Origin of the sequence: Bradyrhizobium canariense, from assembly GCF_900105125.1 — a bacterium.
In the GTDB taxonomy this organism is placed as follows: domain Bacteria; phylum Pseudomonadota; class Alphaproteobacteria; order Rhizobiales; family Xanthobacteraceae; genus Bradyrhizobium; species Bradyrhizobium canariense_A.
In genome coordinates this window covers 4534423-4649765 of record NZ_LT629750.1, presented here as the reverse complement: position 1 = coordinate 4649765, position 115343 = coordinate 4534423, and the positions used below count along the sequence as shown (strand labels likewise).

105 protein-coding genes, 2 tRNA genes and 3 pseudogenes (2 of these 110 only partly in view) are annotated in these 115343 nt (G+C 61.3%); 72 read left to right on the top strand and 38 right to left on the bottom strand.

The annotated features are described in order from the left end of the window. The 7 genes from BLV09_RS22120 to BLV09_RS22090 form a co-directional block, all read right to left on the bottom strand. On the bottom strand, nt 1-2971 hold the 5' portion of the coding sequence (locus tag BLV09_RS22120) for a PAS domain-containing hybrid sensor histidine kinase/response regulator (RefSeq protein ID WP_146688901.1). The gene continues 533 nt to the left of window position 1, outside the view; 2971 of the gene's 3504 nt are visible here — the first part of the coding sequence; it begins with the start codon at nt 2969-2971; the stop codon falls past the left edge of the window. Between the two features lie 194 nt (nt 2972-3165). Beyond that, entirely contained in the window at nt 3166-3639 is a 474-nt protein-coding gene (locus BLV09_RS22115; RefSeq protein WP_244548784.1) for a GlpM family protein, read from the bottom strand. Nucleotides 3640-3648: 9 nt separating this feature from the next. Next, nucleotides 3649-4878, bottom strand: a complete 1230-nt coding sequence (hemA, locus tag BLV09_RS22110) for a 5-aminolevulinate synthase (RefSeq protein WP_100384461.1) — start codon at nt 4876-4878, stop codon at nt 3649-3651. 287 nt (nt 4879-5165) lie between these two features. Next, nucleotides 5166-6227, bottom strand: a complete 1062-nt coding sequence (locus BLV09_RS22105) for an MBL fold metallo-hydrolase (protein WP_146688899.1) — start codon at nt 6225-6227, stop codon at nt 5166-5168. 154 nt (nt 6228-6381) lie between these two features. Further along, a complete protein-coding gene (locus BLV09_RS22100; RefSeq protein WP_146688898.1) occupies nt 6382-8526 on the bottom strand; it encodes a methyl-accepting chemotaxis protein in 2145 nt (714 codons plus the stop codon). Between the two features lie 275 nt (nt 8527-8801). Beyond that, on the bottom strand, nt 8802-9533 hold the full coding sequence (locus BLV09_RS22095; RefSeq protein WP_100384458.1) for an outer membrane protein: 732 nt from the start codon (nt 9531-9533) through the stop codon (nt 8802-8804). Nucleotides 9534-9868: 335 nt separating this feature from the next. Continuing rightward, nucleotides 9869-10501 carry a TetR/AcrR family transcriptional regulator gene (locus tag BLV09_RS22090; protein WP_100384457.1) on the bottom strand — a complete coding sequence of 211 codons (633 nt, stop codon included), beginning with the start codon at nt 10499-10501 and terminating at the stop codon, nt 9869-9871. A gap of 127 nt (nt 10502-10628) precedes the next feature. Here BLV09_RS22090 and BLV09_RS22085 point away from each other — a divergent pair, with 127 nt between their 5' ends. The 6 genes from BLV09_RS22085 to BLV09_RS22060 all read left to right on the top strand — a co-directional run bounded on the left by BLV09_RS22085 (nt 10629) and on the right by BLV09_RS22060 (nt 17769). Continuing rightward, nucleotides 10629-11870: an HlyD family secretion protein gene (locus BLV09_RS22085; RefSeq protein WP_146688897.1), complete on the top strand. Its 1242-nt coding sequence runs from the start codon at nt 10629-10631 to the stop codon at nt 11868-11870. Then, the gene (locus BLV09_RS22080; protein ID WP_100384455.1) at nt 11867-13456 is read left to right on the top strand and encodes a DHA2 family efflux MFS transporter permease subunit; all 1590 of its coding nucleotides are present in this window, start codon (nt 11867-11869) and stop codon (nt 13454-13456) included. The genes BLV09_RS22085 and BLV09_RS22080 overlap by 4 nt, the downstream gene beginning before the upstream one ends. Beyond that, the gene (locus tag BLV09_RS22075) at nt 13456-14988 is read left to right on the top strand and encodes an efflux transporter outer membrane subunit (RefSeq protein WP_146688896.1); all 1533 of its coding nucleotides are present in this window, start codon (nt 13456-13458) and stop codon (nt 14986-14988) included. The genes BLV09_RS22080 and BLV09_RS22075 overlap by 1 nt, the downstream gene beginning before the upstream one ends. A 204-nt stretch (nt 14989-15192) precedes the next feature. Next, on the top strand, nt 15193-15600 hold the full coding sequence (locus tag BLV09_RS22070; protein WP_146688895.1) for a hypothetical protein: 408 nt from the start codon (nt 15193-15195) through the stop codon (nt 15598-15600). Between the two features lie 301 nt (nt 15601-15901). Further along, nucleotides 15902-16543: a DUF1007 family protein gene (locus BLV09_RS22065; RefSeq protein WP_146691233.1), complete on the top strand. Its 642-nt coding sequence runs from the start codon at nt 15902-15904 to the stop codon at nt 16541-16543. Between the two features lie 47 nt (nt 16544-16590). Beyond that, nucleotides 16591-17769, top strand: a complete 1179-nt coding sequence (locus BLV09_RS22060; protein WP_283806783.1) for a nickel/cobalt transporter — start codon at nt 16591-16593, stop codon at nt 17767-17769. Between the two features lie 177 nt (nt 17770-17946). Here BLV09_RS22060 and BLV09_RS22055 read toward each other — a convergent pair. Together BLV09_RS22055 and BLV09_RS22050 are read right to left on the bottom strand one after the other, a co-directional pair. Beyond that, nucleotides 17947-18021: transfer RNA gene (locus tag BLV09_RS22055), tRNA-Thr, on the bottom strand. A 115-nt stretch (nt 18022-18136) separates the two neighbouring features. Beyond that, a complete protein-coding gene (locus BLV09_RS22050) occupies nt 18137-18577 on the bottom strand; it encodes a nuclear transport factor 2 family protein (RefSeq protein ID WP_146688893.1) in 441 nt (146 codons plus the stop codon). Nucleotides 18578-18630: 53 nt separating this feature from the next. Here BLV09_RS22050 and BLV09_RS22045 point away from each other — a divergent pair, with 53 nt between their 5' ends. From BLV09_RS22045 to BLV09_RS22025, 5 genes are all read left to right on the top strand, one after another. Beyond that, the gene (locus BLV09_RS22045; protein WP_146688892.1) at nt 18631-18858 is read left to right on the top strand and encodes a hypothetical protein; all 228 of its coding nucleotides are present in this window, start codon (nt 18631-18633) and stop codon (nt 18856-18858) included. A 61-nt stretch (nt 18859-18919) separates the two neighbouring features. Then, the gene (locus BLV09_RS22040; protein ID WP_244548783.1) at nt 18920-20623 is read left to right on the top strand and encodes an FAD-dependent oxidoreductase; all 1704 of its coding nucleotides are present in this window, start codon (nt 18920-18922) and stop codon (nt 20621-20623) included. Between the two features lie 16 nt (nt 20624-20639). After that, a complete protein-coding gene (locus BLV09_RS22035) occupies nt 20640-20948 on the top strand; it encodes a UBP-type zinc finger domain-containing protein (protein WP_146688890.1) in 309 nt (102 codons plus the stop codon). A gap of 158 nt (nt 20949-21106) precedes the next feature. After that, nucleotides 21107-21610: a hypothetical protein gene (locus BLV09_RS22030; protein ID WP_146688889.1), complete on the top strand. Its 504-nt coding sequence runs from the start codon at nt 21107-21109 to the stop codon at nt 21608-21610. A 75-nt stretch (nt 21611-21685) separates the two neighbouring features. Continuing rightward, nucleotides 21686-22510, top strand: coding sequence for an alpha/beta fold hydrolase (locus tag BLV09_RS22025; RefSeq protein WP_146688888.1), 825 nt, complete (start codon nt 21686-21688; stop codon nt 22508-22510). 91 nt (nt 22511-22601) lie between these two features. On the opposite strand, the gene BLV09_RS22020 is transcribed toward BLV09_RS22025, so the two are convergent. After that, nucleotides 22602-23168, bottom strand: coding sequence for a TetR/AcrR family transcriptional regulator (locus tag BLV09_RS22020; RefSeq protein ID WP_244549190.1), 567 nt, complete (start codon nt 23166-23168; stop codon nt 22602-22604). A gap of 200 nt (nt 23169-23368) precedes the next feature. Here BLV09_RS22020 and BLV09_RS22015 point away from each other — a divergent pair, with 200 nt between their 5' ends. The 10 genes from BLV09_RS22015 (at nt 23369) to BLV09_RS21970 (ending at nt 30736) form a co-directional block, all read left to right on the top strand. Continuing rightward, nucleotides 23369-24307 carry an SDR family oxidoreductase gene (locus tag BLV09_RS22015; RefSeq protein ID WP_146688887.1) on the top strand — a complete coding sequence of 313 codons (939 nt, stop codon included), beginning with the start codon at nt 23369-23371 and terminating at the stop codon, nt 24305-24307. A gap of 32 nt (nt 24308-24339) precedes the next feature. Beyond that, nucleotides 24340-24999: an NAD-dependent epimerase/dehydratase family protein gene (locus BLV09_RS22010; protein WP_146688886.1), complete on the top strand. Its 660-nt coding sequence runs from the start codon at nt 24340-24342 to the stop codon at nt 24997-24999. A gap of 168 nt (nt 25000-25167) precedes the next feature. Next, nucleotides 25168-26457, top strand: coding sequence for a UDP-N-acetylglucosamine 1-carboxyvinyltransferase (gene murA, locus BLV09_RS22005; protein WP_146688885.1), 1290 nt, complete (start codon nt 25168-25170; stop codon nt 26455-26457). Between the two features lie 69 nt (nt 26458-26526). Further along, nucleotides 26527-26982, top strand: a complete 456-nt coding sequence (locus tag BLV09_RS22000) for a DUF2948 family protein (RefSeq protein ID WP_146688884.1) — start codon at nt 26527-26529, stop codon at nt 26980-26982. Between the two features lie 180 nt (nt 26983-27162). Beyond that, on the top strand, nt 27163-28458 hold the full coding sequence (gene hisD, locus BLV09_RS21995; RefSeq protein WP_146688883.1) for a histidinol dehydrogenase: 1296 nt from the start codon (nt 27163-27165) through the stop codon (nt 28456-28458). Continuing rightward, nucleotides 28455-28958, top strand: coding sequence for a UPF0262 family protein (locus BLV09_RS21990; RefSeq protein WP_100384440.1), 504 nt, complete (start codon nt 28455-28457; stop codon nt 28956-28958). Before hisD ends, BLV09_RS21990 begins: the two co-directional genes overlap by 4 nt. A gap of 30 nt (nt 28959-28988) precedes the next feature. Beyond that, nucleotides 28989-29456, top strand: coding sequence for a low molecular weight phosphatase family protein (locus tag BLV09_RS21985; protein WP_100384439.1), 468 nt, complete (start codon nt 28989-28991; stop codon nt 29454-29456). 269 nt (nt 29457-29725) lie between these two features. Further along, nucleotides 29726-30349: a Maf-like protein gene (locus BLV09_RS21980; protein ID WP_100384438.1), complete on the top strand. Its 624-nt coding sequence runs from the start codon at nt 29726-29728 to the stop codon at nt 30347-30349. Further along, nucleotides 30339-30557 (top strand): DNA gyrase inhibitor YacG, encoded by a 219-nt coding sequence (gene yacG, locus BLV09_RS21975; RefSeq protein WP_146688882.1) that lies wholly within the window; start codon nt 30339-30341, stop codon nt 30555-30557. The genes BLV09_RS21980 and yacG overlap by 11 nt, the downstream gene beginning before the upstream one ends. Nucleotides 30558-30660: 103 nt before the next feature. Then, nucleotides 30661-30736: transfer RNA gene (locus tag BLV09_RS21970), tRNA-Phe, on the top strand. Nucleotides 30737-30983: 247 nt separating this feature from the next. Here the strand turns inward: BLV09_RS21970 and BLV09_RS21965 are convergent. Then, nucleotides 30984-31253, bottom strand: a complete 270-nt coding sequence (locus BLV09_RS21965) for a hypothetical protein (protein ID WP_167558850.1) — start codon at nt 31251-31253, stop codon at nt 30984-30986. 73 nt (nt 31254-31326) lie between these two features. Continuing rightward, nucleotides 31327-35424 carry a putative Ig domain-containing protein gene (locus tag BLV09_RS21960; protein ID WP_167558849.1) on the bottom strand — a complete coding sequence of 1366 codons (4098 nt, stop codon included), beginning with the start codon at nt 35422-35424 and terminating at the stop codon, nt 31327-31329. A 316-nt stretch (nt 35425-35740) separates the two neighbouring features. Here BLV09_RS21960 and BLV09_RS21955 point away from each other — a divergent pair, with 316 nt between their 5' ends. From BLV09_RS21955 to BLV09_RS21940, 4 genes are all read left to right on the top strand, one after another. Continuing rightward, complete coding sequence (locus tag BLV09_RS21955; RefSeq protein ID WP_167558848.1) at nt 35741-36814, top strand: helix-turn-helix domain-containing protein; 1074 nt, start codon at nt 35741-35743, stop codon at nt 36812-36814. Nucleotides 36815-37234: 420 nt separating this feature from the next. After that, a complete protein-coding gene (locus tag BLV09_RS21950; RefSeq protein ID WP_146688878.1) occupies nt 37235-38365 on the top strand; it encodes an 8-amino-7-oxononanoate synthase in 1131 nt (376 codons plus the stop codon). Next, nucleotides 38362-39000, top strand: a complete 639-nt coding sequence (bioD, locus tag BLV09_RS21945) for a dethiobiotin synthase (protein WP_146688877.1) — start codon at nt 38362-38364, stop codon at nt 38998-39000. Before BLV09_RS21950 ends, bioD begins: the two co-directional genes overlap by 4 nt. Next, nucleotides 38997-40259 carry an adenosylmethionine--8-amino-7-oxononanoate transaminase gene (locus BLV09_RS21940; RefSeq protein WP_146688876.1) on the top strand — a complete coding sequence of 421 codons (1263 nt, stop codon included), beginning with the start codon at nt 38997-38999 and terminating at the stop codon, nt 40257-40259. The genes bioD and BLV09_RS21940 overlap by 4 nt, the downstream gene beginning before the upstream one ends. A 15-nt stretch (nt 40260-40274) precedes the next feature. Here BLV09_RS21940 and BLV09_RS21935 read toward each other — a convergent pair whose 3' ends face one another. Beyond that, nucleotides 40275-40895, bottom strand: a complete 621-nt coding sequence (locus BLV09_RS21935; RefSeq protein ID WP_146688875.1) for a TetR/AcrR family transcriptional regulator — start codon at nt 40893-40895, stop codon at nt 40275-40277. 122 nt (nt 40896-41017) lie between these two features. On the opposite strand from BLV09_RS21935, the gene BLV09_RS21930 reads away from it, so the two are divergent. Both BLV09_RS21930 and BLV09_RS21925 read left to right on the top strand, forming a co-directional pair. After that, nucleotides 41018-44167, top strand: a complete 3150-nt coding sequence (locus BLV09_RS21930; protein WP_100384429.1) for an efflux RND transporter permease subunit — start codon at nt 41018-41020, stop codon at nt 44165-44167. Between the two features lie 15 nt (nt 44168-44182). Beyond that, the gene (locus tag BLV09_RS21925) at nt 44183-45328 is read left to right on the top strand and encodes an efflux RND transporter periplasmic adaptor subunit (RefSeq protein ID WP_100384428.1); all 1146 of its coding nucleotides are present in this window, start codon (nt 44183-44185) and stop codon (nt 45326-45328) included. Nucleotides 45329-45522: 194 nt separating this feature from the next. On the opposite strand, the gene BLV09_RS21920 is transcribed toward BLV09_RS21925, so the two are convergent. Further along, nucleotides 45523-45717: a hypothetical protein gene (locus BLV09_RS21920; RefSeq protein ID WP_100384427.1), complete on the bottom strand. Its 195-nt coding sequence runs from the start codon at nt 45715-45717 to the stop codon at nt 45523-45525. A 264-nt stretch (nt 45718-45981) separates the two neighbouring features. Further along, nucleotides 45982-47409, bottom strand: coding sequence for an NAD-dependent succinate-semialdehyde dehydrogenase (locus BLV09_RS21915; RefSeq protein ID WP_146688874.1), 1428 nt, complete (start codon nt 47407-47409; stop codon nt 45982-45984). Between the two features lie 283 nt (nt 47410-47692). Between BLV09_RS21915 and BLV09_RS21910 the strand changes: the two genes are divergently transcribed. After that, on the top strand, nt 47693-49447 hold the full coding sequence (locus tag BLV09_RS21910) for a cytochrome c biogenesis protein DipZ (RefSeq protein WP_146688873.1): 1755 nt from the start codon (nt 47693-47695) through the stop codon (nt 49445-49447). 114 nt (nt 49448-49561) lie between these two features. On the opposite strand, the gene BLV09_RS21905 is transcribed toward BLV09_RS21910, so the two are convergent. From BLV09_RS21905 to BLV09_RS21895, 3 genes are all read right to left on the bottom strand, one after another. Continuing rightward, the gene (locus BLV09_RS21905) at nt 49562-50566 is read right to left on the bottom strand and encodes a hypothetical protein (protein WP_146688872.1); all 1005 of its coding nucleotides are present in this window, start codon (nt 50564-50566) and stop codon (nt 49562-49564) included. Nucleotides 50567-50690: 124 nt separating this feature from the next. Next, the gene (locus BLV09_RS21900; protein WP_146688871.1) at nt 50691-51704 is read right to left on the bottom strand and encodes an aldo/keto reductase; all 1014 of its coding nucleotides are present in this window, start codon (nt 51702-51704) and stop codon (nt 50691-50693) included. Nucleotides 51705-51734: 30 nt separating this feature from the next. Continuing rightward, entirely contained in the window at nt 51735-52160 is a 426-nt protein-coding gene (locus tag BLV09_RS21895) for a PaaI family thioesterase (protein WP_146688870.1), read from the bottom strand. Nucleotides 52161-52240: 80 nt separating this feature from the next. Here BLV09_RS21895 and BLV09_RS21890 point away from each other — a divergent pair, with 80 nt between their 5' ends. From BLV09_RS21890 to BLV09_RS21880, 3 genes are all read left to right on the top strand, one after another. Continuing rightward, entirely contained in the window at nt 52241-52873 is a 633-nt protein-coding gene (locus BLV09_RS21890) for an NUDIX hydrolase (protein WP_146688869.1), read from the top strand. A 110-nt stretch (nt 52874-52983) separates the two neighbouring features. Next, nucleotides 52984-53964 carry a Bug family tripartite tricarboxylate transporter substrate binding protein gene (locus BLV09_RS21885; RefSeq protein WP_146688868.1) on the top strand — a complete coding sequence of 327 codons (981 nt, stop codon included), beginning with the start codon at nt 52984-52986 and terminating at the stop codon, nt 53962-53964. A gap of 68 nt (nt 53965-54032) precedes the next feature. Continuing rightward, nucleotides 54033-55229, top strand: coding sequence for a hypothetical protein (locus BLV09_RS21880; protein WP_146688867.1), 1197 nt, complete (start codon nt 54033-54035; stop codon nt 55227-55229). Nucleotides 55230-55276: 47 nt separating this feature from the next. Here the strand turns inward: BLV09_RS21880 and BLV09_RS21875 are convergent, their stop codons facing one another. Then, nucleotides 55277-55582, bottom strand: coding sequence for a hypothetical protein (locus tag BLV09_RS21875; RefSeq protein WP_146688866.1), 306 nt, complete (start codon nt 55580-55582; stop codon nt 55277-55279). 211 nt (nt 55583-55793) lie between these two features. On the opposite strand from BLV09_RS21875, the gene BLV09_RS21870 reads away from it, so the two are divergent. Continuing rightward, on the top strand, nt 55794-56273 hold the full coding sequence (locus BLV09_RS21870; protein WP_146688865.1) for a hypothetical protein: 480 nt from the start codon (nt 55794-55796) through the stop codon (nt 56271-56273). A 77-nt stretch (nt 56274-56350) separates the two neighbouring features. On the opposite strand, the gene BLV09_RS21865 is transcribed toward BLV09_RS21870, so the two are convergent. Beyond that, nucleotides 56351-57523 (bottom strand): beta-propeller fold lactonase family protein, encoded by a 1173-nt coding sequence (locus tag BLV09_RS21865; protein ID WP_174556559.1) that lies wholly within the window; start codon nt 57521-57523, stop codon nt 56351-56353. 309 nt (nt 57524-57832) lie between these two features. On the opposite strand from BLV09_RS21865, the gene BLV09_RS21860 reads away from it, so the two are divergent. The 4 genes from BLV09_RS21860 (at nt 57833) to BLV09_RS21845 (ending at nt 62240) form a co-directional block, all read left to right on the top strand. Further along, nucleotides 57833-58780: a TAXI family TRAP transporter solute-binding subunit gene (locus BLV09_RS21860; protein WP_146688864.1), complete on the top strand. Its 948-nt coding sequence runs from the start codon at nt 57833-57835 to the stop codon at nt 58778-58780. A gap of 152 nt (nt 58781-58932) precedes the next feature. Further along, nucleotides 58933-61041, top strand: a complete 2109-nt coding sequence (locus BLV09_RS21855; protein WP_146688863.1) for a TRAP transporter permease — start codon at nt 58933-58935, stop codon at nt 61039-61041. Next, nucleotides 61038-61412, top strand: a complete 375-nt coding sequence (locus BLV09_RS21850) for a DUF1850 domain-containing protein (protein WP_433994436.1) — start codon at nt 61038-61040, stop codon at nt 61410-61412. The genes BLV09_RS21855 and BLV09_RS21850 overlap by 4 nt, the downstream gene beginning before the upstream one ends. A 24-nt stretch (nt 61413-61436) precedes the next feature. Beyond that, nucleotides 61437-62240, top strand: coding sequence for an SDR family NAD(P)-dependent oxidoreductase (locus BLV09_RS21845; protein ID WP_146688862.1), 804 nt, complete (start codon nt 61437-61439; stop codon nt 62238-62240). A 2-nt stretch (nt 62241-62242) separates the two neighbouring features. Here BLV09_RS21845 and BLV09_RS21840 read toward each other — a convergent pair whose 3' ends face one another. Further along, nucleotides 62243-63787 (bottom strand): cation:proton antiporter, encoded by a 1545-nt coding sequence (locus BLV09_RS21840; RefSeq protein WP_167558847.1) that lies wholly within the window; start codon nt 63785-63787, stop codon nt 62243-62245. A gap of 150 nt (nt 63788-63937) precedes the next feature. Here BLV09_RS21840 and BLV09_RS21835 point away from each other — a divergent pair, with 150 nt between their 5' ends. From BLV09_RS21835 to BLV09_RS21815, 5 genes are all read left to right on the top strand, one after another. Continuing rightward, a complete protein-coding gene (locus BLV09_RS21835; protein ID WP_146691230.1) occupies nt 63938-64708 on the top strand; it encodes a tetratricopeptide repeat protein in 771 nt (256 codons plus the stop codon). Between the two features lie 90 nt (nt 64709-64798). Then, nucleotides 64799-66709, top strand: coding sequence for a propionyl-CoA synthetase (locus BLV09_RS21830; RefSeq protein WP_146688860.1), 1911 nt, complete (start codon nt 64799-64801; stop codon nt 66707-66709). A 143-nt stretch (nt 66710-66852) separates the two neighbouring features. Further along, nucleotides 66853-67122, top strand: coding sequence for a hypothetical protein (locus tag BLV09_RS21825; protein ID WP_100384409.1), 270 nt, complete (start codon nt 66853-66855; stop codon nt 67120-67122). 204 nt (nt 67123-67326) lie between these two features. Continuing rightward, entirely contained in the window at nt 67327-68481 is a 1155-nt protein-coding gene (locus BLV09_RS21820) for a hypothetical protein (protein ID WP_146688859.1), read from the top strand. Then, the gene (locus BLV09_RS21815; RefSeq protein WP_146688858.1) at nt 68474-69277 is read left to right on the top strand and encodes a hypothetical protein; all 804 of its coding nucleotides are present in this window, start codon (nt 68474-68476) and stop codon (nt 69275-69277) included. The genes BLV09_RS21820 and BLV09_RS21815 overlap by 8 nt, the downstream gene beginning before the upstream one ends. Nucleotides 69278-69324: 47 nt before the next feature. Here BLV09_RS21815 and BLV09_RS21810 read toward each other — a convergent pair whose 3' ends face one another. Further along, the gene (locus BLV09_RS21810; protein WP_146688857.1) at nt 69325-70017 is read right to left on the bottom strand and encodes a DUF1013 domain-containing protein; all 693 of its coding nucleotides are present in this window, start codon (nt 70015-70017) and stop codon (nt 69325-69327) included. A 215-nt stretch (nt 70018-70232) separates the two neighbouring features. Here BLV09_RS21810 and ispH point away from each other — a divergent pair, with 215 nt between their 5' ends. The 3 genes from ispH to rnhA are packed head-to-tail and all read left to right on the top strand — an operon-like array spanning nt 70233 to nt 72648. Beyond that, nucleotides 70233-71198 carry a 4-hydroxy-3-methylbut-2-enyl diphosphate reductase gene (gene ispH / locus BLV09_RS21805; RefSeq protein ID WP_100384405.1) on the top strand — a complete coding sequence of 322 codons (966 nt, stop codon included), beginning with the start codon at nt 70233-70235 and terminating at the stop codon, nt 71196-71198. A 5-nt stretch (nt 71199-71203) separates the two neighbouring features. Further along, nucleotides 71204-72187: a homoserine kinase gene (locus BLV09_RS21800; RefSeq protein ID WP_100384404.1), complete on the top strand. Its 984-nt coding sequence runs from the start codon at nt 71204-71206 to the stop codon at nt 72185-72187. Beyond that, nucleotides 72184-72648, top strand: a complete 465-nt coding sequence (gene rnhA, locus BLV09_RS21795) for a ribonuclease HI (protein ID WP_100384403.1) — start codon at nt 72184-72186, stop codon at nt 72646-72648. The genes BLV09_RS21800 and rnhA overlap by 4 nt, the downstream gene beginning before the upstream one ends. Before the next feature lie 147 nt (nt 72649-72795). On the opposite strand, the gene BLV09_RS21790 is transcribed toward rnhA, so the two are convergent. From BLV09_RS21790 to BLV09_RS21765, 6 genes are all read right to left on the bottom strand, one after another. After that, nucleotides 72796-73281 carry a peroxiredoxin gene (locus BLV09_RS21790; RefSeq protein WP_100384402.1) on the bottom strand — a complete coding sequence of 162 codons (486 nt, stop codon included), beginning with the start codon at nt 73279-73281 and terminating at the stop codon, nt 72796-72798. 109 nt (nt 73282-73390) lie between these two features. Continuing rightward, entirely contained in the window at nt 73391-73948 is a 558-nt protein-coding gene (locus BLV09_RS21785; RefSeq protein ID WP_146688856.1) for a DUF924 family protein, read from the bottom strand. Between the two features lie 26 nt (nt 73949-73974). Next, nucleotides 73975-75657 (bottom strand): long-chain fatty acid--CoA ligase, encoded by a 1683-nt coding sequence (locus BLV09_RS21780; RefSeq protein ID WP_146688855.1) that lies wholly within the window; start codon nt 75655-75657, stop codon nt 73975-73977. 191 nt (nt 75658-75848) lie between these two features. Next, nucleotides 75849-77267: a D-alanyl-D-alanine carboxypeptidase family protein gene (locus tag BLV09_RS21775; RefSeq protein ID WP_146688854.1), complete on the bottom strand. Its 1419-nt coding sequence runs from the start codon at nt 77265-77267 to the stop codon at nt 75849-75851. Nucleotides 77268-77440: 173 nt separating this feature from the next. Continuing rightward, entirely contained in the window at nt 77441-79243 is a 1803-nt protein-coding gene (locus BLV09_RS21770; protein WP_146688853.1) for a glucan ABC transporter ATP-binding protein/ permease, read from the bottom strand. 93 nt (nt 79244-79336) lie between these two features. Beyond that, nucleotides 79337-80395 (bottom strand): ABC transporter substrate-binding protein, encoded by a 1059-nt coding sequence (locus BLV09_RS21765; RefSeq protein ID WP_146688852.1) that lies wholly within the window; start codon nt 80393-80395, stop codon nt 79337-79339. Between the two features lie 237 nt (nt 80396-80632). Here BLV09_RS21765 and BLV09_RS21760 point away from each other — a divergent pair, with 237 nt between their 5' ends. The 11 genes and pseudogenes from BLV09_RS21760 to BLV09_RS21710 all read left to right on the top strand — a co-directional run bounded on the left by BLV09_RS21760 (nt 80633) and on the right by BLV09_RS21710 (nt 90547). Beyond that, nucleotides 80633-81043, top strand: coding sequence for a hypothetical protein (locus BLV09_RS21760; protein ID WP_146688851.1), 411 nt, complete (start codon nt 80633-80635; stop codon nt 81041-81043). Between the two features lie 123 nt (nt 81044-81166). Beyond that, entirely contained in the window at nt 81167-81568 is a 402-nt protein-coding gene (hisE, locus tag BLV09_RS21755; RefSeq protein ID WP_146688850.1) for a phosphoribosyl-ATP diphosphatase, read from the top strand. Nucleotides 81569-81706: 138 nt separating this feature from the next. Then, nucleotides 81707-82306 (top strand): YqaA family protein, encoded by a 600-nt coding sequence (locus tag BLV09_RS21750; RefSeq protein WP_167558846.1) that lies wholly within the window; start codon nt 81707-81709, stop codon nt 82304-82306. Between the two features lie 423 nt (nt 82307-82729). Beyond that, nucleotides 82730-83484, top strand: a protein-coding gene (locus tag BLV09_RS38875) for an IS5 family transposase (protein ID WP_433994351.1) whose coding sequence is annotated in 2 segments (ribosomal slippage) — nt 82730-83048 and nt 83048-83484 — 756 coding nt in all. Because the reading frame shifts where the segments join, the coding sequence is not laid out codon by codon here. Between the two features lie 75 nt (nt 83485-83559). Continuing rightward, nucleotides 83560-83808: pseudogene (locus BLV09_RS21740) on the top strand (hypothetical protein); the annotation flags it as partial. Between the two features lie 112 nt (nt 83809-83920). Then, a complete protein-coding gene (locus BLV09_RS21735) occupies nt 83921-84889 on the top strand; it encodes an NAD(P)H-dependent flavin oxidoreductase (protein WP_146688849.1) in 969 nt (322 codons plus the stop codon). 66 nt (nt 84890-84955) lie between these two features. Then, nucleotides 84956-85729: a thioesterase family protein gene (locus tag BLV09_RS21730; protein WP_146688848.1), complete on the top strand. Its 774-nt coding sequence runs from the start codon at nt 84956-84958 to the stop codon at nt 85727-85729. Between the two features lie 60 nt (nt 85730-85789). Then, nucleotides 85790-86278 carry a GFA family protein gene (locus tag BLV09_RS21725; RefSeq protein WP_167558845.1) on the top strand — a complete coding sequence of 163 codons (489 nt, stop codon included), beginning with the start codon at nt 85790-85792 and terminating at the stop codon, nt 86276-86278. Between the two features lie 60 nt (nt 86279-86338). Then, complete coding sequence (locus tag BLV09_RS21720; protein ID WP_197684973.1) at nt 86339-87838, top strand: ATPase domain-containing protein; 1500 nt, start codon at nt 86339-86341, stop codon at nt 87836-87838. Nucleotides 87839-87864: 26 nt separating this feature from the next. Then, nucleotides 87865-89889 (top strand): hybrid sensor histidine kinase/response regulator, encoded by a 2025-nt coding sequence (locus BLV09_RS21715; protein WP_244548780.1) that lies wholly within the window; start codon nt 87865-87867, stop codon nt 89887-89889. A gap of 145 nt (nt 89890-90034) precedes the next feature. Beyond that, a complete protein-coding gene (locus BLV09_RS21710) occupies nt 90035-90547 on the top strand; it encodes a cupin domain-containing protein (protein WP_167558844.1) in 513 nt (170 codons plus the stop codon). A 38-nt stretch (nt 90548-90585) separates the two neighbouring features. Here the strand turns inward: BLV09_RS21710 and BLV09_RS21705 are convergent, their stop codons facing one another. Beyond that, complete coding sequence (locus BLV09_RS21705; protein ID WP_146688844.1) at nt 90586-92148, bottom strand: AMP-binding protein; 1563 nt, start codon at nt 92146-92148, stop codon at nt 90586-90588. Between the two features lie 103 nt (nt 92149-92251). Between BLV09_RS21705 and BLV09_RS21700 the strand changes: the two genes are divergently transcribed. The 3 genes from BLV09_RS21700 to BLV09_RS21690 all read left to right on the top strand — a co-directional run bounded on the left by BLV09_RS21700 (nt 92252) and on the right by BLV09_RS21690 (nt 94380). Beyond that, nucleotides 92252-93232, top strand: coding sequence for an NAD(P)H-dependent flavin oxidoreductase (locus tag BLV09_RS21700; RefSeq protein ID WP_146688843.1), 981 nt, complete (start codon nt 92252-92254; stop codon nt 93230-93232). 111 nt (nt 93233-93343) lie between these two features. Continuing rightward, nucleotides 93344-93586, top strand: a complete 243-nt coding sequence (locus tag BLV09_RS21695) for a hypothetical protein (RefSeq protein ID WP_146688842.1) — start codon at nt 93344-93346, stop codon at nt 93584-93586. Between the two features lie 131 nt (nt 93587-93717). Beyond that, a complete protein-coding gene (locus BLV09_RS21690) occupies nt 93718-94380 on the top strand; it encodes a hypothetical protein (protein WP_146688841.1) in 663 nt (220 codons plus the stop codon). Nucleotides 94381-94399: 19 nt separating this feature from the next. Here the strand turns inward: BLV09_RS21690 and BLV09_RS21685 are convergent. Beyond that, a pseudogene (locus BLV09_RS21685) lies at nt 94400-94921 on the bottom strand (M20/M25/M40 family metallo-hydrolase); the annotation flags it as partial. 23 nt (nt 94922-94944) lie between these two features. Between BLV09_RS21685 and BLV09_RS21680 the strand changes: the two are divergent. The 3 genes and pseudogenes from BLV09_RS21680 to BLV09_RS21670 form a co-directional block, all read left to right on the top strand. Beyond that, nucleotides 94945-95142: pseudogene (locus BLV09_RS21680) on the top strand (aldo/keto reductase); the annotation flags it as partial. A gap of 33 nt (nt 95143-95175) precedes the next feature. After that, a complete protein-coding gene (locus tag BLV09_RS21675) occupies nt 95176-96279 on the top strand; it encodes an IS5 family transposase (RefSeq protein ID WP_100385826.1) in 1104 nt (367 codons plus the stop codon). After that, nucleotides 96276-96590 carry a hypothetical protein gene (locus tag BLV09_RS21670; RefSeq protein WP_100381136.1) on the top strand — a complete coding sequence of 105 codons (315 nt, stop codon included), beginning with the start codon at nt 96276-96278 and terminating at the stop codon, nt 96588-96590. Before BLV09_RS21675 ends, BLV09_RS21670 begins: the two co-directional genes overlap by 4 nt. Before the next feature lie 23 nt (nt 96591-96613). Here the strand turns inward: BLV09_RS21670 and BLV09_RS21665 are convergent, their stop codons facing one another. Next, nucleotides 96614-97408 carry an SDR family oxidoreductase gene (locus BLV09_RS21665; RefSeq protein WP_197684972.1) on the bottom strand — a complete coding sequence of 265 codons (795 nt, stop codon included), beginning with the start codon at nt 97406-97408 and terminating at the stop codon, nt 96614-96616. Nucleotides 97409-97445: 37 nt separating this feature from the next. Further along, a complete protein-coding gene (locus tag BLV09_RS21660; RefSeq protein WP_146688839.1) occupies nt 97446-98036 on the bottom strand; it encodes a DUF308 domain-containing protein in 591 nt (196 codons plus the stop codon). Nucleotides 98037-98263: 227 nt separating this feature from the next. On the opposite strand from BLV09_RS21660, the gene BLV09_RS21655 reads away from it, so the two are divergent. Continuing rightward, nucleotides 98264-99163, top strand: a complete 900-nt coding sequence (locus tag BLV09_RS21655) for an AraC family transcriptional regulator (protein WP_146688838.1) — start codon at nt 98264-98266, stop codon at nt 99161-99163. Between the two features lie 825 nt (nt 99164-99988). Here BLV09_RS21655 and BLV09_RS21650 read toward each other — a convergent pair. Continuing rightward, nucleotides 99989-100381, bottom strand: coding sequence for a hypothetical protein (locus tag BLV09_RS21650; protein WP_146688837.1), 393 nt, complete (start codon nt 100379-100381; stop codon nt 99989-99991). A gap of 229 nt (nt 100382-100610) precedes the next feature. On the opposite strand from BLV09_RS21650, the gene BLV09_RS21645 reads away from it, so the two are divergent. After that, nucleotides 100611-100826 carry a hypothetical protein gene (locus tag BLV09_RS21645; RefSeq protein WP_146688836.1) on the top strand — a complete coding sequence of 72 codons (216 nt, stop codon included), beginning with the start codon at nt 100611-100613 and terminating at the stop codon, nt 100824-100826. 332 nt (nt 100827-101158) lie between these two features. Here BLV09_RS21645 and BLV09_RS21640 read toward each other — a convergent pair whose 3' ends face one another. The 4 genes from BLV09_RS21640 to BLV09_RS21615 form a co-directional block, all read right to left on the bottom strand. After that, nucleotides 101159-101905, bottom strand: coding sequence for an SDR family oxidoreductase (locus tag BLV09_RS21640; RefSeq protein ID WP_100384379.1), 747 nt, complete (start codon nt 101903-101905; stop codon nt 101159-101161). A gap of 1696 nt (nt 101906-103601) precedes the next feature. Then, nucleotides 103602-103853: a hypothetical protein gene (locus tag BLV09_RS21625; protein WP_146688834.1), complete on the bottom strand. Its 252-nt coding sequence runs from the start codon at nt 103851-103853 to the stop codon at nt 103602-103604. Nucleotides 103854-104114: 261 nt separating this feature from the next. Continuing rightward, nucleotides 104115-104309 carry a hypothetical protein gene (locus tag BLV09_RS21620; RefSeq protein WP_146688833.1) on the bottom strand — a complete coding sequence of 65 codons (195 nt, stop codon included), beginning with the start codon at nt 104307-104309 and terminating at the stop codon, nt 104115-104117. Nucleotides 104310-104362: 53 nt separating this feature from the next. Beyond that, a complete protein-coding gene (locus BLV09_RS21615) occupies nt 104363-105229 on the bottom strand; it encodes a MurR/RpiR family transcriptional regulator (protein WP_100384376.1) in 867 nt (288 codons plus the stop codon). 389 nt (nt 105230-105618) lie between these two features. On the opposite strand from BLV09_RS21615, the gene BLV09_RS21610 reads away from it, so the two are divergent. The 4 genes from BLV09_RS21610 to BLV09_RS21595 all read left to right on the top strand — a co-directional run bounded on the left by BLV09_RS21610 (nt 105619) and on the right by BLV09_RS21595 (nt 110525). After that, on the top strand, nt 105619-106629 hold the full coding sequence (locus BLV09_RS21610; protein WP_146688832.1) for an LLM class flavin-dependent oxidoreductase: 1011 nt from the start codon (nt 105619-105621) through the stop codon (nt 106627-106629). A 271-nt stretch (nt 106630-106900) separates the two neighbouring features. After that, nucleotides 106901-107758: an FAD binding domain-containing protein gene (locus BLV09_RS21605; RefSeq protein WP_146688831.1), complete on the top strand. Its 858-nt coding sequence runs from the start codon at nt 106901-106903 to the stop codon at nt 107756-107758. A 17-nt stretch (nt 107759-107775) separates the two neighbouring features. After that, on the top strand, nt 107776-108249 hold the full coding sequence (locus BLV09_RS21600; protein ID WP_100384373.1) for a (2Fe-2S)-binding protein: 474 nt from the start codon (nt 107776-107778) through the stop codon (nt 108247-108249). Then, nucleotides 108249-110525 (top strand): xanthine dehydrogenase family protein molybdopterin-binding subunit, encoded by a 2277-nt coding sequence (locus BLV09_RS21595; RefSeq protein WP_146688830.1) that lies wholly within the window; start codon nt 108249-108251, stop codon nt 110523-110525. Before BLV09_RS21600 ends, BLV09_RS21595 begins: the two co-directional genes overlap by 1 nt. Before the next feature lie 304 nt (nt 110526-110829). Here BLV09_RS21595 and BLV09_RS37420 read toward each other — a convergent pair whose 3' ends face one another. Continuing rightward, a complete protein-coding gene (locus BLV09_RS37420; RefSeq protein ID WP_167558843.1) occupies nt 110830-111039 on the bottom strand; it encodes a hypothetical protein in 210 nt (69 codons plus the stop codon). Between the two features lie 9 nt (nt 111040-111048). Here BLV09_RS37420 and BLV09_RS21590 point away from each other — a divergent pair, with 9 nt between their 5' ends. The 5 genes from BLV09_RS21590 to BLV09_RS21570 form a co-directional block, all read left to right on the top strand. Continuing rightward, nucleotides 111049-112005, top strand: a complete 957-nt coding sequence (locus BLV09_RS21590) for a M20/M25/M40 family metallo-hydrolase (RefSeq protein ID WP_283806782.1) — start codon at nt 111049-111051, stop codon at nt 112003-112005. Then, on the top strand, nt 112002-113156 hold the full coding sequence (gene iadA, locus BLV09_RS21585) for a beta-aspartyl-peptidase (protein ID WP_146688828.1): 1155 nt from the start codon (nt 112002-112004) through the stop codon (nt 113154-113156). Before BLV09_RS21590 ends, iadA begins: the two co-directional genes overlap by 4 nt. 228 nt (nt 113157-113384) lie before the next feature. Continuing rightward, nucleotides 113385-114347 (top strand): Bug family tripartite tricarboxylate transporter substrate binding protein, encoded by a 963-nt coding sequence (locus BLV09_RS21580; protein WP_100384369.1) that lies wholly within the window; start codon nt 113385-113387, stop codon nt 114345-114347. A 109-nt stretch (nt 114348-114456) separates the two neighbouring features. Continuing rightward, the gene (locus BLV09_RS21575; protein WP_100384368.1) at nt 114457-114921 is read left to right on the top strand and encodes a tripartite tricarboxylate transporter TctB family protein; all 465 of its coding nucleotides are present in this window, start codon (nt 114457-114459) and stop codon (nt 114919-114921) included. 46 nt (nt 114922-114967) lie between these two features. Then, nucleotides 114968-115343, top strand: the beginning of a protein-coding gene (locus BLV09_RS21570) for a tripartite tricarboxylate transporter permease (RefSeq protein WP_244548779.1). 1115 nt of this gene lie beyond the right edge of the window; 376 of the gene's 1491 nt are visible here — the first part of the coding sequence; it begins with the start codon at nt 114968-114970; its stop codon lies off the right edge, out of view.

The window sequence follows — 115343 nt, the reverse complement described above, 5'->3', positions numbered from 1 at the left end:
GGCGTTCGACAATCGATAGTCCGAGCCCCAGGCCGCGGGCAATCCGCGCGCCCTGCTCCAGCCGATGAAACTCCTTGAAAATCTCGCCGCGCTTGAGAATGGGAATGCCGACCCCGGTATCGTAAATGCAGATCTGCAGCGATTGACCGTGACGCCGGCAGCCCACTAATACGCGTCCGCGAGGCGTGTATTTGATGGCGTTGGAGATCAGATTCTGCAACAGCCGCCGCAGCAGCAGCCGATCGGATTCCACCGGCAGCGAACTCGGCACAAAGGTCAGCTTCAGCCCCTTGGCCCGGGCGATCGGGGCAAATTCAATTTCGAGCGAACGCATCAGGTCGCCGATCTTGAAGCTTGTGATCGACGTCGTCATGGCGCCGGCGTCGAGCCGGGAGATATCCAGCAGCGCGCCGAGGATTTCCTCGATCGCCTCAAGCGAATCGTCGATGTTTTCGACCAGCCGGGAATCCTCGCCGCCGCTTTGGCGCTCGACGAGGCTCGTCACATAGAGCCGGGCCGCATTCAACGGCTGCAAGATGTCGTGGCTTGCGGCCGCCAGAAAGCGCGTTTTCGAGATGCTGGCGTCCTCGGCGGCGCTTTTGGCCAAAGCGAGCTCGGAATTCAGGCGCGTCAGTTCTTCGGTGCGATCGCGCACGCGCTTTTCCAGCGTGGCGTTGGCGCGTTCCAGCGCTTCGGCCGCCTCAAACGAGGGGGTGACGTCGGTAAAGGTGATGACTAGGCCGCCGCCCGGCATCCGGTTGGCGCGCACCTCGATTACCAGATGACGATCCGGAAGTCGCTCCAGATATGGCTCGCCCAGGGACGTGTAGGCGGCGAGGCGCCTCTCGACCACGGCGCTGTCGTCGCCGAACCCGGAAGGGTTGATGGCCCCCATGAATTCGAGGATTTCGCGCAAGGGGATCCCGAGTTGCACGAGATGGGGCGGCAGGGCGAGAATTTCGCCGAACTGCCGGTTCGAGCAGATCAGCTGCAAGTCGGCGTCGAACACGGCGATTCCTTGCCGCACGTGATTCAAGGCGGTCTGAAGGATCTCACGATTGAAATGCAGCGCGGCGTGAGCGTCGTCGAGCAGCTTGAGCGCTGCCTTGGCGGAAACGGTGCGCTTGCGCAACAAAAGCGACATCACCAGGCGCGAGGAGGCGGCTCCGATCGAGGAAGCGATCAGATACTCGGCGTGCTGCAGCAGTTCAAAGTCGGCCGGCGCGGTTGGTTCGAGGGTGGTGGCCGCAAAGGCCTCGAAGGCATCTTGGGCCCGGTCGGGGCCCAAATACTGCGCCACCGTCCCCTGAATGTCCTGCACGGTAACCGTGGAGCGCCAGCGCCGGAATGTTGGTGTGATCGGCGCCAACGCTTTTGGTATGAACAGGTCTGCCTGCACAAGCTCGATCGAGGATGGTTGACGCGCGAGCGACAGCACGATGTAGGTCAGGATGTTGAGCGACAGGCTCCACAGCGCGCCGTGTAGAAGCGGCGGCAAATCGGCGCCGAACAGCGCTTGCGGGCGAAGCGCCTCGATGCCGAACGGACCGTGCTGGAGCAGCAGCAGGCCGGCGGTATTGCCTTCCAGAAAGCTCGGAAGAAACAGCGTGTAGATCCACACGGCGATACCGACCAGCATGCCTCCCATGGCGCCAGCCGCGGTCGAGCGCCGCCAGAACAGGCCGCCGAAGAAGGCCGGAGCGAGTTGCGCGATGGCGGCAAAGGACAGCAGACCGATCGCCGCCAGTTGGGCATTGCCGAGCGCGCGATAATAGAAATAGGCCATCGCCATGATGGCGAAGATCGCGAAGCGGCGGATCCTGAGCAGGAAGTCGCCAAAGTCCTTCTGCGTGCCGCGCGCCTCGCCGCTGCGCTGAAGCACCCAGGGCAGGACAATATCGTTCGAGACCATGATCGACAGCGCGACGCATTCGACCATCACCATGGCGGTTGCGGCTGACAGGCCTCCGATAAAGACACCGACGCTCAACAGCGGCGCGTTGCCCTCCATCGGCAGCGCCAGCACATACATGTCGCTGTCGACGGCGCCGAACGGGAAGATCACCAGACCGGCGAGCGCGATCGGGATCACGAACAGGTTGATGGCAACCAGATACAGCGGAAACAGCCAGCGCGCCCGCCCGACCTCGGCGTCGCCCGAGTTCTCGACCACGCTGACGTGGAACTGCCGCGGCAACATCAGGATCGCGCAAAACGACAGCAGCACCATGGTGAGGAAGTTGCCGATCGACGGCACGTAGTCGATGGCGCGCACCGCTTCCGGCGTCTTCATCGCGCGCTCGATCAATTCGACCGGATTGAACATCCAGAAGGTGACGAACGCGCCGGCGGCGAGAAAGGCCACCAGTTTCACGATGGATTCGGTCGCGACTGCAAGCATCAGGCCATGCTGATGCTCCGTCGCGTCGGTCTGGCGGGTGCCGAACAGCACTGCGAATGTCGCCATCGCGAACGTCACCATCAACGCGATATCGCCGATGATCGGAATTTTGGAGAAGGCCTCGTCTTCGCTGAGGATCGTCTCCAGCGATGACGCCACGGCCTTGAGCTGGAGCGCGATATAGGGAACCGATCCGATGATCGCGATCAACGCGACGGTGGCGGCGACCGCCTGGCTTTTGCCGTAACGGGCGCCGATAAAATCGGCGATCGAGGTGATGTTCTGCGATTTGGCGAGCTGAATTACCCGGCGAAGCAGCGGCGTGCAGCAGGCGATCATCAGGATCGGGCCGACATAGATCGCGAGGAAGTCAACGCTGGTGCGGGTGGCGAATCCGACCGAGCCGAAAAACGTCCAGGAGGTGCAATAGATCGCCAGCGACAGCGGATAGATCAGCGCGCCGGCGCGCCCGCGCTGCGCCACCGACAGGCGATCGCCGCGGCTGGCCACGAAAAACAGGAACCCGATGTAGCCGAATGCGGCCGCGATCACGCCCCAGTCGTGCAGCATTGCTGCTTGCTCCTCAGATCATGATCCGATCGGATCGCGATCTCATCTGTCTGTTTGAGCATGATCTTGTCGGAAAACCGGTTCCCGCTTTTCCGGATCATGCTCTTGCGTCTCACTCCGTCACAAAATCTAACGCTTTGCGCGCGCGCAAGCGACAGCGAATTTCCTATTAAATTCAAGAATTAAGATCGTCGTTAAGCCGAGCGGAGGGCGAGGAAAATGGCTAACGCAACGATCAGCCAGGTGGCGAGCCCGCCAAGCAGGGCAACCCGGTAGTCGAGCCGGCCGATCGTGAAATAGCAGACGCCCAGAAAGGCCAGGTAGGCTGGAATGGTCTTGGCGCCGGCGACGCAGGCTTCCCGGAATCCGGCATTGTCATTTTTCGCCCCGACAACCAGCAGCGCAATCAGCGCAAAGGTCGGAAACAAGGGCAGGATGCCAGGCAATGTATTGCCTCGCTTCGAGAGCCAGACGATCGCCGCCGTCATCAAGCCGCCGACGATGCCTTTCCAGATTATTTCCATCAGCGCGTGTTCCGCAAAATTGGGCACCGGCTTTGCGACGAGAATACGCGCGAAATGAACAGGCGGGGTATTCCGCAAAAACTCGCCCTCGGACTCGATCCGAAGGGGGAAGGCCGGTTTTGCGGCCAGAATACGCGCTAACAAATGAAGCGGCTATTCAGCCGCGAGCGATTTCTCGTTGAGCGGCAGGCCGAGGCGCTCCCAGACCTGCAACAGCGCTTCGGCCAGCTGATCGATCAGCCCGTCGTCATGATACGGCGAAGGCGTGATCCGCAGCCGTTCGGCGCCCTTGGCAACGGTCGGATAGTTGATCGGCTGGATATAGATGCCGTGCTCCTCCAGCAGGATGTCGCTGGCTCGCTTGCAATTTTCGGGATCTCCGACGAACAGCGGCACGATGTGGGTGTCGCTCGACATCACGGGAAGTCCGGCCGCGGAAAGGATCGCCTTGACGCGGGCGGCCCGGTCCTGATGGCGCTCGCGCTCCCAAGTCGAGGTCTTGAGATGCCGGATCGCCGCGGTCGCAGCCGAGCAGATCGCCGGCGGCAGCGCGGTGGTGAAGATAAAGCCGGGCGCATAGGAGCGAACGGCATCGATGACATCGGCGTTGCCGGCGATGTAGCCGCCGAGGCAACCAAAGGCCTTGGCCAGCGTGCCTTCCAGAATATCGATGCGGTGCATGACGCCGTCGCGCTCGGCGATACCGCCGCCGCGTGGGCCGTACATGCCGACCGCATGTACTTCGTCGACATAGGTCATCGCGCCATAGCGTTCGGCCAAGTCGCAGATTTTCGCCAGCGGCGCGATGTCGCCGTCCATCGAATAGAGGCTTTCGCAGGCAATCAGTTTCGGCCGGTCGGGCCCTGCCGCGCGCAGCAGTTCTTCAAGGTGCGCCACGTCGCTGTGGCGGAACACCTGCCGCTCGCAACCGCCCTGACGAATGCCTTCGATCATCGAATTGTGGTTGAGCGCGTCCGACAAAATCAGGCAGTTCGGAATCAGTTTCGCGATGGTCGCGATGCCGGTCTGGTTCGAGACATAGCCCGACGTGAACAATAGCGAGGCTTCCTTGCCGTGCAGGTCGGCCAGTTCCTGTTCGAGCTGCACCAGCGGATGATGGGTGCCGGCGATGTTGCGGGTGCCACCGGCGCCGGTGCCGACGCGCGTGGCGGTCTCGACCATCGCGCCGACCACTTTGGGATGCTGGCCCATTCCGAGATAGTCGTTGGAGCACCAGATCACGACATTGCGCGGCCCCGTCGGGCAGTGCCACACCGCATGCGGGAACCGGCCCGCGATGCGCTCGAGATCGGCAAAAACCCGGTAACGCCGCTCATCATGCAGGCGGCTGAGGGCGGTTTGGAAGAATTTGCTGTAATCCATCGCAAAACCTGGAACGGTAGCTGGGGCCGGAACGCGTGCATCTTTTTAGAGCTTTTCCAGCTTTAATGTCGAGCCGAAATCAGGCATTCAGTCGCGCCGTCAACGGGATGCCGGGTTGCCCGGAGCGCGGGTCAAAAATTGATGGCAATCAATGCATTAAAGCTGTCGCGATCGGTTGGCTGGCGCCGCGAACCGGAGATTGCCGGGCCGATTGCCGCAATAACGTACAAGGCACCGCAAATAAAAAGGGGCAACGAGCCCGCTTCGATGTTTTGGGGGGCTGACGATCAGGTGGTCCGGAAGTGGAGCACGCCGTCGACTTCCTCGGCCTTCAGGCGCCCTTCGACCAGCATGTAATTGACATGGGCGATCAGCTCGCCGGCGGCGAAGCCCATCTGATGCACGTCGAGCACGTGCTTGTGGAACACGACGGGCACCAGTTCCTTGGACGTTTTTGGGGTTTCCCGGCAGGCGTCGGCGATCAGCCCGCAACGCTCTTCGTGATGATCGGCCAATTGCTTGATGCGTGTCTTCAATCCGAAAAACGGTACGCCATGGCCCGGCAGCACGATGACGTCATAAGGCAGCGTGGTGGTGAGGCTCGCCAGTGACGCAAGGTATTCGCCGAGCGAATTCTGATCGGGTTCGACCGCCCAGACGCTGACATTGGGCGAGATCTTGCTCAGCACCTGATCGGCCGACAGGAACAATTTGTCGGCGGCGCAATACAGCATCACCTGATCGAGCGCATGACCGCCACCGGTGATGACCTTGAAGCGCCGCGCACCGATGGAGATTTCGTCGCCATGCGAGATGCGGTGATAGGACGGCGGCAGGATTGAAACCCGCTTCAGATAGTCCTGGCCGCGGCCGAGCAGCTTGTCGGTCAGGTCCTCGTCCATGCCGTGGCGGCGGAAGAACAGGCGCTGCGCCATCTTGCGTTCTTCGGTGCCGCGGTTCTGATGATAAACCGACTGCAGATATTCCACTTGCGACATATAAAGTGCGCAGTTGAATCGTTCGACGATCCAGCCCGCCAGGCCGACGTGATCGGGATGCGAATGGGTCACGATCAGACGGCTGATTTTCACATGTTTAAGCGGACCCTCGAACAGCGTAGTCCAGGCCGCGATCGACTCCTCGTTGCCGAATCCGGAATCCACCATCGTCCAGCCGTCGCCGTCGGCCAGCAGATAGATGTTCACGTGGTTGAGGCGGAACGGCAGCTTGAGCCGGACCCACAGCACACCCGGCATCACCTCGACCACCTCATCGGGGCCGGGATGATTTTCCCAGGGGTAGCGCAGTGCCTCGACCGAGGACTGGACCGTGTCGGTTTTTGAATGCATCGCCCTATCGGCTTAGCCGCACAATCGGCGCCGCGCCAGCCGAAAAACAATTCAAGTTCGGGCAAAATACCGCGAAGCGGACTTCAGAACCGGCAAAGGTAATGAAACCATGCGTTGCGGGCGCAGGCTTGAGCCTGCGCTGCATGGCGCAAGCCTAGGCCGCCCGTATATTGGAGAGGAACGCGTCGATTTCCGTGCGCAGCACCTCGGCCTCGCGGCGGAGCGCGCCGGATGCGGTCAGCACCTCATTAGCGGCCGATCCGGCTTCGGCGGAGGCGGTGCTGACGCCGACGATATTGCTCGAGACCTCGCTGGTGCCGCCAGCGGCATGTTGAATGTTGCGGGCGATCTCGCGTGTCGCCGCGCCCTGTTCTTCAACGGCAGAAGCGATCGCGGTGGTCACGTCGTTGATCTCGCCGATGGTGTTGCCGATGCTCCTGATGGCGCCGACGGCCGATTCTGTCACCGCCTGCATGCTGGCGATTTGCGAACGGATTTCGTCGGTGGCTTTCGCGGTCTGGCTGGCGAGATTCTTCACTTCGGACGCGACCACGGCAAAGCCCCGGCCGGCTTCACCGGCGCGGGCGGCTTCGATGGTGGCGTTGAGGGCAAGCAGGTTGGTCTGCGAGGCGATGGTTTGAATCAGATCGACCACGACGCTGATGCGGGCGGCGTTATCGGCAAGGCCCTGCATGGTGGCATCGGTTGCGCCCGCTTCATCGACGGCCTTGCGGGCAATTTCCGCCGAGCTGACGACCTGGCGGCCGATTTCGGCGATCGATGACGACAGCTCTTCGGTGCCTGAGGACACCGTCTGCACGTTGACGGAGGTTTCCTCGGCGGCCGACGCCACGGCGCTCACCAGCGCACTGGATTGATCGGCGGTCGTCGACATCGATTCCGCCGTGGTCTGCATCGAGCTGGCGGAGTTCTGCAGGCCGTCCAGCGCGGCGCGAACGGTGGCTTCGAATTCGACGATCCGGGCCTCCATGCGGGAAGCGCGCTCGGCCTTGGCCGCGCGATCCTTGTCCTGGTCGGCGCTCAGCGACCGGGCCTCGATCATGCTCTCGCGAAAGATCTGCAGCGAGTTCGCCATCGATGCGATCTCGTCGCGCTGACGGCTTTGATGGATTTCCGATTCGAGATCGCCGTCGGACAGAAGCTGCATCGAGCGTTGCAGGCCGTGGATCCGGCGCAGGATGTTGCGGCCGACATAGAGCCAGACGAACAGCACCGATCCGACGAGGGTGAGGACACCGAGCGCAAGCATGATCACGGTGGCGAAAGAAATTTCCTGACGCGCCTGCCAGGTCGATGCGTCGGTTTCCTTCCGCACGCCGTCGACGAGTTGCTGCACGCTGATGCCGAGACCGACATTGAGCTTGCCGGTTTCTTCGAGGATCACGTCGCCGTAATCGTTGGCGTCGAGTTCCTTCTGGCGAATCTTGAAGACGCCGGTTTTGCCCTCGCCCAATGCCAGCAATTGCTGCGCGGCGTTTCCAAGCGCCGCATTGCCGGAATTTTTCGGCAGCATATCGAGGTTCGATTTGACGCGCTCTCTGGTGTCCTTGAATTCCTTCTCGATTGTATCGAGCGTGTCGCTGCTAGTGGCGGAAAGAGCGGCAATCATCTCCGACGCCGCAAGATTGCCGCTGGCGACGACATTGCCGAGCTGGTCCACGGTCCGCGCCGCTTCCGTGGCGTCATCCTGGGAAAGATTCGCCGAGCCGAGGATGGCGTTGATCTGGCTTTGGGCGTCCATCATCGCCGGACTTGCGGCGGCAACAAAGCTCGTCTGCGCGCTGCGCAAGGCTGCGTATTGCTTGTCATGCAAGGCGGCGACCTCCAGCCGTTCGCGGGCTGCCGAGCCGAGGCTTTGGATCGTGTCGTCGATGTTTTTCACGGTTTCGCCCAGCGCTGCGACGACCGTCTTGTCTGCGCCGAGCTCGGTGATCTCGCCGAGCTTTGCCAGCGCGATCTGCTGGGTTTCCTTCATTTTCCTGGTGCGCGCGTCGAGCGCTTCGGCGCTGCGCGAGGCCAATAGCGCCGGGCCCTGGCTGGCAAGGCTTGCGCTCTCGGCCGCGAGCTGAAGGCTGGCTGCAAGGCGCGGAATATCCCGTCCGCTCAGATCGAGCATGGCCCCGCCGAGCTGTCTCAGCGCCATGCCGGCGCCGGCGCTGATGACAATGGCCATGCCAGCGATCACGGCAAAGGCCGCAAACAGGTTGCCCCTGATGCCCCAATGCGGGCGCAAAAAGCCGAAGTTCAGGGATTTGCGAAGGGTGGATCGTAAAGCCATGCGTTCTGCCTCGCCCTTACCTTTCATCCCCGGGGGATGAAACTTCGGGTAGCAGTATCGTGGTACCGGGTTAATAAAGTCAGGAAATCTGACGTGTTTTGCGCAATTTTCGCGCCTGGCGGCGTTGTCGAGCGAAACGGATAGCGTTCGCGAAGGGAAGACGCGTCAATGGATGGGAGCCTCGGTTATCGAAACCTCGGCTACGAATCAAAAGGCTCAAAAAACAAAAAGGCCGGCACGAGGCCGGCCTTTCCGTTGACTTCGATCAGACGCGATCAGTACTTCGCGACGACCGGACCACCCCAGCTACCCCAGTTGAAGCGATAGTTCAGGCCAGCCTTCACAGTATGCTCGTCGTCGGTGAAGCGGGTTCCGACCAGGCCGGCGGGGCCGGTCAGGAAGGTGCCGCTGCCGAAGTTGTAATACTGGTATTCGATCTTGGCGGACCAGTTCGGTGCGAACATGTATTCGAGGCCAGCACCGACGGTGTAACCGTCATGATGGTTGCCGTCGGTGGTGAAGGCCACCGGCACGCCGCCAATGCTCGCGCTGATATGGTCGCCGTCCTTGAAGGCATAACCGCCCTTGGCGTACAGCAGCGCCGGTCCGAACGAATAGCCGAGCCGGCCAGTGACCGATCCGAGCTCGTTGCTGTTGGAGCTCACGAGGGTGCCAACGCCGGTGCCCGGGAAGAGCACGCCGTTGTTGTTGCTGGTCATCCAGCTGTACTGGGCTTCGACGCCGAGCACCCAGTTGGTGGCGAACTGATAGTCGGCACCGCCCTGGATACCACCCAGGAAGCGGCCATCGCTGCCGGTCAGGCTGTTATTGCCGGCGAACGCGCCGCCGATGTGACCGCCGATGTAGAAGCCGGTCCAGTTATAGATCGGTGACGGGGCGTAGGCCGGAGCCTTGGTGTAGGTGCGCGGCGCCAGATCGGCGGCGAGTGCTGGCACGGTCGCGCCGAGAGCGACGAGGGCCACAGTAGCGAGCAGGATCTTCTTCATTGGTCTTAAGTCTCCAACAGATCGTTTTTCGAGATTGGCCGTGTGTCGGCTCCATCCATGGCGCGGAGATAGACAGCTTTTGCATAAAATGCTGTCACCGATAGGTCACAGTGGGTGAGAACCAAACCTGTTGGAGGAACGACGAATTGCTGTGCTTAATGGGGCCTTAATCAAAGCTAAATGATGCCTTAATCCGCCCTGAAATCAGCTCTCGCAACGCGTTCAGCACGAAGTTGCGCGGTCGCGATGACGCTTTCGTGAAGAGCATGTGCGACGAGTTCCGCGGATCGTTACAGGTTCCATTGAATGGATGTGCGGCAGAACGGCCACGCGAATCATTTTGCAAAATGCGACAGAAACATTTCAACCGCCGCCTGGACATGCTTGCGCATCTCGACGGGACTTATGGTGACTGGCGGCTGGCCGATCAGGCAGTGCAAATGATGGTGCGAGATGACGGCGCCGAGAAAAAGTTTCGCAGCGCGCCGCGGATCATCGCACCGGAGCTGTCCGCGCCGCGTTGCTGAATCCAGATAGGCGGTGAGGCGCTTGAGGGTCGCCCCCGGCCCTTGATCGTAGAAGATGCGGGCCAAATCCGGAGCCCGCTGCGCATCGGCGATAATGATGTTGAATAAAGAAGCCCCTTCGCCTTTCGCCATCAGATGCATCAGGCTCATTCCAAGTTCGAACAGTGCGGTCGCCGGAGGCTCGTCACGTCCGAGCGCGCTTTGAGGGCCAGCCACCGTCGCGGCTCTTGCGCTGATCAGTTCTGCGAACAGCGCCTCCTTGCTTGAAAAGTGCCGGTAGAGCGTTTCCTTCGAGGCTTCTGCCTCCGAAGCGATCATCTGCATCGTTGTTTCGGCAAATCCATGCTTCAGAAACAGGCGCTCGGCCACCTCGGCGAGTTCCGTCCGCCGTTTTTCTCCACGGGGAACCCTGCGAACGGTTTTAGCCTTCGGCCGCGTCATTTGATCTCTTGAATTAGCCCGTGCTGGTTGACTCAGGTTACCCTCATTTTATATTGCGTACCGATGAGTTCGGTTAAGTTTCCGGCATTCGCCGGCTCCGGCACATACACCCAAAGAGTGGGATGCGATGACCGATACTGATACCGATCACGCCGCTGCAAGTCACGATGACGCGAAGCGGTTTGCGGGGAAAAATCCGCAATCCCCCACGGGCGAGGACAGCGGCAAACGCGCCGATATCGGCGAGGAGCGCAAAACTCCGGAAGATTCAGGCGGCAACGCCAGGCAACAGGACGAAAAAAACCAGGACAAGACCGATCGAGAGACGCGCAAGAAGCGCCGTCCCTTGGTTGTCACGATCGGCGTCATCGTGGTCGCCTTGCTGGCGATCGGCGGCATCCTCTATTGGCTGGAAACCCGCAACCTCGAAAGCACCGATGACGCCTACACCGACGGGCGCGCCATCAACATCGCGGCGCAGGTTTCGGGCACGGTGGTTTCCCTCGACGTCAACGACAATCAGTTCGTGAAGAAAGACCAGGTGCTGATCCACATCGATCCGCGGCAATACATCAATGACCGCGATCAGGCTGAGGGTGCGTTGGCGACGGCGAAAAGCCAGTATGAGGGACAACAACTGGGCGCCGAGATCGCGCGCAAGAATTTTCCGGCGCAGCTGGCGCAGGCGCAGGCGCAGCTCGCGACCGCCAAGGCCAATCTCGCCAAGGCGCAAGCCGACTACGATCGGCAGCAGAGCCTGTCCAAGCCTGCAACCTCGCAGCAGGAGGTTGATGCCGCCACTGCATCGCTGAAGCAGGCGCAGGCACAGGTCGCGCTGGCAGAAGCGCAGGTGTCGCAGAATTCGCCGGTCCCGCAGCGGATTGGAGAAACCGATTCCCAGGTTGGTCAACTGAAGGGCCAGGTAGAGCAGGCCCAGGCGAGGCTTGATCAGGCCAACCTCAATCTGTCGTGGACGGAGGTCAAGGCGCTGCAGGACGGCTGGATCACCAAGCGCAATGTGGAGGTCGGCAACTACATCACCGCCGGGCAGCAGATCTTTTCAATCGTCGCGCCCGAGGTCTGGGTCACCGCGAATTTCAAGGAAAGCCAGCTCGCCTATATGCGGCCGGGTCAATCGGTCAAGATCAAGGTCGATGCCTACCCGTCACTCGACCTTCGCGGTCATGTCGACAGCATTCAGCTCGGGTCCGGCTCCAAGTTCACCGCTTTTCCACCGGAGAATGCGACCGGGAATTTCGTCAAGGTCGTGCAGCGCGTGCCGGTCAAGATCGTGATCGACTCTGGCCTCGATCCGAATATTCCGCTGCCGCTCGGCATCTCCGTCGAACCAACGGTCACCGTCCAGTGAGCGAGGCCGGCGCAGCGGCGGCCCACGCGGAGGCGGCCTGGAAGCCGGCGTATAATCCCTGGCTGATCGCAGTGTCGGTGACGCTCGCGGCGTTCATGGAAATTCTCGACACCACGATCGTCAACGTGGCGCTGCCGCACATCGCCGGCAGCCTTTCCGCAAGCAGCGACGAGGCAACCTGGGCGCTGACGTCCTATTTGGTCGCCAACGGCATCGTACTGACGATTTCGGGCTGGCTCGGCGATCTGCTTGGCCGCAAGCGCTACTTCATCATCTGCATCGCGATGTTTACCGTGTGCTCGTTCCTTTGCGGCATCGCGAGCAGCCTTACACAGCTCATTGTCTTCAGATTGGCGCAGGGCTTCTTCGGCGGCGGCCTGCAGCCCAACCAGCAATCCATCATCCTCGATACGTTTCCGCCGGCCAAACGCGGCGCGGCTTTCGGTGTCACCGCGATCGCAACCGTGGTCGCGCCGGTGCTCGGTCCGACGCTTGGCGGCTATATCACCGACCAGGCGAGCTGGCGCTGGATCTTCTTTCTCAACATCCCCGTGGGAGCGCTCGCGGTATTTCTGGTCTCGGTGCTGGTCGAGGATCCGCCCTGGGAGAAGAACAAGAGGAGCCGTGGCATTGATTACATCGGCCTGTCGCTGATTACGCTGGGGCTCGGCGCGCTGCAGATCATGATGGATCGCGGCGAGGACGCCGGCTGGTTCGAATCCGGCTTCATCTGGCTGATGGCGCTGATCGCCTTTTTGGGCATCCTCGGCGCGATCGGATGGCTGCTCACCGCCGACAAGCCGATCATCGATCTTGCCGTGTTCAAGGATCGCAACTTTGCCGCGGGCTGCATGTTCATTGGCGCGATGGGTGCGATCCTTTATGCGAGCGCAGTCATCATTCCGCAATTTGCCCAGCAGACCCTGCAATATACCGCGACCTGGGCCGGACTCGTGCTGTCGCCCGGAGGAATAGCGGTTATCCTGCTCATACCGATCGTCGGCAAGTTGATGACGGTGGTGCAAACCCGCTACGTCATCGGCGTGGGCTTCATGATCATGGGCGGAGCGCTGTTGTTTTCCAGCACGATCACGCCGAACGTCGATTTTCGCACGCTGGTGATGATGCGTACGGCGCAGACCGCCGGCCTCGCCTTCCTCTTTGTTCCCATCAGCACCGTGGCCTACATGACGCTGCCGCGGCGTCTCAATGGCGACGGGGCCGCCTTGTTCTCGATGTTCCGCAATGTGTTCGGTTCGATCGGGATTTCGTTGTCAACCGCGCAGATCACGCAACGCTCGCAGGTCCATCAAACCTATCTGTCGCAATGGGCAAGCCCGTTCCATCAGCCGTATCAGGCGCTGATCGCGACCTATGAGCAGGCCCTGCATACAATGGGCCGCGTCGGCGTCGCCGCGCATGACGTCGCCATCGGGCGCGTCTACCAGGCCTTCCGGATCCAGGTGACGGTGCTGGCCTATTCCGACGTGTTCTATTATTGCGCCATCGTCGCGTTTATCGTGGCGCCGTTCTGCTTGTTCCTGTCGCCGAAAATCGGTGGCGGCGCTCCCGGTGGGGCCCATTGATGAAGTTCCGAGCGCTCAGGAATCTGCTGGCGGCAATGGGTTTGTCCGCTTTGGTGGCCGGTTGCATGGTGGGTCCCGACTTCGTTCAACCCGATTCGCATCTTCCCGAGGTGTCATTCCAAGGCGACAAGGGCCAGGTTGTGCCGGACGCGCGGTTGCCGGCGCCGACCGATCCGATGTGGTGGCGGGTGTTTCGCGATCCGGTGTTGATGAAGCTTGAAGGGCAGGTGGCGGCCGCCAATCTCGATGTCCAAACCGCGACACTGCGACTTGCCGAAAGCCGCTTCCAGCGCGGTGTCGCTGCCGCAGCACTATTCCCCTCGCTCAATGGCGACGCAAAATATAATCGCGAACTCTATAGCCAGAACGGCATCGTCAGCCTGATCGCACCCTTGGCCGGTCCCGGCTTCGCCATCACCCCGATCAATGAATACAACACCGGCTTCGATGCCTCCTGGGAGATCGATCTCTGGGGCAAGGTCCGCCGGCAGGTCGAAGCTGCCGATGCCAGCGTCGACCAGGCAGCCGACCAGCGCCGCGATGCGCTGGTCTCGAGCCTGGCCGAGCTTGCCAGGGATTATATCCAGCTGCGCGGCGTGCAGACCCAGATCAAGATCGCCAATGACAATCTGAAGGTCGATCGCGACGTCCTCTCACTGACCCAGGAGCGGCAGCAACGCGGACTGCAAAATGCTCTAGATGTCGAGAATGCCGCGGCTCAGGTCGAAGGGGTGCGTGCGCAGATTCCGCAACTGCAGCAGCAGGAGTCCGAATACATCAATGCGCTCAGCTTCCTTCTGGACGAGCCGCCCGGCGCACTACGCAGCACGGTCGGGGAAGCCTCGGTCCATACCGGGCCGCCGCGGATTCCGCTCGGCATTCCCTCCGAACTGGCGCGGCGGCGCCCGGACATTCGCGCGGCCGAAGATCAACTGCACGCGGTGACGGCGAATATCGGCGTCGCCATCGGCGACTTTTATCCAAGCATCCAGTTCAACGGCAATGTCGGCTTCGATTCGCTCGAGATCAGCAATCTCTATAAGCCAAGCTCGCTGCAGTATACTTTCGGGCCCAGCGTGACATTGCCGATCTTCGCCGGCGGCCGGTTGCGCAGTACGCTCAATTTGCGCGACGCGCAGCAGCAGGAAGCGGCGATCACTTACCGCAAGACCGTGCTGCAGGCCTGGCACGAGGTGGTCAATGCGCTGGTGGCGCACCGGCTGGAAATGAGCCGCCGGGCGCGATTGCGGGCGCAGTCCGAGCACGCGGGCGCGGCGCTTGACCTCGCGCGCACACGCTACAATGACGGGGTCACGGAGTTTCTGACCGTGCTCGACGCGGAACGCACTTTGCTGCAGGCCGAGCAGCAATATGCCACGAGCACGACCAACGTCTCGCTCGATCTGGTGCAATTGTTCAAGGCGCTGGGCGGCGGCTGGGAAACCGAATTTCCTGACGTGCCATCGGAGACTGCGGCGGTCCCCGTGCCCGTTGCCACCGTGGATGCCATAACCATACCGGCCGCGCGGTAGTGCTGCGCCTCAATCCGGGCGCAGGTGGAATCCATTGTCCTGACTCATCCGGCGCCCAGTAGGCGGTACCGGGCTTCAACTTTGTTTGCCAGGCGGCATTGTCGCCGACATTAGCCGACCGCGCGGGAGATCTATTGCCTAGTGTAACGTTATAACGTTATATAGCTCAGCCGCTGGGACCTGAAGGGAAGGGCGAGCACTTTGGTGCAGGCCAACGACATGTTGTTGCGGACCTTCGTTCGGCGATGCGGCGTCTACCTCGCGCTGGCGGCTTTGACGCTGCAGCTCGCATTGTCGTTCGGGCACATCCATGCCCACGATATCGCCTATCCGCAGATTACCTATTCAAAAACAGACGCCGTCAGCAATTGGCGCGGGCCGGCGAAGCTGGAGGCATCGACGCAACTTCCGTCGAAACTGGCTGACGATGACGAACATTGCCCGATCTGCTTTTCCAGCTTCCTACTGTCGACGTCCTTCGTCCCTGATCCGCCGCGGCCGCCGCTGTCGTTCGGATTCAGGGCTATCGACCGCGTCTTTGAACTCGCCGTTGATATCGTCGTTGGATCTTACCGCGCGCCGTTTCAGTCGCGCGCGCCGCCGCTCGGCTGACAGGCGTTTAGCCTCCGGGCTTGCGTATCGCGCCCGCTTCTGGCGGCGCTGACAACTGAAGCGGCTGCCTCTCCACCCGTCACGGATTGAGAACCGATAGCCGCGTCGTCCAGCGCCGGTATCTGTTCAACAAACAGGATCATATCCGCGACGGAAGCGGTATCGGCGGTCACGCAGCGTGATGCGGCCTGCGCCAAGCCGCGCGATGAACGCGAACTGGACCGCATCCCCACAAACCGATCTGCCGCGCGCTTCTGCGGCGGTCGTTCACATCCGAACTCTCGCCGGTGGACGTGCCATGATGAAACGAACACGTGTCTATGCTTGCGCCGCGCTTTTGTTGTCCCTGTCGATCGGGCGCGCCGATGCGCATCCGCACGTCTGGGTGACCTTGCACAGCGAGGTCCTTTATTCCGCCGACGGTGCCATGAGCGGCGTCCGTCATGCCTGGACGTTCGATGACATGTTCTCCAGCTATGCCCTTCAGGGCATCCCGCACGCCAAAAAGGGCCAATACACGCGCGAGGAGCTGGCTTCGCTTGCCCAGTTAAACGTCGATTCGCTGAAAGAGTATGACTACTTCACCTATGCGCGCGCCGACGGCAAGAAAGTGAAGTTTTCAGATCCAGTCGACTACTGGCTCGAATACAAGAACCCGGCGTTGGTTCTGCATTTCACCTTGCCGCTGAAAGCGCCCGCGACTGCAAAGGCCATGCAGGTCGAAGTCTACGATCCCTCGATCTTTGTCGATTTCGAATTCGCCAAGGACAAGCCAGTGTCCTTGAGCGGAGCGCCGCCGCAATGCCTGCTGACCGTCGACTTGCCGCATCAGCCGACTCCGGCCGAGCAGTTGCGGCTCAGTCAGCTCGATAGCGTTCCGCTCGATGCCTCGAGCACCTACGGGGAAATCTTCGCCAACAAGATCCTGGTGAAATGCCCATGAATCCCTCGCTCGATAGACGGCTTGAAAACCAAAAAAGTTGGTCAACGATGAACGCTTACAACTCCTGGCGCGGTGCCGTGCTGATGACGGTCTTGGCGGTAGCCCTCGTTATTTGCGCGATCGATGCCGCGTCGGCACAGGGCGTGGCATTCGGGGCACCCCATCCGTCGACCGGCATGATGTTCCAATCGGGTTTGACAGGATGGATTTTTGCCAAACAGGCGGCGTTCTATCGTTCGCTGTCGGGTTTCATCCGGGCGAGCAGGGATGACGGCGCCGCCATGTGGAGCCTGTTCGGAATCTCGTTTCTCTACGGCGTTTTCCATGCCGTTGGCCCCGGGCATGGCAAGGCGGTGATCTCTTCCTATCTCGTCGCCAACGAAGAAACCTGGCGGCGCGGCGTTGTTCTGTCGTTCGCGTCGGCCGGGCTTCAATCCATCGTTGCCATCGTGGTCGTGGCCATCGCCGCGGTCCTTCTTGGCGCGACGGCGAAGGCGATCGGGCTTACCGTGCATGTCGTCGAGATCGTCAGTTACGTTCTCGTCATCTTGATCGGCCTGCGACTTTTGTTCGTCAAAGGCCGCAGCTTCCTGATCGCCTGTCGCGAACTGAACTGGCCGCAGGATTCCAGCGAAGCCACGCCTTCCTCGAGTCATGACAGCAACAGCCTTGGCAGCAAGAGTCTTGTCAGTAAGAGTCATGGCAGCACGATGCTTCATCATCACGGTCACGACGCCAACGCCATCCGTTGCGAACAATGCCATCCCGATGACGCCGCTCACGTCCATGGCGACCACTGTCATGACGATCATTGTCACGATCATCACGGTTCGGCCTGGGGGCACGCGCACGGACCGGAGCCCGCGGAATTGGCCGGCGCCGGCGGCTGGCGCCGCGGCCTGTCCGCGATCGTAGCTGTTGGATTACGCCCATGTTCCGGCGCGATCATCGTCCTCATCTTCGCACTCGCCCAGGATCTATTTTGGACCGGTGTCGGCGCGACGCTGATCATGGGGTTGGGTACAGCCATCACGGTTGCCACCATCGCAACAATTGCGGTCAGTGCGCGGCAGATCGCAAGCCGCATCGCGAAGGCGCGGGCCGGATTTGGCATGCTCGCAATGAGGGCGATCGAGGTCGGCGCCGCGGCGCTCATTATCGCCTTCGGTGGGCTGTTGCTGGCCGGATATATGGCGAGCGAACAACTCTGGATGTTCACCGGTTAGCCCGGACGAAGGGATGCACGGCGGAAGCTGCGGGGCACGCCAGGGCCCGATCAATTTAAAAGTTCGCCAAACCTCTATCGGGAGCTGTCCGATGGGACAGCTTCCCTCAAGGCGCGATCGGAGGGCGTGGCCTGCCCGTCTTGGCGCCGAGTTCGAGCGTTGATTTTAAAAAGGAAATGGTGCTGCCAGACAGGATTGAACTGTCGACCTCTCCATTACCAATGGAGTGCTCTACCACTGAGCTACGGCAGCATGCCCGGATTGCGAGAATCGGCCCGGAGGGCTCACAAGGCGGGGCGATCCTTGCCACAAGGCCCCCTTTCGCGCAAGCGTGAGGCTGGCTCCAGAAACACCAAAAGCAGCCCGATCAGCGCGCCGCGGCCTCTTTCAGGCGGCTCAATTGCGGTCCGATCCGGTTCCCCATCTCCTCTCCGAGTGCCTGCAGCGCCTTGATGGGGCGGATCATGACCTCGAATTCGACCATTTCACCGGCATCATTGAATTTGATGAGGTCGACCCCCTTGAGCTGCCATTTGCCGATATTGGCGCCAAATTCCAGGGCGGCATCATGAGAACCCGCGATGAACGTCCGATGGTAGCGAAAATTCTCGAAAATCTTCACCACCGTGGTCAGCACCAGCAAAGTCGCCACGCGTCCGGGAATTGGCGATCGCACGAACGGTGAACGAAACACAATATGTTCCGACAGCAAGGGTTGCAGCAGGCTCTCGTCGCCGGAGACGACAAAGCGATGCCAGCCCTCCAGGGTTTGCTGAGGCAGAGCCGCCAGTGCATGGTTTTCGCCCATCGGTCTATTCTCCCGGTGATATCGTTTTGAGGAGTGAGGCGGATAGTTTCGCGATGAAGGATGACCGCGACAAGGGCAAGGGGCAAGCTGGTGCGCTCACGAAAAATTCGGGGCGGGGTTCGACGCGGGACGCGCGGCAGGACCGTTTGAAGCTGGCATTGCGCGAAAATCTCAAGCGGCGAAAATCGCAGGCGAGGGGACGAAGCGATCCGACGTCGGCACCTTCCAATGTCGATGACGTCTCGCCATATGACGGCAGCGGCAAGAAGCCGGACGATTGACCAGGCTCGACCGGCGGCACGCCGCGTTCGATCGTCCGGGCGATATAGAACGGAGACGAGTGTGAGTACCACGACAGGTAACAAGACGAGCGCACCGGTAGCCGCCTCGTTCCCGCGTCATGAACAGACATTCCCCGCACTGACTTCGCAAGAGATCGCGCGCATGCGCCGGTTCGGCGCGATCGCCAATTACAAAGACGGCGAAAAACTGTTCGAGACCGGCAAGCCCGGTCCCGGCATGTTCGTCATATTGTCCGGCCATGTCGCGATCACCCAGCGTGACGGCCTCGGTCACGTCACGCCGGTCATCGAGCAGGGGCCGGGTCAATTTCTTGCCGAAATCGGTCAGCTCTCGGGCCGCGTCGCGCTGGTCGACGGTGAGGCCGAAGGCGAGGTTGAAACGCTGCTGATCCCGCCGGAGCGGTTGCGCGCGCTATTGGTTGCCGAGGCCGATCTCGGCGAGCGCATCATGCGGGCGCTGATCCTGCGCCGGGTCAATCTGATCCAGGCTGGCGCCGGCGGTCCGGTCCTGATCGGACCTTCGAATTCGGGCGGCGTTATTCGCTTGCGAGGCTTTCTCACCCGCAACGGCAGTCCGCATCATCTGCTCGATCCGGCCACGGATCACGATGCCGCTGAACTGATTGTGCGTTATTCGCCGTCGCAGACGGACTGGCCGCTGGTGGTGATCCCCGATGGCACCGTGCTTCGCAACCCCAGCGAATCCGAACTGGCACGCGCGATGGGCATGATCCGCGCGCTCGCCAAGGACAGGGTTTACGATGTCGCCGTCGTCGGCAGCGGTCCTGCCGGGTTGTCGACGGCGGTCTATGCCGCGTCCGAGGGGCTCAGCGTTGCGGTATGCGACGCGCGGTCGTTTGGCGGGCAGGCGGGTGCGAGCGCGCGCATCGAAAATTATCTCGGCTTTCCGACCGGAATTTCCGGGCTGGCGCTGACGGCCCGCGCCTACAACCAGGCGCAAAAATTCGGCGCCGACATGATGATTCCGGTCGCGGTGAAGTCGCTCGATTGTTCGCGCGAGGATGGCGCATTCGGCCTGACCCTCGACGATGGCGAGGTGCTGCGCGCGCGCTCGATCGTGGTCGCAAGCGGCGCGCGTTATCGGCGCCCCGAGATCGGAAATCTGGCCGATTTCGAGGGCCGCGGCGTCTGGTACTGGGCCTCTCCGATCGAGGCGCGGCTGTGCTCGGAACAGGATGCGGTGCTGGTCGGCGGCGGCAATTCCGCCGGACAAGCCGCGGTGTTCCTGTCCGGCTATGCCCGCCGGGTTCACATGGTGATCCGTGGTGGCGGCCTCGGCGCCAGCATGTCGCGCTATCTGATCGAACGCATCGAGGCCACGCCGAATATCGAATTGGTGTTCAACACCGAAGTGGTCGAACTTGATGGCACGAAAGAGCAGTCGCTCGAGCGATTGCGTTGGCGCAGCCGGTTATCCGGAGAGGAAAGCAGCTATGACACCCGCAACCTGTTCCTGTTCGTCGGCGCCGATCCCGCCACCGGCTGGCTCGATGGCTGCGGCGTCATGGTCGACCGCGGAGGTTTCGTGGTGACGGGTGCGCAGTGCAAAAAGGCGCGCGGAGATCTGGCATCGGCGCTGGAGACTTCAGTACCCGGCGTATTCGCCGTCGGCGACGTGCGCTCGGGATCGGTCAAACGGGTCGGCGGCGCGATCGGCGAGGGCGCCCAGGTGGTGGCGGCACTGCATCATTTTCTTGGCGACGCGCAAAAGCCGGCGCTCTGATAACGGAGGCGAGACAATGGCAAAGCGCTGCACCCACGTCGCTGACATCCGCGACGTCACGCCGAGTGCGCTCGGCTGCGAGGAGTGCCTGAAGATCGGCAGCGAGTGGCTGCATCTACGGCTCTGCCGTACCTGCGGCCATGTCGGCTGTTGCGACGATTCTCCGAACAAACACGCGACCAAGCATTTCCATGCTACCGGCCATCCGATCATTGAGGGTTATGATCCGCCGGAAGGATGGGGCTGGTGCTATGTCGATGAAGTCGTGTTCGATCTGTCGAAGCGGAAGACGCCGCACAACGGCCCGATCCCGCGTTATTATTGAAGGCCGACATTCAACGCCTGCGCGATCGATGCTGACGTGGTTATGACAAGTTTGCAAAAAAATCAGGCATCACGTTCGCGCGTTTGATCGATCTCTGTGTGTAGTAATTTCTCATCGGTAGTCGTAGCATTCACCGGTCTTAACCGGGGGAGTGCATCATGGTTCTGGGAATGAGCTTGGCTACCTTTACGATGGTCCACGTGATCATCAGTCTGATCGGTATCGTTTCTGGCATCCTCGTTATGTTCGGACTGCTCGGCTCCGACCGGAAGCCGGGCATGACGGCCATATTCCTTCTGTTCACGATTCTAACCAGCGCGACCGGCTTTCTGTTTCCGTTCACCAAGCTGTTGCCGTCGCACATGATCGGCATTCTCTCGCTGGTTTTGCTGGCGATTGCGTGCCTTGCGCTTTACGGCATGAAGCTTTCCGGCTCATGGCGCTGGATCTACGTGGTGACGGCGATGATCTCGCTCTACTTCAATGTATTCGTGCTCGTCATCCAGGGCTTCCTCAAGATACCCTTCCTGCATGCGCTCGCACCGAGCGTGCCGCCGTCCGAACCGCCATTCGCGGCCGTGCAGGGCATCGTGCTGCTGTTCTTCATCATCGTGATCATCGGTGCGGTGCGACGATTCCGCCCCGTGCCGACATTCGCCTGATCGCGGGTCTTAGATTTTGCCGCACGCGCCCAACAGGCGCGGCGGCGTCAGTTCACCCCAGCAGGAGACTTCGTTATGCCAATGATCAAGACCAAAGACGGCATTGAAATCTATTACAAGGATTGGGGCAGCGGACAGCCCATCGTGTTCAGCCATGGTTGGCCGCTGTCGGCCGATGACTGGGACGCGCAGATGCTGTTCTTCCTCGCTCAAGGCTATCGCGTCATCGCCCATGACCGCCGTGGCCACGGCCGATCCACCCAGACCGGCGATGGCCATGACATGGATCACTATGCTGACGACCTTGCGGCTTTGACGGCGCATCTCGATCTGAAGAACGCCATTCACGTCGGCCATTCCACCGGCGGCGGCGAGGTGGCGCATTATCTGGGACGGCATGGCGAGAGCCGTGTGGCGAAGGCGGCCCTGATCAGCGCGGTGCCGCCGCTGATGCTGAAGACCGCGGCCAATCCAGCCGGCCTTCCCAAGGAAGTATTTGACGGACTCCAGGCCCAGCTCGCGGCTAATCGCTCGCAATTCTATCGCGCGCTTCCGGAGGGGCCTTTCTATGGTTACAACCGGCCGGGCGCAAAAGCCTCGGAGGCGGTGATCGCGAATTGGTGGCGCCAGGGTATGATGGGCGGCGCCAAGGCGCACTACGATGGCATCGTCGCCTTCTCACAGACCGATTTCACCGAGGACCTCAAGAAGATCACCGTGCCGGTGCTGGTGATGCATAGCGAAGACGATCAGATCGTTCCTTACGTAGCGGCTGGACCATTGTCGGCAAAGTTGCTGAAGAACGGGACGCTGAAGACCTACAAGAACTTCCCGCACGGCATGCCCACCACGGAAGCAGCCACGATCAACGCCGACCTGCTCGCGTTCCTCAAGGGATAGAGCATGATCCGGAAAACTGGTTACCGGTTTTCCGAAAAGATCATGGTCGAATAAAAAGCCCGAGGGCACCGTTTGCGCTCGATACGGGCGATCATCTCGGGATCGCCCGTATCGCCGCAAATATTCGCTTTGCCAAAGCTTCCGGCTTTTCGCGCGCGCCTTCGGCGGCCCAGAGCTCGCCGCCGATCCGCATCGCGCCGGTCGCGATCATGGCGACCAGCCGGGCCTGCAGCCGTTCCGATTTATGACCTGCGCGCTTGCTCAGCGCTTCCGCCAAAGCGCGTTCAAGCTTTTCGTATTTGACCTGATCGCGTGCCTGCAAGGCTGGATTGTCGCGCTTGAGCCGCGCGATGGCGATCGCTTCGCCGGGCTCGATCTGGCGGACCATCGCAGAGATCGCATTCTCCGCGGCGGTCAGCATGGATTCGCCGGCGGGTTGTGCGGCCACTGCGGCAATCAGTGCTGCGGTGGTCTCCTCATGCCAGGCGAAAACCACGTCTTCCTTCGATTCGAAATAATGGAAGAAGCTGCGGCGTGAAATATCCGCGGCCGCCGCGATGTCGTCGAGCGTGGTCGCCTCAAAACCGCGATCGAGGAACAGGGCCATCGCGACCCGGGTCAACCGTTCGCGGGTCTGCTGCCGCTTGCGCTCCCGCAGACCGGGCGGGCCGGCGGTTGCCTCCGATTTTGTCTTTTCGGATTTCGTCTTTGATGACTTGGACTTAGCGCGCTTTCGCGCGATGCCGGCCGGCTGCAATTTTCACCTCTTGCAAATTTGCACTAAGTGCACATTTAACATCGCGCGGCTGATGTCCGCGAACGAATCGAGCCTTAAAGATAATCCCTGGAGATATAAGCATGACCGGCTGGAGCACTGCAGATATTCCGCCCCTGAACGGCAAGACCGCCGTCATTACCGGCGCCACCGGCGGCCTCGGCTATGAAACGGCGCTGGCGCTCGCAGGCGCCGGTGCAACAGTGGTGCTGACCGGTCGCAATGAAACCAAGGGCCGCCGCGCGCTGGAGGAAATTCGCAACAAATTTCCGGGCGCAAGAATTGCTTACGAAGACCTCGATCTGGCAAAGCTGGCCTCGGTGGCCGATTTCGCGGCGCGCTTTGCAGCCACGCACGATTCGCTCGATCTGCTGATCAACAACGCCGGCGTGATGGCACTGCCGAAGCGGCAGGAGACCGCCGACGGTTTCGAAATGCAGCTCGGCACCAACTATCTCGGCCATTATGCGCTGACCGCGCATTTGCTCCCACTGCTCCGCCGTGGCAACCAGCCTCGCGTGGTCAATCTCTCGAGCCTTGCGCATCGCTCTGGAACGATCGATTTTGACGATCTGCAAGGCGCAAAATCCTATAACCCTTTCAAGGCCTACTGCCAGTCGAAGCTGGCGATGCTGATGTTCGCGCTCGAACTCCAGCGGCGCAGCAATGCCGCCGGTTGGGGATTGCTGAGCAATGCCGCGCATCCCGGCTACGCGCTAACCGACCTGATCGCGAACGGTCCGGGCAGCCGGGGCTTGCTGGGGCGGCTCGGCAAAATCCTTCAGCCCTTTGCCAGTCAATCGGCCGCCGAGGGCGCGCTGCCGACGCTGTTCGCCGCGACATCGCCGCAAGCGGAGCCGGGGGGTTACTATGGTCCGAACTGGTTCTACGAATTGAAGGGACCGCCGGTGCCGGCGAAGATCATGCGGCAGGCAAGGGACGCCGCGGTGGCGGCGCGGCTCTGGGATGTCTCGGCGGCTCTAACTGGCGTATCATTTGATCGTGTCGCGGTAGCCGCCTGAATGCGCAAGGCAACGATGCGAAGGGGAATCGGATGAAAGTCATCCTGTTCGGCGCGACCGGAATGGTCGGGCAAGGCGTGCTGCGCGAGTGCCTGCTCGATCCCGGCATCGAAAGCGTGCTTGTGGTCGGGCGCAGCCCGACCGGCCAGCGTAACGCCAAGCTGCGCGAAATCCTGCACGACAATTTTCTGGATTATGCCGCGATCGAAGCGCGGCTTGCTGGATACGACGCCTGCTTCTTCTGTCTTGGTGTCAGTTCGGTCGGCATGAGCGAGGAGCGCTACCGGCATTTAACCTACGACATCACGCTCGCCGCAGCGACGGCACTGTCGAAGCTCAACCCCGGCATGGTATTCGTCTATGTCACAGGGCGAGGCACCGACAGCAGTGAGCAAGGCCGGTTGATGTGGGCGCGGGTCAAGGGCAAGACCGAGAACGATCTGCTCAAGCTGCCGTTCAAGGCGGCCTATATGTTTCGCCCCGCGGGCATTCAGCCGCTGCACGGCATCAAGTCGAAAACCGGCTGGGTGCAGGGAATCTATGTGGCCGCGGCGCCGCTACTGACGTTGCTAAATCGTACCGCGCCGAAATACATGACCACCACCGAACAGGTCGGCCGCGCCATGATCAAGGTCGCGCGCGATGGCTATCCGAGGCCGGTGCTGGAAAGCGAAGACATCAACCGGATTTAGTCGTGTGGTCATTCTTGAGCCGCGCGACAGCGCTGAATCCTGGATGTCGAGATTTCGGGGATGACAGCGCGGCACGATCCCAACCCCATGAAATAGCCGCAAATTTCAAGGCTTCTGCCATGACCCCGTTCGCCCTATAGTTCGGGCTTGGCAAAAGCAGGATTTGGCATGGATCGCATTCGCATCGTCGGCGGCCGTAAATTGAACGGCAGCATTCAGATTTCGGGTGCGAAGAATGCGGCTTTGCCGCTGATGATTGCGGGGCTGCTGACCGAAGAAACGCTGATCCTCGATAACGTGCCGCGGCTCGCCGACGTCGCGCAGTTGCAGCGCATTCTCGGCAATCACGGCGTCGATATCATGTCGGCCGGAAAACGTCCCGGCGACCGCGAGTATCAGGGCCAGACCCTGCACATTTCGGCGGCGAACATCATCGACACCAAAGCGCCTTACGAATTGGTGTCGCGGATGCGCGCGAGCTTCTGGGTAGTTGCGCCGCTGCTGGCGCGGATGCATGAGGCCAAGGTATCGCTGCCCGGCGGCTGCGCCATCGGGACAAGGCCGGTCGATTTGCTGATCATGGCGCTGGAGAAGCTCGGCGCCGATATCGCCATCGACGGCGGCTATGTGATCGCGAAGGCGCCCGGCGGCCTCAAGGGCGCGGCCATCGATTTCCCCAAAGTCACGGTCAGCGGCACCCATGTCGCGTTGATGGCGGCGACCCTGGCCAAGGGTACCACCGTCATCACCAACGCCGCCTGCGAGCCGGAAATTCTCGACGTCGCCGATTGCCTGAACAAGATGGGCGCGCGCGTGTCCGGCGCAGGAACGTCTCGCATCGTCGTCGAGGGCGTCAGCAAGCTTCATGGTGCGCGGCACACCGTGCTGCCCGATCGAATTGAAACCGGCACCTACGCCATGGCGGTGGCGATGACCGGCGGCGACGTGCAACTCGCCGGCGCGCGGCCGGAACTATTGCAATCGGCGCTCGACGTGCTGACGCAGGCTGGCGCCGAGATCACCGTCAACAATGAAGGCATTCGTGTCGCCCGTAACGGCGCCGGAATCGCTCCGGTGACAGTTTCGACCGCGCCGTTTCCGGGCTTTCCCACCGATCTGCAGGCGCAGCTGATGGCGCTGATGGCCTGCGCCAGAGGCTCGTCGCAGATCACCGAGACGATCTTCGAAAATCGCTTCATGCATGTGCAGGAGCTGGCGCGGTTCGGCGCACGGATCAGTCTTGACGGCGAGACCGCAACCATCGACGGCATCGCCCAACTGCGCGGCGCGCCGGTCATGGCGACGGATCTGCGGGCGTCGGTGTCGCTGGTGATCGCGGGTCTTGCCGCCGAAGGCGAGACCATGGTCAACCGCGTCTATCATCTCGACCGCGGATTTGAGCGGCTGGAAGAAAAATTGTCGGCGTGCGGTGCTTCGATCCAGCGCATCAGCGATTGAACCGCGGCGCGTATTCCGCAAAACTGGGGACCGGTTTTTGCGAACGTACAAATTTTCAGGGGTTGATCAGTGGCGGCCCAGCTCAAATTGATTGCCCTCGATGCCGACGATCTTGCCGTCATTTCCGCGCATGTTCAGGATGCCCGGGTGCAGGCTTCCGACATCATCTGGCGGCAAGGCGAGAAGCGGCTGGTGGTCGGCATGAGCCGGCTGGACTGGGGGCAGACGCTGGCCGGAGAAACCGCCCCGCGCCGCCTGATATCGGCGCTGCGGTTTGACCGCGTGTTGTCGTGCAAGTCACGCCAGATCGATCTGGCGGCGCCGGAAACGGCGCTGGAGCTGCTCGGAATCGAGTTTCATCCGGGCGAGGCGCCAGGCGGAAGCGTCTTGCTGATGTTTACCCATGGCGGGGCGCTGCGGCTGGACGTCGAATGCCTCGAATGCGAGCTCGCCGATCTCGGCACCGACGACCTCGGCACTTCCAGCCTTGGCGAGGACGCCGAACCATCTAGGCTGGACGTCTGAGCCACGGCCATGGGGTGGGCAAAGGCGCACTTGCGCTGTGCCCGCCGACCTCGCTTTCCCATGGATTTTGGCGGGCCTGCTGCACTTGGTCCACTCTGCGGCTTCATCCGGGATAGAAGGGTTGACGGCGATGGGTCGCCGCGCCATTGAGCAGGTAGCGAGACCTGCCGGAAAGCCACCATGCCTGTTCGTTTAGACCGCAGCAGTTCCGATTTTGCCGACCGATTCGCGGCGTTTCTCGCAACCAAGCGCGAGGTCTCCGCTGACATCGAGAACGCCACCCGAGCCATCGTCAATGACGTGGCCGCGCGAGGCGACCTGGCGCTGATCGAGGCGACGCGCAAATTCGACCGCCTCGATCTCGACGCAAGCCGCCTGCGCATCACACCGGCCGAAATCGATGCGGCAGTGAAAGCCTGCGATGCCGTAACGCTGGAGGCGCTGACCTTTGCGCGCGACCGGATCGAAAGCTTCCATCGCCAGCAATTGCCAAAGGACATGCGCTTCACTGATGCGCAGGGGGTTGAGCTCGGCTGGCGCTGGAGCGCCATCGATGCCGTCGGTCTGTATGTCCCCGGCGGCACCGCAGCCTATCCATCCTCGGTGCTGATGAATGCCGTGCCGGCCCGCGTCGCGGGCGTTGAGCGCGTGGTGATGGTGGTGCCTTCGCCCGACGGCAAGCTCAATCCGCTGGTGCTGGCGGCAGCCCATCTCGGCGGCGTGTCCGAGATCTACCGCGTCGGCGGTGCACAGGCCGTGGCCGCGCTCGCCTATGGAACCGCGACCATTGCGCCGGTGGCAAAGATCGTCGGCCCCGGCAACGCCTATGTCGCCGCCGCCAAGCGGCTGGTATTCGGCAAAGTCGGCATCGACATGATCGCAGGTCCCTCGGAAGTGCTTGTGATCGCAGACCGCACCGGCAATGCCGGCTGGATCGCCGCCGATCTGCTGGCGCAGGCCGAGCACGATGCCAGCGCGCAGTCGATCCTGATCACCGACGATGCCGCGCTGGCCGATGACGTCGAACGCGCCGTGGAAACCCAGTTGAAGACGCTGCCTCGCGCGCAGATCGCTCGGGCCTCATGGGATGATTTTGGCGCGATTATCCTGGTGAACAAGCTCGACGACGCCGTGGCGCTGGCGAATGCGATCGCCGCCGAGCATCTGGAAATCATGACGTCGGATCCCGAAGCGTTTTCGCTGAAGGTCCGCAATGCCGGCGCGATCTTCCTTGGGCCGCATACCCCCGAGGCGATCGGCGACTATGTCGGCGGTTCCAACCATGTGCTGCCGACCGCGCGCTCGGCGCGGTTCTCGTCCGGGCTTGGCGTGCTCGACTTCATGAAGCGGACTTCGATCCTTAAATGCGGACCGGATCAGTTGCGCGCGCTCGGGCCTGCGGCGATGACGCTTGGCAAGGCCGAAGGGCTCGACGCCCATGCCCGTTCGGTCGGACTGCGCCTCAATTTGCCATGACCAAACCGCCCCCCGCCGACGATTCGAACAATCGCATCGTTGCGGTGACGCTCGATGAGGAGTCGATCGGGCGCTCGGGCCCTGACATCGAGCATGAGCGCGCGATCGCGATCTACGATCTCGTCGAAAAAAATCTCTTCGCACCCGATGGTGCCGACAACGGACCCTTCACCCTGCATCTCGCCATCACCGGCAACCGGCTGATGTTCGACATCCGTCGCGAAGACGGCACGCCTGTGGTGGCGCATCTGTTGTCGCTGACGCCGTTCCGTCGGATCGTGAAAGACTATTTCATGATCTGCGACAGCTACTACCAGGCGATCCGCACCGCGACGCCGGACAAGATCGAAGCCATCGACATGGGCCGCCGCGGCATTCACGATGATGGCTCGCGCACGCTGCAGGAACGATTGAAGGGCAAGGTGCGGGTCGATTTCGAAACCGCCCGCCGGCTGTTCACGCTGATCTGCGTCCTGCACTGGAAGGGCCAGGACGCATGATTGTCCTCCAAGCACGGGAAGTGTGACCGGATGGCGGCGCCGTCGCGTGCGCGCAGTCCGCAGGCCGTGCTGTTCGCGTGCGCCCTGAACAGTGTACGTTCGCCGATGGCGGAAAGCCTGCTGCAGCGGATGTTTCCCCAGGCGCTCTATGTCAGATCCGCCGGCGTCAAGAAGGGCGAGATCGATCCGTTCGCGGTCGCCGTGATGGCGGAACTGGGCCAGGATATTTCCAGCCACAGGCCGATGACGTTCGAGGAACTGGACAACTGGGAAGGCCTGAACTTCGACCTGATCATCACGCTGTCGCCTGAGGCCCATCACAAGGCGCTGGAACTGACGCGCACATTAGCGGCCGACGTCGAATATTGGCCGACCCACGATCCCACCGGCGCCGAGGGCAATCGCGAGCAGAAACTGGAAGCCTATCGCGAGGTCTGCGACGGACTGTTGCTGCGCATCCGCAAGCGTTTTTCGAAGGTCGGCGCGGCCAGCGGCTAGAATCCGGTCATAAAAGGGTATCGCGAATCTGCCAATTCAGCGATCGCTCCCTCCGGGAGAGGTCGGCGCACCCGGATCCGCGCTTTTGCGCCATCCGGGCCCAGGCGCCGCGTTGGATGAGGGGGCATCGTGCCCGGCCGCTGGCCATAACCACTCACCCCACACCTCGCCGAGAGGGAGAGGGCGCGCTTGCGCGGTTGTCTCAAGCAAGGCCTTCCGATAGTTTCCGCGCGCGTTCCGTCCCGAATCTCCTCCCAGCAAAAATCCGCATGCTTGGCCGCCCCAAATTCGTTCTTGCTTCCGGTTCGCCGCGACGGCTCAGCCTGCTCAATCAGGCCGGCATCGAGCCTGATGCGCTGCGCCCTGCCGACGTCGACGAGACCCCGCGGCGGGGTGAATTGCCGCGCGCCTGTGCCAACCGGCTGGCCCGCGCCAAGGCCGATGCCGCACTCAAATCGGTGCAGCTCGACGATGAATTGCGCGGCGCCTTCATCCTGGCCGCCGATACCGTGGTCGCGGTCGGCCGCCGCATCCTGCCGAAGGCGAACCTGGTCGACGAAGCCTCGCAATGCCTGCGGTTGCTGTCGGGGCGCAATCACCGCGTCTACACCGCGATCTGCCTGGTGACGCCAAAGGAGACCTTTCGCCAGCGCCTGATCGAGTCTCGCGTGCGCTTCAAGCGCCTCAGCGAGGACGATATCCAAGCCTATATCGGCTCCGGTGAATGGCGCGGCAAGGCCGGCGGTTATGCCGTGCAGGGCATCGCCGGATCGTTCGTGGTCAAGATGGTCGGCTCCTACACCAATATTGTCGGCCTGCCGCTCTATGAGTCGATCTCGCTGCTCGGCGGCGAAGGCTTCCCCGTTCGTTTCGGCTGGCTGAATGCTAGCTAGACCGACAGGAAAGGCCGGCTCCGGCAAGGGGAAAGCCGGGCGATCCGCAAAGCGGTCGACGAAACCATGCCCGATCTGCGGCAAGCCGGCCACCGAGGCCTCACAACCCTTCTGTTCCGACGGCTGCCGGAAAGTCGACCTGAACCGCTGGCTGTCCGGCTCCTACGCCATTCCAGGGACCCCGAACGACGACGAGGACGCGGAATAAACGTTATTTTCGCGTAATTTGGCAGTGCTGCTGGATGGGTGGACAGGGCCGCTCGACCTTACTATAAACCGCCCGCTCCGGGGCCTTTACGTGTTCCCGAAGTGCCCAGGTAGCTCAGTTGGTAGAGCATGCGACTGAAAATCGCAGTGTCGGTGGTTCGATCCCGCCCCTGGGCACCATAATCTACGATTTTCTACGCCAAATTTCGATTTTGCGCGATTTCCTCCACGAGATGATGGCGCTCGTATCGCTACCGTTCGATTAAGACGGGTGCCTCAATATCGATTCGGTCGGTGCTATTAGCGTTTGATGCCAAGCGCCAGCGACCATTTGCCTGCCGCCGCTATCGACATTCGTACGCGCATTAGTCGTCGGATATTGCGTTTGCGCTCGCACTCGTAATCGAAGCGGGCTGGGCGTCCGCTTTCAGCGGGATCGTGCGGCCGCGTGTACACGGCCACCACATCTTCCATCGCCACTACGAACGCGCTGTTCGCCTTCGGCGGAATGACCCAGCATCGCCGCCGATGCGGCTTGCGAGATTTTTTTAAGCGTCCACCCGATCGTTGAGTCGCTGGCGCGGTCGACGATGCCGAGTTCCACGACCTTGTTCCAGCGCGTGCGTCCCTTGGGAGGTTTGGAGTAAGCCAAGGCGATCAGTTTGGCCTCCTTCTCGCCATCAAATATCGGCGGCACGGCCGGCGTCGGTGCCACTTCGCAGTCGGGCCAACAGGCGACAACTCTGAAATCGGGTTCATTGGCGAGCGTGTCAGAACGGCACGCCGGCTTTCGCGGTAATGGTCCAGATCCCGAAGTTGCTGCCGATGCCGCCGTATTCGGCGCCCACGCCAACCGACCCGCCTGATGCGAACTTGACGCCGACGCCTCCGGCCACGCGGGCCGACCAGCCTTCCAGAAGCGGCGTCGAGGCGAGCGGGACACCGCCTGCCGCGACGATCGCATCGGCGTTGTCCTGGTCGAAGTAATAGTCGCCGTAGACCCCGAAGTAGGGCGCGAACGAGACGGTGTCGCTCCACGCCAAGGGATAGGCCACCTTCGCGCCGGCGGAGGCGCGTCCGGTGGAGAAATCATGGCTTGCCTGCTGGGTGCCGAGCGAATCGACATAGGCGCCTTCGTTCTCCCACAGCGCATAGACCTTCGCCGATGGCTCGAAGACAAGACCTGCCGCCTTATAGGTGCCGGTCAGGCCCGTCGAGATCAGCCAGCGCTGGCCGTTGAAATTGCCCTGCGCGGTGCCCGCGATGCCGTCATAACCAATGCCTGAATAGGTCACCGCCGCGTCGTAGCGCAGCGTTGGCGTAATCTTCCAGCCGAGATAGGGGCCTACGGTCCAGCCGTTACCGGTCAGTTTGCCGTTGATGTCCTGCTCGGTGTAATTGAACGTCTCGTAGCCGCCGAGCACGCCGACTAGGAGGTTTGGCGCCGCCTTGTAGGTCAGCCCCATCAGAGCATTGACCTGAAAGCCGTAGAGTGGGGCGGCGGCCGTGGTAACCCCGACCGCCGTCGTCGTTGACGTCAACCGGTCGAGCCCTGTGCCTCGGATATCGATCCAGAACAGCCAGTTCTTTTCCTCGCGGAATCTCTTCGGCGGCGCCTTCTCCGGCATCTGCTGATCGAGGGCTGCGAAGGCATTGTCGATGCGGCCGTTGCGCTGGCGGCCCATCGGGTCGTTGCCCGCAGCGCTGGTCGAGCCATAGGCGTGGGCCGTGCCGCCGAAGAGGCCGCCGCTCGTGCCGGAGCCCGCCGCGCTCGCATCGCCCGCACCACGCTCCTCATAGGGATCGGCGGCGAAATTGAAATGGAAGCCGGTCGCGCTCGGCGTGAGGAAGGTGCCGTCGTCAGCAAATCCGTCGGCGACCGCGCTATCGATCGCGCCGGAAATCGCCTGTCCCGAACCCTGCGCCACCACCTTGGTGACATTGACCTGCAAGGCGTGGAGTTTGACGCTGTCGGCGGGAACGTTGACGGTCTGCGTCAGCGCTGGCGAGGTGCTCGGGCTGAACGTGCCGTTGCCGCCATAGACCGCGGTGATGGCGTGTGTTCCCGTTTTCAGCGTCGAGGTGGTGAAGGCCGCAACGCCGGCGGACAACGTGGCGGTGCCGATGGCGGTGCCGGCATCGTTGAAGGTCACGGTCCCGCTGGGCGTCCCGCCGCCGCCGTTGACGGTGGCGGTGAAAGTAACCGCCTGGCCAAAGCTGCTGGGATTTTGCGAAGAGGCGAGCGCCGCCGTCGTCGTGCTGGCGCCGACGGTGAGGCTGAAGGTTGCGGTTGCCGTCGCATTGTCGGCGTCCGTCACCGTCACGGTGTAGGCCGCGGCGGCGCTTATGACGGTCGGCGTGCCTGTGATCGCGCCGTTCGCGGTGTTGAAGCTCAATCCGGTCGGAAGCGCCGGCGACACACTGTAAGTCAATGGGTTCGTTCCGCCTGCGCCCGTCACCGGCGTGAAACTCGTGGCGGGACGATTGACGATCAGCGTGGTCGAGGCGATGGCCGTCGTCGCGCTGACGGCACCATTGACGGTGAGGTTGAAATTGGCTGTTGCCGTCGCATTATTGATGTCGGTCACCGTTACGGTGAATGCCGTCGCGGCGATCGTTGCGGTCGGCGTGCCGGTGATCGCTCCGCTGGCGGGGTTGAAGCTCAGACCGGCCGGCAGTGTCGGCGACACGCTGTAAGTCAACGCGCCTACGCCGCCCGACCCGGTCACCGGCGTGAAACTCGTGGCGGGATGATTGACGGTCAGCGAGGTCGAGGCAACGGCCGTCGTCGCGGTCACGGTGCCGTCGACAGTGAGGTTGAAACTCGCCGTTCCGGTCGCGCCGTTGGCGTCGGTTACCGTGACGGTAAAGCTCGATGCGGCGTGTGCCGCGGTTGGCATGCCCGTGATCGTGCCGGTCGTCGGGGCCATGGTCAGGCCCGCGGGCAGCGTCGGCGCAACGCTGTAGGACAAGGGGCTGGCGCCGCCAGAGCCGGTGACCGGGGTGAACGGAGTTGCTGTATGGTTTTGCGTCAACGCCGTCGATGCAATCGCCTGCGTCGCATCGACCGCGCCGTTGACGGCGAGACTGAAAGTGGCGGTCGCGGTCTGGGAATTTTGGTCTGTGACGGTGACCGTATAGGCCGTGGCGCCGGAGGTCGCTGTCGGCTGGCCTGAGATGATGCCGGTCCCTGAGTCCATGGCCACACCGGGGGGAAGGGTAGGCGAGACAGCATAGGTCAATGAGCCCGTGCCGCCAGAGCCGCTCACGGGTTTGAATGGCGCGGCCGCAAGATTGACCGTCAGCGTCTTCGAAGCGATCGCCTGGGTCGCCGTCACCGTCCCGTTGACGGTGAGGCTGAAAGTGTTGGTCGCAGTGGCATTGTTTTGATCGGTCACCGTCACCGTGAATGTCGTGGCCCCGAGCGTCGCGGTCGGCGCGCCCGTGATCGTGCCGGTCGTCGGGGCCATGGTCAGGCCCGCGGGCAGCGTCGGCGCAACGCCGTAGGACAAGGGGCTGGCGCCGCCGGAGCCGGTGACCGGGGTGAAGCTGCTGACCGTAACACCTTGCGTCAGCGCCTTCGAGGCGATCGACTGGGTCGCCGCCACTGCGGAGTTGACCGTGAGCATAAACGAGATCGAGGCGGTCGAGCCGAGGGCGTCAGTCACGGTTACCGTGAAGCTGGAGGTGGGTTGGGTCACGCTCGGCGTGCCGGTGATCGCGCCCGTGCTCGAATTGAAGTTGAGGCCCGTGGGCAGCGTCGGCGCAACGCTGTAGGACAAGGTGCTGGTGCCGCCAGAGCCGGTGACCGGGGTGAAGCTGCTGACCGTAACACCTTGCGTCAGCGCCTTCGAGGCGATCGCTTGGGTCGCCGTGACTGCGGAATTCACCGTCAGCATGAAGCTGTCGCTCGCGGTTTGGCCGTTGGTGTCGTTCACCGTTACCGTGAAGCTGGAGGTGGGTTGGGTCACGCTCGGCGTGCCGGTGATCGCGCCCGTGCTCGAATTGAAGTTGAGGCCCGTGGGCAGCGTCGGCGCAACGTTATAGGACAAGGCGCTGGTGCCGCCAGAGCCGGTGACCGGGGTGAAGCTGCTGACCGTAACACCTTGCGTCAGCGCCTTCGAGGCGATCGCTTGGGTCGCCGTGACTGCGGAGTTTACCGTCAGTATGAAGCTGTTGCTCGCGGTTTGGCCGTTGGTGTCGTTCACCGTGACCGTGTAGCTGGTGGTGGATTGGGTCACGGTCGGCGTGCCGCTGATCGTGCCTGTGCTGGCGTCGATAGAAAGGCCGGTCGGCAGGCTTGGAGAGATGCTGTAGGTCAGGCTGCCGGTGCCGCCGCCGCCAGTGACGGGTGTGAAGCTGCTGACCGTCATATTTTGCGTGAGCGCCTTCGAAGCGATCGACAGGGTCGCCGTCACCGCTGAATTGACGGCCTGGGTCAGTGCGGACGAGGAGCTCGACGCGAAGTTCGTGTCTCCAGTGTAGAAAGCCTGGATTGTGTGGCTGCCGGCAGCAAGCTGGGTGACGCAGATTGCCGTGCCGTTCGAAACAGATTGCGCACTGCAGGCGGCAATGGTGCTGCCGTCGCTCTGGAATATGACGGTCCCCTCGTTGACCGTGCTGGTGCTCGTCACGGTCGCCGTAAAGGTCTCGTTCTGGGGATAGGTCGCCGGATTGCTAATCGAAGTTACGTTGGTGGTTGTAGCCGTCTGCGCGAAGGCCTGGCTCGCAGACAACAGCGAGATCAGCAGCACAGCCACGCCGGCCCATGCCGCGGCCCGGCAGCCGGCCGATTCCCGGCCAAGAAACGCGTTACCGAACGCGCCATTCACAAGCCGGGAAACCAGCTTCCTTGCAGCAACCAGCACCACCAAGTTCCGTCCCGCTCGCGCCGCGGTCCGGAAAGGCCATGCGGCTACTGGCCGCAGCCTAACCACGGCAGGAGCGGATGCTTCGACGATGCCAGGGACTCGGTTGAGAGGAGGACGATCGATGCGATTCATGTGTAGCGATTTGCCGGCAAGGTAGAATGGCCGAGCAAACACAACAGCAACCTGACGGCTACTCCTCTGGTACGCAAAACATGAAGTTTTGGACGGAATGCGAAATTTTCGATAGCAATGGATGCTATCCGAACGCGCGCCTCGCGGGACGGTAGAACTTCATCACGCGACAAGATCCTTTATGGTTAATCATTCAAGCGATCGCCCGGAACCGCGCGCTTCCTCTCAAATAGCTCCCGAGTCGTCCCCAAAGCGTCCTGCGCGCTTCATCTACGGGGAACGAAGCAGCCTCGATCCCCACGCGCACAATGCGGACTATCTCGCGGACACCAACCTGTTTCGTCGCAGCTATGTCCGAACCATCGGCGAATCGGAGGGGATGCCGCTCGACAGCACCACGGCCTGGCTCGTCGGAAACAACGTCGCTTTCTACAAGCTGACGTCCAACTCCTGCGTGGAAGCAAAGCGAACCGAAGCGGACGCGGCCGCCGACAAGATCAATGGTGTCGTATTCGACTACGTCCTGTCCGGAGAATACAGCGAAGAGACCGCAGCCGATCTCGTCAGCCTGAGATCCGGAGACCTCGGGATGGTCCAAAGCACGGTCGAGGTGACGGCGCGGTCTCGCCGGGTCCGCATGGCGACAATTTTCCTGCCGCGAACACGCCTAGCCGCCGCGCTCGAGACTGATCTCTCTGACGACCGCTTCATCCTTCGCTCCCTCAGTTCCGCTCCGCTGGCGCCTTTTGTCGGCGCCCAGATGCGCCTGCTGTTCGAGTCGTACAGGAGGATGGACACGCAGGACTTCGAGATCGTGCTGGAGTCGACAGCCGAACTTCTCATTCATCTGCTGCGCGGCGAGTTGTCGCGGCAAGGACCGCCTCAGGAGCTATCGAGCAAGGAATTCACACGGGCGATTGCCTTCATCGAGGAGAACTATCATCGCCCCGAACTGACGCCCGACGATATCTGGCGGGGCATCAACGTATCGCGGACCCAGCTCTACAAAATGTTCTCGGAGAACGGTCTCACCGTGGCAGGATATTTGCGCGACGTTCGGCTGCGCCGTTTCGTCGATGCCTTGAGGACGACGGACCTCATCGGAGTCGGCCGCCTTGCCTGGACCTGTGGATTGGATATGCAGGCTGCCGACTTCACGCGCCTGTTCAAGCGTGTCTATGGCATGACGCCCCGCCAGGCGCGAGCGGCCCTGCAAGCCGGCCAGTCGGTTGTAGCCGAAAAGCCGATTACATGAGTTGCAAACCGCGCTGGTTCGCGTACGTCCGGAAACGCTTGACTGATTCTTCGACGGTTGCCGACCTGGAGCGCGCGGCGCGGTTCCTTTATCTCTGCGAGCTAGGCTGCCCGCCAATAACAAAACAGGGCTCGCGCGATAGTGGATTTCGCCATGTAGCGAATCTCCGTGCACTATGCCAAGCGCTCAAGCCACCATGCGAAGGACAAATAGCGGTTCGTCGTGTCGGTGGTGCGTATGATTCCCTCCCTGGGCACCATCACCCTCCCAAGTAACTGTTGCGAAAAGCGATAAGCAGGTTCAATGGGTTGTCCCGTCAGGTGCGTTTCGGGCCCGGACGTTGCCGAAGCAATCGGTCTGACGAAGCTTGCGGCCCGGCTGCGCATTCGCAAGGCGGCGTCGGCTAAACGGTGATTGACGATGTATGGCGCTTTCGAAGCGGACTTGCGTGAACTCGCGGATCGGGGGCGGTTACGTTCGCTTCGCGAACGTTCCGGAATCGACTTTACATCGAACGACTATCTCGGATTGGCTGAGTCAGCAGAATTGAGGCAAGCCGCCGCCGAGGCCGTGGGGCGCGGCGTGCCTGTGGGCTCGGGCGGCTCGCGCCTGTTGCGCGGCAATCATCCCGAGCACGAGGCGCTGGAAGCCGAGGCTGCCGCCTATTTCGGTGCCGAGACCGCGTTGTATTTCGGTGGCGGGTATGTCGCCAATTTCGCGATCTTCTCGACGCTGCCGCAAACCGGGGATCTCGTCGTCCACGATGAACTGATTCATGCAAGCGTCCACGAAGGACTTCGCAGGGGCCGCGCCGAGTTCGTCCGCGTGCCGCACAATGATGTCGATGCGTTCGACTCCGCGATCGTGCGTTGGCGCAAGGCCGGGGGGAAAGGGCGGGCCTGGCTGTCGGTCGAAAGCCTTTACAGCATGGATGGCGACAGTCCAAACCTCGTTGAACTGCTCGCGGTAGCGGAGCGCCACGACGCCATGGTCGTGATCGACGAAGCGCATGCGACCGGCGTGCTGGGTCCGCAGGGACGAGGCCTCGCGGCGGCCTTCGAAGGCCGCGACAACGTCATCACCCTGCACACCTGCGGCAAGGCGCTTGGCACGGTCGGCGGATTCATCCTTGCGCCGAGGGTCGTTCGCGATTTTCTGGTCAACCGGTCGCGCCCGTTCATTTTTGCGACGGCGCCTTCGCCGCTGACCGCGGCGATCACACGTGTCGCCCTCGAAATATCGCGGTCGAACCCCGAGAGAAGGGAGCGGCTGGCGCGTCTGGTTCAATTCGCGGGCAACGAGCTGCGTCGCCAGTGCAACATCGAACCGTCAGGCTCGCACATCGTTCCGGTCATCATCGGCTCCGATCAGGCGGCGGTTGCGTTGGCGTCGGCCTTGCAGCGCAAAGGTTACGATATCCGGGCGATACGCCCGCCGACGGTCCCTGAAGGGACCGCGCGCCTGCGCATTGCGCTGACACTGAACGTCGATGAGCCGACCGTGGCAAGCCTGTTCGAGGCGCTGTCCGAAGACTTGCGCAAGGCCGCATGAGCGCGCGCATCATCGTGACCGGGACCGACACCGGCATCGGCAAAACCGTTTTTGCCGCGGGCCTCGCTGGCGCGCTTGACGGCGTTTACTGGAAACCGATCCAGGCGGGGGTCGAGGAGGAGACAGACCGCGCCACGGTCCTGCGATTGTCCGGCCTTTCTCCGGAACGTGTATTGGCGGAAGTCCACAGACTGCGGACGCCGGCCTCGCCGCATCTTGCCGCCGAGCGCGACGGAATAGTCATCGATCCGGATGGTCTCGCGTTACCAGATACGGACCGGCCGCTGGTGGTCGAAGGCGCCGGCGGATTGCTGGTGCCGTTGACGCGCAACGTGACCTATATCGACGTCATGGCGCGGTGGAACGTGCCCGTCGTGCTCTGCGCCCGCACCAGCCTGGGGACCATCAATCATAGCCTTTTGTCGGTCGAAGCCCTGCGGGCCCGCAGCATTGCCATTGCCGGCATTGCGTTCATCGGCGACGAGAACCCGGAGTCGGAACGGATCATCACCGATCTGGGAAACGTGCGTCATCTCGGCCGTCTGCCGTATCTCGATCCGCTGACCGGCCCGTCGCTGCGGGTGGCTTTCGCCCGGCATTTCCGAACAGAAGACTTCCTTCAGGAGATGGCATGACGAAGTCGGCGTCTCCGATCTGGCATCCGTTCACCCAGCACGCGGTGCAACCGGATGCGACACTGATCGCGAGAGGCGAGGGCGCGTGGCTGGAGACCGCCGATGGCCGGCGCATCTTCGATGCGATCTCGTCCTGGTGGGTCGTCACCCACGGCCATCGTCACCCGCACATCATGCAGGCGATCAAGGACCAGGCCGACCGTCTCGATCAGGTGATCTTCGCCGGGTTCACGCACGAACCCGCAGAGAAACTGGCGCGCCGGCTGGTTGCGATGACGCCGCCGGGACTCGAATATGTGTTCTTCTCGGACAGCGGGTCGACCTCGGTCGAGGTCGCGTTGAAAATGGCGCTGGGGTTCTGGCGTCATCGCGGCGAGAAGCGCACCGGCATTCTGGCGCTCGAGGGTGCCTATCACGGCGACACCATCGGCGGAATGTCGGTGGGCGAACGCGGCGTGTTCAACGCGCCCTATGATCCCCTGCTGTTCGATGTCGCGCGGCTGCCCTTTCCGTCGGCCGGCCGCGAGGAAGCGACGCTGGATGCGCTTAATGCTGCCTGCGGCAAGGGTGAAGTTGCCGCGCTGATTGTCGAGCCGCTCATCCTTGGCGCGGGCGGCATGCTGATCTATACGCCTGATGTCCTGTCTGAGATGAAGCGCGTCTGCGAAACGCATGGCGCGCTGTTCATTGCCGACGAGGTCATGACGGGATGGGGCCGGACCGGCACGCTATTCGCGTGTGAGCAGGCCAAGGTGACGCCGGATATCGCGTGCTACTCCAAGGGGCTCACCGGCGGTTCGCTTCCGTTGGCGGTCACGCTGTGCCGCGCCGATATTTTTGACGCGCATTATTCGACGGACCGCAGCCGCACCTTCTTTCATTCCAGTTCCTACACCGCAAACCCGATCGCCTGCGCGGCGGCGCTGGCAAATCTCGAGATTTGGGAGAAAGAACCAGTGCTGGAACGCATTGCGGCCGTCTCCCGCGTGCATTCGGCGCAACTTGATCGTTTCCGCGAAGATCGCCGATTTACCAATGTCCGGCAGATCGGTTCGATCGCCGCATTGGATATCGCATCGAGCGATGCAGGCTATATGGCCGCTATCGGACCCCGTCTCTATCAGGGTTTTCTGTCGCGGAATTTGCTGATCCGGCCGCTGGGCAACACGATCTACATCATGCCGCCCTATTGCAGCGACCGAAACGAGCTCAGCCTCGTCTACGAAGCGATCACCGATGTCGTCGGCGAGATCCTCTGAAGGATCGCTCAGCGCTCACGCATGCCGGGGTCGTGCGTCTTTGTGCTTCGCCTTGGGCTTGGTCTTGAACGACTGGATGACGGTTTGCGCGGTTCGAATGAATTCCGCGCTTGGGCCTTTTCGCCCCGCAGCCAGCCGGCTGACGCGCGCACCTTCCAGTAACAGCGTGAGCGTGTCGGCAAGCGCCTCCGACTGAACGACGCCGGCCGCGTGGCACAACGACGCCAGGCGATCGCGGTGGTCGGTCTTTAACTCCTCGATCAGCCGCCGGGCCGGATGATCGTCCTCCGTCAACTCCACGGCGGCGTTGGCGAGGTCGCAACCGCGGCCATCGACGCTGACGCATTTTGCCGCGCGCATCAGCCAGTCGTCGAGCTGCGCCTGTGAATCGCCGGGATGGTCGCGCGCGATTTCCTGCCACATCGCCTCGCCTTCCGCCGCGACCGCGCGCACATAGGCAAGAATAAGATCGTCTTTCGATTGGAAATGCCGATAGAGGGTCATCTTGTTGGTGCCGGCCGCGTCGGCGATGGTGTCGACCCCGACGCCGCGGATGCCGTGCCGGTGAAACAGCTCTCGTGCGGCGGCAAGAATGCGTTCACGCGGACGAACAGCGGCGAGCGGGGCACCCGGCATTTCACGTCCCCCTGTGGTTTTTCATAGCACCACCACTTGACCCAAATGTTACCGGTCGGTAACGTGGCCTGTTACTGACAGGTAACATCGGCTCGCATTGAACGTCAAGGTCGGAAAATTTCATGGTTGGTTTCTTCATTCACCGTCCGATCTTCGCCTCGTCGATCGCCATCATCATGGTGCTGGCGGGCGCCATTTGCTATTTCCTGCTCCCGGTTTCGCAATTCCCTGACATCACGCCGCCGCAGGTGGTCGTCAGCGCGATCTATCCCGGCGCCAGCGCGCAAGTGGTCGCCGACACCGTCACGACGCCGCTCGAGCAGCAGATCAACGGCGTGCAGGGGATGACGTACATGTCATCCGCAAGTTCCAATGACGGCTCGTCGACCATTACGATTACCTTCGATGTCGGTTACCCCCTGAGCATCGCCGCGGTCGACGTGCAAAATCGCGTGGCGCAGGCGGCCGCGGCGCTGCCGGCGATCGTCAACCAGGCCGGCGTGATCATCAAGAAGCAGAATCCCAACTTCGTGCTGATCGTAAACCTCGTTTCGCCGGACCGCTCCGTCGATCCGGTCGCGCTGAGCAATTACGCCTATCTGCAGATCGTCGATCCCTTGAAGCGCGTGCCGGGTGTCGGCGACGTCCAGATTTTCGGTGAACGCCGTTATTCGATGCGGATCTGGCTCGATCCGGACAAGCTTGCCAAGCTCGGCATCACCGCTGTCGATGTCCAGCAAGCCGTCGCCGAGCAGAACGTCCAGGTCGCCGCCGGCAAGATCGGACAATCACCGGCGCCCCCCGGCACGCCGTTCGAGATGCAGGTCAACGCCACCGGCCGGCTCAGCGATCCCGAACAATTCAAGGACATCATCGTCCGGTCCGACACTGCCACCGGCGCGATCGTGCGATTGCGGGACGTGGCGCGCGTCGAACTCGGCGCTTTGCAATATTCCTCCACCGCCGTTTTCGGGGCGGACCCGACGGTGGTTCTCGCCGTGTTCCAGATGCCGGGGTCGAATGCGCTAGACCTGCAGCAGCACGTCAAGGACAAGATGGAGGAGTTGTCCAAGCGTTTTCCGAAGGGGATCGCCTACGGTCTTCACTATGACACCACGCGGTTCGTCTCGGCGGCCAAGCGCGACGTGATCATCACCCTGACCGAAGCTCTGTGCCTGGTCATCCTGGTGGTTTTCGTCTTTCTGCAGAACTGGCGCACGACGCTCATTCCGACCATCGCCATACCGGTGTCGCTGATCGCGACATTGGCCGTGATGGAGGTGATGGGCTTTTCGCTGAACATGCTGAGTCTGCTCGGCATGGTGCTTGCGATCGGACTGGTTGTCGACGACGCCATCGTCGTGGTCGAGAACGTCGAGCGGCAGCTCGAAAACGGCCTGCCGCCGCTTCGCGCCGCACAGGCAGCGATGGCCGAAGTGACCGGCCCGATCATTGCGACGACCGCGGTGCTGATGGCCGTGTTCGTCCCGGTCGCGTTCATTCCGGGCGTTGCCGGCCGTCTCTACAACCAGTTTGCTCTGACGGTCGCGATCTCGGTCGGCATTTCGGCGTTCAACTCCCTCACCTTGAGCCCCGCGTTGAGTGCGGCGTTCCTGCGGCATCGGCCGCCGCCCAATTTTGTGCTGTTTCGCTGGTTCAACAGAGGATTCGACTGGCTGTCGCATGGCTATGCCGGCATGGTGCGCGGATTGATCCAGTTGCGCTGGGCGATCCTGACGCTGTTCGTGATCGTGCTCGGCGCGACCTATTATCTCTCCCAGCGCATCCCCTCGAGCTTTCTGCCGGTGGAGGACCAGGGCTATTTCTTTGTGGTGATTCAGCTTCCGGACGGTTCGTCATTGCAGCGCACGGATGAAGTCGCGATGAAGGTCCGCGATCTCCTGCAAAGCACGCCGGGTGTCGATATCGTCGGTTCGATCAGCGGGCTGAACTTCCTCACCAACGCGGCGCAGTCGAATTCGGCGGTGGAGTTTGCCATCCTCAAGCCGTGGGACGAGCGCCCGCCATCTCAAAGCGCCATGCGTTTGGTGTCGGATGTGCGGTTCAAGCTGCTCGCTATTCCCGAGGCTTTCGTCCTGAGTTTCGATCCGCCCTCGATTCCCGGTCTCGGTACGACCGGCGGGTTCGAATTCCAGGTCGAGGATCTCACCGGGCGCGGCAGCTTCGCGCTGAACGAGGCCACGCAGGCTTTGATCGCGGAGGCGCGCAAGCAGCCCGAGCTCAATCCGATGCAGTTGTTTACGTCGTTCTCGACCTCGACGCCGCAGTTCAACTACGACCTCGATCGCACCAAGGCGAAGCTGCTCGGGCTTAACATCCCCGATGTGTTCAACACGTTGCAGATCTTTCTCGGCTCGCTGTATGTGAACGACTTCAATCTGTTCGGCCGTACGTTCCGGGTGACGCTGCAGGCCGATACGGATACGCGTGCGGCGGCAAGCGACCTCGCGCGCCTCTATGTGCGCAATGCCGGGGGCGGCATGGTGCCGCTCAGCACGCTTGGTCTTCTGAAGCCGATCGTTGGTCCGGAAACCGTGCCGCACTACAACAATTATGCTTCGGCGCTGGTCAATGGCGGTCCTGCGCCCGGCTATAGCTCGGGACAGGCGGTCACCGCGATGGAGCGCGCCGCGGCGATCGCACTGCCGCGTGACTTCGCGTTCGAATGGACGGGCATCACCTATCAGGAACTGAAAGCGGGATCGATCGCCACGGTCGTGTTCGTCCTGGCCATTGTGTTCGTCTTCCTCATTCTGGCAGCACAGTATGAAAGCTGGACGATGCCGTTCATGGTGCTGTTCGCGGTGCCGCTGGCTCTGTTCGGCGCGTTCCTGGCGCTGTTCGTGCGGGGCATGCAGACCGACGTCTACTCGCAAATCGGTCTCGTGATGCTGATCGGATTGTCGGCAAAGAACGCGATTCTGATCGTCGAGTTCGCCAAGCGCCGCCGGCAGGAAGGTCTGAGTATCGTGGAAGCCGCGATGGAGGCCGCGCGCCTTCGGCTTCGTCCGATCCTGATGACGGCGTTCGCGTTCATCCTGGGCGTGGTGCCGCTGATGGTTGCCAGCGGCGCGGGCGCCGCCAGCCGGCAATCGATCGGAACAACCGTGTTTGGCGGCATGCTCGCGGCCACGGTGCTCACTCTTTTGTTTGTCCCGGTGTTCTACGCCGTCATTGAAGGCTTCCGCGAACGCGGCCACGCCCATCAGGCGGGCCATTCGTCGATCGCCGAGCACGCTCCAGCCGAATAAGAACAGGAAAAAATCATGCGGAATTTGAAAATCTGGTTTGGAAGCGCGGCCATGCTCGGCGTGGCGGTGGTGGCTGTTCTCACGCTGTACCGAAGCGGTCCGGCGCCTGCGGCGGCTGCGGCGTCAGGACCTCCCGCGATGCCGGTCCCGGTGACGTCGGTCATCAAGCGGACGCTGCCGGTCTACCTCGAATATTCGGCGCGGACCGAATCCATTCGCGAGGTGTCGCTGCAGGCCAAGGTTGCGGGCTATATTCAGTCGCAGCCGACCGCTGACGGCGCCGACGTCAAGGAGGGCGACCTTCTCTACAAGATTGACGAGCGCGACTATCGCGCCGCGCTGGATCAAGCCAAGGCGCAGGCCCAGCGCAACGTCGCGGCGCTCGATTATGCGCGCTCGAATTTTCGCCGCGGCGACGAACTGGTCAAAACCGGCTTCCTCGCCAAGGATAATTACGATCAGCGTGTGAGCACGCTCGGTCAAAGTGAAGCGGCCGTCGCTCAGGACAACGCAGCGGTGCGAACCGCGGAGATCAACCTGGCCTACACGGATATTCGCGCGCCGTTCTCTGGCCGTCTGGGCCGCAACCGCGCCCCGGTGGGCACGCTGGTCGGCGGTTCGGGCTTTACGCTCAATACGCTCGTTCAACTCGATCCCATCTACGTCACCTTCAATCCGAGCGAACGAGAGCTTGCCACCATCGAGGCGGCGCGCGATGCCGGCACTGTCAGCACGACTATCTCGCTGCCGGATAATCCGGCGGTGAGCTACAAGGGCGAGTTGACGTTTATCGACAACAGCGTCGACCGTACGACGGGTACCATCACCGCGCGCGCTACTGTCGCCAACCCGAAGTTCTCGCTGCTGCCCGGCCAATATGTTCGCGTCCGCGTGCATGTACGGGATGAGGCCGACGCGCTGCTGGTGCCTCTGACGGCATTGGGCTCCAGCCAGCTCGGCAAATACGTCTATGTTGTCGGCGCGGGCGGCAAAGCCGAGCAGAAGATCGTGAAGCTGGGCCCTAGCGATGGCGAATCCGTCAGCGTCACCGGCTTGGCTGAGGACGACAAGGTGATTACCGGCAATCTGCAAAAGATCGGTCCGGGTTCGCCGGTGCAGCCGCTGCCGCCGAAACAAGCCTCGAATGACAGCAAGGGCTGAGAAGTCAGCCGCAGGCTTGCGTGCGGAGCAGGCGCGTGCGCAGCTGCGATTACTCCGCCGCTCTGGAGTTGCTCGCGTACAAATTAGGCGATCGCTGAAAGCTATGTGAGCTTCGCTCAACTGCGCAATGGATTCGTTCGTCCGATATCGTTCGGCGGGAACGGCGAAAGAGTTCAGCAAGCGCGCTGATCAGGTCAGCCGTTATATTCGGTGAATTGCTTGTAGATCCAGCGCCGGCCGTCGTGCCGCCGCCAGACCTGCCCCGTCAACAACCGCCCGGTGATGGATCGGCGTGGAACGATGACGGTCCACAAGTGCCAGACTTCGGCCCAGGCCGGCTTCGGGTTGAGACCTAAAATTCGAGACCACTCTCGGTTCTCGGTTAGCATCGCACGTCCACAATCTTACTTAAGCCGTTCGACGGAATATGATCGTCCAGCGGCTTTGCTGATTCAGATCCGGATACAAATATCCGGCGCTTTCCACGATAACGCGCGGCGTCAGCAGTGCAATTGAAGACGCGAGTTAACCTAACCGGTCAACCTTACCACGGCGGGTTTCGGTTGAAGACGCGGCCGGAAAATTGCAAACAGCGTTTGAGCAAGACTTCGGGTCCAACGCGCGAGCGCTGGAACCCTCGCTTCATGCGTGCGCTAGATCATCTTGTGCGACACGTTCTTGGTGACCGTATAGCACTGCAATCCTTCGGTGCCGCCCTCGCGGCCGTAGCCGCTGTCCTTCACGCCGCCGAATGGCGTTTCGGCAACCGAGGCGACGAAGTGATTGATCGAGAGGTTACCGACTTCGACCTCGCTGGCGAGACGATCGGCATTTTGCGCCGATCGCGTGAAGGCGTAGGCGGCAAGGCCATAGGGTAGGGAATTGGCTTTCTCGATGGCCTCGTCGATGTCCCGTACCGGATTGACCAGCGCGAGTGGACCGAATGGCTCGTCCCGCATCGCACGGGCGTCATCCGGAACATCGGCCAGAACGGTCAGCGGGAAAAAATATCCGCGGTTGCCGATGCGCTGACCTCCGGCGAGCACCTTCGCGCCCTTTGCCTTCGCATCGGCGACAAAGCTCTCCATGGCATCGATCCGGCGGGAATTCGCCAGCGGGCCGAGTTGCGTCGACGGATCGAGGCCGTTTCCGATCTTCAGCTGCGCGGCCTTCTCGGCGAACGTATCGGCGAAACGCTTATAGATGGATTCCTGGACGAAGAATCGCGTTGGCGCGACGCACACCTGTCCGGCGTTGCGAGACTTTCCCGTGACCGATGTCGTCGCCGCCGCGATAGGATCGACGTCGTCGCAGACGATGACGGGGGCATGTCCGCCGAGCTCCATGATCGCCGGCTTCATGTGGCGTCCGGCCATTTCGGCCAGCGACTTCCCGACCGGGATCGAGCCGGTAAAGGTGATCAGGCGGATGGCGGATTGCGGAATCAGATAGTTGGAAATTTCCGCGGGATTGCCGAACACCAGATTAAGGACGCCTGGCGGCAGGCCGGCGTCATGAAAGGCGCGGACGAGCTGAACCGCGCCGGCGGGCGTTTCTTCGGAGGCTTTCAGGATGATGGAGCAGCCGGACGACAACGCGCCTGCGACCTTTCTGCCGGGGGAGCTCATCGGGAAGTTCCAGGGCGAAAACGCCGCCACCGGACCGATCGGCTGCCGCAGCACCGTATGACGCATGCCCTCTTCACTCGGGATGACGCGCCCATACATTCGCAATCCCTCGGTCGCGTCCCATTCGATGATGTCGCAGCCGCGCAGGATTTCGAGCCGGGCCTGATCGATCGGCTTGCCCTGTTCCAGCGTCATCGCAATCGCCATGTCGTTGACGCGTTCGCGGATCAGGCTGGCGGCTTTCAGGATGATTTGCGTGCGCCTGGCGGGCGCGGTTTTGCGCCAGACCGCGAACCCGCGTTCGGCCGCGGCGATCGCATCGTCCAGATCGTCCCTCGTGGCGGTCGGTACCGTTCCAAGGACGGTTTCGTCGGCGGGATTGATCACAGGCTGGCCATCCGCCCGCTTCCAGCGGCCGTCGATATAGAGTTCGATACTGGGATAATTGGTCATGACGTTCCCCTTGATATTTTCCTTGATATTTTCTCTGGGCGGATCATTGAAAGGTTTGAACCTGCAGCCATTCGCAGCGATCGCTTGTTCGTGATCAGATTGAGATGCGCGAAGCGTTCGGGCTTGGTGAGGCGTGTCCGGTTTGTGGCGTTATATCTGTTCGGATATAAAGCGACATCCAATCTGGCGAGTCAATCCGTGGCGCTCGCAAGCGTTGGATGTTGAGCGAGCCGTCGACGTAAAAATGACCGATGCCGTTTTCTGACAATGGAATGACCAGCGCATGATCATCTTTCTTCTGGCCTATCTCGGCGGCGTGCTCACCATCGTCAGCCCCTGCATACTGCCTGTGATTCCCTTCGTGCTGGCGCGGGCCGATCGTCCGTTCCTCAGGAATGGCCTGCCGATGCTCGTCGGCATGGCGCTGGCGTTTGCCGTTGTTGCCAGCCTCGCTTCCGTCGCCGGCGGCTGGGTTGTCTCGGCCAATCAATACGGGCGCGTGGCCGCTCTGGCGCTGCTCGCGGTATTCGGGCTGACGCTGCTGTTTCCCGAACTGGCCGACCGGTTGATGCGGCCGCTGGTGGCGATCGGCGCGCGAATGTCCCAATCCGCCGATCAGGCCGAGGATGCCAGCCTTCTCACGCCGCTATTGCTTGGGGTGGCCACCGGTTTCCTGTGGGCCCCTTGTGCCGGGCCGGTTCTGGGACTGATCCTGACTGGAGCTGCGTTGCAGGGCGCCAGCGTGAAAACCACGCTGTTGCTTCTTACCTATGCCGCGGGCGCAGCGACCTCGCTGGCTCTGGCCCTTGTGGTCGGGGGCCGCGTTTTTGCTGTCATGAAAAAGTCGATCGGCGCCGGCGAATGGATTCGCCGCGGTCTCGGCGCGGCGGTGCTGCTCGCCATTGTCGCGATTGCGCTCGGCCTGGACACCGGTTTTCTGACGAACGTATCGATCGGCGGCACCACATCGCTTGAACAAGGCCTGCTCGACAAATTGCGCCCCAACAAGGCTGAGATGACCGGTGGTCCTTCGACGAAGCCTGCCAAATCGTCGGAGGCGTCAGCGGCAGAATTGCCCGTCGAGGATCTGATGCCTTCGCTGGCGGGCGCCGAGGAATGGCTGAACTCAAAGCCTCTCACAATGGAGGAGCTGAAAGGCAAGGTCGTCCTGATCGATTTCTGGACCTATTCATGCATCAACTGTCTGCGCGCGATCCCCTATGTTCGGGCGTGGGCCGAAAAATACCGGGATCATGGATTGGTCGTGATCGGTGTTCACGCCCCTGAATTCGCCTTCGAGCGGAACGTCGACAATGTGAAGAATGCCATCGCGACGCTCAAGATCGACTATCCCGTTGCGATTGACAATGACTACAAGATCTGGCGCGCTTTCGATAATGAGTACTGGCCGGCGCACTATTTTATCGACGCCAACGGCAAGGTTCGCCATCACCATTTCGGTGAAGGTGAGTACGCCGAATCCGAGCGCGTCATTCAAACCTTGCTCGCCGAGGCCGGCGACCAGCATGTGCCCACCGGTATCGTTGCCGTGAATGCATCGGGCGCGGAAGCCCCTTCCGCGAAAGCAGACGTCGAATCGCCCGAGACTTATATAGGCTATGACCGGATCGACCACTTCATTTCGCCCGGTGGCGTCGTACAGGATGTGAGCCACACTTACGCGGCGGGAGAACCGCAACTGAACGAATGGTCGCTGGTGGGAGAGTGGACGATCGGGGGCGAGCGCGCGCTGCTCAATGCAAAGGACGGCAGCATCGTCTATCGCTTCCACGCGCGCGATCTGCATCTCGTTCTCGGCCCCTCCGTGGAGGGCAGCCCCATTCGTTTCCGCATCACGATCGATGGAAAGGCGCCCGGCGCCGCGCACGGCATGGATGTCGACCCGGACGGGCAGGGTATCGTGACCACGCAGCGGCTGTATCAGCTCGTTCGTGAGCAGGGACCGATCGTCGATCACACCTTCGAAATCCGGTTTCTTGACCCCGGCGTGCAAGCTTACGCCTTTACGTTCGGCTGACCGCGCGCGTTCCGCTCGCCGATCGGTCGCGGCCAATGCGCGTGCGTTCCGGAGATTCGGAAAACCTGATCTACGCGAAATGGTGCACGCGTATGAGCCGGCGTCGAGCCGGCTTCATTTTGGCAACGCGGTGAAAACGGCTTTCCTGATACTCGCGTCCGCTTCCTTCGCGGGCTTTTCCGACCCGGAAGCAGTCATGGTCCTCAGGATATAGATCCCTCCCGCCTTGCGCGGGACCGCGAGATAATAGTTCGTCGCCGACACGTCTTTCACCTGGCAGGTCGAGAAGACGCGGATCAGCTGTTCCTTGCCGTCGTCGGGAATCGAGCCCGAGAAAAACATCCCCTTGCAAGCCTTCGCGTCATTGCCAATGACGGCCGATCTGAGTTCATCAAGGTCCTTTGCTGTGGCCGTGGGCAAAATATTAATGGTGCCGATCACATTGCTGGCTGCCCAGATCGCGTCCGCCTTTAATTCCGGGAATTCTTGCGCGGTCGCGATCCGGAAACCTGTAATGCCTGCTTGAGACAGGAGATTGGCGGTAATCACGGTCGCTTCCGCTCTGAAGTCGCCGCGCTGGCCAACCGGCGCTGCCGTCCGGGTCGCGGTCGAAGCCAGGACCGGCGCTGGGTTAAGTTGCTGCGTGACGCAATTGAGAAGCGCAGGCAGCAATTTCGCGGTGTCGGTCAGGTTGAAGGTAAAAACCTGATTGGCGGCGGCAATGCGAAGGAAATAGCCACGGCTGAATTCCTTGAAGCGATCGGAATCTCCTCCGAATCCGATCAAGGCCTGCTTGTTTGAAACCACCTTCGCCGTCGTCGCCCGAGGCTCGCCGCCGTCGACAACATAGGCCAGATTAATGTCGGTGCCCGGCGTCAGATTCCAGGCCGGATGGGAAAACGCGACACCCCACTTGTATTCCCTATTGATGAGGAGGGTGACGATGACGCCGCTATTGTAACTGGCCGAGCCTGCACAGTGGCTGAACTTGCCCTGAGGGCCGTCAGAATAGGCCCCGCTGTCCCACGCGCCCACCTTGAAATGCTTCAACTGCGCCGCTTCGCTTGGCTGAAACGCGATCCAGCAAATGATAGCCGCAAGTCCAAGTATCCTTCGCATTGGCCATTCCCCATTTTTGGAGAATGATTCCTCAATTCAACCAAGGCGACAAGTAGCCATAATGCCTACTTGAGCGTGTATTGCCAAAGCGGGTCTCGCTGTGCCCCCAAAACTGCCGGGACTTTCACTCCGCCGTCCGCGCCCTTCGGCCCTCGATCGGATAGGCCGGATCGTTGAAGCCGGGCGTCGATGGATGGCCGCTCGCGACGAGACGGTCGATCAGCGCTTCGTCCTCGACGGTGAAGCGATAATCGAGCGCGCGCAAATAGTCGTCCCATTGTTCTTCGGTGCGCGGGCCGGCGATCACAGCCGAGACAAACGAAGAGTTCAGCACCCATGACACCGCGAATTGTCCGGCGGTGATGCCCTTTGCTTCGGCGTGCTGTTTGATCTGTTGCGCGAGTTGCAGCGATTCCGGCCGCCATTCGGTTTGCATCATGCGGGTGTCGTTGCGGCCTGCGCGCGTTTCCTTGTCGGGCGCCGCGTCAGGGCGGTATTTGCCGGTGAGAACGCCGCGCGCCAGCGGGCTGTAAGGCACGATGCCAAGGCCGTAATAACCGCAGGCCGGAAAGTGCTCGACCTCGGGCATGCGGTTCATGGCGTTGTAATAGGGCTGGCTGACGACCGGGCGATCGATGCCGAGGTTATCGCAGATGTTGCAAATCTCGGCGACGCGCCAGGCGCGATAGTTCGAGACGCCGAAATAACGTATCTTGCCCTGGCGCATCAGTTCGCCCATCGCGCGCACGGTTTCGTCCAGCGGCGTCGAATGGTCTTCCTTGTGCAGATAATAGATGTCGATGTAGTCGGTGCCGAGCCGCTTCAGGCTTTCTTCGGCGGCCTGGAATACCCAGCGCCGTGACAGTCCAGCGCGATTGGGATCGTCGCCCATCGGGTTGGCGAGTTTCGTTGAGAGGATCCAGCCCTGCCGATTGTTGGAGATGGCGCGGCCGACCACTTTTTCGGAGTTGCCGCCGTTATAGGCGTCCGCGGTATCGATGAAGTTGATGCCGGCCTCGCGCGCCTTGGCGACGATCCGTCCCGAGGTCGCCTCATCGGCCGGGCCGCCGAACATCATGGTGCCCAGGCAGATCGGAGAGATCTTCAGGCCGCTGCGGCCGAGTTGACGATATTGCATCGGTTGGTCCTTCGCAGATGACGCCAAACGTCAGGAGTCGTTCTTCAATATCTTGAACACGCCGTTGGCCATGACGATAGTGCGATTATTCGCGGTCACCTCGGTGGTCACGAAAATGAGACTGCGGGTGGTGCGGACCACGCGCGGCCGGGCCAGCAACGTCTCGCCGATTTTTCCGCTATCTACAAAATGAACGTCGAGCTGGACGGTCGCCAGCGTCGGCCGGCCCGACACATATCTCGCGGTCATGCCGCAGGCGCGATCCGCGAAGGTCATCAACAGTCCGCCCTGTACCAGGCCGCGGCGGTTATGGTGCTTGTCCTGCGCCACCAGCGCATATTCGTGCTCGCCATCGACAACCCGCTGCCACAGCGGCCCGACCAGGTTGAGAAATCCCGTGGTGTCGACTATGGACCAGCCGTCGGATTTGAGCTTCTCCGCGGCCACGTCCGTCATGTCAGGGCTTTCCAGTCTCGGCGAGATATTGAGGATTTCCAGTCATTTCATCAATCGCCGGCGTGGTGTAGTCAAGCGGGATGATCCGGCCATTTGATGATACCACCCGGCGGAATATTGCAGAACTTTGCGCTGAATTCGCGCGCCTGCCTGCGAGCGAACCTGCGCCGACGCTGAAGCGGGCTGCCGTCGCTATCGTTCTCGTCGAAGCGGGCGATGTTGCTGATGGAACGGCGTTCGTGCTGACCCGGCGCGCCGCCGGTTTACGAACGCACCGCGCGCAATGGGCCTTGCCAGGCGGACGCTGCGACAAGGGCGAGACGCCGGTCACTGCCGCGCTGCGCGAGCTTCATGAAGAACTCGGCCTTGCGCTGGAGCCTGAGCATGTCCTCGGCGTGCTCGACGATTATCCGACCCGCTCGGGTTATCTCATCACGCCCGTCGTGCTGTGGGCCGGCAAAGGCGCGGTCATTTTACCCAATCCTGAAGAGGTTGCCTCGGTGCATCGGATCACGCTGGAGGATATCGAACAGGTCGACGCCTTCGACTTTACGCTCATTCCGGAAAGCACGCGCCGCGTGATCCGGTTTCGTCATGCCGGCCAATTCATCCATGCGCCAACGGCGGCGCTGATCTACCAATTCCGCGAAGTGCTGGCTGGTCGCGATACCCGCGTTGCGGAGCTGGAGCAGCCGGTCTTCGCCTGGAAGTAGCTGCATCCCCCCGTTGTCCGGAAGCTGGGTTGCGGACCCCGCACCTTTCGACGACGATGCGATCGGACAAAACAATAATCCTTACAATAATCCTCGGGGAGTTCTTCGAAATGCGCATCTGGAAGATATGGGCTTGCGCCGCCGCGATCGCTTTCGCCATGTCGGGCGCTTCCGACCGCGCCGCCGCCCAGACCTATCCGAACCGGCCGATTACGCTGGTGATTCCGTTTGCGCCCGGCGGCAGCACCTCGATTGTCGGACGTGTGATCGCCGACAAGATGGCGCAGTTGCTGGGTCAAGGCGTCGTCGTCGACAACCGTCCGGGCGCAGGCGGCACCGTCGGCACCAAGTTCGTGGCCAAGAGCGATCCCGATGGCTACACGATCCTGTTGGGCTACACCGGTACGCTTGCGATCGGACCGTCGCTTTACAAGGATGTCGGCTACGACCCTCGCAAGGATTTCGCGCCGATCGGCATGATCGGCAACGCACCCAGTGCGCTGGTGGTGCATCCCTCATTCCCTGCGAAGTCGGTCGCCGAGTTGATCGCCTATGCCAAGGCCAACCCGGGCAAGGTCAATTTCGGCTCTGCCGGCGTGGGATCGGTCAACCATATCACCGGCGAATATTTCGCCCGTTCGGCCGGCATTACCCTGGTGCACATTCCCTATAAGGGCACCGGTCCGGCGCTGACCGATCTTTTGGGCGGGCATATCCCGATGGCTTTGGCGCCAATCCCTGCCGTTCACGCCAATGTCGCGGCCGGGCTGCTGCGCGCGCTGGCGGTGACGGGCAAGACCCGCAATGGTCTGATGCCGGATGTGCCGACGATTGCCGAGACAGGGCTGACCGGATTCGAAGCGTCGCTCTATTATGGTCTGGTGGCGCCGGCCGGCACGCCGCGCCCCATTGTCGAGCGGCTGAACAAGGAATTGCAGGCCGCGCTCGCCTCCGACGAGGTGAAGAAGCAATTGGCGGCTGACGGCACCGAGATCACGCCGGGAACGCCGGAAGAATACGCCGATTTCATCGACAAGGATGAAAAGAAGTGGTCGGAACTCGTCAAGGCCAGCGGCGTCGAACAGGAATGAGAGAACGCGGCGCGATTTCCGTACTGTTTCGGGGCTGACTTGCGCGGTGTGCTTGCTACAAGCATGTCATGCGCCCTCATGCGATTCGCTGTTGCTATGGCTGCCTTTCGGCCGCGTTGCTGCTGATCGCGGCGCAGGCGGGTGTGCATGCCACGCCGCTCCCTGCTGCGGTCACCGGGGCGATGGCGCAGGTGGCCTCGCCCCAGGCGATCGCGGAATATCGCCGCAAGCTCAGGGAATATCAGGAGGCGCGCGCCGCATTCGAACAAGCGGCAGATGCCTATTGGGGGGCGATCACCGAAAAGCGGCGGGGCCGTAACGCCAAGCGGCGCGAGCATCAACCGATTGAACTCGACGATTATGTGCTGACGCAGCCGCCGGTTTACGCCGGGCCGAAACGGCCGATAAATCCGTCGCCGGAAGCGGAGCCGGAGCGGCCGCCGCGCGAGCGCAAATATATCCCCGTCGTCGCCGATCTCATGAAGGCTGCCGCCGAGCAATTCCAGTTTGCGCCGCAACGACCAGCCAACGAGATCGAATTCAAGCGAGCTTATGCCCGCTACGCGACGGCGTCCGGGCTGACGCGCGAGCAGGCGGTGCGGGTCTATTCGTTCGAGACCGGCGGCACCGGCAATTACGACGTTCAATCGGGGATCGAGCATGGCGGCACGCGCGCGATCTCCACCGCGATCGGCTACAACCAGCTCCTCACCACCAACAGTGTCGAGGTCATGGCCGAGCAGGGTCCTGAGTTCATCAGGGCCGTCACGGCAAGGGCCGCACAATTATCCGGCCCGGCGCGCAAGGCGATGGACTACAAGGTCGCCGTGCTGAAGCGGATGGTGGCACTGGCGCGTTCGGTACCGGACGATTGGTCGGCGCATGAGAAGCTCGCGAATACGCCGCAGGGCTGGGCGATCCATGCCATGGTGCTGGACATCGACGTCGGTCCGATGCTGCAAACCCACAAGCTTCTGACGTCCGTGATCTTTGCGCGCGCCAAGGGCTATACCCGCCCGCTCACCGCTGCCGAACTGGAGATGATGAATCTGACCGGCGACGGCACCGGCCTCGACATGGTGACAATGCCGCAGGCCCTGCGCGAGCAGGTCCCGACTTCGAACTTTTTCCAGCGCAACGGCTACGAACGCAATCCTGTGGCGATCCGTCACAACACGGTGGCGAAGCTGCTGGCGGTCACTGACAGCAGGATGGACAGCAACAGCAATTTGCAGGGCGCCAGGGACCTCGCGGCGGCGTTTTAGGACTCACCCTCCGCCGGACGGGAGGGTAAAGTTGGCGGCGCTGCTTCTTAGTTCGCTCCGAACAGGAATTTGCCGTCGCCTTCAAGGTACGGTCCGGTCCGCATATAGAGCTGTCCGTTCTGTCCGATGAAGAACAAGGTGCCCTTCGGCACCTTCTTGGCTCCCTTCAGCAGTAAGCCGGCATTGTTGGTGCCCATCTTGTACGAAAACGTTTTGCCCTCCTTGTCGTAGCCGTAGCCCATATCCGGGCTGAGCACCCAGGGGGTTGGCGCCGCGGTTTGAGCAAACGCAGCCGTTGTCAGCGCGGTGAGCGCGGCGGCTATCAAAAGGGTTTTCGTCAATGATCTCGTCATCCTGCAGTCTCCCGGCACCGGTTCGAAAATTGAAAGGTGGCCCCATCTTGAACAAATCACGAACGTCATTCGCCCGTCAATATCATGATGCGGTTCGCCGTATCACGTTTTTCCCCGCGACTTTGTGATTTTCCGCTTCCGACTTCGCGACTATCTTCCTGTTTCAGTCTACAAACCGTATTTGCAAAAACAGGTCATAGGGATGATTCGGATGAACCTCGTCATAAAAATTTGTCTCGGTGCGGCGCTGTCATTTGTGACGCTGGTCCCCCTGGCCCAGGCTGATGATTTCGAACTCAGCCACAATCAGCGCATTGCATGCAGCCGCGGCTTGAGCGCAGGAAAGCTCAACACCGCAACCTGCAAATCCTATGCTTACATTTTCAACACCAAGACGTCGGAATATTTCAGATGTCAGGTCAGTCTGGCGCTGACGCGGGACAACAAGGAAGTGATCAACGTGCAGACCGATGGCGGCTGCACCAAAAAGCCCCGCATCTTCGAGAGCGACTCGCATTACTCGTTCGACGCGACCGAAACCGAAGCACCCAACACCAATTCGTTTTTTGGTCCCGGCGGCTACGCCATATGGGCGAGCGACAACACCGCACAGAAGGCTCGCGGCTGCATCACCATCAGTTCCGGCCTTGGCTCCGACATTTCAAAATGCGTCGACATGACGTTTCAGTGACCGGCGCGATATCTGTGGTCCTCGCGCCGGCCTGAAACACGCCATCTAGCCGTAGGTCTTCAGGTCGGGATCAAGCTCTAGCGGCTCATGCGTGCCGAAGCGGGATGCCCCGGCACCTTGAAGCGCTTGCCGGTGTCCGTGACCTTGGTGCCGTTGACTTTCAGGATCGAGAAATCCTGGTCCAGATAGTTGCCGACCAGAATGTATTTGCCGTCGGGCGTGAACTGCGCGGCTTCGGGCAGGCCGCCGACCTCGATATCCCCGATCTTGGTTACCTTCTTGCCGTCGATCTTCAACACCGAGACGCTGCCGTTCTTCTTGTAGAAAAACGCATTCTTCATGTTGGAGCCGCGAAGGATGACGGAGACTGCGAGATCGCCCTTCGGTGACACCGCCAGCCCCTCGGGGCCGTCCCCGACCACCACCCGATCGATGATGCGCGGCGGATTGGCCTCCAAATCGATTACGCTTGAGGTGTCGACGTTGCCGTCGGACGAGCCGGCGCCGCCATTGTCCGACGTCAGCGCAATCTTGCCGTTGGGTGTCACCACGACATTGTACGGCCATTGGCCGGTCGGCAGGTCGATCTTGTTATAGGTCACCTTGTCGCCGGCGATATCGAGCATCGATACCTTGTTGGCGGGGAACCTCACCGCCAGTGCCCGCTTGCCATCCGGCGTGAACATCACATGCGCCACGCTGTCCGGCATCGCGATGGTATCGGTGACCTTGACGTCGGTGCCGTTGATCGAGAGCACGCTGATCGAATTGTCGCCGCGATTGGCCACCAGCGCCATCTTGCCGGACGGACTGATGTTCAACCCGGATGGCTGTTTGCCACCGGTGATGGTTGCCGCCAGTTTGGGCGGGTTGGCTTTCAGGTCGATGACGTAAATCTTGTTATCCGGCACCTGTTTCAATGTGTCGCCATCCTTGGTCACGTCGACCGAATCCGCCACCAGGGCGATCGAACCGGTCGGGTCGATGTCGACATTGACGGGTGGTCCGACCACTGAATTCTTCAGAGGCAGCGAAGCGGCAATCTTGGGACTTTCGGGATTGGCGAGATCGACGATCAGCACCTGATCCTTGCCATCCGGGGCGAGAATGGCCTTTCCATCGGCGTCCCATAACGTCTTTTCGTCGAGACCGACGATCATGAACGGCTTGGCATAAGCGAGATTGAGGCTGGAACTGGCGAGCAGGATGGCTGCTCCCACAGATAATCGAACCGCACGATTGGCAGGCATTGTAGCGTTCTCCCAGATATGACCGGCCTCTGATGGACCGGTTTCGCGATCCTACCGTACGCGTTCGGGCGCGAGGCGGCTAGTGCGGAGCGACGGCAGGGAGGATGCAACAGGCCCCGGCCGGATCGCCAGATCGTCGAAAGAAATTTGGCGCGGTGTAGGCCAGATGTTTTCCGCAAGCTGCCGCCTGCGACGGTGTCGTTCGCATCCAACTTAATTGTCGCAGCTTCATCTTTGACCGGTCGGATGGGTTGACCCCCGGCCTTCGTCCGTCCTATTTCCCGCACTGATTGTGGGGGAATAATTCAAATGAATTTCAAGTTGATGGCTGCCGCTGCGGCGATGGCGGCGGTTTTATCGGCGCCGGCGGCGCGGGCCCAGCAATTTGTCAACGTGCTGACCGGCGGCACATCCGGCGTGTATTACCCGCTCGGCGTCGCCATCGGAAAAATCTTCAGCGATAAACTTCCGAATGTGAAGACTCAGGTCCAGGCCACCAAGGCGTCGGTGGAGAATCTGATTCTGCTGCAGCAGGGCCGCGGCGAGGTCGCATTTGCGCTCGGCGACTCGCTGAAGGCCGCTTGGGAAGGCGACGAGGAAGCCGGATTCAAGAGCAAGCTAACTAAGCTTCGCACCATCGGCGCGATTTATCCGAACTATATCCAGATCGTCGCGACCGCCGACAGCGGCATCAAGACGCTGGCCGATCTCAGGGGCAAAAGCCTTTCGGTGGGGGCGCCGAAATCCGGCACCGAGCTCAACTCGCGCGCCATCCTTGCGGCTGCGGGACTGAGCTACAAGGATATCGGCAAGGTCGAATATCTGCCGTTCGCCGAATCCGTCGACCTGATGAAGAACCGGCAACTGGACGCGACGTTGCAGTCGGCCGGTCTCGGTGTTGCCTCGCTCAAGGATCTAAGCACATCGACGGATATTACCGTCGTGTCGGTTCCCAAGGACGTGGTCGACAAGATCGGTCCGCCGTTCGTATCGGTGATAATCCCCGCCAACACCTACACCGGCCAGGAAAAGGATGTGCCGACCGCGGCGGTGGTCAACTATCTGGTGACGAGCACGGCCGTTTCCGACGATCTCGCGTACCAGATGACCAAGCTGATTTTCGAGTCGTTGCCGGAGCTGGCGAATGCGCATGCGGCCGGCAAGGAGATCAAGCTTGAGAACGCAGCGATTGGCAGCCCAATACCGCTGCATCCCGGTGCGATCCGCTATTACAAGGAAAAAGGTTTGATCAAATAAGGTGACCGTTTCAGATGTCATGGCCGAACTCGACCCGGACATTTATCTTTTAAGTAAATTCATTTTTGATGGATGCGCCGATCGAGCCCGCGCATGACGTATCTTTAGCAGGCGTGCAGTGATATGGCATCGGTCGCGGGGGGACGACAAAGATGTTGCAGGCTGGGGGCGCCGATGAGCCCGGCAAGGTCAAATTCGATAATTTCGAGCATGGGTTTCCGGAAGGCTTCGGCCCCGGTGGCTGGGGACATCTGGCCTACGCCATAGGCATCGCGTTCGCGACTTTTCAGCTCGTCGTCGCGGCGTGGAATTTCCTGCCGAGCCAGGTTGTGCGCGGCGTTCACGTCGGCTTTCTGATCCTGATGACCTTTGGCCTGATCGGCAACTTCACCGCCAAAAGCAACGCCGGTCGCGCTGCGGGCTGGCTGATCGGTAGCATAGGATTTCTGTGCGGGTTGTATCAGTGGATTTTTTATGCCGACCTGATCGCGCGCGACGGCGATCCGACACAGCTCGATCTTGCGGTCGGAACCCTACTCGGAATTCTGATTTTTGAGGGCACACGGCGGTTGATGGGTCTCGCGCTGCCGCTGATGTGCGGTTCGTGCATTCTCTACTGGTTCTTTGGCCAGTATCTGCCGGCGCCGTTCAACCATCGCGGCTATGGCTTCGATCAGATCATCACGCATTTGTCCTATGGCACCGAAGGATTTTATGGCGTGCCGATTTACGTCTCGGCGACCTATATTTTCCTGTTCATCCTGTTCGGCTCGTTTCTCGAGCGCGCCGGGATGATCCAGCTATTCACGGATGTATCGCTTGGCCTTTTCGGCAGCACCCGCGGCGGCCCGGCCAAGGTTGCGGTATTCGCCTCGGGCATGATGGGAACGATCTCGGGCTCGGGCGTCGCCAATGTCGTCACCGTCGGCCAATTCACCATTCCGCTGATGATCAAGTTCGGCTACCGCCGTGCCTTCGCCGCCGGCGTCGAGGCCACCGCTTCGATGGGCGGACAGATCATGCCGCCGGTGATGGGGGCGGTCGCCTTCATCATGGCCGAGACCCTGGGCGTCGACTATTCCGTCATCGTCAAGGCGGCGGTGATCCCCGCAATCCTCTATTTCGCCTCCGCGTTCTGGATGGTGCACCTTGAGGCCGGCAAGCACGGTCTCGTCGGCATGAAGCGCGCCGAGATCCCGAGCGCCTGGAAGGCGCTGGTGGCGCGCTGGTATCTGGCGTTGCCGCTGGCAGCGCTGGTCTACATGCTGTTCGAGGGCTTTACGCCGCTTTATGCCGGCAGCGTTGGGCTGGCGCTGACGGTGGCGTTGATCCTCGGCGCCAGCATCACACTCGGCTTTTCCAGTAACGCGTTGCGATATGTGTTCTGGATTGGGTTGGCGCTGGTGGTCGCAGCCGTATCGCATAATGGCCTCGAGATTATCCCTGTCGTAAGCGTCGTCGGCGCGCTAGTGCTGATCTCGGCGATCACGCGCGGCGGCCGGGCTACGCTTGCGGCCTGCCGCGATTCACTGGCCGACAGCGCCAAGTCGGCGCTCACCGTCGGCATGGCCTGCGCGATCGTCGGCAGCATCATCGGCATGATGACGCAGACCGGTGTCGGCACCATCTTCGGCGGCTGGATTATCGGGTTGGGTGCGAAGAGCCTGTTCATGGCGCTGGTCATGACCATGCTGCTGTCGATTCTGCTCGGCACCGGCATTCCGACCATCCCGACCTATATCATCACCGCGGCGCTGGCAGCGCCGGCGCTCGCCAAGCTCGGCGTCGCGCTGATCGTCAGCCACATGTTTGCGTTTTATTACGGCATCATGGCCGACCTCTCTCCGCCGGTTGCGCTGGCGGCGCTGGCGGCTGCGCCGATCGCCAAAGAAAATCCGAACAAGATCGGCTGGGAGGCGATGCGCATTGCGCTCGCCGGCTACGTCATTCCCTTCGTGTTTGTGTATTCGCCCTCGCTGATGCTGCAGCCCGGCGACCCGATGGCGGCCCAGCTCGGCTTCTACGGCGCGGTGGCATTCGCGACCTTCAAGGCGCTGGTCGCCATCGCCCTGTTCGGCATGGTCGCGATCGGTTTCCTGTTTACGCGGCTGACGCTGCTGGAACGGGCCACGGCCTTTGCCGCAGCGCTGTGCCTGCTGGGAGATTTCCTCTTCAGCGATACCGCAGGTTTCCTGCTGACAGTGGCCATCGTGCTCTGGCAGTGGCGGCAGCGGCCGCGCACCGCGGTGGCGGCGGCTTGAGCCTTTGCCTCGCCTCGGCTGGCGTCGTGAAAGCGCTGTCCGTCGCGGCCTTTACGCTGGTATGGACCCATTCGGTCGAAAAGACCGATTGGCAGGAAGACTGGCGCGTCACACCGGAAGGGCTCGAACTGGTACAGGCCCGCGTCAAGGGCTCCGGCGCCGGCATGGAGCCGCCGCCCGAGGCACGGCTTGTCGATGGCTGGTTTCAATGGCAACCGAAACGCGCGCCAATGCCGCAGGTGGTGCTGGGCAATTCCGGCGCCGCGGGCGAATGGCGACTATGTCATGATGGAAATTGCCGGACGCTGTCGGATATTTTAGGGCATCCGGTGGGGGCTCATGTCACGATCATGAGTGCTTGCGAACCATAACAATCAAGGCAGCGGGAGAAGTCGATGGATCGGCTCAAGGGAAAAGTCGCAATGGTGGTCGGCGCCGGTTCGATCGGACCGGGCTGGGGCAATGGCAAGGCGACCGCCGCGACCTTTGCGCGCGAAGGCGCAAAGGTGTTTTGTGTCGATCGCAACGGCGCGGCCGCGGAAGAAACAGTTGGGATCATCACGGCTGAAGGAGGAAAGGCCGCTGCGTTTACCGCCGACGTGTCCCGCGCCGCTGACGTCGAAGCCATGGTTGCTGCATGCCTGAAGACCTATGGCCGGATCGATGTGCTCGACAACAATGTCGGCATCGCCGAGATGGGCTGCGTGGTCAAAGTCACGGAAGAAGAGTGGGACCGCGTCTTCGCCGTTAATCTCAAGAGCGCTTTTCTCTCGATGAAGCACGTCATTCCGGTGATGGCGCGACAGGGTGGCGGCTCCATCATCAATATCTCGTCGATCGCCTCGATCCGCCATCTCGGTATTTCCTATGTCACCTATGCCACGACCAAGGCGGCGATGAACCAGATGACGCGCACGACGGCGGTGGAATACGCGCCGCAACATATCCGGGTCAACGCCATCCTGCCGGGCCTGATGAAAACGCCGATGGTTGAGCACTCGGCGGGGCTTGCGGCAAGCTATGCCAAGGGCGATGTCGAGGCGATGTGGCGCGCGCGCGATGCGCAGGTGCCGATGGGACACATGGGAGAAGCCTGGGACGTCGCCAACGCGGCGTTGTTTCTCGCGTCCGACGAATCGAAATACATCACCGGGATCGAACTGGTGGTCGATGGCGGCATTACCTGCAAGGTGAGTTAGCTCTATCCCTGCGCGCTCAATTCCGCACGGTCGAGTTCTTCCTCGATCTGATGAAAGGCGTCGTCGCCGATCGCTTCGGATCGGCGCAGCCTGAGGATCGATCGTCGCGCCGCGCTGATGGCGCGCCGGCGCAGCGGGTCGGCCGGAAGCTCGCTGCTGGAAACGCCGCCAGTGGGATCGCTCTCGGCGCGCAGCAGCATAGCGCGATATTCCAGCCTCAGGATTTCGGCTTCTTCGGATGGGTCACCGTCGATCTCATCGAGCGCGGCGCGAAAGGCGACGCCGCGGGCACGGGCGACTTCGATGGCCACGGAGTTATCTTCCTTCAGCCGCAACGCCACGATCAGCGGGCGCAAGGTCAGGCCCTGGATGACCAGCGATCCCAGCACCACGGCGAACGCGGTCAACAGGATGAGATCGCGATACGGAAAGCCTTCGGGCAGCGCGAACGCGGCTGCCAGCGTGACAATGCCGCGCATTCCGCACCAGCCAATGACGATGCCGCCTTTCAGCGTAGGTACAGCCGTTGAGTTTCTGGGGTGAATGAGTCCTTGCGCGAGCAATAGCCGCATCACCGTGCCGTAAAGCATCACCCAGGCGACACGGGCAAGGATGACGGCAGCCAGGATACAGCCGGCCACGGCGCAATACTCCGACCGCACCACGTCGTCGAGCCGCGTCCAGATCGGGCGCAATTGCATGCCGATCAACATGAACGCCAGCACGTTCAGGATAAAAACCACGGTGTCCCACACCGCGTAGGCCGGCACGCGCAGCCGCGCCGGTGTGCGTGCCGGTGCGGTGCGGGCGATGGTGATGGCATAGGCGACGATGGTGAGAATGCCGGAGAGGCCGATGCGCTCGGCGACGATCCACACCATGAAGGTGCCGGCGAACTGCAGGATGATCGCGCTGGGCGCCTCGCTGACCCGCTCTGTCAGCAGCATCCAGATTCTGGCAAAGAGATGGCCGGCCACCAGACTGCCGGCCAGTGCCAGCACGATCGAAGGCGCAAACTCGCTCCATCTGGAATGCTGGACTGCGGCGGCGCCGACCGCGACCCGATAGATCAACAACGCGCTGGCATCGTTGAGCAGGCTTTCGCCCTCGAGGATTTTGAGGGTCCGGTAGGGCAGGTTGAGTTGGCGCAGGATGGCGGTGGCCGCCGCGGCGTCCGGTGGCGCCACGATGGCGCCAAGCGCGATTGCGGCAGCCCATGGCATTTCGGGCTGCAGCCAGTGGGCCAGCAACGCGACTGCCGCCGTGGTCACGCCGACCGCGACGAAAACCAGTGTTGAGACCGGCAGCCAATTATAGCGAAGGTCACGCAGCGAGGTGTCGTAGGCCGCATCCAGCAAGACCGGTGCGACGAACAGCGCCAGCGCCAGGCCCGGCTCCAGCGTCCATGATGGGCTCGATGGTACAAAGGCCAACAATGCGCCGCCGATCGCGAGAAAGGTCGGGTAGGGCACCTTGATCCGCCGCGCCAATGCCGACAGCACCACGGCGCCGAGCAACAAGCCAATGATCCATTCGAACGTGATCAAGCCTCGAATCCCCGCCGTCAACCGCAATCGATCGTGCATTTAGCATCAAAAATCGGTCGTCATCATCGCTCGATTCCACTTTGCCACGATCCGGTCTAGGATCGCCATCTAGCGGTGCTGAAAACTGAAGAGATTTTGCTGGGGCGGGCGATGTTGCGGTGGCGGGTGGGACTGAAGGCGGCTTTCGCCGCAACGCTGTGGGCGACCCTCATGCATGGCGCCGTTGCAACTGGCGCCGAGCCGACCACTGATCCGCAAGCCGATCCCGCGCCTTGCGTCGCGGCCGTGACGGCAAATGATGACGACAAGATCATCGCCGTATGCGGCGCGTTGATTGACGGTGAAAAGACCGCGAAGGCCGATCGTGTCAAGGCGCTGATCGCGCGGGCCCGTGTTTACGAACGCAAGGACATGATCGATCGCGCCATCGACGACTATGGCACCGTGCTGCGGCTCGACCCGACGCAGGCTGATATTTACAACGCGCGCGGAGAACTCTGGCGCAAAAAGGGCGATCGGCCCAGGGCGTTGCGGGATTTCGGCGCGGCGATCAAGTTGAACCCCGATCATCCCGCCGCCAGGAGCAATTATAAATCGCTGGCGCAGGAGCTCGAGCGTCTCGGCGCGCTTTTGGCGGTCAATAACAAGCCGAGCTTCAATTGCGCGGGCGCCAGACGCGCGGTGGAGAGAGCGATTTGCGCCAATCCCGAGCTGGCCAATCTCGATCGCGAGATCAACGCGGTGAATACCCGGGTCGTCAGCGACGCCACCCGCGACAATCCGCGCACCGGGCGGGCGATGCAGCGCGAACAGGACGATTTCCTCGCCCGCCGCAATGCCGCATTCGGCCAGTCGGACTATGATCTGCAGAAGGTCATGCGCGCGCGGCTGGATCATCTGCTGGCGATCGGGCGGAACTAACTCGGTGGCCGAAGGACGTAGCGTTTTCGGCTTGAAACGCCGCCGCTTCCCGTGACAATGGCACGTAACGAGCGTGACGGGAGAGACGCCATGAACATCCAGGAGAAGAGCCGCTACCACGAGGTCCATGCTCGTTCGCTTCGGGATCCCCAGGGTTTTTGGGGCGAGGCTGCGCTGGATATCGACTGGATCGAGCCGGCGAAGAAGATTTTCGATCCCGGAATGGGACTTTACGGCCGCTGGTTCACCGGCGCGGTGGTCAATACCTGCTACAACGCGCTCGACCGCCATGTTGCGGGTGGACGCGCCGAACAGGTGGCATTGATCCACGATTCGCCACTCTCCGGCAGCGTCACCAAATTCACCTACGCGCAATTGCTGCATGAGGTGAAAACGCTCGCCGCCATCATGCAGGATTTCGGCGTGGTCAAGGGCGACCGCGTCATCCTCTATATGCCGATGGTGCCGGAGGCCGTGGTCGCGATGCTCGCCTGCGCGCGGATCGGTGCGGTGCATAGCGTCGTGTTCGGCGGCTTCGCAGCCAAGGAACTGGCGACGCGGATCGAGGATGCCAAGCCGAAGCTGATCTTCTCGGCGAGCTGCGGCCTCGAGCCCGGCCGCATCGTGCAGTACGAGCCGCTGCTCGACGAGGCGATCAGGCTTTCCAGCGTCAAGCCGGAGGCTTGCGTCATCCTGCAGCGGCCGCGGCAATCATGCGAACTCACAGCGGGCCGCGATCACGATTGGGCCGAGCTGCGCAGCAAAGCCGTTGCCGCGAAAAAGTCCGCCGACTGCGTACCGGTTCTGGCGACGGATCCGCTCTATATCCTCTACACATCGGGCACCACGGGAAAGCCCAAAGGCGTGGTGCGCGACAATGGCGGGCATCTGGTCGCGCTGAAATGGTCGATGTTCAACCTCTATGGCGTCAAGCCGGGCGAAGTCTGGTGGTGCGGCTCCGACATCGGCTGGGTGGTCGGCCACAGCTACATCATTTACGCTCCGCTGTTTCATGGCGCGACCTCGATCATGTATGAAGGCAAGCCGATCGGCACGCCCGACGCGGGTGCGTTCTGGCGGGTCATATCGGAGCACAAGGCGGTGGCCTTCTTCACTGCGCCGACCGCCTTCCGCGCGATCAAGAAGGAAGATCCTGAGGGGAGGTGCATCCGGCAATATGATCTTTCGAAATTCCGCACGCTGTTTCTGGCCGGCGAGCGCGCCGATCCGCCCACAGTGGAGTGGGCCGAGCAGCAGTTGAAGGTGCCGGTGATCGATCACTGGTGGCAGACCGAAACCGGCTGGTGCATTGCCGGCAATCCGATTGGACTGGGCATGCTGCCGGTGAAACACGGCTCGCCGACCGTGCCGATGCCGGGCTATCAGGTCGACGTGGTCGATGAAGCGGCAAAGCCGCTGCCCGCAGGCAGCATGGGTTCGATCGTGATCAAGTTGCCATTGCCGCCGGCCTGCCTGCCGACTCTCTGGGAGCAGGACGCGCGGTGCAGGGAAGCTTATTTCAACGAATTCCCCGGTTATTACAAAACCTCCGACGCCGGCTACAAGGACGAGGACGGCTATGTCTATGTGATGGGCCGCACCGACGACATCATCAACGTCGCAGGCCACCGGCTGTCCACCGGCGGCATGGAGGAGATTCTCGCCAGCCATCCCGACGTCGCCGAATGCGCGGTGCTCGGCATCAAGGACGCGATCAAGGGCGAAGTGCCCTGCGGCTTCCTGGTGCTCAAGGCCGGCGTCACGCGCAATTCCGCCGAAGTGGAAAAGGATGTGGTGGCGCTGGTGCGCGAAAAACTCGGTCCCGTGGCGGCATTCAAGCTCGCGATTACCGTGGGCCGGTTGCCCAAGACGCGCTCGGGGAAAATCCTGCGCGGCACTATCAAGAAGATCGCCGATGGCGATCCATGGACAATGCCCGCGACCATCGAGGATCCGAAGGTGCTCGACGAAATTGGCGACGCGCTGAAGGAAAGGGCATAGAAATAACAAGCCTGCGGGAGCTGATTTCGGTTGTCATGCGCTGGGGGCTTGACCCGGGCATCCGCCATCACTCAATGAACGGCCTTCTTTTCGATGAATTGCGTTGGCAATGACGGAATTCAAAACACAGGACGGAATTCTGCATGCGACGAAACGCTCCGACACATCTCATCGCGCTGATGTTTGCGGCGCTTGCGCTTTCAGCCTGCGCGGCGCGCAACCAGGTCCCGGTCTCGAGTTCCGGTGACGATGACGATGCGTTCTGCCGCGCCAACAATGTTCAGGTCGGCTCATCCGAATATATCGCCTGCCGCAAGGACCGCGACACCGAGCGCAGCAATGCCACTGCGCGCGCCGATCGCCGCCAGCGTGATCTCGGCGAATACATGATGAACCATCCTGATCACCCGTAGCCAACGGCATTTTGGCATAAACGTGATTGCACTCGCCGCTGGAATAAAAAGGTGAGGGCTCATGTCCAATCGCAACCAAGGGATGCTTCGTAATTTGGAACAATTAAGGATTGTCGCGCTGAAGATATGCGGATAATATCAATCTGAAGCTGTTATCGATCGCGTTTGGTGAAGCGCCTGTGTCTGCGGCACGGAAATGCCTTCATGAATGATCGCTTTAACATCGACGATTTCATTCTGAATTTTGATCCTGCCGCACCGCAGGCTCGATTTCTCAGCGGACGGCTGGGCGCCGAGCTGGTTACCGCTGAAGCGGCACTACCGCGTCAGGTGCCGTGGCCGAATGGCTTGGCGCCGACGGCGATGCCTCTTTCCAAGCAACCTTCGGAAACAGACGATCTCTCCAAATTTCACGGCTATGATGCCGTCGTGGTGACGTGGACCGCGGCCGAGGCGTCGGCACTGGCCAGCTTGTTCACCCCCGCATTTCCGACCGCGTCATGGTATGAATACCGGCACGCGGTGAATACCTACATTCCCCTGGTGACCGGAGCAAAGGCCCCCTTCAGAGATACCGCGGCTGATATGACGCGGTACTACCACAGCCTGGGTTTGTATTTCCCCTGCACGATCGGTCAGGCAAAGGTGCTGCTCTTCAAGTCGGGTTTGCATCTCGACTATGACGGTCCTGCAACGCCTGTCTTTAAGTTGATGAGTGAATTGGCGCAGACGGTGGCGCCGAAAGTATTCATCACAACAGGAACGGGCGGAGGTATCGGCACGGATGTGAAGCTTGGTGATGTCGTGATCGCCGGCACGGTGCGGTTCGATTGTCAGGATCAATTTGCCAAGGAATCCTGGTCCAAAGCCAGTTTCACCCCGTCCAAACTCCCGCCGGGGGCCCTTGAGGCGCTTGTGCCGTCCTTAACAGGCGTCAATGCCGCGCGAATTGTCGGGGCGCGGCCAAACCCGAAATACTTTTCGGCAGCAAACGATACGATCGTCACAACGGACTTCTTCGCGTTCGATGACTCGACCAACCATTTTGGTCTGCAGGGGTTCGGACAAGTTTGTGACATGGGTGACGCAATGGTCGCTCGTGCACTGCAGGCATTTCCAGACATTCAATGGTACGCGATCCGCAATGCGTCGGATCCTCAAATCTCGAATCCATCCAATGACATCAAGGCCGCCCAAGAGCAGGCCGCGGCGATCTATGCTCGGTATGGCGGACTAACCACGGCCGCTAGTGCACTTGCCGCATGGTCAATCATTCAAACCTCGGTCGATTTCCTGAAGACTCACAAAGACGGGGCCGTTCGGCCCGGATTCAAACTAGGGAGAAAGCACAATGGCTGAACCCAAAAAGGAACGGCATTTCAAACTCGGGCGGCTTGCCAGAACCTACGATCCGCGCATCCCGCATTTGAGCGCCCTGCGGGCCGGAGAAACCATTCCAGCACCGCCAGAGAAGATCGATTATACGAAGGGAATGCCCGACGACCTCGGCATGATGCTCAACGACACACTCGGCGACTGTACCTGCGCCGCAGTTTATCACGCCATCCAGGTGTGGAGTTTCAACGCTGCCAAGAAGATCGATACTGAGCCGGACTCAGACGTGGAGAAGCTCTACATCCTCGCTTGCGGCTATAATCCGCGGGTTGGCGGCGAAGGCCCGGGAGGAGTCGAACAGCACGTCCTGACCTATCTGCTGAAAAGCGGAGCGCCGATCGGTCCGGCCGGACAAGGTCGCCATAAAATCTCGGCCTTTGTCGAAGTTGATCCACGCAACGTCGAGGATGTTAAAGGCACAATCGCGGATTGCGGCGTCGCCTATATCGGCTTCAACGTTCCAGCATACCTTGTTCCGCCACCACCAGCCCAGCCGCCCGCTGTATGGGACGTACACCCCAGTAACGCCTCGATTGTGGGTGGTCACGCCGTCGTGCTTGCAGGATATGACGCCAAGGGAGCGCGAGTCATCTCCTGGGGTTCATACTACACGATGACCTGGGCCTTCTTCGCCAAATATGTCGACGAGGTGTACGCGATTGCGGATCCAACCTGGGTGGAGAAGACCGGAAAAACGCCTGGCGGGCTGACCATGGAAGAGTTGGAAACCCAGATGAAAGCGCTTGCGGGGACAGCGTAGGGAACGCGTCCGCCGCTACCGCACCAGACTGCCTGACCCGCTCCGTCTTACTCCTCGTCCGGCTTCTTGCCGCCGATGGTCTTCAGCTTGGCGAACACCGCGTCGACATTGAGGTCGTCGCGCTGCTTCTCGGTCGGCTCGAGCTCCGGCTCCTTGCGGGTGGTCTCGGAGGCCGGCAGCAGGGTCGCGCCGCCATAGGTGGTGGTGACCGGCTTTTCCTTGGCCGCACGCTGGACCTCGAAATCGAGCTCGATCTGCGAGCACAGGCCTAGGGTCACTGGATCCATCGGCGTCAGGGTCGAGGCGTTCCAATGGGTGCGGTCGCGCACGCTGGCAATGGTGGTCTTGGTGGTGCCGACCAGCCGCATGATCTGGGCGTCCTTCAGTTCCGGGTGATTGCGCACCAGCCACAGGATCGCGCTCGGCCGCTCATGGCGGCGCGATACCGGCGTATAGCGCGGGCCCTTTTTCTTGGCAGCCGGCGGCAGGGTGACCTTGCTCTCTCCCAGCCTGAGACGGTAATTCGGGTCCTTCTCGCCCTTTTCGATCTCGTCGCGGCTGAGCTGCCCGGTCGAAATCGGGTCCATGCCCTTGATGCCCTGGGCGGCGTCGCCATCGGCAATGGCGCGGACCTCGAGGGGGTGCATTTTGGTGAAATCGGCCACCTGATCGAAGGTCAGCGCGGTATTGTCGACCAGCCACACGGCCGTCGCTTTTGGCATCAGCGGTGCATTGCTCATGGCAAATCTCCTTTGTGCTTCGCCCACCTTTTTTGGAGGCGAAGCCGTGGTCATCAGCGATGACGGGAATTGGGCCCTATATAAGCCCTCGGGGGCTAACCGCGCAATGGCCTGCTAAAGTGCCTTGACAGAGCCTGAAAGCAGTCCCAAGTCGTCAGTGTAATTGACCGTTCCCTGCCCGGCGGCGAGGGGTGATTCGGTCCGAGATCGCTCCCATGGCAGCCAAACCAGACCTGAAACTCGTGCTTTGTTCCCCGCGGGGCTTTTGTGCCGGCGTGGTACGGGCGATCGACACCGTCGAACGGGCCCTTACCATCTATGGTGCCCCGGTCTATGTCCGGCACGAGATCGTCCACAACCGCTATGTCGTCGACAGCCTCAGGACCAAGGGCGCGATTTTCGTCGAGGAATTGGCTGAAATCCCTGACAATACCAACGCCCCGGTGGTGTTTTCCGCCCACGGGGTTCCCAAATCGGTGCCGGCGGACGCCAAGTCGCGCAATTTCTTCTCGCTCGATGCCACCTGTCCGCTGGTCACCAAGGTGCACCGGGAAGCCGCGATCCATTTCAAACGCGGCCGCGAAATCCTGCTGATCGGGCATTCCCATCATCCGGAGGTGGTCGGCACGCTCGGCCAGTTGCCACCCGGCGCTGTGACGCTGATCGAGACCGCGGAAGATGCCGCGACGTTTGAGCCGAAGGACCCCGACAACCTGGCCTTCGTGACCCAGACCACGCTGTCGATCGACGATACCGCCGGGATCGTCGCGATTCTGAAGGGCCGTTTTCCGAACATCTCGGGGCCGCACAAGGAAGACATCTGCTACGCCACCACCAACCGCCAGCTGGCGGTCAAGAAGGTGGCGCCCGTGGTCGACGCCCTGATCGTGGTCGGCGCGCCGAACTCGTCGAATTCGCAGCGGCTGCGCGAAGTCGCCGAACGCGAGGGCTGCCCGATTGCTGTCTTGGCTCAACGTGCCAGCGATCTCGACTGGTCGCGCTTCGAGGGCATCAAGAGCCTCGGCATCACCGCAGGCGCATCGGCGCCGGAAGTGATCGTCGAAGAGATCATGGGCGCGTTTGCCGAACGCTACGAATTGCATGTGGAGACGGTCTCGGCCGCGGAAGAGAATGAATTCTTCCCGTTGCCGCGTTCGCTGCGGCCTGATGCCGCGGAATAAAAAAGATGGCGGTTTACACCGACGTCGCCGCCGATGAGCTTGCGGAATTTTTAAGCCATTACGACATCGGCGAATTGCTGTCCTACAAGGGCATCGCCGAGGGTGTCGAGAATTCCAACTTCCTGCTGCACACCACGGCGGGGTATTTCATCCTCACGCTGTATGAGAAGCGCGTCGCCAGGGGCGACCTGCCGTTTTTTCTCGGCCTGATGACGCACCTGGCCTCGCACGGCATCAATTGCCCGCAACCCCTGAAGAACAAAAGCGGCGAAGCGCTGAGCGCGCTGGCCGGCCGGCCGGCTGCGATCATCAATTTTCTGGAAGGCGTCTGGCCGCGCAAACCCAGCGCGGCGCACTGCGCCGGCGTCGGTCAGGCGCTCGCCAAAATGCACCTGGCGGGGCGCGATTTTTCGATGTCACGCGCCAACGCGCTGTCGGTGTCGGGCTGGCGTCCGCTGTTCGAACAGGCCGCGGCGCGTGCCGACGAAGTGCAGCATGGATTGCGCGCCTTCATCGAAGCCGAACTCGATTATCTGGAAAGCGGCGTCTGGCCTAAGGATTTGCCGCAGGGCGTGATCCACGCCGATTTGTTTCCGGACAATGTTTTCTTTATCGGCGAGCAACTGTCCGGCATCATCGATTTCACTTTTGCCTGCAACGACACGCTCGCCTATGACGTCGCGATCTGCCTGAACGCCTGGTGTTTCGAGGCCGATTGTTCGTTCAATGTCACCAAGGCGCGGGCATTTCTCAATGCCTACGGCCGCGAGCGTCAATTGTCGGACGCCGAGCAGCACGCGTTGCCGCTGCTGGCGCGGGGCGCGGCATTGCGCTTCCTGCTGACGCGTCTGGTGGATTTCCTCAACGTTCCACCGGGGGCGCTGGTGCGGCCGAAAGATCCGCTCGAATATGTCCGCAAGCTGCGCTTTCAGCAGAACGTGGCCAGCATGCGCGATTACGGCGTCGCAGCTTCGGGGCTGGTGGCGTGAGTTCGCTCCCTTCGGTCGTCATTCACACCGATGGCGCCTGCTCGGGTAATCCCGGGCCGGGAGGCTGGGGCGCGGTTCTCAAATTCGGCGATGTCGAAAAGGAATTGAAAGGCGGCGAGCCGCATACCACCAACAACCGCATGGAGCTGATGGCGGCGATCTCAGCTTTGGAGGCGCTCAAGAAGCCCTGCACCGTCGATCTCACCACCGACAGCCAATATGTGCGTCAGGGGATCACCGGCTGGATTCATGGCTGGAAGAAGAACGGCTGGCGCACGGCCGACAAGAAGCCGGTCAAGAATGTCGATCTGTGGCAGCGGCTGGACGCGGCGCTCAAACCGCACGAGGTGCGCTGGCACTGGATCAAGGGCCATGCCGGGCATGACGAGAACGAGCGCGCCGATCAGCTGGCGCGCGACGGCGTCGCGATGGCGCGATTGCAGCAAGTGGTCAGGAAGTAGGCGGACACCCAATGCATCCGTCATGGCCGGGCCTGTTCCGGCCATCTACGTCTTTCTTTTGAACCGCGCTCAAGAACGTGGATGCCCGGGACAAGCCCGGGCATGACGTCACTCTTGGAGCCAGATCGGCGTAGGAACGACTGAAGCTCAGAGCTGTCCAAGCAGCGTGTCGCCGCCGGAAACCTCGACCTTGCCGGGCGCGGGCTCGAGGTTGAATTTCTTGACCACGCCGTCTTCCACCAGCATCGAGTAGCGCTTGGAGCGGATACCGAGCCCGTTGCCCGAAGCGTCGAGCTCCATGCCGATCGCCTTGGTGAACTCGGCATTGCCGTCGGCGAGGAAAGTGGCTTCATCGCGCTGGTCGGTGTCGCGCTTCCACGCGTTCATGACGAAGGCGTCATTCACCGAGACGATCGCGATGGTGTCCACGCCCTTGCCCTTGATGGCATAGGCGTTCAGGAAAATGCTCGGCAGATGCATCTTGTGACAGGTGCCGGTATAGGCGCCGGGTACCGCGAACAGGGCGACCTTCTTGCCCTTGAAGACGTCGTCTGTGGTTTTGACCTGCGGACCTTCCGCCGTCATCACGCGAAACTTGGCTTCGGGCAGCTTGTCGCCAACTTTGATGGTCATCGTCAATTCTCCTTGAAATGTGCGGAAGTGTCATAGACCGGGCGGCCGGCGGGCACAATATTCGGTAGCGCGGGAACGGCAATGGCCCGATATGTTCACTGTTCTGTCATCAGCCGGAAAATCCTCCGCCGTCGAGAAAGGCCTGTTCTTGCGGCGTCGTCGAGCGCCCCAGAAGACGATTGCGATGAGGGAAGCGGCCGAACCGGCTGATGATGGCGGCATGGTCCTCGGCATATTTCAGGTTGTCGGTATTGCCGGTTTTGCGGAATAGTTCGACGCAGCGCTGCTGGTCGGCCAGATGCTCCGAATGCATGAACGGCATATAGAGAAATTCCAGTAGCGCCGGCTCAATGCGCCCATCGGCGCCGCGCGCAATGGCGCGGCCGGCGACCTCGCGGGCCTGGGCATCGCTTGAGTAGGTCCTGATATCGCCGCGAAAAATATTGCGCGGAAACTGGTCGAGCACGATGACCAGCGCCAGCGCGCCGTCGTCGTTGGCTTCCCAGCAGGACAACTCGCCGGCAGCCGCCTTCTGCCACAGTTCGGCGAAGCGGCTGCGCAGATCGGCATCGAAGGTGGCGTCCTGCCTGTACCAGCGCTCCGGACCAGCCTCGCGCCAGAATGAGAGGATTTCGGCCGGCGAAATATTGTCGATCACGTCGGTCATGACCAGGCGTTCGCATCATTGCTGGTTCAGGCCGCAGCCTTCTTTTCGTCGCGCAATTCACGGCGCAGGATTTTTCCGACATTGGTCTTCGGCAGATCGGTGCGAAACTCGATCTGCTTGGGGACCTTGTAGTTGGTCAGCTGCGTGCCGCAGAACTTGATGATGTCCTCGGCGGTGACGTTGGGATCTTTCTTGACGACAAACGCCTTGACGGCCTCGCCGGATCGCGCGTCCGGAACGCCGATCACGGCGCATTCCAGCACGCCGGGATGGCTGGCGATCACTTCCTCGACTTCGTTCGGATAGACGTTGAAGCCGGAAACCAGGATCATATCCTTCTTGCGGTCGACGATCTTGGTATAGCCGTCCGGCGTCATCACGCCGATATCGCCGGTGCGGAAATATCCGTCCGCGGTCATGACCCGCGCCGTCTCGTCCGGCCTGTTCCAGTAGCCGGACATTACCTGCGGGCCCTTGGCGCAGATCTCGCCGGCCTCGCCGAGCGGCATTTCGTTGCCGTCATCGTCGCGGATCGAGAGATAGGTCGAGGGGACGGGAAGGCCAATCGAGCCGGAGAATTTGTCGGTATCGGCGGGGTTGCAGGTCAGCGTCGGCGAAGTCTCCGACAGGCCGTAACCTTCCGACAGCGGACAACCGGTCGTCTTCAGCCACGCTTCCGCGACGGCCTTCTGCGTCGCCATACCGCCACCGAACGAGGTTTTCAGCTTGGAGAAGTCGACCTTGTCGAAGCCTGGCGAATGCAACAGCCCGTTGTAGAGCGTGTTGACCGCCGGGAAACTGTTGACCTGGTATTTCATCAGCTCCTTGATGAAGCCCGCCATGTCGCGCGGGTTCGGAATCAGAAGGTTGACGCCGCCGGCGCGCATCGCCAGCAGGAAGCACGCCGTCAGCGCGAAGATGTGATAGAGCGGCAGCGCACAGACGATGAACAGCTGGTCGACATGCGGCGGCTTGCGCAGCGCCGGTTGCAACCAGGCATCGTTCTGCAGCACGTTGGCGACAATGTTGCGATGAAGCAGCGTCGCTCCCTTGGAGACGCCGGTGGTGCCGCCGGTATATTGCAGGAAGGCGACATCGTCGGGTGTGATCTTCGGCTTGTTGAATTTCAAGCCGCGGCCGGTCGTAACCGCGTCATTGAACAGGACGGCGCCCGGAATCGAAAACGGCGGCACCATTTTCTTCACGCGACGGACCACCAGGTTGACGATCATGCCCTTCAGGCCGAGCAGATCGCCCATGCTGCCGACGATGACGTGCTTCACCGCGGTGCTGGCGATCACCTTCTGGACCGTGGTGGCGAAATTCTCGAGAACGATAATCGCCTCGGCGCCGGAATCCTTCAGCTGGTGTTCGAGTTCGCGCGGTGTGTAGAGCGGGTTGACGTTCACCACCGCGTAGCCGGCGCGCAGGACAGCCGCGGTCGAGATCGGATACTGCAATACGTTTGGCATCATCAACGCGACGCGCGCGCCTTTTTGCAGTCCCTTGCCTTGCAAATAGGCGGCAAGCGCCAGCGACATCTCGTCGAGATCGCGGTAGCTGATCGACTTGTCCATGCAGATGAAGGCCTTGCGGTCGCTGAACTTCGCAAAGCTTTCTTCCAGCAGTTCAACGAGCGATGCATATTGCGTCGCATCGATATCGGCGGGCACGCCGGCCGGATATTGCTTGAGCCAGATCCGCTCCATGGTAATTCCCTCCGCTCCATTTCCCGCAGATTGGGGCGGGATGCCCTTTTTATGCGTTATCGGTTTTGGACAATATTGGGCAATGCGGCGGCCCAAGGCAAGCGACTACAGGCGGCTGTGCGCTCGCCTCGCGGCTGGAGAGACCGGTCGGAAAGATCGAGCGCGGCTGCAAGCGAGCAGCCGCGGTTGTGTTAACCTGCGGGTTTGCCGGCGGCGTCGCTGGTGTTCTTTGGCGCGGGCTTGGTGGCCGGCTTTGCTGGCGTCTTTGCCGCCGCCTTGGGTTTTGCCGGCTTCGCGGGCTTATCGGTCGCGGCTGCGGGGACGGCGTCCGGCTTGGCATTGGCATGCCGAACCGGCTTGGCGTCAGGTTTAGCGTCGGTTTTGGCACCGGTTTTGGCGTCTGTCGCCGCGTCCGGCTTCTTCGCGGCGATGCGCGTTTTCTTGCCTTTCGGCCGCACCGCCTGCCTTTCGGAATCGACCGCCATGGTGGCGATCAAGGCGGCTCCGGTCTTGGTGGGGCCGGTGTAGACGGGGATCGGTTCGGAAGGCGCGGGCGCGGCTGCCATCAGGTCCGCAGGCTTCGTCATCGGCGGCTGCAGCCCGGCAGCGAAGAAGGTCGCGCCGGTTTCGCCGGTGCTCGAGCTCCCGGCATTGCCGGCAACGGTCGCCTCATCTTCATCGCTGGCCGGCTGCTTGTGCTTGCCGCCGCACATCTCATCATGCAGGTTCGGCGGCGACGCATCGATCGGCACCAATTTGTCCACGGTGCCGAGTGAGGGCTGGAGCCAGGACAAGGTATTGCTGGAAAAGCCACGATCGAGCAATTGCGCGGCTCTGACGGCGCGCATCGTGCCGGACGACGCGCCGAGCACCACCGCGATCAGCCTCCGACCGTCGCGCGTGGCCGATCCCACCAGATTGTAACCGGACGCACAGATGAAGCCCGTCTTGAAGCCGTCGGCTCCGGGATAGCGTCCGATCAGCTTGTTGAAATTCTGCGTGACCTTGCGGCCATAGCGGATCGAGGGAATGTGGACGAAATATTCGTACTCGGGCAAATCGTGAATGATCGCGCGGGCCAGGATCGCCAGATCGCGCGCCGAGGTGATCTGGCCGTCCGCGGGCAAGCCATTCGGATTGACATAGCTCGTCTGCGTCATGCCGAGCTGTTGCGCGGCTTGATTCATCATCACTGAAAAGCCGTCGATCGAGCCTCCGACGCCTTCGGCCAGCACCACGGCCATGTCGTTGGCCGACTTCACCAGCATCATCTTCAGCGCATTGTCGACGGTGAGCTGCGTACCCGGCCGGAAACCCATCTTCGACGGCGATTGCGAGGCGGCTACCGGCGACACCGTAAACAGCGTATCGAGCGTGATACGCCCTTCCTTCACCGCCTTGAGCGTGACATAGGCCGTCATCAGCTTGCTCAACGACGCCGGATACCACGGCATGGTCGCGTTGTCGGCCTGCAAAACCTTTCCGCTGTCAGCTTCGATCAGCAGTAACGCTTCGGCACTTGCGGCACGCGGCGCAACGATCGCAAGCGCGGCGACAACGACAATCCAGTTCAACGATGATTTGCGAAGCAACGGGCGAAGCAATTGCACTATCCGGTCCTTTGAGACCCGCCCGTGAAGGCGAGGTTCTGGCATCTGACGTTCGGTTTCAAGCGTATCCGGCGCCGTCGCTTGCGGCGGTGGCAAACCTATACCGGCTTGCTGTTCCAGAACAGAGGCCCCATGATTAAATCGTGGACGAAATGGGCCGAATTTCGACGACACTAAATCGTGACAGCCGCACTGCCCGCCGTCGGTTCACGCGCGCTGCTTGCATTCTCCTGAACCATGAATTGGGCTCGCGCGAGTTCCGCGAAGCGGCCGCCTTTCGCGACCAGTTCATCAAAGGTTCCGCTTTCGATCACGCGTCCATTGTCGAACAGCAGGATGCGCGTGGCATTGCGAATGGTCGAAAGCCGGTGGGCGATCACGAAAGTGGTGCGTCCCTTCATGACTTCATCGAGCGCCGCATTGACCCTGGCTTCGGTCACGGCATCGAGCGCGCTGGTCGCCTCATCGAGGATCAGGATCGGCGGATCCTTCAACAGCGCCCGTGCGATCGACAACCGCTGACGCTCGCCGCCGGACAGCATCCGTCCGCGCTCGCCGACATTGGTTTCGAATTTCCGTTCGCTGCGTTCGATGAATTCCAGCGCCTGGGCGCGGCCCGCCGCGATGCGCATTTCCTCTTCCGTCGCATCGGGCTTGCCGACGCGTAAATTATCGGCGATCGAGCGGTTGAACAGCAGCGCTTCCTGAAACACCACGCCGATATTCCTGCGCAACGCCGTCAACGTCAGGCCGCGGACATCCATGCCGTCGATCCTGATAAAGCCCGATTGCGGATCAAAGGCGCGATGCAGCAGCGCGATCGCGGTCGATTTGCCCGCCCCGGTCGGACCGACCAGCGCGATGGTCTGGCCGGGCAGCGCCATGAAGGAAAGGTCTTCGACCGCCGGCCGCTTGCCGTCATAGGAAAACGAGACGTCGCTGAACTCGACCAGGCCCGCGAGCCGGCCGGTATCGATCGCATCCGGGCGGTCGCGGACCGCAGGCACGGCATCGAGCACGTTGAAGAATTCCTGTAGCCGCGGCGCCTCCATGAACACGCTGTTGATGAAGCCGACCACCTGCTCGAGCTTCTGGATCAGCATGGTGGCGAAACTCACGAACATCACGATCTCGCCGACCGAGGTGAGGCCCCGCTCATGCAGCAGGATGCCGACGGTGAAGATCGCAAGCACCGTGATGGTGGTCGATGCCCTGGTGATGACCGTGACCAGCGCCCACCAGGACAGCACCGGCATCTGCACCGCCAGAAGCTTGTCGGCGACGAAGCGCAGGCCCTGCACCTCGGCATCGATGCGCACGAAGCTCTGCACCAGCGCGACATTGCCGAGCGCGTCGGAGGCGCGCGCGGAGAGGTCGCTGTAATGGGCCTCGACTTCGCTCTGCATGCCGTAGGTCTTGCGCACCACCAGCGTCGTCAGCACCGTGAACACGATGCACAGGACGAACAGCAGGCTTGCCAGCCGCCAGTTGATGTAAAACGCCAGCGGCAGCAGCACCACGAGTGACATCATCGCGGCGAAATGTTCGCGGAAAAATCCGAGCCACAGCCGCCACAATGAATCGGTGCCGTTCAACATCACCTTCATCAGGCGGCCGGAATGGGTGCCGGTGTGGAAGGTCAGCGGCAATTGCATGATGTGTTCGAAATAATTTGTCAGCACCGCCTGGCGTTGACGGTGCGCCAGCCGATCGGCGTGCAGCGCGACCGTGGCGCTGCAACCAATCGTGAACAGGCCGAACGCCACCCAGGCCGCCAGCAGCGGCCACGGCGACGGCGTCCCGAACGGGGCGGCTGCTGGCTTGCCGGACAGGACATCGACGATGCGCCCGAACAGCACCGGTTCGGCGAACTGCGCACCCGCCAGCAGCAGGTTGGCGCCGGCGAGAATCCAGCCCAGCCGGGCTTCCTTGCCGAGCAATTCCAGAACGCGCGTGTAGAGGCGAAGCAGGGACATGAAACGGGCGCTCGGACCAGCAGGACGGGGATGTTCCGGCCTGCATTCTAATCAGGGATGGCGGGAGAGATACAGCGCTCGCTCACGTTTTACTTAATTGATCAGGCGGCCGCCGAGGGGAGGCAGGAAAGCATCGTCGAAAATATCCGCTGCGGATGGACGCTTCTCGAACTTGAAATCCTCTGCAATCTGATCGATCGACCGCTCGAGGCGGGCCGGATCGATGCCGCCGATGCCGTTGCGCTTTACCTCACCGGTGAGGATGTTGTCGCTGATCACCGCGCGCAGGCGTTCCAACTCGATCTCGGGCGATCCTTCCTCGATCCGGCTTGCAACTTCATCCGCGCTCCGCTTGGGCTCTCCGATGGCGATATGCGTGCCGGCAATCAGCGCGCGCAGCAGGCCCTTCACGGCTTCCGGCTTCGCCGCCGCGAACGCCGGATTGACGATGACCGCAAACCCGTAGGCTTCGCAGCCATAGTCGGCGTATCTGATCACCGCGAGGTCATCGGCGGGAACGCCGCGGTCTCGCAAATTGACCGCCGACAAATACGAAAACCCGCTGACGGCATCGACTTGGCCGGCCGATAGCATCGGCTCCCGCACCGCGGCGCTCAACTTGCTTTGCGTCACGTTTGCGATCTTGATCCCGTTATGCCGCGCCAGCGCCGGCCACAACCGGATCGAGAGATCGCCTTCGGCGACGCCGAGTGTTTTGCCTTCGATATCGGAGAGGGCGTGAATGCCCCGGCTCTTGCGCGCGACGATGGCGTAGGGCGACTGGTTGAACAGCACGAATACCGCCTTGACGTGCGGTGCTTTGGATTTGCCTCGAAAGCGGATCAGTTCGTTGATATCGACCAGGGCGAACTCGCTGCTTCCTGCGGCGACGCGCGCGATCGCCTCAGCAGAGCCATTCGCAATGTCCGTTGTGACCGCAAGGCCTTCCGCACCGAACAGACCGTCGGCCGCCGCCATCACGAGCGGCGCAGCGCCGGCATTGATTGGCCGGTCGAGCGAAAACTGGATCGCGGTGGGTTGCTTCACTTCGCCTGCGGTCAGCCTGTCGACCGCACTGATGCAGGCAGAAGCCAGCAAGCCTGTGAACAAAGCCAAAAACCAACGCCGTGCCACGGTCGGATTTACGCGCATGCGAGACCATTTCGGGATCGAGCGCCAATGACGGCGCTCTGTATCTTGTTTGACGGCCCCGGCGATACCGCTGCCGCGCATCCTGGCTAATGGAATCTGAACGGTTGATGACCGCGATGGTTGATGACCCGCGTCGGTTCGCCGCGCATCACACGCTCAGCTTGTGGAACCCAACATGGATTGAATGGTTAGCTTTCATAGGCCTGTCAGGCCGGTATTTTTACGGAGGAAATTGTGATGTTCGCCCGAAAAGGTGCGTTTTCATCTGTTGGCCGCCCGGTCGCTATCGCCATGGTTGCGGCGCTGGCGCTGACGGCGATCGAGCCGGCAACGGCTTTCGCCGGCTCCGCGCCTGCAGGCAATGGCCTGTCTGCAGCAAATACGAGCCATGGCCTCACCGACGTCAGTGCTCGGCGCAGGACCTATCGGGGCGGTGGAGGCGCCGCGGCCGCGGCCGCCTTTGCCGGCATCGTCGGCACCGGCATTGCAATAGCCGCCACCCAGAACAGGCGCGCCTATTATGACAGTTATGACGGCTATTATGGCGGCGGCCCTGCCTACTATGGTGGCGGGCCCTATTATGGCGGATATGGCGGCTACCGGTCGGGTGTGCCTTACTTCAACGGCCATCCGAACGCCGGTTGGTAGTTATTAACCCTCGATCCAATGATCCGTCGGCCGCCTCGTGCGGTCGACGAATTTTTTATGACAATGGGGGTGGCGAGGCCGGCCGTTAACACGCTGGCGATGCATTTGGATTAGCCTTGCAGAATGAGTGATTCGCTTGAGCGGCTTTATTTAGCGGTGATCGCGGCCAAGGATCTCGATCCGGCGGTATCGCGAACCGCACGGCTGTTTCAGCGCGGCCCGGCCAAGATGGCCAAGAAACTGGCCGAAGAAGCCATCGAAGTCGTGATCGACGCCGTCAACGGCAAGCCGGACGCCGTGATCCGCGAGAGCGCCGACCTGCTCTACAACCTCACCGTTTTATGGGCATCATGCGGCGTACAACCCGAAGACGTGTGGCGGGAGATGGAACGGCGCGAGCACATGCTCGGAATTGCCGAGAAGCTGCCGAAATCGGCGGTGAAAATGCCGAGGCCTCCGACGCCCCGGGTCGCGAGGCGACCAATTGTCGCGCTCGAAAGCCGCAATCTGCGCAAGCGCCACTAAAGTCTGGTTCAGCTTCGCTGCATCGGACTCGTCGCTTTTTTGGGCATGATTTCTCCCGAAAACCGGTTCCCGTTTTTCGGGATCATGCCCTGGGCATCCCGCACATTCCCCAAATCCCGGCATGGACAAATCTGTCCCATGGTGGTTCATCGCGCCATGCTGAAACGAATTTACGACTGGTGTATCGACGCCGCGCACAAGCCCTACGCGCTCTGGCTCATGGCGGGGGTCGCGTTCGCGGAGAGCTCGTTTTTTCCCGTGCCGCCGGATGTGATGCTGGTCCCGATGTCGCTGGCGCGGCCGCAGCGGGCCTGGCTCTATGCCGCGATCTGCACCGTGGCATCTGTGCTGGGCGGCATTCTCGGCTATTCCATCGGCGCGCTGCTGTATGATTCCGTCGGACATTGGCTGATCAACCTCTACGGTCTGGCCGACAAGGTCGAGAGCTTCCGCGCTTCCTATGCCGAATGGGGGGCATTGATCATCATCGGCAAAGGCCTGACGCCGATCCCCTACAAGCTGGTGACAATCGCCTCCGGCTTTGCCGGGTACAATATCTGGCTGTTCGTCGTGTGTTCGATTATCGCCCGCGGCGGGCGCTTCTTTATTGTCGCGATCCTGCTCAACCGCTACGGCGAGTGGATCCGCATCAGGATCGAGCGTCATTTGGGACTGTGGGTGGCGCTGGGCGTGGCCGTGCTGGTGCTCGGCTTTGTCATCGCGTTTCGAATGCTCTGACGGCGGCTCTTGAGCCGCTTTGCCGATTCACGAGCTTGAGGTTACGCTCGCGCCCATGCTGGATGGGAGAAGCCAATTCGCCGAGCTGTTAAGGGCGCGGATCGCGCCCGTGGCCGCGATGACGTTTATCCTGACGATCGCCGCAGGCGTCGCCTGGTCGCAGACGCCGGCACCGCCTCCCCCAGGGACGCAGGAGCCGGTTCAGCAAGCGCCACCGGAGCAACCCGCGCCTGCGCAAGGTGAGCCCGCTTCGCCGCCCAGCCCGCCGGCGCACGAGAATCCGGGCCTGATCAACGAAATCGGAAAGATGTTCGGGAGGTTGCCGACGCTGAAGAGTCCTAGGACCAATCTACATTCAGGATTCACAGTTCGGATTAGCGATGATTCCTTGTGTTCCGGATCAATTGATTCGGAGCATAAGGCATGGTCAAGCGATATGAACTTACCGAGGCACAGTGGCGGCTGATCGCAGAGCTTTTGCCCGGCAAGGCCGGCGATCCTGGTCGAACCGGTGCCGACAACCGCCTATTCGTCAATGCTGTTCTGTGGGTCTTGCGCTCCGGCGCGCATTGGCACGACCTGCCACCTCGATATGGCAAGTGGAAAAGCGTGCACACGCGCTTCGCCCGTTGGGCAAAGAATGGCGTGTGGGAGCGCATGTTCGAGGCTCTCATCAAAGATCACAAGAACGAATATCTGATGCTCGATACCACCCTGGTTCGTGCCCACCAGCAGGCCGCGACCGGAAAAGGGGGGACCAAAACCAGGCTTTGGGGCGTTCCCGAGGAGGATTGACCACCAAAATCCACATGCTCGCCGATGCGCTTGGCCGGCCGCTGCGCTTTATCCTCACGCCTGGCCAGAGCGGTGACGTTACGCAGGCCGAGGCTCTCATCAAAGGCTCCGCTGGCCAATACGTCATTGCCGATCGCGCCTATGACAGTCGCGCCTTGCGCGAGGCTATCGAAGCGACCGGCGCCGCAGCGGTGATCCCGCCAAACCCTACGCGCAAGCATCCCCACAGCTACGATCCGGCACTCTATCGACTGCGAAATCGCATCGAACGCTGCTTCAACAAGCTCAAGCACTTCCGCCGCGTCGCAACCCGCTACGACCGCAGAGCGGTTCACTTCCTCGCCTTCATCCATCTCGCAAGTGCTATGGTCTGGACACGCTGAATGTCGATTCAGCCTAGCGCGACCATCGACGATCTCAATGAACGTGCGAAAGGCGCGAGCAAGGATGCCACCGACACATTGTCGCGCCTCACCCAGCCCCTGATGGTGACCGGTCGCATGATCTGTCCGGTGTCGAACAATGGCGCGCCGGACTGCAAGTCGGCCTCCGACAGACTGTGCCAGGCCAAGGGCTTCAAGGAAGGCAAGAGCCTCACGATGGATTCGGCGGAGCACTGCTCGGCGAAAGTGCTGATCCCCGGCAGGACGCGAAAGCCGGATGACTGCCGCACCGACAATTATGTCACCGCTGCGCTGTGCCAGTAGGGCCAAGGCTAGGACCAAGCCAAGGCCAAGGCGGATTGCCTTCTTGGTATGATGTCTGGCATCTTTAAGCCGGGATGCCGCTCCTCCCCAAAATAGTCAGAAGGATTTTTGAATGTCCATGCCTGCCTTGTTCAAGGGCCGTCTGTCGATTCCCGTGATCGGTGCACCGCTGTTCATCATTTCCGTGCCTGATCTGGTGATCGCGCAGTGCAAGGCTGGCGTCGTCGGATCATTTCCGGCGCTCAACGCCCGGCCGCCGGCGTTGCTCGACGAGTGGCTGGCGCGCATCAAGCAGGAGCTTGCCGCGCACGACAAGGCGCATCCCGATCGGCTGTCGGCGCCGTTCGCGGTGAATCAGATCGTGCATCGGTCGAACAACCGGCTCGAGCAGGATCTGGCGCTTTGCGAGAAGCACAAGGTGCCGATGATCATCACCTCGCTGGGCGCGCGGGAGGAGCTTAACCAGGCCGCGCATCGCTGGGGCGGCATCGTCTTTCACGACGTGATCAACCAGAAATTCGCGCACAAGGCGGTCGAGAAGGGCGCTGACGGCCTGATCCTGGTGTCAGCCGGCGCAGGCGGTCATGCCGGCAGAATATCGCCTTTCGCCTTCGTGGCCGAGACCCGGCAATGGTTCGACGGGCCGATCGCGCTGTCGGGAGCGATCGGCAATGGCCGCGCGATTCGCGCGGCGCGGCTGCTCGGCGCCGACTTTGCCTATATCGGCTCCGCCTTCATCGCCACGACCGAAGCCAATGCGGTGGAAGGCTACAAGCAGATGATCACCACCTCGGCGGCGGAAGACATCGTCTATTCCAATTTATTCACCGGCGTGCATGGCAATTATTTGAAGCCATCGATCGTCGCCGCCGGGATGGATCCGGACAATCTTCCGGAATCCGACGCATCGAAAATGAGCTTCGGCACCGATGCTTCGGGCGAGCGCGCCAAGCCGAAAGCCTGGAAGGAGATTTGGGGCAGCGGCCAGGGCGTCGGCAGCGTCGGCAAGGTCCTGCCGGCAGCCGAACTGATCGCGCGGTTCAAACAGGAATATGCGGAGGCGGCCGATCCCGCGCTGTGATGCTTTCCCTTCCTCTCTCAAGGTGGAGCTGCTTCGCCTGTTTCAATCGAACGGAATGCTGAACTGATGGACGCCATCTATCGCGTTGAGGGCAACCGCGTCATCACGAGTCCCCATGCGGCCGGCCCGTGGGACGCAGGGATGCAGCATGGCTCCGCGCCGGCATCGCTGGTGGTCTGGGCCGCAGAAGCGATCCTGACGCCGGTACCGATGCACGTCGCGCGCGTCACCATCGATCTGATACGGCCGGTGCCGCTGACGGAGTTGACGCTCGAGACCGAGGTGCTGCGCGAGGGACGCAAGATTCAGCTTTGCGCCATCCGGCTGCTCGCGGGGAATGTCGTCGTTGTCGGCGCGACCGTGCTCAAGATCAAGACGCAAGCATTGAAATTGCCATCGGATGTCACCGATGTCGCGGTCGAGCTTGCGGGCCCCGATCAGGCGCGTGAGGAGCAGCCGAGCTTTTCCGGCAGTCCCTTTACGTCAGGCGTCTCGATGCGCGCGGCCCGTGGTCGCTTCGGCGTGCCCGGCCCCGGCGCGATCTGGTATCGGGTCGACCGGCCGCTGGTCGAGTCCTCCCCAGTCTCGCAAGCGATGCGCGCCGTCGTTGCCGCCGATTTCTGCAACGGTACATCTGCCGTGCTGGATTTTCAGCAATGGACGTTCATCAATGCCGACCTCACCGTGAACTTTGCCCGCGAACCGGTCGGCGAATGGATCCTGCTCGATGCGGAATCCTGGATCGGTCCCGACGGCGCCGGGCTCGCGATGGCGCGGCTCGCCGACGTGAAGGGATATTTCGGCCGCGCCGTGCAAAGCCTCGTCATCGAGAAGCGGTGAGCGTCGCAGCGCGCGTATTTTCCGGATAATCTGTGATCGAGTTTCGATCGGGGTTGATCCATGCGTGCAACGCGACCCACGCTTCCCATGACCGGCGGCTGTTCATGCGGCGCCATCCGGTACGAGCTCTCATCGTTTCCGCGCCTGCTCTACAGCTGCAACTGCACCGACTGCCAGAGGGCCTCCGGCAGCGCATTCGCATTGAACATGCCGGTGCTCGCCAGAGATTTTCGTATTCTGCATGGTGAATCCAGGGGGTGGCGCCATTTGTCACCCAAGGGCGTCGAGGTCACATCGCGGTTTTGCGGTGACTGTGGCGGCAGGCTCTATGGGGAGCGAAAGGGACGCGCTGAAATTATCAACCGTCGCGCCGGCACGCTGGACGACACATCCTGGCTCGTTCCGGTCGCGCATATGTTCATGAGGAGCGCACAAGCCTGGGTGAAGCCCTTCATGAGTTCCGAATGCCATGACACCCAGCCGGCCGATTTCGCCGAGCTGATGCAGGCATGGCGTGCGATGTGGCCTGAGTTCTTCCCGCAAAAATAGTTCCATTGCCCCGGGAACCGTTTAATGCTGCGAAAGTTTGATCCCGGTTAGGGGGTCCTGATGAATTCTGTCGAAACAATAGCCACCAAGGCGAAGACCGGCATTTGGGGGCTGGACGATATTCTGTCGGGCGGGTTTTCGCGCGGCCACCTGTTCCTGGTTGAAGGCGCGCCGGGCACCGGCAAGACGACGGTGGCCCTGCAATTCCTGCTCGAAGGTGTGAAGGCCGGAGAGAAGTGCCTCTACATCACGTTATCTGAAACCGAGCGGGAGTTGCGCGACGGCGCGGCATCTCACGGCTGGTCACTGGACCATGGCATCGAGGTGTTCGAACTGTTGCCGCCGGAAAGCCTGCTCGATTCCGAACAGCAGCAGAGCCTGCTCTATTCGTCGGACCTGGAACTGGGCGAAACCACCAAGCAGATTTTCGAAGCGGTGGAACGCGCGCGGCCGAGCCGGGTGGTGCTCGACAGTCTGTCCGAGATCAGACTGTTGGCGCAAAGTTCGCTCCGGTACCGGCGGCAGATTCTGGCGATCAAGCACTACTTTGCGAGATTCAATACCACGGTGATGCTGCTCGACGACCTGACCGCCGAGCAGGCTGACAAAACCGTGCATAGCGTTGCGCACGGTGTGTTGCGTCTTGAGGAATTGGCGCCGGCCTATGGCGCGGAGCGTCGGCGTGTGCGCATCATCAAATATCGCGGCGTGAAATTTCGCGGTGGCTATCATGATGCCACCATTACGACCGGCGGGGTGAACATCTTTCCGCGGCTGGTGGCGTCCGAATATCGCAGCAACTTTACGCGCACGACGATGTCGAGCGGCATTGCCCAGTTCGACAAACTGCTGGGCGGTGGCATTGAGGCCGGATCGAGCACGTTGATTCTGGGGCCTGCGGGCACCGGGAAATCGCTTTTAGCGATCGTCTTTATCGTCGCCGCGATCGCGCGCGGCGAAAGGGCGGCGTTGTTCGTGTTTGATGAAGAACTTGGTCTGTTGTTCGCGCGCATGAAGGGCCTCGGCATCGATCTTGAGGCGATGCAGCGCGGCGGCAATTTATTCATCGATCAGGTGGATGCTGCGGAGATGTCGCCCGGAGAATTCGCACATCGCGTCCGCAAGCGGGTCGACGAGGATCAGATCAAGACCGTGGTGATCGACAGCCTCAACGGCTATCAGGCCGCGATGCCCGAGGAAAATTCGTTGATCCTGCATATGCACGAATTGCTGCAATATCTGAATCGTCGGGGCGCGGCGACCTTCATGACGGTGGCGCAGCATGGGTTGGTCGGCGATATGAAGGCGCCGGTCGATGTAACCTATCTCGCGGACACGGTGATCCTGCTGCGTTATTTCGAGGCGGTCGGCACGGTGCGGCGCGCGGTGTCGATCATCAAGAAACGCACCGGCCCGCATGAATCGACGATTCGCGAATTCCTCATTGACGGCCGCGGCCTTACCATCGGAGCCCCACTCGATGGATTCCAGGGCATATTGCGCGGCGTTCCGATTTACATCGGCGAGAACGCTCCCTTGCTCGAAGAGCAGCTCCAGTGAGACCAGGGGCTTCATCCGAGCGTGCGGTGATCCTCGCACCTATGGGACGTGACGCCTCCGTTGCCGCGGCTCTGATCAGGGAAGCCGGCTTCTACGCCAATGTGTGCGCGGATCTTGCGGCCTTGATGCACGAGATCGAAGGCGGCGCCGGCCTTGCCGTGATCGCCGATGAAGCGATCAAGACAGCCGATTTGCGCCGCCTGACGAACTGGCTGAACCAGCAACCGTCATGGTCCGACTTTCCGATCGTGCTGCTGACGCACCAGGGCGGCGGCCCCGAACGCAATCCGGATGCCGCGCGGCTGGGACAGGTGCTCGGCAATGTCACGTTCATCGAACGGCCGTTCCATCCGACCACACTGGTCAGTATTGTCGGCTCTGCCGTCAGGGGCCGCCGCCGGCAGTATCAGACCCGCGCCATTCTCGAGGACCTGACGGAGAGCGAAAGCTTGCTGCAAACCGCGCTGAACGCCGGTCGTCTCGGTGCGCTGGAATTGCATCTGCCGGAGTTTGAGCTCGAAGCCTCCGGAACCTGCAAGACGTTCTTCGGGCGCCAGCCGGAAGATTCGTTTTCCTATCAGGATCTGCTCGCGGCGGTCCATCTCGACGATCGCGCTCCGCGGCAGGAAGCGATCGACCGCTCGATCAAATCCGGCAAGGACTATAGCTTCGAATACCGCAACATCTGGCCCGACGGCTCGGTGCATTGGGTCGATGTCCGCGCGCGTGCGGTGCGCAGGCCTGACGGCAGCCTTAAATCGCTGGTCGGTGTTTCCTCCGACATTACCGCGCGCAAAACCGCTGAAATCGAACGCGAAAATTTACTGGCGCAACTGGCGGCCGAGCGCACGGCGCTGGCGGAATTGACCGCCACGCTTGAACACCGGGTCGAGCAGCGCACCGCCGATTTGATGAGGGAAGTCGCCGCGCGCGAAAAGGCGCAGGAGCAATTGCGTCAGGCGCAAAAGATGGAGACGATCGGCCAGCTCACCGGCGGCGTCGCGCATGATTTCAATAATCTGCTGATGGCTGTGATGGGCAACCTCGACCTGTTGCGCAAGCGCCTTCCCGACGATCCGCGGCTGCACCGGCTGATCAATGGCGCGTTGCAGGGCGCCGAGCGCGGTGCCTCGCTGACGCAACGTCTTCTGGCGTTCGCGCGGCAGCAGGATTTGAGAGCGGTGCCGGTCGATCTGCGTGGCCTGATCCGCGGCATGATCGATCTCCTGGAACGATCGCTGGGGCCGCGCGTGGTGCTGCGGCTGGATATCCCGGAGGGGTTGCCGATGGCGAGCATCGACCCCAACCAGCTCGAGCTCGCCATTCTAAATCTCGCAATCAACGCGCGCGACGCGATGCCGGACGGCGGTACGATCGACATCAGGATCTGCGAATATCAGGCGGTCAACGATCCCTCGCTGACGGCCGGCCGCTATCTCAGACTGTCGGTGGTCGACACTGGCGCCGGCATGACGGCGGAGATACTGAAACGGGCGGTCGAGCCGTTCTTCTCCTCAAAGCCGCTCGGGAAAGGCACCGGCCTCGGCCTGTCGATGGTGCACGGGCTTGCCGTTCAACTCGGCGGCGCGCTGCAGCTTTCGAGCATGGTGGGTAAGGGCACCACGGCGACGCTGGTGCTGCCGGTCGCGACCGCTGCGCCGGAAGCCGAAAGCGAGGCGCCGTCCGCGCAGAAGGTCAACCGCTCGGCCGTGATCCTGTTTGTCGACGACGATCCGCTGATCGCGATGTCGACCACGGAAATGCTGGAAGATCTCGGTCACCGCGTGATCGGCGCCAATTCCGGCCTGCATGCGCTCGACATCATCAAAAGCGAGCAGCAGATCGACCTGATGATGACGGACCATGTGATGCCGGGCATGACCGGTGTGGAGCTGGCTGCGGCCTCGCGGGAAGTGCGGCCATCGCTGCCGATCCTGCTCGCGACCGGTTACGCCGAACTGCCCGAAGGGGCTCAACTCGATCTGCCGCGGCTGGCGAAGCCGTATCATCAGGATCAATTGCGCGACCGGCTCGATCAGTTGCTCGGTTGAGACCGACGCCAGCTGCCAATCGGCCCTTAAGCTTGCCTTAAGCACCTTTCCCTGACGTCGGCCGGCCCCAACTTGTGAGTCTGTTGTTTCTGCGCGACAGTGAATCCGAACAATCCGTGGCGAAGACAAGCGGTGTGGCAGCGCGATGATCAACGACATGACGGCGGACGACGTGCTGAAATTGCTGAATCTTGAACCGAACGCCACCTGCGGCTTCGTTCGCGAGACCTATCGTGCGACGCAAGCGATCGCAGCGGGCGGATTGCCGGCGCCGTTCGCCGACGGCCGCCCGTTGGGTTCGGCGCTGTACTTCATGGTGACCGCCAAGGCGCCGGTGCGTCTGCACCGCATCCGCAACGATCAGCTCTATCACTATTACCTCGGCGACCCGCTCGAGGTATTGCTGCTGCGCGGACAGGGCGAGCACGTCATCGTCGGACCGGATCTGCGCGCCGGCCACCGCGTGCAGCTTCTGATTCCAGGCAACACCTTTCACACCGCGCGCATCATCGGCAGCAAGCACTGGTTTCTCGGCGCCAGCACCGAGTGGCCGGGCGTGATTCCCGCCGATGTCGAACTCGGCAAGCCGGACGTCCTGATGGCGCAATTTCCGAAAGTCGCCGCCGATATCCGCGATTATCCGCAAGCCGTCGACTAGCGGGCTCCCGCGGAAGCTATTGAAAGCGCCGCCGGCCGTTATCCCACCATCCGGTCTCGTCCGGCCCAGAAACCTGCCTTCAGCATCTTCTTGTCGACCTTGCCGACGCCGGTCATCGGCAATTCGTTCACGAACTTGATGTGCTTCGGCGCGTGCGCCGAGCCTTTGCGCATCTTGACGAGATTGATCAGTTCATCCGCATTCGGCCGGGCGCCTTCGCGCGCCACCACCACGGCGGTGACCGCCTCGCCCCATTTGTCGTCGGGCACGCCGACGACGGCGACCATCGCGACATCGGCGTGCTGGGACAGCACGTCCTCGATTTCACGTGGGAAGATATTGAATCCGCCGCTGACGATCATGTCCTTCTTGCGGTCGAGGATGAACATGTAGCCGCGCTCGTCGGCGCGCGCGATGTCGCCGGTGTGCAGCCAGCCATTCTTGAGGGTTTCCTCGGTTTGCTCAGGCCGTTTCCAGTATTGCGACATCACATGCGCCGCGCGCACGCAAATTTCGCCGGGCTCGCCGGTTTTGACTTCGTGATCCCCGTCGTCGAGAATTTTGACGTCGCAGGCGGCGATCGGAAAGCCGCAGGACAGAAATAATTCCGGCGTCTTCGGGTCGTGATCGCCCTTGCGCAGCACCGAGACCGGATAGCATTCGGTCTGCCCATAAAGCTGGGAAAACACCGGTCCGATCCGCTCGATGCCTTCGACCAGCCGGCTCGGCGACATTGCGGAGGCGCCATAGAGCAAGAGCTCGAGCGAGGAGAGATCGGTCTTGTCGAGCTCCGGATGATCCAGCAGCACATAAATCATGGTCGGCACGAACAGCGTGAAATTGATGCGCTCGCGCTCGATGGTCTTAAATATCGCGCCCGGATCGAATCCCTTGAGCATATGCACGGTGCCGCCGCGTATCAGGGTCGGCAGCACCTTGGTGCCGGCGACATGGCTGATCGGGGCGACCGCGAGATAACGCGGCGTATCCGGAATTTCGAAATCAGTCAGGATCGCGTTGGCGAAGCCGCCATATTCGCGATGATGGCGCAGCGCGCCTTTGGATTTGCCTGTCGTGCCGCCGGTGTAATTCAATGTCGCGATATCGTCGGCGCTCGCAAGACAGCGTGGCGTCGCGGTGCCCATGGCAACGACCCCGGCCAGCAAATCGATGCCGTAGCCGGCGGCGCCGAGCGTGAAGATCGCCTTGAGGTTAGGTGTCCTGGCTGAGAGGTCGCCTCCGCGATCCCGGAACGTATCGGCGTCGATGACGAGAACCTGTGCTTCCGAATCCTCGATCTGAAACAATTGATCGTCGAGCGAGCCCAGGGGATGCAGCCAGGTGATCGCGAGCCTCGACAGTTGCGCGGCGACGCCCGCGCACCAGGTATCGGCGCGGTTGGCGGTGAGGAATGCTACGCGCGTGCCGGGCGGCAGGCTGAGTTGCATGAAGACCTTCTGGATGCGGCCGATCAGTTCAGTGGCGCCGCTATAGGTAAGCGAGCCGCCTGGCCAGCTGAAGGCAGTCCGTGACGGATAACGTGCCAGCGCCCGCAACGTCTGCTCGCAGACGGTCGGAAAGGCATGGAGCAGATCAGACATGCTTCCTCCAGATGATTTGTGATCGGCCTTCGGTCGTGCCAATGTTGGCTTGACGCTAGCACACCGAAACCGCCGCGCGGAACGGCAAACGCTGGAAAACGAGATGCTGGATTCCGCCAGCCCGCTGGCACGCTTTGACGATCGTTTGAGCCTGCCGCTGATCGCGGCGCCGATGTTTCTCGTCTCGGGCGTCGACCTCGTGGTGGCGGCTTGCCGCAACGGCGTGATCGGCGCATTCCCCACGGTGAATTGCCGCAGCCCCGAACAACTTGAGAGCTGGCTTGGCGATATTGAAGGCCAGCTGCTGCGTCATTCGGAGCAGAGCGGAAAACCATCAGCTCCGATCTGTCCGAACCTGATCGTGCATCGCTCCAATGCACGGCTCCAGGCCGATCTCGCGGTGCTGCTGCGGCACCGGCCGGAGATCGTCATCACCAGCGTCGGCTCGCCGGCGGGCGTGCTCGCGCCGCTGCATGACGCCGGCGCGCTGGTGTTCGCCGATGTCGCCAGCATCCGCCACGCGGAGCGCGCGGTGGAGGCCGGCGCCGACGGTCTTGTGCTGTTGACGGCCGGCGCGGGCGGCCAGACCGGCTGGCTCAACCCGTTCGTGTTCGTGCGCGCGGTGCGGGCGTTTTTCGCCGGACCGATCGTGCTGGCGGGCGGCATCGGCGACGGCCATGCGCTGCGCGCGGCGCAAGCGCTCGGCTGCGACCTAGCCTATATGGGCACCAAATTCATCGCCACCCGCGAAAGCATGGCCGATCCCAGGTACAAGCAGATGCTGGTCGAAAGCAGTGCCGACGACATCCTTCTGACCACGGCCTTTACCGGCCTGCAGACCAACATGCTCCGGCCCTCCATCGCGGCCGCCGGTCTCGACCCCGACGACCTGCCGCAACGCGGGGCGATCGATATCGGCAAGGATATCGACGTCGGCGCGCGCGAAAACCGGCCGGCACGCTGGCGCGATATCTGGAGCGCGGGCCATGCCACTTCAGGCGTCACCGGGGTGCTGTCGGTCGACGACCTCGTCGCGCGCACAACCGCGGAATACAGGGCTACCGGGCCGCAATTGCAGCCGTGATTCCGGCCTTAACGCGCCGTTAACCATTCTCGCCCCAACAATCATTTCCGACGCCGCGCGCTGCTTCCGCGGGGGCAGCGCCCGGGATCGCCGTTGAAGGGGAGATGCGCGATGGATTTCGAGACGTTCTTTGCAAAAACGCCTGCAACCCTCGACGAGATCAGGACCCGCGTCGCCTATGCGCTCGAGCGGCACCCTTTGTGCCGCAACGTGCGGTTCGACATCGTCAGCACCCCCCGCACCCGTAAGGGCGGCAACTGGACCATCAGCCTGCAGTCGGTCGCGCCCGACGCTCTGTGGGAAGCGTCGGATATCGTCGCCGACATCCAGGAAGCCTACGAGCTCGCGGCCTGATTTTGGGCTCCTGACTGGTCCGCCGCACAGGGATTGGCGGCCCGCGCCGCCGGGGAGGCACGGTTAAGCCTTAATTATTACTCAGTTTTCGGGAAATTGACTGTGGTTCGTCGACGGAAACGGAGAATTGCTTGACGCGGGCAATGACGATCATTGTGCTGACCTGTTTACTCGTCGTCGGCGCGGCGGCCACCAGCATTCTCGGCCGCAACAGCGTGCCGGCAGCCGGGCCGCAGTACGTTTCCCAAGTCGTCGAAAAGCTGGTCCCGAACCGGGAAGCCAAGAAGGACAGACTGGCGGTGGCGACCTTTGCGCTGGCGTCGCTGGAACCGCCGCAATCCGCCGCCGATCCGAACGAGTCGCTGCGGCAGGCCTTTGCCTCCAGCGCCCCGGTCAATATCGAGGTGCCCCAGATTACAGGCCCGGTTGCGGCACCGCCAACGACGCCGCCAAAGCCAAAATTCGCTGACAAGCCGGCGCCGCAAAAGCCCTACGCGCTGCTCAGCGATGCACAGATCGCCGGCATCAAGGACCGCCTCCAGCTTTCGCCGGATCAGGAATCCTATTGGCCGGCGGTGGAAAGCGCGCTGCGCGCCGTGGCCCGCAAGATCCATGCGAACCGCCAGGCCGATGCGCATGCGACCGGCACGCCGATCGATCCGGACTCCGAGGAGGTCCAGCAGTTGAAATCGGCCGCGATGCCGCTGTTGTTTCAGCTGCGCGAAGACCAGAAACGTGAAGTGCGCTCGCTCGCCCGCCTGATCGGGCTGGAAAAAGTCGCCGCGATGATTTGATGTCGAGGGCGCCGATCGCTTAAAGCGATTGGCTCGGCGCGGCGAGGCCGCGGTGTCCCGTGCAATGCGCGATCAGCCGCTCGATGAAGCCGGCGCAATTCATCAGTTCAGACTGCGCCACGAACTCGTCCGGCTTGTGCGCCTGGACGATCGAGCCCGGCCCGATAACCACGGTCGGGATGTCGGCGATGCTGACGAACAGTCCGGCTTCGGTGCCGAAGCTGACCTTGCCATGGCTGTTTCGGCCGGCCAGTTGCTTGGCCAGCGTCACCAGCGCGTGCTCCGGCCGCATGTCGAGCGCGGGATATTCAAGGATCTCCTCAAAGTCGATTCCGCAGCTCGGCTCCGTCTGCCGCATCGCAGGTTCGATCCCGGCTTTCGCCCAGGCGACGACCGCGTCGGTCACCGATTTGGACTCGCTTATCCCCAATCCGCGGACTTCGAATTCCATGACGCAACGATCGGGCACGATGTTCAGCGCGGTGCCGCCCTGCACGATGCTCGTCAGCATCGTCGTATGCGGCATGTCATACAGCTCGTCGCGCGGCCAGGGAAAATGTGACACCAGCGCTGATCGCGCTCGCGTGGCTGTTTCAGCGCTCGCCTGTCATCATTCCAATCCCCGGCACCTCCTCGCTGAAGCATCTTGAGGAGAACGCGGAAGCCTGCCGTGTCGCGCTGTCGGCGCAGGACATGGCCGTGCTGGATAAACTCTCTAACAGGCTGTTGAAGAAGTCTCTGGCGAAGCGTTTTGGATCGTGATTCCCTAGGACAGGATTTTGCTGAGGTGACGCGATGCGGGGAAGTGACGAAGGGTCTGGCTCGCTTTTCAGTTATGTGGACCTGGAGGCTCGGGTTCGCGCCGACCACCCGCTCCGGGTGATTAGGGACTTGGCGAATGCGGCGCTGGGCGATCTTTCTGGGGAGTTCGGCAAGCTCTACACGGACTTCGGCCGCCCCTCGATTGCACCGGAGAAGTTGCTTCGGGCGATGCTCCTGCAGGCGTTCTATGGGGTTCGCTCGGAACGGCACCTGATGGAGCGGATGGAGTTCGATCTTCTGTTCCGCTGGTTCGTTGGGCTTGGGGTGGACGATGCGGTCTGGGACCATTCGACCTTCTCGAAGAACCGCGATCGGCTGCTTGAGGGCGAGATTGCGGCCAAGTTCCTGAGCGCGCTTTTGGCGCAGCCGAAGGTCAAGCGTCTGCTATCGAGCGATCACTTCTCGGTGGACGGTACTCTGATTGAAGCTTGGGCTTCGATCAAGAGCTTCCGACGGAAGGATGGCAGCGACAAAGATCAGGACGGTCCGGGACGCAATGCCGAGCGTAGCTTCCACAAGGAAAAGCGATCCAACGAGACCCATGCGAGCACGACCGATCCTGAAGCGCGGCTTTACAAGAAGGGAGACGGCCAGCCGGCCAAGCTGAGCTATATGGGCCATGCGCTGATGGAGAACCGCAATGGTTTAGCGGTTTTGGGTGAAGTGAGCCAAGCGACAGGCACCGCCGAACGGGAGATTGCGCTTGCCATGATCGACAAGCGCGGTGGCGCCAAGCGGATCACGGTGGGGGCGGATAAGGCCTATGACGTCACGCCGTTCGTGCACGACCTGAGATATAGATCGGTTACGCCGCATATCGCGATCGACGGACATCTGAGTAAGACCGGCAAGCGGCGCAAGACGGCGATCGACGCGCGTACCACACGTCACAGCGGCTATGACATCAGCCAGCGTTGCCGCAAACGCATCGAAGAAGTCTTCGGCTGGATCAAGAGTTCCGCTGGTCTGGCCAAGGTCAAGCTACGAGGCCGCGACCGGGTGGATGCCGTCTTCGTCCTGGCGCTTGCGGCCTATAATCTGATCCGGCTGCCCAAGCTTCTGGCGGCACCGGCATGAGCATCCGGGGCAGATGGCGGGTCGTCGAGACACCAGGCTACGACATGGCCGTGGCCGGCGCCTACATCCTGTTCGATGAGGACGGCGGCGAGTTCGCCTTCGATTGCCTCACGGGCTCCATTCATGGACCCTGTGACGGCGATGCCGTCCAGTTCGGCTGGCAGGGAAACGACGAAATGGAGCCTGCCAATGGTGACGGTTGGGCCGAACTGCGGGATGACGGCTCACTCGAAGGTGAAATCTGCCTCCTCAATGGCGACGACATCCCGTTCATCGCACGTCGTTCAAAGACTTCTTCAACGGCCTGCTAAAGCGTAGCCGCGCGCAACGGCTCCTACTTGAGGCCAAAACCCTTCGACAGCACCTTGCGCCAGGCCCAATCCGGCAAAAGTCGAAGCATGCGCAAGGCCGGCACTGCATCTGTAGCGGCGTAGCGCAGGCGGTCGCTGTTGTCCTTGGTAGCAGCCAGGATCACTTCGGCGACGCGTTCGGGAGGTGCTGCCTTTTCAGCTCCGGTAATCATCGTCTGCCGTACATCGTCCGCAGCGGAAGAATAGGCAGGGTGGCTCGCCCAAAGATGAGAGAATTTGGTGCGAGCCCCACCAGGTTCGATCAACTTCACGCGGATGCTGAATGGGCGAAGTTCGTAGTAAAGGGCTTCGGTCAAGCCTTCGACCGCGAACTTTGCGGCGCAATAGGGCGCAAGGAACGGAATGCCAGCGCGGCCGGCAAGCGAAGTGACGTTGATGATTAACCCCTTGCCGTGGGATCGCATATGCGCCGCTGCCGCCTGACATACGGCCGCGACTCCGACCACGTTGACCTCAAGATGCTCGCGCAACTGGTCAAGGCTCACAGCTTCCAAAGGGCCGCCTAGACCGATCCCGGCGTTGTTGACGACAAGGTCGATCGCGGAGAACTGGCTCGACGCAGCTTCAAAGGCCGTCGCAATGGACTGGGTGTCGGTCAGGTCGAGACGAACTCTCAGGAGGCGAGGATTTTCGACCCCGCGCAACACCGTTGCCGGATCGCGCGCGGTTGCGACGACGTTCCAGCCATCGGCGAGGAGTGCCTTGGCAGCAGCCTCACCGATGCCGCTGGACGTCCCGGTTATCAGAACTGTGTGCATTTTGTCGTTTGGTATTCGTTCATTGATGTAACCGGGCTTAGGCAGACAACAGGCGCTTTTTGGCTCGGGCTTCGCTGACGGTTAGCCAGATGGCGGAGATGAGAAAGTAAAAAGCGCCAAATGCAGCATAAGGAGCGATATCGGTGATGCTAGGGACGGCTGGAGCGGTCGCCTGTTTGATGAACACGACGCCGACGATTGCGGACTGAGCACCAGCCAGGATCATCGCCCATTGAGCGCCGTAGGTCCGCCAGCGGCGAACGCCAGTGATCAACTGGAACAAGCCTGCCAGCACGGCCCACGCACCGAACACACCGAGGACCGTATTCATGCTTGTACCAATCGTCAGCGCGACAGCGACGCCAGCGATCACACTGATAACGACGTTAAGCGCTTGGCTGGAGTTGTTGATAAGGCCGCCGTTGCGCTGGGCGTCGACAAAATTCGCGGCCGCGTCCCACAGCGGATAGGCGACAAGGAGTGCGGTGGCAATCGGCGGCATTGCTTTGCCAACGGTGAAGGCGCTCGCGACCCAAGCCACGGCAACGCCGGCACGCACGAAATAATAAGACTTCAACCAATGGGAAACGGACCCCTGGTTGGATTGCTGGACGGTTGAATGGCTCATGGTCAGTTTCCTTTGTTGGTGATCGGACATGGTGATGTCCCGCAAATGACGGTCAGGCCCAGGTGAACCGCTCGAAAGCGTGTGATGAAAGCCGGAAGATCAGCATAATTCGATCTTGAAGTCTTCAAGTGGCAAGCGCTTTCGGCATTCAATCAAAAACTGCGATTTTCGCTGTCTCATCTTGCATTCACGCGGTAGAATGATGCGTTCTAATATGAAATTTGGCCATGACTGAAATACTGGAAAATTTGACCGTTCGTCCGGCCTTGGCTGAGGGCGATGACACCTCGATCGACCTTTTGTCTCATGTGCTGTCGCAAATTCAGCTCACGGGAGACCGGGTTTATTCAACCGCGCTCAAAAAGAAGGGCCGGCTAGGGCTGCAAAGCGATGCGGCGTATGTGTGCGTCGTCACCAAGGGCGCTCTTCGCTTAGAGCAAGACGGCCGCACGGCGGTCATAATTGATACGGGCGACCTTGTCCTGCTGCCGCGCGGCGCAGGCGGCTTACGCTTCACGGCCTCGGATACCTCAACGACCGTTATCCTTTGTCGCTTCAGGTTCGATCCTGACAGCCTTCGGGGCATGATTTTCGCTCTGCCTCAATGCATCCAGATTCGGCAGAAGGAGAGCGCCAGCTGGCTCGAAGGCATCGTGCATTTCATGATGGTCGAGGCTGGCGACGTCCAGCCAGGTGCCGCCTTGATGATTTCCCGGCTCATCGACCTGGTGGTCATCCGGGCGTTGCGCACCTGGGTTCATCAGGGAAATACGTCGGGATGGCTTGGAGGACTTTCGGACCCGAGGATCGCGACGACGCTGAAAGCCATTCATGAGCGCCCCATGCAACGCTGGAGCATCGAGGCCCTTGCTGGCATCGCAGGAATGTCCCGTTCGAGCTTTTGTGAGCGTTTCACCGCCTTGGTGGGCCGTTCCCCGCTGCGCTACCACAATGAATGGCGCTTGGCGCTGGCGCGGGGCCTTCTGGCCAAGCGCGGCGCGCGGGTCGGCGAGGTCGGCCTGAGTATCGGTTACGAGTCGGAGGCGGCTTTTAGCCGGGCCTACAAGGGTCTATTCGGCCATTCACCGCGTGATGAATTTAAGCTGCGCAACGGTACAGGCGTTTAGGCGCGAATACGCGCCGAATTTTGCTCCTGGCTTTGCCAGATTCTTACAAACGAAGAGAAATCACGATTGGAGCCAGTCTGTGGGGGCGCCTGTTGCGGGCCCGGGATTTGAACCTATCAATCTGATTGTCGTTGCGTAGCTGATCCCTTTTACCGCTGCTCTCGTTATGGCGCGCAACGCATGAGCGGGCGATCGAATCCGCCGATCTTGCGCCCACGTTGTACGAGACTTGGTGGGCTGCGATGGCTTCGTATTGTCAGCAGACAATCGAGATTCGCATCGATGATGTTGGCGCGCCCGGGAGGATGAAAGTGGGAACTCCTGTGTCATTGGTTTTTCGATTGATTAGGCCCTTTCAATCGTCGAGCAGCGGCCGCGACCGAGGATCTTTGCTTCTCAAGGGCGGTTTTCACCGCCCTTGAGCTTGCCTTTAGGCCTAAGACTTGGGGGCGACCTTAAGCCCCTGTTATATGAAACGACCCAAACCCGGCTTCATGATCCGGCTTGCGTCTTTGTAGTTAGGGTCGATCTGGCACAGATCAGACGATTTGTAGGCGTTCAGTGCTGTCCGTCTCGCGTCCTCCAACGACTTCCCGGACGTGTAGGTGCTGGTGGAATCGCCCCTGTCACGCTGGTTGTCCCGATCGAGCACTGGCATCTGTTACCGCAGTGAAGGCTGGCAACGCACCGGACCTCTCGGCATACGGCACGCCGGTCGAGACGATCGGGCCGGTGCATCCGGTCGCACCGTTGAATGAGCCAACGACTAAGCATTGGCCGGCTTACGTGTGCGCTGAGATACGGCGAACGAAGAACGTTGTTATTTCAGGCCAGCGCCCGGCTGATCGGGGGATGACCCGCCTTGGACTCCTGATGCTGGAAGGGCTTCATTGCGGCATCGACGTCAGCAAGAAGATGGCCGCCGATCAAGCCCTTCTCGAGGATGCGCAGCGGAAGGCTGACCGGGATTATGAGGAGAGCATGGCTGCGGCACAGCGTGCGGCATCTCGACTTGAGGAGCCGATCATCGTGCAGGTCCCACAAGCCGTGCCGGAACCGGCAGCTCCTGCTCCACCGCCAACCCTGAATTGCTTCACCACTCGGTTGGGAGGTGGCATGTCGACCACGACTTGCCAATAACCCCCGCTCAGCCAAGACTTCGCGCGCCCAATCTGACAGCATGATCCGGCCCGTGCCGCTTCGTTGCAGGATGTCCATCGTGGTCAGCGAGCCAGCTATGTTGTGAAATTTCCGGAGCCGGGCGAGTAGCCCGAATTGGTCGCGAGTTCTTCGCGCGCCTGATCTCCGTCAACTTGCATCGCCTCATACTCGACATTGAGCGCGAGCCTGCCGGGACCAGGAACAATCGTCCCCCGAGCGTCGGTAGGCTTCCTACAATATTATTGAGGTTGCCTGAGCCCGGTCGATATGAGCCACGGAGAGCCCAATGATCCTTGAGACCTACACGCGGGTGTTCGTCGATGCGGACGCGCTGGATCGCAGCATTTCTTTCTACAAGGCTCTGCTGTCCGGCAAGCAGACTTTGCGCTTCAGCTATCCCGAGACAGGGCTGGAGCTGGCCGCCGTCTCGTCATCGCACTTGTCCGTGCTGATCATTCGGGTCCACCTGAGAAGCGCGCACCGTTCGAGGCGACGCGGCTGACCATCAAGGTCGATACGCTGGAGCCGTTCCTTGAAACCCTGAAGGAGGCTGGTGCCGAGCAGTTGGAGCCAGTTCAGCCGACGCCGGTGGGGCGGAAGACCCGCTTCCGGCACGCGGATGGGCTCGTTGCGGAATATGTCGATGATACGACCTCCGGGACGTCTTGAACGGCGAGATTGGTCAGATCGGCCGGCCGTCGAGGCGCTCCTTAATGCGATCGAACAGGTAGATCAGCCCGGCGGCCGCCGCGCCGTCTTGCGATCGCCGCCCGGGTATTTTAGAGCCACGCGTTCATCCAGTCTCAGGGAAATTGGATCCGCAAAGCCGGCGGACTAGAGGTCGATCAAGCCGCCGTCGACGAACAATTCAGCGCCGGTGGTATAGGTCGCATCGGCGGCAAGGTAGAGCGCCGCGGCGGCGACTTCGGCTGCGGTACCAGTGCGGCCGAGCGGAATGCGGGTCTTGGCACCCTCGATGAAGTTGTCCTTCTGAGCTGGCGTGAGGCCGCCTTTGTCGAGGATCGGGGTGACGATCGGACCGGGGCTGATGGTGTTGACCCGGATGCCGCGCGGCGTCAGCTCCTTGGCGATCGTGCGGCCGAACGAACGTAGCGCCGCCTTGGTCGAGCCGTAGATTGTGCTGCCTCCCAGGCCGCCGTTCGCGCCGGCCACCGAAGCGGTCAGGATGATCGCGCCGCCGTCCGGAATGATCGGGATGGCGTGCTTGATCAGGAAGAATGCGCCCTTGACGTTGATGTTGAACTGGCTGTCGTAGAAGGCCTCGTCGACCTGCTCGATCGGCGAGAACTTGGCGATGCCGGCGTTGACGAACAGGACGTCGATGCGGCCGTGTTTGGCGTTGACCTGATCGACCAGGGCCTTGGTCGCGGCCACGTTGCTCGCGTCCGAGAGCAAAACCTCGATCCTGGGGAGTGCCGCCTTGGCGGCTTCTACCGAGCGCTTGCTGGAGCCGGTAACGACCACCGTCGCGCCTTCGGATTGAAAGAGTTTGGCGGTCTCCGCACCGATGCCGCTGGTGCCTCCGCTGATGAGAGCGATCTTGCCGTCGAGCTTGGCCATGAAGGTTTCCTGATGATAGGTTGCCGTGATCGAGAGATGGGGCGGCGCGCGGCGCGGGCAAGGGCGCTAGCGTCCGCGTTTTTCCGAGCACGCTGCCTAGGGGCACCTGACTCAAATTCATTTGACGCATGGAGTCATGACGCAGCCATTCTGACGCAGCGAGACGCCAAACGGCGTTTTCAGCTTCGATTCCGGGGGCCATCCCTCGTGGAAGAAGTGCCTCAGTTGCGTCAAATTTTATTGACGCGCTGAGTCATGATGCAGCACATTTGATGCACCTGACGCGGCAGGCGCTTCGCCGGCCGATTGGGCATGGAGCCACGCCGATCCACCAAGAGGTGCGTCATGAGTCACCCTGATTCATGAGTCGGCCGATGCACCGCTTGTGCCTAGGGTTGGTACTACGGACACTGCCGGCGGTCGCCAGCAAGGTCGTAATCTTTCGATCGGTCAATCCGACGTATTGGAGTCGAACAGGGATGCGCTGATGCTCATGGCATGCTCCCGAGCATGCCTGGAGAACGGTTCGGGCAAACGGCATCAATGCTGATCTCGATACGGAGACGCCATAATAAGCGTCGATCCTTTCCCCGAACTTCATCGGGATGACGGGCACCCCATCCGGCGCGGCGCCGGTTGCGGGTGGGATGAAGAGCAGCCGCTCGACCTTGCCGATCTCGGCTCGGCTTGAGGTCGCACGCCTAAGGTGCCCTCAAAACTCCTATGATGCCCCACTACGGGAGAGGGACACCTTGGCAATTCGGGCACCTTTGCAGCGTCGTCCCGTCGTGGGCTAACATCGTCCGATCTCCCGGAGGTCTGGGGCACATTGGAAGAAGCGTCCGGAACGAAAGCGTCCCTGGACTGCGCGCAGGGCCACTCGCCAAATCGGTGGCGGAGTGTGGTCCGTTCGTAAAGTGGCACTGGCGATGTCTGGCTGGACGGCGATCAGAAGGCCTTAAAAGTGGAATTAAGAAGTGAGTTTCGCTATTCGCGAGCCTAAATTCCTACCAATGGCCTCTACGGCGACCCCAGTATCCGCCGCCGCCAAATAACAGCACAACAATAACTACGATGAGGATCAATTCCATACGGAGCCTCCTTTGATATAACGACTTCAGATGACGAACAATCCATCGGGGACTAAGTTCCGTCTCCCCTTGGGTTGGGACGGTGCAGCAAAGGCTATGCGGACGAACTGGTGGCGGCACTGAGTCGTGTCGTTAGCAATTTCGAGAAGGCCCGGGGGGCGATTTGCTTAATGACTGATCGGAGCCACAGCACTGGAACTCGCGGGCCGATACCGCATTGATCATCACTAATTCGCAAGGCGGCTTAGGAGGATCCATGCCGCGTTTCGCTGTTTTGCTAGCGATACCTCTGCTTGTGCTCTCTTGTTCTCCTCAGGAGGAAACCACGGGCTCGACTAATAAGTGCGCGAACAACCTTTATGGCTCATACAATCCCAAGGACCGGGATCAATGTATGGACGTTTGCATCAAGTGTGATCACGGCGTCACGACCACTTGTTCGACGTCGTGCATGTTGAAGGGGGCGCGCTAAACAAGAGGTCTCGCGTGTTTGCGATCAACACGTGGGCTCGGGCGCATATCTGGATCCCGCTCGACGGTTACGTTGGGCGCCATGGTTAGGCGCGGAAGATACGGAGGGGTTCGAGGCTGCGCTATAGGGCGCGCTAGCCATCCTTGAGCATCGTCTTGACCTCTTTGACCGGCCAGTTCTCGCTCATCGGCAACACGCGCACGCGGCTGTTGTCGCCGTAGTTTATCAGAGCATGCGAGCTGACATCGTCGTCGATGCGGACGAGTTTAAGATCGGTCTCTGGTCGCCAATTGAGCGTGACGTCGAGGTCGCCGGGGAATACCCGCCACGTTGATCCGTCTTCCAGTTCGACGATGTGGCTTTCGGAGTGGCGGCGGATTTTCACGTTGCAGCGACCTTAGCTCTTGTTTCCAGGGACTTGAGATAGATCAGGGCGGAGACCACCAAACGCGGTTCGTCGGTTTGTCCGTCATGCGGAACAAGGCCTTGGCTGTGATTTAGTTCCGAACGGCTCTTGGAGGGGCGTGTTCGGTCGGCAGGTCAGCGCTTCGTGCCGCGTTGGCGCGCCGCTGATGCCGCTGGCAGTCGAGGGAACTTAAACTCGGTCGGCGAAAAAATTTTCTGTTACTGCCGACATGTTGGGAACCTAGACTGCAGGTTCTTCGTTCGACGGGTAACCGGTCGACGTTCCGGCCAAATGCTGCTGACTGCCTGCAATTCGCGTTGCGCGCCCTGCATTAAAACGCTGCTCAATAGTCATGCCGCCGCGTCGACAGGCGTCTAAGGTAAATTCAATCGGCCAGCCGATGTCCTTGCGCATCCGCAGGACGATCTTCTGCATTCCCGAAAATCAGTATCCGACTTTTGTCGGCCCGGCCTCAAAAACGGTCTTCATCAACCAGTCAAGCGAACGAAGCGCTCGCTTAGGGAGGCTACCTTTTCCAAACGGTTGAGATTTTGTCGAACCGCGTCCGGCTGGGCGTGCACGCAGAATGCGAGTAAAAGATTGGTAATGGCAACGGCGGCCACGAAAGAATTGCCGTAGAAGTCGGAAATGGCAGGGGCGATCAGGCTGTAGTCGCTGAGTTGAGCGGCTGGCGAATTCTGCGAATCGGTAATGGCGCTAGTGGGCGCTCCGACGGACTTGGCGATCTGAATCGCGTCCACCGTCGCCTTGCTGTATCGGGGAAAGGAATATGCGATCAGGACATCCTTTTCGTTTGCCCAACTCAGCTGCTCGAACATGGAATCGCTCGATACAATGACCGTGACCTTGGGCGCGATCTTGGTGAGATAGTGGCCCAGCAGGACGGCTGGCGAACGCGATGACCGAAGCCCGACAATATAACAGGTTCGCGCAGCGCAAATGGCATCCACCAATTCCTGCAGAGCCTTGCAGTCGACGGTTTCGAGCGCCGCACGAAGATTGGAGATTTCCCGATCGGCTAGATGCTCGACGAGTTTCGACTTATCCTTGATTTCGTCGCTGCCGATGAGGCGGTCCACGGGGGACAGAGTTTCAAGCAGCCCCTGGCGCAGGAAATCCTGCAGTTCGGGATAGCCGTGGAAGCCGAGCATTCTCGCAAAGCGGACGACCGTCGATTCGCTTGCGCCGACGCTCGATGCGATTTCCGCCGCCGTCAAAAATGCCGCTTTGTGTCCGCTTTTCAAAAGGAACGTCGCGATTTTATTGTGGGTGACGGACAGCGATCGCTCGATGACGTTTAAACGCTCGAGCAGGGTTCTTTCTTGCAACTTCATCTCCCTTTTTCCGAATTGCGAATTCAGAAGTCACATAGTGACTATTATTAAGGCAATAACGCAAGTCTTGCATCAATGACGGAATACTGTTATCTCGGTAAATTATAGCAGGCGCTCCTGCACTTTTTGGCATGTTAACAATCGGGTTCTCCCTCGGAAGTCTCGTTGGAAAGTCTCGGTGGGTTCGAAGACATCTTATTCGCGACGGGTAATGGCGGGCCTTGCTTTCGTTCAGCCAGAACTGCGCATTGCCGCGTGTGTCGATCTCTCCCGCCATCGGCGTAACGCGATAGGTCCCGGCGGAAACTCCACCGTTTCCGGACGGAGCGGTGTGTCATCTTCGACCGCCGTACTGGGTATGCAAGACTTGATATCAAGGTGAAGTTCGAATGACGAGGATCGGTTTTGCTACGGGCTACGACCACACCGTTCGTATCCAGGACTTTGCCAACGCAGTACGTGCGGCGGAGGATCACAATTTTGAGATTGGATTTTTCTCCGAGACGTGGGCGCTGATGCGTGACTCGGTCACGGCCATGGCGGCGTTTGCGATGGCCACCAATAAAATCAGTTTGGGCTGTACCCAGATTGTCCGTCTTCGCAGCCCCGTATTGATGGCGCAGACGGCGGCGACCCTCGACGAGTTTTCCGGCGGGCGAATGGTGATATGCCCGGGGGCCGCATCAGAGGTTCATGCCAAGCGCCACGGATTCGAGCATGTGACGCCCGCGCTAGCCCTGCGGGAATGGGTCGAGGTTTTCCGGCTGATGCTGTCTGGAGACAGGGTCGATTACCAGGGCAAGCTGTTGAAAATCGAAGGCGCCCAATTGGGCTGGAAGCCCGTTCGTTCCAGGATTCCACTTTGGTTCGCGGCGACGAGCACGACCGGTCTTCGGCTTGCTGGCAAATTGGCTGATGGAGTCCTTCTCAATACCGTTTCATCCCCGGAGTATGCAGCCAACGCTATCAAGATCGTGAAAGCGGCGGCCGAGGAAGAGGGGCGCGACTGGAACGATTTTCAGGTTGCTATTCTCATCAATACCTCGGTCGAGGACGACCCGGATGCCGCCATCGACGCGGTGCGTTGGGAAGTCGCTAACAAGTTCATGCCCGAAAAGGCCGTCTCGCAGTCAAAGGCGCGACAGCGCGTCGGAGAACCCTATATCGACGAGGATGAATTGCCGCGTCTTCATTCCGCGTATGCGACGGGAGGCAAGGAAGCCTTGGCAAAGGCCCTCAGCAAGAAAACAGTCCAGGGTCTGACAGCAGCTGGAACGCCGGCCGATGTCGTGAAGAAGATTCAGGAGTATCGGGACGCCGGGGTACATCTTCCGATCGTCAGGCCCGCGGCCTGGCATCAGAATGAAGCAATTCTCAATCTGTTCGCTCCCCGAAATTAGGCGCGGAGTATCGCAGGTGAGCTTGTGAACCAGATTTCTTGCCGGCATTCGGAGGTCGGGATTCAATCATCGGTCAATGACGGGAGATCGCGCGACGGGAGCGCGTGCGGGAAGGACAGGGGCTTGTATAGCGCGGGCCGATCCGGGGACCGCCGTTGCGAGCGGGCATGACGAGAAAACGAGACGGCCAAGCGGATGTAACCGTCGATACCGGTTCCGTCCGGCCGCCAAGGATCCCGGTAAATCACGCCGACACTGACCGGGAGCCGACATGAAGCCGCCAAGCTTTGCGTACGCATCGCCTTCGACTTTGGCTGAAGCTGTCAATCTGCTGGCCTCGGGCAACGGGAATGCAAAATTGATTTCGGGCGGCCAAAGTCTGATGCCGATGCTGGCATTCCGTCTCGCTACGCCCGATCTGCTTGTCGATCTCAAGCACCTGAAGGATCTCGATACCATCACGATCGGCGACGATGGTGTCAGGTTGGGGGCCAAGGTCCGATGGTGCGACATCGAGAATGACCGGCGATTGGTCCGTAGTCATCCTTTGCTTGCGGAAGCCATAAAGCACGTTGCGCATTATCAGGTCCGTAACCGGGGAACGATCGGCGGTTCGCTCGCGCATGCGGACCCGTCTGCCGAGATGCCCGGCGTGGCGTTGACCTGCGACGGCGAGATGACCATCGTGGGAAGCGGTGGCACCCGAGTAGAAAAAGCATCCTCGTTCTTTACCGGCCCGTTGCAGACGAGTCTGGAGCCGGACGAAATTGTTACCGAGCTCCACCTTCCGGCGTGGCCCGCCACGAGACGCTGGGCGTTTCGGGAGTTTGCCCGCAGAAAAGGCGACTTCGCGATGGCCGGGGTGCTGCTTTTCTATGATCTGGATCACAGGAATTGCGCGGTCGACGCGCACATCGGCGCGATCGGCATTGCCGATTGCCCGATCAGACTGTCCGCGGCAGAGGCGGCGCTAAACGGAAATGCGGTCACGGAAGACTGCATTGCTGCCGTGGCAGCGGCAGCGAAGGAATCGATCGATCCGCCGTCCGACATCCATGCGCCCGGTGGCTATCGTCGCGCGCTGCTGGGTACGTTACTGGCTCGCGGCCTTCAACACTCGACCTCCTGAGGATTTGGACAGGCAGGATGCAAGTTGCATTTGAACTCAACGGAGATCCGGTCAACGCGGACGTCGAACCCCGCACGACGCTTGTCGACTGTATCAGGGATCGTTTGGGGCGGACCGGGACTCATGTCGGATGCGAGCATGGTGTTTGCGGGGCTTGCACCGTGCTCGTCAATGGCGAGGCCGTCCGCTCCTGCCTGATGCTGGCCGTGCAGGCACAGGACGAAAGGGTTGTCACGATCGAAGGGCTGTCCGGAGACGAGTTGTCACCCCTGCAGGCAGCGTTTCGCAAACACCATGCGCTTCAGTGCGGCTTTTGTACGCCGGGTTTCATCACGACCGCCCACGCGCTTCTTACCAACGAGCCGGACGCCGACCAGGAAAGGATACGAGAGGTCCTGTCGGGCAATCTGTGCAGGTGCACCGGCTACATTCCGATCGTGGAGGCTATTCTGGATGCCCGCAGTCACTATGCCCGCGACGGGGAAAAGTGATGAAGGTCTCGAATTCCTACGTCGGCCGTCCGATGGAGCGCGTCGAGGACCTTCGCATGGTGCGAGGCAGGGGCACCTACGTCGCAGACGTCAATCGGCCTGACCAGCTTTATGCGGTGATCCTGCGCAGTTCCGTTGCTCACGGGACGATCCGCTCTATCGACTTCACCCGCGCTCTCGAACTACCGGGAGTCAGGCATGTCCTGACCGCCGGCGGTCTGGGCGATTTCGTCCCGCGCATTCCCGTGCGCTTGCAATCGCTGCCCGAGCTTGAGCCGTTTCATCAGCCGGTGCTTGCGGACCGGAAGGTTCGCTATGTCGGAGAGCCCGTTGCGGTCGTGATCGCCGATACAGCGGCGATCGCTGAAGATGCCCTGGAGCATATCGCTCTCGATATTGAAACGCTGCCTGCAGTCGCCGGCCGGGAACAGGCTGAAACCGAGCCGTCGTTTCTTTTCGAAGGCCATGGTTCCAACACCGCAATTACCTGGAGGGCTTGTCTCGGCGACGCCGATGCGGCGTTCAAGTCTGCAGATTACGTGCGACGCGAACGGTTTAAAGTTCAGCGCCACACCGCAATGTTCATGGAGCCGCGAGGCTTCGTTGCCGAATGGAATGCTGTTGCGGGTGAAATGACGGTCTGGGGCACGGCAAAGACGGCCTTTTACAATCGTCGCGTGCTTGCCGCTGCTCTCGGCCTGGACGAGCACGCCGTAAAGCTGGTCGAGGTCGATGTCGGCGGCGGTTTCGGGTCGCGGGGAGAATTTTATCCCGAGGACTATCTGATTCCCGCCGCGGCCATGATCGCGCGGCGACCCGTGAAGTGGACAGAAGATCGGCGGGAACACATGATGAGCGCCAATCACTCGCGCGACATTGAGTGTGACGTTGAGATCGCGGTGAGCCGTGACGGGCGCTTTCTGGGACTCCGCGGTCAGATCTGGGCGGACATTGGCGCCTATCTCCGGACAAATGGTTCAGTTGGTCCGCGGAATGTCGCGCAATGCATGTCCGGTCCTTATTGTTTCGAGAGCGTCGATCTCAGGAGTTCGATGCTGGTGACAAACAAGACTCCGGCCGGCAGCTACCGGGGGCCGGGAAGGTTCGAGGCCGATTTCGCCCGCGAGCGCTTGATCGATATCGTTGCAAGAGATCTTGAGATGGATCGTCTTGAGTTGCGACGCCGCAATCTGGTCGCGGACAGCCAGATGCCATATCCGCTTCCGACCGTGACCCCGTTCGAAAGTACGAACGAACTCGATAGCGGCGACTATCACGCGGTATTCGATCGTTGTCTCGCGGAATTCAAATGGGAAGACAGGAGCAAACTGCGCGGCAGGTTGATCGACGGCTATTATCACGGCCTCGGAATCGGCAGCTTCATAGAGGGCGGTGCCGCGGGACCAAAGGAAGACGCGCGGCTCGTTCTCGAAACGGATGGTTCGCTTTCGGTGTATCTCGGCTCGTCCGCGATCGGCCAGGGACTGGAAACGATCATGGCCCAGATTGCAGCCGACGCGATGGAGATTCCTTTTGAGAGGATCACGATCAATCACGGATCGACCGATCATGTGAAGGACGGCTACGGCTCGTATCATTCGCGCTCGACGGTGATGGGCGGCTCGTCAATTCTGCTCGCGGCGGAGAAATTGAAGGAACTTATTCGCGAGACCGCTGCGAAACGCTTCAATTGCAGTCCCGCCGATGTCTCGATCGACGGCGACGAGGTCAGCCAGGCCGGCAATCACCTGACGTTTTCAAATCTTTCGGACGTTCGGCTGGAGGTCGAAGCCTCGTTCTTCAACAGCAAGCATACCTGGGCATACGGCACGCAGGCGGCATATGTCGCGGTCGATCCCGGCACAGGCCATGTCAAGGTGATCGATTATCTCTCGGTCGAGGACGTCGGCCGGATGATCAATCCCCTGACGCTGCACGGACAGGCGATCGGGTCGATCGTGCAGGGCCTCGGCGGGACCTTTCTGGAGCATCTCGCTTATGATTCCGAAGGCCAGCTCTTGACCGGCTCGTTTGCCGACTATCTGTTGCCGACGGCATCCGACTTTCCCAACATCCGGTCGATTACGCTTGAGTTGAAGCGGTGCCCCAACAATCCCCTGGGAGCCAAGGGCGCAGGCGAGGGCGGGATAATTCCGGTCGCGGGCGTGATCGGCAATGCGGTGGCCGACGCCCTGTTTCATCTGAACGTCCAGCCGAACGAGCTGCCGCTTTCCCCTCCGCGCCTATGGCAATTGATTGAGGAAGCTCGGCAGTAACGTATCGTTCTGTCGCGCGCCGACCGGCTCTCATGAAAATCGCGCCTGTCGATGGTTTCCCGTTCCGCGCTGAGGATGTCTGGATAGCCGACGGCTCTTCCCGTTCTGCGATGACCGACGTCCCGCAAGCGATCGCGCGAGACAACCGCGTTTCGCGCCGTGCGCCGCCTTGTCAGATTGAATTTCGGCTGTGCCGTGCCCAAGCGACTACGAGGGCAGCCTGACATTCTTGCAGGGCGATCGGGTCACATTTGCCGTGAAGAAATAGCAGAATACTTGCATCAATGACGGCAATATGTTATCATCATATCAAGTTTGCAACGGTGCAATAAACAGTGGTGGGCAAGGTTTGCTTGATTTGATCGAGGTGGATATCGGCTTCGGGGAAGCGCTTGTTCAGGAAGCGCTCGCCATCTGCAGAATACCGTCTCCCACCTTTGGCGAGGGAGACCGCGCGCAATACATCGCCGACCGGCTTGGCGAGTTTGGCCTCAAGCAGGTCGAAATCGATCATCTATCCAACGTGACGGCCTTGCTGCCTGCGGACGAGTGTCGAGCTCCTCCGATCATGCTCGTTGCGCATATCGATACGGTGTTTCCCGAAGGAACCAATGTCGAGCCCCGCTGGGATGGCCGGTATTGGCGGGCGCCGGGAATCCGGGACAATAGTGCATCCGCCGCGATCACGCTTCTGCTGCCGGAACTGTTGCGCCGCAACGGCGTGAGATTGGAGTGCGATCTCATATTGGCATTCTCTGTCGGCGAAGAGGGTTTGGGCAATCTTCGCGGCATGCGCGCCTTGATGGATCGATACGGCGATCGGGTCTCGGCGGTTATCGCCGTCGATGGAAATTTGGGTATCGTCAATCACATCGCGATCAGCGTGCGGCGGCTGGAAATCGCGGTCAAGACAGCGGGCGGTCATAGCTGGGCGGATGCTGGCAAACCGAGCGCCGTGCATGTGCTTGCACGCGTCGCCGGAAAAATAAGCGAGATCGCGGTGCCTTCGAATCCGAAGACCGTTCTCAATATCGGAACCGTGAACGGAGGCACCTCCGTCAATGCGATCGCCCAGCAGGCCAGTCTCTCGCTCGATATAAGGTCGCTGGATCATGCTGTCGTGCAGGCGCTTGAAGCGGAAGTGCGGGGCATCGTCGGCGCCATTCCTGCCGACGAACGGATTGACGTTGCAATTTCCGTAATTGGAGATCGCCCGGGAGGAGAGATCGCCTCCAGTCATCCGCTGATCCGGGCTATCCTGGACGGGTTTGCGGGGGTTGGGGTAACGGGGTCGTTGTTGCCGGGCAGTACCGACGCCAACATCCCTCTTTCTCTTGGCATAGCCGCGGCTTCGATGGGTGTCACTTCCGGAGGAAGCATTCACACCCTGCAAGAGTTTCTGGATCCTGAAAGCCTGCCAGTTGGAGCCGGCGCTCTTTTGCGGACTCTCATCTTGATGCAGGAGGATGCGAAACCGTGATCACCGTATTGAGGAACTGTCGTCTTCATAATCCCAGGGAAGTCGGGATTCGCGATGTGCTTGTCGCGGATCATCGTATCGCAGCCGTCGAGAGCTCTTTGCCGCGAGTTGCTCTGCCCGACGTCAGGGAAATTGACTGTCAGGGCAAAATAGTGGCGCCTGGGTTCATCGACAGCCATGTTCATATACTTGGTGGCGGCGGCAGCAATGGCCCAATCACCCGCGGGCCCGAACTGAATCTCACGGAATTCACCACCAACGGAACAACCACGGTGGTCGGATTGCTGGGCGCCGACGGGTTGACGCGAGACTTGATGGGCTTGCTGGCGAAAGCGCGCTCTCTCGAGCTCGAAGGAATGTCGGCTTACATTCTTCTCGGCGCTTACGATCTGCCGCTTCCTTCCTTCACCGGCGATCTCAAGAAGGACATCGTCCTGGTTTCCAATGCGCTCGGCATCGGCGAAGTGGCGATCGCGGACGAACGTTCGTCGCAGCCGACACTTGAGGAGATCATCCGCATCGGTGCCGACGCCCGCATCGCCGGGCGCCTGGCCGGTCGCGGCGGATTCGTCAACATCCATATCGGACCGGGAAAGAAAGGCATTCAACTGCTGTTCGACGCGGTCGAACAGAGCGATCTGCCGCCCAACACCTACTTGCCCACGCACTGCAATCGAAACGGCGCCGTGCTTGACCAGATGGTCAAGTGGGGCGAACTGGGCGGACCGATAGATCTCACCACCATCAGAACCATTCCGGGATTCGTCGCGTGTCCCGACGCGGTGGAGTTCTTGCTCGGGAAAAGCGTGCCGCTCGAACGGCTCAGCATGAGCACCGATGGCGGAGGAGTTTACCCCCACCTGTCGGACGCGCGGGGCAACTCCACAATGGCGCGCTGGGAGACCAGCGCTCTCCATTATGAATTCAAGAGCATGGTGGATGCAGGCATAGATATTGCATCCGCGTTAAGCATAGTGAGCGCAAATCCGGCCCGGCATTTGCGACTCTATCCGCGGAAGGGTGTGATCGCTGCGGGATCGGATGCCGATCTCGTCGTTCTCAATGAGGATCTGACCATCGATAAGGTTATCGCCATGGGTCAGTTGATGGTGGATGGCGGACAGGCGGTCGTCAAAGGAGTCTTCGAATAGCGTATCCGATATCGTCAAAGCCGATTTCAGGAATTGTTGAGCGAGGGCTTTGATCTCCTTGATTGCGGCCAATCGTTCAAAAGGTTTCGAGCGCGGCGGGCATGATCCCGCTTCCGTCGGAACTGCCCGTGTTTGCGCCCCTGATCGCAAAACAGAGCGTTCGTAAGCGACGTTCTGCGATCTCCTGAAAGAGGGCGCGCCGAGAGTGAATGGAGAAGCGACGTGGTCATGAAACTGAGCCGTATCGTATTGTCGGTTATATTGCTATGCGGCTTTGCGCAGGCATCCCAGGCGCTCGACTATCCCAACAAATTTGTTCGACTGATCATTCCCTTTCCGCCGGGAGGTGGATCGGAAGCGCAGGCAAGAACGCTGGCCGCGCAGCTCAGCAAGATTTGGAATCAGCAAGTCATCGTCGAGAACAAGCCCGGAGCCGGGACGACCATCGGCGCGGCGTACGTGGCCAATTCGGCGCCCGATGGCTACACGCTCTATTTAAACAGCGTTTCTCACACCGTTGCTGCCAGCCTCTACAGCAACCTCAGATACGATCCCGTCAAGAGCTTTACGCCGATCTCGCGCCTGTCGACCTCGCCGTTCATATTGCTGGTCAATCCCTCGCTCGGCGTGAATTCGATGGCTGATTTGCTGGCGCTGGCGCGCAGCAAGCCGGGTAAATTGAACTACGGAACGACCGGGATCGGTGCCGGTCCGTATTTGGCCGCGCAAATGATGGTCGCCGCTACCAAGATCGATGCGCGGCACGTTCCCTTCAACGGCTCGGGGCCGCTGCTGACGGCGGTGCTGGGAAATGTCGTTGACTTCGGCTTCGGCGATCCGAGCGCGTTGCCATCGATCAAGGCCGGCACGTTGAAGGCGCTGGGCGTGACCAGCATCAAGCGTTCCGCGATCCTTCCTGATGTGCCGACGTTCGATGAGACCATTCAAAAAGGCTTCGATATGGCGAATTGGAGTTCGATCCTGGCGCCTGCCAACACGCCGCCCGAAATTGTCAACTTCATTAACCAGTCGATCGCCACGGCCGTGAAGTCGCCCGAGATGATCAAGGCCTTTGATGCTCAGGGCTTTGAGCCAGCACCCAGCAGCCCGGAAGAACTGCGCGAGCTGCTGATTTCCGAAGTAAAAAAGTACCACGCCGTGCTTGAAGCGGCGGGCGTCAAGCCGCAATGAAGATGCGGCCCACCGCGTTGTCGCGGGTTACATTCTGCCACGGAGGTAACGCGTTCGACGTGGTTTGGGGCGAATCAATTTTCGAGTTGCACGGCGGGAAATCGGATAGATGAAGCCGTTCGTGGGAGGTCACAAGGATCACTATGCCGGCGGCCTGATAGCGCTGATCGGTCTGGGAACGATCGCCCAGGCCAGCCGCTACGATCTCGGTACAGCAGAGATGATGGGTTCAGGGTTCTTCCCGATAATACTGGGAGGCGTTCTGCTGGCGGTAGGGGTACTTATCTTCGTCAGCGCGGGTAGCGCCGCAGCGAACCAGCACGAGCCGGAAGATATCGGCGCTCCTGAGTGGCGGGGATGGGTCTGCATTATCGCCGGGATGTCGCTCTTCATTTTTCTCGCCGAAAGGTACGGCCTGCTGCCGGCGACATTCGCATGCGTCTTCGTTTCCGCGCTTGGCGATAAAAATTCCAGCTTCAAGAGTGCGTCCGTCCTCGCTGCCGGCATGAGCGTTCTCGGCATCGCGCTGTTTTCATACGGGCTGAAAATCCCTCTCCCCGTGCTGAACTGGTGACGCGATGTTTGCGACGGCGATAGCGGATCTATCTCATGGTTTTGGAGTGGCATTCCAGCCGCACAACTTCCTGGCGTGTCTCGCCGGGGTATTGATGGGCAATCTCGTCGGCGTCCTTCCCGGCATGGGGGTGATGGCGGCGATTTCGATTCTGCTTCCCGTTACATTTTCGATGCCGCCTGTGGCGGCCATTCTGATGCTGGCGGGCATCTATTACGGCGCCCAATATGGCGGAGCGATCTGCTCGATCCTGCTGAACCTGCCATGTCACCCGCCGCATGCGGTGACCTGCCTGGATGGCTACCCGCTCACGCAGCAAGGCAGGGGCGGAACCGCTTTGGGGATCACGATGCTGGCGTCGTTCGTCGGCGCATCGTTCGGCATAACCGAAATGATCTTTTTCGCGCCCGTGCTTGTCAGCG

Bases quoted from the DNA above. Each gene is read 5' to 3' on its own strand.
- hisE (WP_146688850.1), top strand. From the start codon at position 81,167: ATGAGTGATTCGCTTGAGCGGCTTTATTTAGCGGTGATCGCGGCCAAG.
- BLV09_RS22090 (WP_100384457.1), bottom strand. From the start codon at position 10,501: ATGACGCGGCCGAAGGCTAAAACCGTTCGCAGGGTTCCCCGTGGAGAA.
- BLV09_RS21780 (WP_146688855.1), bottom strand. From the start codon at position 75,657: ATGGAGCGGATCTGGCTCAAGCAATATCCGGCCGGCGTGCCCGCCGAT.
- BLV09_RS21925 (WP_100384428.1), top strand. From the start codon at position 44,183: ATGCGGAATTTGAAAATCTGGTTTGGAAGCGCGGCCATGCTCGGCGTG.
- BLV09_RS21600 (WP_100384373.1), top strand. From the start codon at position 107,776: ATGCAAGTTGCATTTGAACTCAACGGAGATCCGGTCAACGCGGACGTC.
- BLV09_RS21670 (WP_100381136.1), top strand. From the start codon at position 96,276: ATGAGCATCCGGGGCAGATGGCGGGTCGTCGAGACACCAGGCTACGAC.
- BLV09_RS21580 (WP_100384369.1), top strand. From the start codon at position 113,385: ATGAAACTGAGCCGTATCGTATTGTCGGTTATATTGCTATGCGGCTTT.
- BLV09_RS21990 (WP_100384440.1), top strand. From the start codon at position 28,455: ATGACCAAACCGCCCCCCGCCGACGATTCGAACAATCGCATCGTTGCG.
- BLV09_RS21875 (WP_146688866.1), bottom strand. From the start codon at position 55,582: ATGACGAGATCATTGACGAAAACCCTTTTGATAGCCGCCGCGCTCACC.
- BLV09_RS22095 (WP_100384458.1), bottom strand. From the start codon at position 9,533: ATGAAGAAGATCCTGCTCGCTACTGTGGCCCTCGTCGCTCTCGGCGCG.
- murA (WP_146688885.1), top strand. From the start codon at position 25,168: ATGGATCGCATTCGCATCGTCGGCGGCCGTAAATTGAACGGCAGCATT.
- BLV09_RS22045 (WP_146688892.1), top strand. From the start codon at position 18,631: ATGAAGGATGACCGCGACAAGGGCAAGGGGCAAGCTGGTGCGCTCACG.
- BLV09_RS21810 (WP_146688857.1), bottom strand. From the start codon at position 70,017: ATGAGCAATGCACCGCTGATGCCAAAAGCGACGGCCGTGTGGCTGGTC.
- BLV09_RS22015 (WP_146688887.1), top strand. From the start codon at position 23,369: ATGACCGGCTGGAGCACTGCAGATATTCCGCCCCTGAACGGCAAGACC.
- BLV09_RS21845 (WP_146688862.1), top strand. From the start codon at position 61,437: ATGGATCGGCTCAAGGGAAAAGTCGCAATGGTGGTCGGCGCCGGTTCG.
- BLV09_RS21940 (WP_146688876.1), top strand. From the start codon at position 38,997: ATGACGAAGTCGGCGTCTCCGATCTGGCATCCGTTCACCCAGCACGCG.
- BLV09_RS21700 (WP_146688843.1), top strand. From the start codon at position 92,252: ATGCTGGATTCCGCCAGCCCGCTGGCACGCTTTGACGATCGTTTGAGC.
- BLV09_RS21895 (WP_146688870.1), bottom strand. From the start codon at position 52,160: ATGACGGACGTGGCCGCGGAGAAGCTCAAATCCGACGGCTGGTCCATA.
- BLV09_RS22050 (WP_146688893.1), bottom strand. From the start codon at position 18,577: ATGGGCGAAAACCATGCACTGGCGGCTCTGCCTCAGCAAACCCTGGAG.
- BLV09_RS21650 (WP_146688837.1), bottom strand. From the start codon at position 100,381: ATGGACATCCTGCAACGAAGCGGCACGGGCCGGATCATGCTGTCAGAT.
- BLV09_RS21750 (WP_167558846.1), top strand. From the start codon at position 81,707: ATGGTGGTTCATCGCGCCATGCTGAAACGAATTTACGACTGGTGTATC.
- BLV09_RS21735 (WP_146688849.1), top strand. From the start codon at position 83,921: ATGTCCATGCCTGCCTTGTTCAAGGGCCGTCTGTCGATTCCCGTGATC.
- BLV09_RS21770 (WP_146688853.1), bottom strand. From the start codon at position 79,243: ATGTCCCTGCTTCGCCTCTACACGCGCGTTCTGGAATTGCTCGGCAAG.
- BLV09_RS22035 (WP_146688890.1), top strand. From the start codon at position 20,640: ATGGCAAAGCGCTGCACCCACGTCGCTGACATCCGCGACGTCACGCCG.
- BLV09_RS21860 (WP_146688864.1), top strand. From the start codon at position 57,833: ATGAATTTCAAGTTGATGGCTGCCGCTGCGGCGATGGCGGCGGTTTTA.
- BLV09_RS22105 (WP_146688899.1), bottom strand. From the start codon at position 6,227: ATGCATTCAAAAACCGACACGGTCCAGTCCTCGGTCGAGGCACTGCGC.
- BLV09_RS21705 (WP_146688844.1), bottom strand. From the start codon at position 92,148: ATGTCTGATCTGCTCCATGCCTTTCCGACCGTCTGCGAGCAGACGTTG.
- BLV09_RS21820 (WP_146688859.1), top strand. From the start codon at position 67,327: ATGAATGATCGCTTTAACATCGACGATTTCATTCTGAATTTTGATCCT.
- BLV09_RS21920 (WP_100384427.1), bottom strand. From the start codon at position 45,717: ATGCTAACCGAGAACCGAGAGTGGTCTCGAATTTTAGGTCTCAACCCG.
- BLV09_RS21710 (WP_167558844.1), top strand. From the start codon at position 90,035: ATGATCAACGACATGACGGCGGACGACGTGCTGAAATTGCTGAATCTT.
- BLV09_RS21915 (WP_146688874.1), bottom strand. From the start codon at position 47,409: ATGACCAATTATCCCAGTATCGAACTCTATATCGACGGCCGCTGGAAG.
- BLV09_RS21930 (WP_100384429.1), top strand. From the start codon at position 41,018: ATGGTTGGTTTCTTCATTCACCGTCCGATCTTCGCCTCGTCGATCGCC.
- BLV09_RS21575 (WP_100384368.1), top strand. From the start codon at position 114,457: ATGAAGCCGTTCGTGGGAGGTCACAAGGATCACTATGCCGGCGGCCTG.
- BLV09_RS21980 (WP_100384438.1), top strand. From the start codon at position 29,726: ATGCTTGGCCGCCCCAAATTCGTTCTTGCTTCCGGTTCGCCGCGACGG.
- BLV09_RS21880 (WP_146688867.1), top strand. From the start codon at position 54,033: ATGCGCCCTCATGCGATTCGCTGTTGCTATGGCTGCCTTTCGGCCGCG.
- BLV09_RS22065 (WP_146691233.1), top strand. From the start codon at position 15,902: ATGAAACGAACACGTGTCTATGCTTGCGCCGCGCTTTTGTTGTCCCTG.
- BLV09_RS21950 (WP_146688878.1), top strand. From the start codon at position 37,235: ATGTATGGCGCTTTCGAAGCGGACTTGCGTGAACTCGCGGATCGGGGG.
- BLV09_RS22085 (WP_146688897.1), top strand. From the start codon at position 10,629: ATGACCGATACTGATACCGATCACGCCGCTGCAAGTCACGATGACGCG.
- BLV09_RS21655 (WP_146688838.1), top strand. From the start codon at position 98,264: ATGACTGAAATACTGGAAAATTTGACCGTTCGTCCGGCCTTGGCTGAG.
- BLV09_RS21730 (WP_146688848.1), top strand. From the start codon at position 84,956: ATGGACGCCATCTATCGCGTTGAGGGCAACCGCGTCATCACGAGTCCC.
- BLV09_RS21760 (WP_146688851.1), top strand. From the start codon at position 80,633: ATGTTCGCCCGAAAAGGTGCGTTTTCATCTGTTGGCCGCCCGGTCGCT.
- BLV09_RS21985 (WP_100384439.1), top strand. From the start codon at position 28,989: ATGGCGGCGCCGTCGCGTGCGCGCAGTCCGCAGGCCGTGCTGTTCGCG.
- bioD (WP_146688877.1), top strand. From the start codon at position 38,362: ATGAGCGCGCGCATCATCGTGACCGGGACCGACACCGGCATCGGCAAA.
- BLV09_RS21910 (WP_146688873.1), top strand. From the start codon at position 47,693: ATGATCATCTTTCTTCTGGCCTATCTCGGCGGCGTGCTCACCATCGTC.
- BLV09_RS21905 (WP_146688872.1), bottom strand. From the start codon at position 50,566: ATGCGAAGGATACTTGGACTTGCGGCTATCATTTGCTGGATCGCGTTT.
- BLV09_RS22060 (WP_283806783.1), top strand. From the start codon at position 16,591: ATGAACGCTTACAACTCCTGGCGCGGTGCCGTGCTGATGACGGTCTTG.
- BLV09_RS21800 (WP_100384404.1), top strand. From the start codon at position 71,204: ATGGCGGTTTACACCGACGTCGCCGCCGATGAGCTTGCGGAATTTTTA.
- BLV09_RS37420 (WP_167558843.1), bottom strand. From the start codon at position 111,039: ATGATCGATTTCGACCTGCTTGAGGCCAAACTCGCCAAGCCGGTCGGC.
- BLV09_RS21620 (WP_146688833.1), bottom strand. From the start codon at position 104,309: ATGCAGAAGATCGTCCTGCGGATGCGCAAGGACATCGGCTGGCCGATT.
- BLV09_RS21665 (WP_197684972.1), bottom strand. From the start codon at position 97,408: ATGCACACAGTTCTGATAACCGGGACGTCCAGCGGCATCGGTGAGGCT.
- hisD (WP_146688883.1), top strand. From the start codon at position 27,163: ATGCCTGTTCGTTTAGACCGCAGCAGTTCCGATTTTGCCGACCGATTC.
- hemA (WP_100384461.1), bottom strand. From the start codon at position 4,878: ATGGATTACAGCAAATTCTTCCAAACCGCCCTCAGCCGCCTGCATGAT.
- BLV09_RS22010 (WP_146688886.1), top strand. From the start codon at position 24,340: ATGAAAGTCATCCTGTTCGGCGCGACCGGAATGGTCGGGCAAGGCGTG.
- BLV09_RS21595 (WP_146688830.1), top strand. From the start codon at position 108,249: ATGAAGGTCTCGAATTCCTACGTCGGCCGTCCGATGGAGCGCGTCGAG.
- BLV09_RS21890 (WP_146688869.1), top strand. From the start codon at position 52,241: ATGATCCGGCCATTTGATGATACCACCCGGCGGAATATTGCAGAACTT.
- BLV09_RS22025 (WP_146688888.1), top strand. From the start codon at position 21,686: ATGCCAATGATCAAGACCAAAGACGGCATTGAAATCTATTACAAGGAT.
- BLV09_RS21645 (WP_146688836.1), top strand. From the start codon at position 100,611: ATGATCCTTGAGACCTACACGCGGGTGTTCGTCGATGCGGACGCGCTG.
- BLV09_RS21935 (WP_146688875.1), bottom strand. From the start codon at position 40,895: ATGCCGGGTGCCCCGCTCGCCGCTGTTCGTCCGCGTGAACGCATTCTT.
- BLV09_RS21725 (WP_167558845.1), top strand. From the start codon at position 85,790: ATGCGTGCAACGCGACCCACGCTTCCCATGACCGGCGGCTGTTCATGC.
- BLV09_RS21605 (WP_146688831.1), top strand. From the start codon at position 106,901: ATGAAGCCGCCAAGCTTTGCGTACGCATCGCCTTCGACTTTGGCTGAA.
- BLV09_RS21900 (WP_146688871.1), bottom strand. From the start codon at position 51,704: ATGCAATATCGTCAACTCGGCCGCAGCGGCCTGAAGATCTCTCCGATC.
- BLV09_RS21955 (WP_167558848.1), top strand. From the start codon at position 35,741: ATGGTTAATCATTCAAGCGATCGCCCGGAACCGCGCGCTTCCTCTCAA.
- BLV09_RS21830 (WP_146688860.1), top strand. From the start codon at position 64,799: ATGAACATCCAGGAGAAGAGCCGCTACCACGAGGTCCATGCTCGTTCG.
- BLV09_RS21785 (WP_146688856.1), bottom strand. From the start codon at position 73,948: ATGACCGACGTGATCGACAATATTTCGCCGGCCGAAATCCTCTCATTC.
- BLV09_RS21640 (WP_100384379.1), bottom strand. From the start codon at position 101,905: ATGGCCAAGCTCGACGGCAAGATCGCTCTCATCAGCGGAGGCACCAGC.
- BLV09_RS22100 (WP_146688898.1), bottom strand. From the start codon at position 8,526: ATGGCTTTACGATCCACCCTTCGCAAATCCCTGAACTTCGGCTTTTTG.
- BLV09_RS22030 (WP_146688889.1), top strand. From the start codon at position 21,107: ATGGTTCTGGGAATGAGCTTGGCTACCTTTACGATGGTCCACGTGATC.
- BLV09_RS21695 (WP_146688842.1), top strand. From the start codon at position 93,344: ATGGATTTCGAGACGTTCTTTGCAAAAACGCCTGCAACCCTCGACGAG.
- BLV09_RS21675 (WP_100385826.1), top strand. From the start codon at position 95,176: ATGCGGGGAAGTGACGAAGGGTCTGGCTCGCTTTTCAGTTATGTGGAC.
- BLV09_RS21835 (WP_146691230.1), top strand. From the start codon at position 63,938: ATGTTGCGGTGGCGGGTGGGACTGAAGGCGGCTTTCGCCGCAACGCTG.
- BLV09_RS21885 (WP_146688868.1), top strand. From the start codon at position 52,984: ATGCGCATCTGGAAGATATGGGCTTGCGCCGCCGCGATCGCTTTCGCC.
- yacG (WP_146688882.1), top strand. From the start codon at position 30,339: ATGCTAGCTAGACCGACAGGAAAGGCCGGCTCCGGCAAGGGGAAAGCC.
- BLV09_RS21865 (WP_174556559.1), bottom strand. From the start codon at position 57,523: ATGCCTGCCAATCGTGCGGTTCGATTATCTGTGGGAGCAGCCATCCTG.
- BLV09_RS21610 (WP_146688832.1), top strand. From the start codon at position 105,619: ATGACGAGGATCGGTTTTGCTACGGGCTACGACCACACCGTTCGTATC.
- BLV09_RS21765 (WP_146688852.1), bottom strand. From the start codon at position 80,395: ATGCGCGTAAATCCGACCGTGGCACGGCGTTGGTTTTTGGCTTTGTTC.
- BLV09_RS21815 (WP_146688858.1), top strand. From the start codon at position 68,474: ATGGCTGAACCCAAAAAGGAACGGCATTTCAAACTCGGGCGGCTTGCC.
- BLV09_RS21870 (WP_146688865.1), top strand. From the start codon at position 55,794: ATGAACCTCGTCATAAAAATTTGTCTCGGTGCGGCGCTGTCATTTGTG.
- BLV09_RS21660 (WP_146688839.1), bottom strand. From the start codon at position 98,036: ATGAGCCATTCAACCGTCCAGCAATCCAACCAGGGGTCCGTTTCCCAT.
- BLV09_RS21855 (WP_146688863.1), top strand. From the start codon at position 58,933: ATGTTGCAGGCTGGGGGCGCCGATGAGCCCGGCAAGGTCAAATTCGAT.
- BLV09_RS21825 (WP_100384409.1), top strand. From the start codon at position 66,853: ATGCGACGAAACGCTCCGACACATCTCATCGCGCTGATGTTTGCGGCG.
- BLV09_RS21615 (WP_100384376.1), bottom strand. From the start codon at position 105,229: ATGAAGTTGCAAGAAAGAACCCTGCTCGAGCGTTTAAACGTCATCGAG.
- BLV09_RS21790 (WP_100384402.1), bottom strand. From the start codon at position 73,281: ATGACCATCAAAGTTGGCGACAAGCTGCCCGAAGCCAAGTTTCGCGTG.
- ispH (WP_100384405.1), top strand. From the start codon at position 70,233: ATGGCAGCCAAACCAGACCTGAAACTCGTGCTTTGTTCCCCGCGGGGC.
- BLV09_RS21720 (WP_197684973.1), top strand. From the start codon at position 86,339: ATGAATTCTGTCGAAACAATAGCCACCAAGGCGAAGACCGGCATTTGG.
- BLV09_RS22075 (WP_146688896.1), top strand. From the start codon at position 13,456: ATGAAGTTCCGAGCGCTCAGGAATCTGCTGGCGGCAATGGGTTTGTCC.